The organism is Mucilaginibacter sp. 320_HR (assembly GCF_059691875.1).
In genome coordinates this window covers 173,015-288,357 of the sequence record NZ_JCAWAI010000001.1, presented here as the reverse complement: position 1 = coordinate 288,357, position 115,343 = coordinate 173,015, and the positions used below count along the sequence as shown (strand labels likewise).

The 115,343-nt window shown below is 44.1% G+C and carries 95 protein-coding genes, 3 tRNA genes and 3 rRNA genes (1 of these 101 cut by a window edge); 43 read left to right on the top strand and 58 right to left on the bottom strand.

Going from position 1 to position 115,343, the window contains the following annotated elements; genetic code table 11:
- Positions 1-489: the 5' portion of a tRNA (N6-isopentenyl adenosine(37)-C2)-methylthiotransferase MiaB gene (gene miaB, locus AC59GT_RS01175; RefSeq protein ID WP_497235937.1), read on the bottom strand. The gene continues 969 nt to the left of window position 1, outside the view; the window shows 489 of its 1,458 coding nt (coding positions 1-489); its start codon is at positions 487-489; its stop codon lies beyond the left edge, outside the window.
- A gap of 125 nt (positions 490-614) precedes the next feature.
- On the opposite strand from miaB, the gene AC59GT_RS01170 reads away from it, so the two are divergent.
- Together AC59GT_RS01170 and AC59GT_RS01165 are read left to right on the top strand one after the other, a co-directional pair.
- On the top strand, positions 615-2,564 hold the full coding sequence (locus AC59GT_RS01170; RefSeq protein WP_497235936.1) for a hypothetical protein: 1,950 nt from the start codon (positions 615-617) through the stop codon (positions 2,562-2,564).
- Positions 2,554-4,395: a hypothetical protein gene (locus tag AC59GT_RS01165; protein ID WP_497235935.1), complete on the top strand. Its 1,842-nt coding sequence runs from the start codon at positions 2,554-2,556 to the stop codon at positions 4,393-4,395. Before AC59GT_RS01170 ends, AC59GT_RS01165 begins: the two co-directional genes overlap by 11 nt.
- A gap of 241 nt (positions 4,396-4,636) precedes the next feature.
- On the opposite strand, the gene sov is transcribed toward AC59GT_RS01165, so the two are convergent.
- The 13 genes from sov to AC59GT_RS01100 form a co-directional block, all read right to left on the bottom strand.
- Complete coding sequence (gene sov / locus AC59GT_RS01160) at positions 4,637-11,656, bottom strand: T9SS outer membrane translocon Sov/SprA (protein WP_497235934.1); 7,020 nt, start codon at positions 11,654-11,656, stop codon at positions 4,637-4,639.
- A 182-nt stretch (positions 11,657-11,838) separates the two neighbouring features.
- A complete protein-coding gene (gene ruvA, locus AC59GT_RS01155; protein ID WP_497235933.1) occupies positions 11,839-12,423 on the bottom strand; it encodes a Holliday junction branch migration protein RuvA in 585 nt (194 codons plus the stop codon).
- Between the two features lie 24 nt (positions 12,424-12,447).
- On the bottom strand, positions 12,448-14,730 hold the full coding sequence (locus AC59GT_RS01150) for an NADP-dependent malic enzyme (RefSeq protein ID WP_497235932.1): 2,283 nt from the start codon (positions 14,728-14,730) through the stop codon (positions 12,448-12,450).
- Positions 14,731-14,835: 105 nt separating this feature from the next.
- On the bottom strand, positions 14,836-16,053 hold the full coding sequence (locus AC59GT_RS01145) for a lytic transglycosylase domain-containing protein (RefSeq protein WP_497235931.1): 1,218 nt from the start codon (positions 16,051-16,053) through the stop codon (positions 14,836-14,838).
- Between the two features lie 59 nt (positions 16,054-16,112).
- Positions 16,113-17,537, bottom strand: coding sequence for an Asp-tRNA(Asn)/Glu-tRNA(Gln) amidotransferase subunit GatA (gene gatA, locus AC59GT_RS01140; protein WP_497235930.1), 1,425 nt, complete (start codon positions 17,535-17,537; stop codon positions 16,113-16,115).
- A gap of 103 nt (positions 17,538-17,640) precedes the next feature.
- Positions 17,641-17,814: a Sec-independent protein translocase subunit TatA/TatB gene (locus AC59GT_RS01135; RefSeq protein ID WP_117384894.1), complete on the bottom strand. Its 174-nt coding sequence runs from the start codon at positions 17,812-17,814 to the stop codon at positions 17,641-17,643.
- A 31-nt stretch (positions 17,815-17,845) separates the two neighbouring features.
- Positions 17,846-18,334: a Sec-independent protein translocase subunit TatA/TatB gene (locus AC59GT_RS01130; protein ID WP_497235929.1), complete on the bottom strand. Its 489-nt coding sequence runs from the start codon at positions 18,332-18,334 to the stop codon at positions 17,846-17,848.
- Positions 18,335-18,389: 55 nt separating this feature from the next.
- On the bottom strand, positions 18,390-19,679 hold the full coding sequence (locus AC59GT_RS01125) for a murein hydrolase activator EnvC family protein (RefSeq protein ID WP_497235928.1): 1,290 nt from the start codon (positions 19,677-19,679) through the stop codon (positions 18,390-18,392).
- Positions 19,680-19,696: 17 nt separating this feature from the next.
- Complete coding sequence (lolB1, locus tag AC59GT_RS01120; RefSeq protein ID WP_497235927.1) at positions 19,697-20,488, bottom strand: lipoprotein insertase outer membrane protein LolB1; 792 nt, start codon at positions 20,486-20,488, stop codon at positions 19,697-19,699.
- Positions 20,466-22,184 carry a tetratricopeptide repeat protein gene (locus AC59GT_RS01115; protein WP_497235926.1) on the bottom strand — a complete coding sequence of 573 codons (1,719 nt, stop codon included), beginning with the start codon at positions 22,182-22,184 and terminating at the stop codon, positions 20,466-20,468. The genes lolB1 and AC59GT_RS01115 overlap by 23 nt, the downstream gene beginning before the upstream one ends.
- The gene (locus AC59GT_RS01110) at positions 22,181-23,683 is read right to left on the bottom strand and encodes a lipopolysaccharide biosynthesis protein (protein WP_497235925.1); all 1,503 of its coding nucleotides are present in this window, start codon (positions 23,681-23,683) and stop codon (positions 22,181-22,183) included. Before AC59GT_RS01110 ends, AC59GT_RS01115 begins: the two co-directional genes overlap by 4 nt.
- Positions 23,684-23,701: 18 nt before the next feature.
- Positions 23,702-23,980 carry an acylphosphatase gene (locus tag AC59GT_RS01105; protein ID WP_497235924.1) on the bottom strand — a complete coding sequence of 93 codons (279 nt, stop codon included), beginning with the start codon at positions 23,978-23,980 and terminating at the stop codon, positions 23,702-23,704.
- A gap of 117 nt (positions 23,981-24,097) precedes the next feature.
- Positions 24,098-25,270 carry an amidohydrolase family protein gene (locus AC59GT_RS01100; RefSeq protein ID WP_497235923.1) on the bottom strand — a complete coding sequence of 391 codons (1,173 nt, stop codon included), beginning with the start codon at positions 25,268-25,270 and terminating at the stop codon, positions 24,098-24,100.
- A 140-nt stretch (positions 25,271-25,410) separates the two neighbouring features.
- On the opposite strand from AC59GT_RS01100, the gene rlmN reads away from it, so the two are divergent.
- A complete protein-coding gene (gene rlmN, locus AC59GT_RS01095) occupies positions 25,411-26,481 on the top strand; it encodes a dual-specificity RNA methyltransferase RlmN (protein ID WP_497235922.1) in 1,071 nt (356 codons plus the stop codon).
- 36 nt (positions 26,482-26,517) lie between these two features.
- Here the strand turns inward: rlmN and AC59GT_RS01090 are convergent, their stop codons facing one another.
- Positions 26,518-27,483 (bottom strand): hypothetical protein, encoded by a 966-nt coding sequence (locus tag AC59GT_RS01090; protein WP_497235921.1) that lies wholly within the window; start codon positions 27,481-27,483, stop codon positions 26,518-26,520.
- Positions 27,484-27,613: 130 nt separating this feature from the next.
- Between AC59GT_RS01090 and AC59GT_RS01085 the strand changes: the two genes are divergently transcribed.
- Together AC59GT_RS01085 and AC59GT_RS01080 are read left to right on the top strand one after the other, a co-directional pair.
- Entirely contained in the window at positions 27,614-29,422 is a 1,809-nt protein-coding gene (locus AC59GT_RS01085; RefSeq protein ID WP_497235920.1) for a sensor histidine kinase, read from the top strand.
- Positions 29,423-29,534: 112 nt separating this feature from the next.
- Complete coding sequence (locus AC59GT_RS01080) at positions 29,535-30,227, top strand: response regulator transcription factor (protein ID WP_497235919.1); 693 nt, start codon at positions 29,535-29,537, stop codon at positions 30,225-30,227.
- Positions 30,228-30,355: 128 nt separating this feature from the next.
- Here the strand turns inward: AC59GT_RS01080 and AC59GT_RS01075 are convergent, their stop codons facing one another.
- Complete coding sequence (locus tag AC59GT_RS01075; protein WP_497235918.1) at positions 30,356-30,754, bottom strand: hypothetical protein; 399 nt, start codon at positions 30,752-30,754, stop codon at positions 30,356-30,358.
- Positions 30,755-30,897: 143 nt separating this feature from the next.
- Here AC59GT_RS01075 and AC59GT_RS01070 point away from each other — a divergent pair, with 143 nt between their 5' ends.
- Positions 30,898-32,487, top strand: coding sequence for a M28 family metallopeptidase (locus AC59GT_RS01070; protein ID WP_497235917.1), 1,590 nt, complete (start codon positions 30,898-30,900; stop codon positions 32,485-32,487).
- A gap of 71 nt (positions 32,488-32,558) precedes the next feature.
- Here AC59GT_RS01070 and AC59GT_RS01065 read toward each other — a convergent pair whose 3' ends face one another.
- Positions 32,559-33,380, bottom strand: coding sequence for a sterol desaturase family protein (locus AC59GT_RS01065; RefSeq protein WP_497235916.1), 822 nt, complete (start codon positions 33,378-33,380; stop codon positions 32,559-32,561).
- Positions 33,381-33,452: 72 nt separating this feature from the next.
- Positions 33,453-34,043, bottom strand: coding sequence for a Crp/Fnr family transcriptional regulator (locus AC59GT_RS01060; RefSeq protein ID WP_497235915.1), 591 nt, complete (start codon positions 34,041-34,043; stop codon positions 33,453-33,455).
- 69 nt (positions 34,044-34,112) lie between these two features.
- On the opposite strand from AC59GT_RS01060, the gene AC59GT_RS01055 reads away from it, so the two are divergent.
- The 3 genes from AC59GT_RS01055 to AC59GT_RS01045 all read left to right on the top strand — a co-directional run bounded on the left by AC59GT_RS01055 (position 34,113) and on the right by AC59GT_RS01045 (position 37,145).
- Positions 34,113-35,225, top strand: coding sequence for a redoxin domain-containing protein (locus AC59GT_RS01055; RefSeq protein ID WP_497235914.1), 1,113 nt, complete (start codon positions 34,113-34,115; stop codon positions 35,223-35,225).
- A gap of 135 nt (positions 35,226-35,360) precedes the next feature.
- Positions 35,361-36,125, top strand: a complete 765-nt coding sequence (locus tag AC59GT_RS01050) for an SDR family NAD(P)-dependent oxidoreductase (protein WP_497235913.1) — start codon at positions 35,361-35,363, stop codon at positions 36,123-36,125.
- Between the two features lie 111 nt (positions 36,126-36,236).
- Positions 36,237-37,145, top strand: a complete 909-nt coding sequence (locus AC59GT_RS01045) for a helix-turn-helix domain-containing protein (protein ID WP_497235912.1) — start codon at positions 36,237-36,239, stop codon at positions 37,143-37,145.
- Between the two features lie 27 nt (positions 37,146-37,172).
- Here the strand turns inward: AC59GT_RS01045 and dxs are convergent, their stop codons facing one another.
- Complete coding sequence (gene dxs / locus AC59GT_RS01040; RefSeq protein WP_497235911.1) at positions 37,173-39,104, bottom strand: 1-deoxy-D-xylulose-5-phosphate synthase; 1,932 nt, start codon at positions 39,102-39,104, stop codon at positions 37,173-37,175.
- Positions 39,105-39,225: 121 nt separating this feature from the next.
- On the opposite strand from dxs, the gene AC59GT_RS01035 reads away from it, so the two are divergent.
- From AC59GT_RS01035 to AC59GT_RS01025, 3 genes are all read left to right on the top strand, one after another.
- The gene (locus tag AC59GT_RS01035; RefSeq protein WP_497235910.1) at positions 39,226-39,972 is read left to right on the top strand and encodes a segregation and condensation protein A; all 747 of its coding nucleotides are present in this window, start codon (positions 39,226-39,228) and stop codon (positions 39,970-39,972) included.
- A 373-nt stretch (positions 39,973-40,345) separates the two neighbouring features.
- Positions 40,346-41,632 (top strand): serine hydroxymethyltransferase, encoded by a 1,287-nt coding sequence (gene glyA / locus AC59GT_RS01030; protein ID WP_497235909.1) that lies wholly within the window; start codon positions 40,346-40,348, stop codon positions 41,630-41,632.
- A 5-nt stretch (positions 41,633-41,637) separates the two neighbouring features.
- Positions 41,638-44,766: a PAS domain S-box protein gene (locus AC59GT_RS01025; RefSeq protein WP_497235908.1), complete on the top strand. Its 3,129-nt coding sequence runs from the start codon at positions 41,638-41,640 to the stop codon at positions 44,764-44,766.
- A 14-nt stretch (positions 44,767-44,780) separates the two neighbouring features.
- On the opposite strand, the gene AC59GT_RS01020 is transcribed toward AC59GT_RS01025, so the two are convergent.
- Complete coding sequence (locus AC59GT_RS01020) at positions 44,781-45,479, bottom strand: ComF family protein (RefSeq protein ID WP_497235907.1); 699 nt, start codon at positions 45,477-45,479, stop codon at positions 44,781-44,783.
- Positions 45,480-45,597: 118 nt separating this feature from the next.
- Entirely contained in the window at positions 45,598-45,957 is a 360-nt protein-coding gene (locus AC59GT_RS01015; RefSeq protein ID WP_497235906.1) for a DUF3127 domain-containing protein, read from the bottom strand.
- Between the two features lie 83 nt (positions 45,958-46,040).
- Here AC59GT_RS01015 and AC59GT_RS01010 point away from each other — a divergent pair, with 83 nt between their 5' ends.
- From AC59GT_RS01010 to AC59GT_RS00965, 10 genes are all read left to right on the top strand, one after another.
- On the top strand, positions 46,041-47,213 hold the full coding sequence (locus AC59GT_RS01010) for a THUMP domain-containing class I SAM-dependent RNA methyltransferase (RefSeq protein ID WP_497235905.1): 1,173 nt from the start codon (positions 46,041-46,043) through the stop codon (positions 47,211-47,213).
- The gene (locus AC59GT_RS01005; protein WP_497235904.1) at positions 47,214-47,708 is read left to right on the top strand and encodes a hypothetical protein; all 495 of its coding nucleotides are present in this window, start codon (positions 47,214-47,216) and stop codon (positions 47,706-47,708) included.
- 393 nt (positions 47,709-48,101) lie between these two features.
- Positions 48,102-48,341 carry a helix-turn-helix domain-containing protein gene (locus AC59GT_RS01000; RefSeq protein WP_117384919.1) on the top strand — a complete coding sequence of 80 codons (240 nt, stop codon included), beginning with the start codon at positions 48,102-48,104 and terminating at the stop codon, positions 48,339-48,341.
- Between the two features lie 60 nt (positions 48,342-48,401).
- Positions 48,402-49,046 carry an HD domain-containing protein gene (locus tag AC59GT_RS00995; protein WP_497235903.1) on the top strand — a complete coding sequence of 215 codons (645 nt, stop codon included), beginning with the start codon at positions 48,402-48,404 and terminating at the stop codon, positions 49,044-49,046.
- 23 nt (positions 49,047-49,069) lie between these two features.
- Positions 49,070-50,377: a carbohydrate porin gene (locus AC59GT_RS00990; RefSeq protein ID WP_497235902.1), complete on the top strand. Its 1,308-nt coding sequence runs from the start codon at positions 49,070-49,072 to the stop codon at positions 50,375-50,377.
- Positions 50,378-50,435: 58 nt separating this feature from the next.
- Entirely contained in the window at positions 50,436-50,969 is a 534-nt protein-coding gene (locus AC59GT_RS00985; RefSeq protein WP_497235901.1) for a YceI family protein, read from the top strand.
- Between the two features lie 82 nt (positions 50,970-51,051).
- Complete coding sequence (locus tag AC59GT_RS00980; RefSeq protein ID WP_497235900.1) at positions 51,052-52,116, top strand: sensor histidine kinase; 1,065 nt, start codon at positions 51,052-51,054, stop codon at positions 52,114-52,116.
- A gap of 46 nt (positions 52,117-52,162) precedes the next feature.
- Positions 52,163-52,813: a DUF47 domain-containing protein gene (locus tag AC59GT_RS00975; protein ID WP_497235899.1), complete on the top strand. Its 651-nt coding sequence runs from the start codon at positions 52,163-52,165 to the stop codon at positions 52,811-52,813.
- A gap of 21 nt (positions 52,814-52,834) precedes the next feature.
- Positions 52,835-53,866: an inorganic phosphate transporter gene (locus tag AC59GT_RS00970; RefSeq protein ID WP_497235898.1), complete on the top strand. Its 1,032-nt coding sequence runs from the start codon at positions 52,835-52,837 to the stop codon at positions 53,864-53,866.
- A gap of 34 nt (positions 53,867-53,900) precedes the next feature.
- Positions 53,901-54,626, top strand: a complete 726-nt coding sequence (locus AC59GT_RS00965) for a DUF4197 domain-containing protein (RefSeq protein ID WP_497235897.1) — start codon at positions 53,901-53,903, stop codon at positions 54,624-54,626.
- Position 54,627: 1 nt separating this feature from the next.
- Here the strand turns inward: AC59GT_RS00965 and AC59GT_RS00960 are convergent, their stop codons facing one another.
- The 11 genes from AC59GT_RS00960 to pdhA form a co-directional block, all read right to left on the bottom strand.
- A complete protein-coding gene (locus tag AC59GT_RS00960) occupies positions 54,628-55,860 on the bottom strand; it encodes an energy transducer TonB (RefSeq protein WP_497235896.1) in 1,233 nt (410 codons plus the stop codon).
- A complete protein-coding gene (locus tag AC59GT_RS00955) occupies positions 55,853-56,422 on the bottom strand; it encodes an RNA polymerase sigma factor (RefSeq protein WP_497235895.1) in 570 nt (189 codons plus the stop codon). Before AC59GT_RS00955 ends, AC59GT_RS00960 begins: the two co-directional genes overlap by 8 nt.
- Positions 56,423-56,501: 79 nt before the next feature.
- Positions 56,502-57,056: a YceI family protein gene (locus AC59GT_RS00950; RefSeq protein ID WP_497235894.1), complete on the bottom strand. Its 555-nt coding sequence runs from the start codon at positions 57,054-57,056 to the stop codon at positions 56,502-56,504.
- 8 nt (positions 57,057-57,064) lie between these two features.
- Complete coding sequence (locus AC59GT_RS00945; RefSeq protein ID WP_497235893.1) at positions 57,065-57,562, bottom strand: hypothetical protein; 498 nt, start codon at positions 57,560-57,562, stop codon at positions 57,065-57,067.
- Positions 57,563-57,686: 124 nt separating this feature from the next.
- Entirely contained in the window at positions 57,687-57,905 is a 219-nt protein-coding gene (locus AC59GT_RS00940) for a helix-turn-helix domain-containing protein (RefSeq protein WP_497235892.1), read from the bottom strand.
- A 44-nt stretch (positions 57,906-57,949) separates the two neighbouring features.
- Entirely contained in the window at positions 57,950-58,438 is a 489-nt protein-coding gene (locus AC59GT_RS00935; protein ID WP_497235891.1) for a hypothetical protein, read from the bottom strand.
- A 175-nt stretch (positions 58,439-58,613) separates the two neighbouring features.
- The gene (locus AC59GT_RS00930) at positions 58,614-58,787 is read right to left on the bottom strand and encodes a hypothetical protein (protein WP_497235890.1); all 174 of its coding nucleotides are present in this window, start codon (positions 58,785-58,787) and stop codon (positions 58,614-58,616) included.
- Positions 58,788-58,810: 23 nt separating this feature from the next.
- Positions 58,811-59,518: a uracil-DNA glycosylase family protein gene (locus AC59GT_RS00925; RefSeq protein ID WP_497235889.1), complete on the bottom strand. Its 708-nt coding sequence runs from the start codon at positions 59,516-59,518 to the stop codon at positions 58,811-58,813.
- Position 59,519: 1 nt separating this feature from the next.
- On the bottom strand, positions 59,520-60,296 hold the full coding sequence (locus AC59GT_RS00920) for a M90 family metallopeptidase (protein ID WP_497235888.1): 777 nt from the start codon (positions 60,294-60,296) through the stop codon (positions 59,520-59,522).
- A gap of 90 nt (positions 60,297-60,386) precedes the next feature.
- Positions 60,387-62,099 (bottom strand): dihydrolipoamide acetyltransferase family protein, encoded by a 1,713-nt coding sequence (locus tag AC59GT_RS00915; RefSeq protein WP_497235887.1) that lies wholly within the window; start codon positions 62,097-62,099, stop codon positions 60,387-60,389.
- Between the two features lie 36 nt (positions 62,100-62,135).
- The gene (pdhA, locus tag AC59GT_RS00910; protein ID WP_497235886.1) at positions 62,136-63,131 is read right to left on the bottom strand and encodes a pyruvate dehydrogenase (acetyl-transferring) E1 component subunit alpha; all 996 of its coding nucleotides are present in this window, start codon (positions 63,129-63,131) and stop codon (positions 62,136-62,138) included.
- Positions 63,132-63,767: 636 nt separating this feature from the next.
- Between pdhA and AC59GT_RS00905 the strand changes: the two genes are divergently transcribed.
- Both AC59GT_RS00905 and AC59GT_RS00900 read left to right on the top strand, forming a co-directional pair.
- The gene (locus AC59GT_RS00905; protein WP_497235885.1) at positions 63,768-64,352 is read left to right on the top strand and encodes a C40 family peptidase; all 585 of its coding nucleotides are present in this window, start codon (positions 63,768-63,770) and stop codon (positions 64,350-64,352) included.
- 61 nt (positions 64,353-64,413) lie between these two features.
- Complete coding sequence (locus AC59GT_RS00900; RefSeq protein WP_497235884.1) at positions 64,414-65,532, top strand: CapA family protein; 1,119 nt, start codon at positions 64,414-64,416, stop codon at positions 65,530-65,532.
- Between the two features lie 2 nt (positions 65,533-65,534).
- On the opposite strand, the gene AC59GT_RS00895 is transcribed toward AC59GT_RS00900, so the two are convergent.
- Positions 65,535-65,720: a hypothetical protein gene (locus AC59GT_RS00895; protein ID WP_497235883.1), complete on the bottom strand. Its 186-nt coding sequence runs from the start codon at positions 65,718-65,720 to the stop codon at positions 65,535-65,537.
- A 507-nt stretch (positions 65,721-66,227) separates the two neighbouring features.
- Here AC59GT_RS00895 and AC59GT_RS00890 point away from each other — a divergent pair.
- The 4 genes from AC59GT_RS00890 to AC59GT_RS00875 all read left to right on the top strand — a co-directional run bounded on the left by AC59GT_RS00890 (position 66,228) and on the right by AC59GT_RS00875 (position 69,930).
- Positions 66,228-66,683 (top strand): 3-oxoacyl-ACP synthase, encoded by a 456-nt coding sequence (locus AC59GT_RS00890; protein ID WP_497235882.1) that lies wholly within the window; start codon positions 66,228-66,230, stop codon positions 66,681-66,683.
- Between the two features lie 144 nt (positions 66,684-66,827).
- Positions 66,828-67,220: an RNA-binding regulator gene (rbp, locus tag AC59GT_RS00885; RefSeq protein ID WP_497235881.1), complete on the top strand. Its 393-nt coding sequence runs from the start codon at positions 66,828-66,830 to the stop codon at positions 67,218-67,220.
- A 234-nt stretch (positions 67,221-67,454) separates the two neighbouring features.
- A complete protein-coding gene (frr, locus tag AC59GT_RS00880; RefSeq protein ID WP_117384938.1) occupies positions 67,455-68,018 on the top strand; it encodes a ribosome recycling factor in 564 nt (187 codons plus the stop codon).
- A 157-nt stretch (positions 68,019-68,175) separates the two neighbouring features.
- Complete coding sequence (locus AC59GT_RS00875; protein WP_497235880.1) at positions 68,176-69,930, top strand: ABC transporter ATP-binding protein; 1,755 nt, start codon at positions 68,176-68,178, stop codon at positions 69,928-69,930.
- A 66-nt stretch (positions 69,931-69,996) separates the two neighbouring features.
- Here AC59GT_RS00875 and pyrH read toward each other — a convergent pair whose 3' ends face one another.
- From pyrH to AC59GT_RS00835, 8 genes are all read right to left on the bottom strand, one after another.
- On the bottom strand, positions 69,997-70,701 hold the full coding sequence (gene pyrH, locus AC59GT_RS00870; RefSeq protein ID WP_117384940.1) for a UMP kinase: 705 nt from the start codon (positions 70,699-70,701) through the stop codon (positions 69,997-69,999).
- A 46-nt stretch (positions 70,702-70,747) separates the two neighbouring features.
- Positions 70,748-71,869, bottom strand: a complete 1,122-nt coding sequence (gene nagA / locus AC59GT_RS00865; RefSeq protein WP_497235879.1) for an N-acetylglucosamine-6-phosphate deacetylase — start codon at positions 71,867-71,869, stop codon at positions 70,748-70,750.
- A gap of 102 nt (positions 71,870-71,971) precedes the next feature.
- On the bottom strand, positions 71,972-72,823 hold the full coding sequence (tsf, locus tag AC59GT_RS00860) for a translation elongation factor Ts (protein WP_497235878.1): 852 nt from the start codon (positions 72,821-72,823) through the stop codon (positions 71,972-71,974).
- A 94-nt stretch (positions 72,824-72,917) separates the two neighbouring features.
- Positions 72,918-73,754 (bottom strand): 30S ribosomal protein S2, encoded by an 837-nt coding sequence (gene rpsB, locus AC59GT_RS00855; protein ID WP_117384943.1) that lies wholly within the window; start codon positions 73,752-73,754, stop codon positions 72,918-72,920.
- 21 nt (positions 73,755-73,775) lie between these two features.
- Positions 73,776-74,162 (bottom strand): 30S ribosomal protein S9, encoded by a 387-nt coding sequence (gene rpsI, locus AC59GT_RS00850; RefSeq protein ID WP_497235877.1) that lies wholly within the window; start codon positions 74,160-74,162, stop codon positions 73,776-73,778.
- Positions 74,163-74,190: 28 nt separating this feature from the next.
- Complete coding sequence (gene rplM / locus AC59GT_RS00845) at positions 74,191-74,628, bottom strand: 50S ribosomal protein L13 (RefSeq protein ID WP_117384945.1); 438 nt, start codon at positions 74,626-74,628, stop codon at positions 74,191-74,193.
- 126 nt (positions 74,629-74,754) lie between these two features.
- The gene (locus tag AC59GT_RS00840) at positions 74,755-75,516 is read right to left on the bottom strand and encodes a GDSL-type esterase/lipase family protein (protein WP_497235876.1); all 762 of its coding nucleotides are present in this window, start codon (positions 75,514-75,516) and stop codon (positions 74,755-74,757) included.
- Between the two features lie 2 nt (positions 75,517-75,518).
- Positions 75,519-76,538: an aldo/keto reductase gene (locus AC59GT_RS00835; protein ID WP_497235875.1), complete on the bottom strand. Its 1,020-nt coding sequence runs from the start codon at positions 76,536-76,538 to the stop codon at positions 75,519-75,521.
- Between the two features lie 114 nt (positions 76,539-76,652).
- On the opposite strand from AC59GT_RS00835, the gene AC59GT_RS00830 reads away from it, so the two are divergent.
- The gene (locus AC59GT_RS00830) at positions 76,653-76,979 is read left to right on the top strand and encodes a hypothetical protein (protein WP_497235874.1); all 327 of its coding nucleotides are present in this window, start codon (positions 76,653-76,655) and stop codon (positions 76,977-76,979) included.
- A 132-nt stretch (positions 76,980-77,111) separates the two neighbouring features.
- Here AC59GT_RS00830 and AC59GT_RS00825 read toward each other — a convergent pair whose 3' ends face one another.
- Positions 77,112-78,092: an acyl-ACP desaturase gene (locus tag AC59GT_RS00825; RefSeq protein WP_117384948.1), complete on the bottom strand. Its 981-nt coding sequence runs from the start codon at positions 78,090-78,092 to the stop codon at positions 77,112-77,114.
- Between the two features lie 40 nt (positions 78,093-78,132).
- Positions 78,133-79,206, bottom strand: a complete 1,074-nt coding sequence (locus AC59GT_RS00820) for a glycoside hydrolase family 5 protein (RefSeq protein WP_497235873.1) — start codon at positions 79,204-79,206, stop codon at positions 78,133-78,135.
- Positions 79,207-79,322: 116 nt separating this feature from the next.
- On the opposite strand from AC59GT_RS00820, the gene AC59GT_RS00815 reads away from it, so the two are divergent.
- The 8 genes from AC59GT_RS00815 (at position 79,323) to AC59GT_RS00780 (ending at position 92,427) form a co-directional block, all read left to right on the top strand.
- The gene (locus AC59GT_RS00815) at positions 79,323-80,672 is read left to right on the top strand and encodes a sensor histidine kinase (protein WP_497235872.1); all 1,350 of its coding nucleotides are present in this window, start codon (positions 79,323-79,325) and stop codon (positions 80,670-80,672) included.
- Between the two features lie 14 nt (positions 80,673-80,686).
- The gene (locus AC59GT_RS00810) at positions 80,687-82,777 is read left to right on the top strand and encodes a cellulose biosynthesis cyclic di-GMP-binding regulatory protein BcsB (protein WP_497235871.1); all 2,091 of its coding nucleotides are present in this window, start codon (positions 80,687-80,689) and stop codon (positions 82,775-82,777) included.
- A gap of 53 nt (positions 82,778-82,830) precedes the next feature.
- Positions 82,831-84,669 carry a glycosyltransferase gene (locus AC59GT_RS00805; protein ID WP_497235870.1) on the top strand — a complete coding sequence of 613 codons (1,839 nt, stop codon included), beginning with the start codon at positions 82,831-82,833 and terminating at the stop codon, positions 84,667-84,669.
- Positions 84,666-86,231 (top strand): hypothetical protein, encoded by a 1,566-nt coding sequence (locus AC59GT_RS00800; RefSeq protein ID WP_497235869.1) that lies wholly within the window; start codon positions 84,666-84,668, stop codon positions 86,229-86,231. Before AC59GT_RS00805 ends, AC59GT_RS00800 begins: the two co-directional genes overlap by 4 nt.
- A gap of 177 nt (positions 86,232-86,408) precedes the next feature.
- Complete coding sequence (locus tag AC59GT_RS00795) at positions 86,409-87,500, top strand: AAA family ATPase (RefSeq protein ID WP_497235868.1); 1,092 nt, start codon at positions 86,409-86,411, stop codon at positions 87,498-87,500.
- A gap of 151 nt (positions 87,501-87,651) precedes the next feature.
- Positions 87,652-88,326, top strand: a complete 675-nt coding sequence (locus AC59GT_RS00790; RefSeq protein WP_497235867.1) for a cytochrome b/b6 domain-containing protein — start codon at positions 87,652-87,654, stop codon at positions 88,324-88,326.
- Positions 88,327-88,851: 525 nt separating this feature from the next.
- Positions 88,852-91,650 (top strand): type ISP restriction/modification enzyme, encoded by a 2,799-nt coding sequence (locus AC59GT_RS00785; protein WP_497235866.1) that lies wholly within the window; start codon positions 88,852-88,854, stop codon positions 91,648-91,650.
- Positions 91,651-91,656: 6 nt separating this feature from the next.
- Positions 91,657-92,427 carry an HNH endonuclease gene (locus AC59GT_RS00780; RefSeq protein ID WP_497235865.1) on the top strand — a complete coding sequence of 257 codons (771 nt, stop codon included), beginning with the start codon at positions 91,657-91,659 and terminating at the stop codon, positions 92,425-92,427.
- 319 nt (positions 92,428-92,746) lie between these two features.
- Here the strand turns inward: AC59GT_RS00780 and AC59GT_RS00775 are convergent, their stop codons facing one another.
- The 7 genes from AC59GT_RS00775 to AC59GT_RS00745 all read right to left on the bottom strand — a co-directional run bounded on the left by AC59GT_RS00775 (position 92,747) and on the right by AC59GT_RS00745 (position 99,388).
- Positions 92,747-93,373: a hypothetical protein gene (locus AC59GT_RS00775; RefSeq protein ID WP_497235864.1), complete on the bottom strand. Its 627-nt coding sequence runs from the start codon at positions 93,371-93,373 to the stop codon at positions 92,747-92,749.
- Between the two features lie 92 nt (positions 93,374-93,465).
- Complete coding sequence (locus AC59GT_RS00770; RefSeq protein ID WP_497235863.1) at positions 93,466-93,813, bottom strand: hypothetical protein; 348 nt, start codon at positions 93,811-93,813, stop codon at positions 93,466-93,468.
- Between the two features lie 371 nt (positions 93,814-94,184).
- Positions 94,185-94,296, bottom strand: a 5S ribosomal RNA gene (gene rrf, locus AC59GT_RS00765).
- Between the two features lie 136 nt (positions 94,297-94,432).
- Positions 94,433-97,312, bottom strand: a 23S ribosomal RNA gene (locus AC59GT_RS00760).
- Positions 97,313-97,537: 225 nt separating this feature from the next.
- Positions 97,538-97,614: transfer RNA gene (locus tag AC59GT_RS00755), tRNA-Ala, on the bottom strand.
- An 11-nt stretch (positions 97,615-97,625) separates the two neighbouring features.
- Positions 97,626-97,700 (bottom strand) — tRNA-Ile (locus tag AC59GT_RS00750).
- Between the two features lie 166 nt (positions 97,701-97,866).
- Positions 97,867-99,388, bottom strand: a 16S ribosomal RNA gene (locus AC59GT_RS00745).
- The 16S, 23S and 5S rRNA genes sit together here with 2 tRNA genes alongside, the layout of an rRNA operon.
- A 788-nt stretch (positions 99,389-100,176) precedes the next feature.
- On the opposite strand from AC59GT_RS00745, the gene AC59GT_RS00740 reads away from it, so the two are divergent.
- Positions 100,177-101,682 carry a methyltransferase RsmF C-terminal domain-like protein gene (locus tag AC59GT_RS00740; protein ID WP_497235862.1) on the top strand — a complete coding sequence of 502 codons (1,506 nt, stop codon included), beginning with the start codon at positions 100,177-100,179 and terminating at the stop codon, positions 101,680-101,682.
- On the opposite strand, the gene AC59GT_RS00735 is transcribed toward AC59GT_RS00740, so the two are convergent.
- Positions 101,593-102,321, bottom strand: coding sequence for a LytR/AlgR family response regulator transcription factor (locus AC59GT_RS00735; protein ID WP_497235861.1), 729 nt, complete (start codon positions 102,319-102,321; stop codon positions 101,593-101,595). The two genes, AC59GT_RS00740 and AC59GT_RS00735, sit on opposite strands and share 90 nt — an antisense overlap.
- A gap of 2 nt (positions 102,322-102,323) precedes the next feature.
- A complete protein-coding gene (locus AC59GT_RS00730; protein ID WP_497235860.1) occupies positions 102,324-103,340 on the bottom strand; it encodes a sensor histidine kinase in 1,017 nt (338 codons plus the stop codon).
- Positions 103,341-103,566: 226 nt separating this feature from the next.
- Here AC59GT_RS00730 and AC59GT_RS00725 point away from each other — a divergent pair, with 226 nt between their 5' ends.
- Genes AC59GT_RS00725 through AC59GT_RS00715 form a run of 3 tightly spaced genes read left to right on the top strand, consistent with a single transcriptional unit; the run spans position 103,567 to position 105,475 of the window.
- Positions 103,567-103,779 carry a hypothetical protein gene (locus AC59GT_RS00725; RefSeq protein WP_497235859.1) on the top strand — a complete coding sequence of 71 codons (213 nt, stop codon included), beginning with the start codon at positions 103,567-103,569 and terminating at the stop codon, positions 103,777-103,779.
- Positions 103,773-104,672, top strand: coding sequence for an ABC transporter ATP-binding protein (locus AC59GT_RS00720; RefSeq protein ID WP_497235858.1), 900 nt, complete (start codon positions 103,773-103,775; stop codon positions 104,670-104,672). Before AC59GT_RS00725 ends, AC59GT_RS00720 begins: the two co-directional genes overlap by 7 nt.
- 5 nt (positions 104,673-104,677) lie before the next feature.
- Positions 104,678-105,475: an ABC transporter permease gene (locus AC59GT_RS00715; RefSeq protein WP_497235857.1), complete on the top strand. Its 798-nt coding sequence runs from the start codon at positions 104,678-104,680 to the stop codon at positions 105,473-105,475.
- Positions 105,476-105,577: 102 nt separating this feature from the next.
- Here AC59GT_RS00715 and AC59GT_RS00710 read toward each other — a convergent pair whose 3' ends face one another.
- From AC59GT_RS00710 to era, 4 genes are all read right to left on the bottom strand, one after another.
- Positions 105,578-106,921 (bottom strand): M20/M25/M40 family metallo-hydrolase, encoded by a 1,344-nt coding sequence (locus tag AC59GT_RS00710; protein WP_497235856.1) that lies wholly within the window; start codon positions 106,919-106,921, stop codon positions 105,578-105,580.
- Between the two features lie 12 nt (positions 106,922-106,933).
- Positions 106,934-110,101 carry an ATP-dependent helicase gene (locus tag AC59GT_RS00705; protein WP_497235855.1) on the bottom strand — a complete coding sequence of 1,056 codons (3,168 nt, stop codon included), beginning with the start codon at positions 110,099-110,101 and terminating at the stop codon, positions 106,934-106,936.
- A 106-nt stretch (positions 110,102-110,207) separates the two neighbouring features.
- A complete protein-coding gene (der, locus tag AC59GT_RS00700) occupies positions 110,208-111,509 on the bottom strand; it encodes a ribosome biogenesis GTPase Der (protein WP_497235854.1) in 1,302 nt (433 codons plus the stop codon).
- Positions 111,510-111,639: 130 nt separating this feature from the next.
- Complete coding sequence (gene era, locus AC59GT_RS00695) at positions 111,640-112,515, bottom strand: GTPase Era (protein ID WP_497235853.1); 876 nt, start codon at positions 112,513-112,515, stop codon at positions 111,640-111,642.
- A 144-nt stretch (positions 112,516-112,659) separates the two neighbouring features.
- Here era and AC59GT_RS00690 point away from each other — a divergent pair.
- A tRNA-Met gene (locus tag AC59GT_RS00690) sits at positions 112,660-112,732 on the top strand.
- Between the two features lie 165 nt (positions 112,733-112,897).
- Positions 112,898-114,292 carry a hypothetical protein gene (locus AC59GT_RS00685; RefSeq protein WP_497235852.1) on the top strand — a complete coding sequence of 465 codons (1,395 nt, stop codon included), beginning with the start codon at positions 112,898-112,900 and terminating at the stop codon, positions 114,290-114,292.
- Between the two features lie 283 nt (positions 114,293-114,575).
- Here AC59GT_RS00685 and AC59GT_RS00680 read toward each other — a convergent pair whose 3' ends face one another.
- Both AC59GT_RS00680 and AC59GT_RS00675 read right to left on the bottom strand, forming a co-directional pair.
- Positions 114,576-114,917, bottom strand: coding sequence for a single-stranded DNA-binding protein (locus AC59GT_RS00680; protein ID WP_497235851.1), 342 nt, complete (start codon positions 114,915-114,917; stop codon positions 114,576-114,578).
- Positions 114,918-114,944: 27 nt separating this feature from the next.
- Complete coding sequence (locus AC59GT_RS00675; RefSeq protein WP_497235850.1) at positions 114,945-115,319, bottom strand: response regulator; 375 nt, start codon at positions 115,317-115,319, stop codon at positions 114,945-114,947.
- Between the last annotated feature and the right edge of the window lie 24 nt (positions 115,320-115,343).

The window sequence follows — 115,343 nt, the reverse complement described above, 5'->3', positions numbered from 1 at the left end:
ATCGGCGTAGGTTTCTTCGCGGCTTAGCAAAACATTTACCGCCCGCTGCCCTCCGTCAACCTGCTCTATAAGGTTTGGCAGATCGCGGTAAGCGTCAGGGCCTACAACTACGTCAACCAGTTTTTCTTCTTCTAAAAACTTTGCCTTTAAACGCTCGGCCATACAGCCCAGCACCCCTACTACCATGCCCGGGTTTTTAAACTTAGCACCGGCAAATTCCTTTAAACGGTTGCGTACGCGTACCTCTGCGTTCTCCCGTATAGAACAGGTATTTATGAAGATAACGTCGGCATTGTTAAAGTCCTGCGTGGTTTCAAAACCTTTATCAGCCAGTATCGAAGCCACTATCTCGCTATCGCTAAAGTTCATGGCACAGCCATAGCTTTCTATGTAAAGCTTACGGCCGTTGTGCTTACCGTTCGGCTCTAAAACAAGCGCTTCACCCTGCCTGCTCTCATCGTGCGCCTTATCCTGTATTAAAAGCTCCATTCGTAAATTGAAAATTTTTGAACCGCAAAAATACACATTTTCATCAAAAGAATGACAGATTGTCAGCGAGTGGTAACAAATTAATGTTTGTGTTGTTATAACTCTGAATTACAATAAGCCATACAATGGAAGAACAAGTCCCGGAAAAAAAACGTGTACGAAAATGGCCTTTTATATTGCTGGGGATAGTGGCGGTATTGGCTATTGGTGTTTACTATGCATACAACAAATATGTTGCACAAGACCGCTGGAAGCCTTATTTACAGCAGGAGTTAAAGTCGCTTATTTTAAAGACGACCGATAGCCTTTATAGTATAGATTATTCTGACTTTGATCTGAATATCGCCTCCGGCGATGTAACGCTTACCGATTTTAGACTAAAGCCGGATACCAATGTTTACCTGAAAATGGTAGCCGAAAAAAAAGCGCCAGACAATCTGTTCACCTTAAGGGTAAAAAAATTATCGATTAAAAACCTGGGCGCTAAAAAAGCTTATAAAGAGAAGATACTCAACATAAAAGATATTACGATAGAAAAGCCTAGTTTAACTGTAGTAAATAAACGCTTTAGTTTTAACGATACGGTAAAAGTGGGTAAGCCCAAAAGCCCGTACGAAATCGTCAAGAAAACATTTAAGCAGCTGCGGATAGACTCTATCGCATTGAAGGACATTAGCCTGAACTATATCAACAGGAGCGATGGGGCACCAAAAAGTACCGCTTTAAAACATTTGGACATCAATATTTCCGACGTACTTATAGATTCCCTGTCCGGCCTGGACCCGAACCGGTTTTATTACACCAAAGGGGTAGATGTAACCATAAAGAACTATGCGGCACTTACCGGCAATAAACTTTATAAAATATCGCTGAAGAAGATCTTCTTCTCTACCGCAAAACGATTAATTGTACTTGACAATGTTGCGTACACCCCACTTTACAGCCGAAGGGGCTTTTACCGTAAAACAGGCAAACCAGGCGAACGCTACACGATAAGCTTTAAACAAATTGCCATTAACGACATAGACCTGCAACGCTTCCTGCGCGATCAAAAGCTTTATGCAGGTGTTTTAAATGTTAAGGATGGCAACGTAGAAATATACAACAATAACAAGTACAGGGGGCCTAAAACAATAAAGATAGGCAAGGATCCTCACCAGGCCTTGCAACGCGTTTCGTTAGATATGCGCCTGAAACGCCTTAATATTAAAAGTACAGATATAAAGTACCTTGAGGCTGATGCTACAACAGGAATTACAGGTGAGATTCTGTTTAAGAATACCGACGGGGTGATCATGAACCTTACTAATGATCCTTCCGAAAAAAAGATAAACCCGGTAATGACAGCTCACATAAACACCCGCTTTATGAATGCCGGCAACCTGAATGTGAACTTCAGGTTTAACCTGAACGCCAAAGATGGCTCATTTAATTACAACGGCACGCTTGGCAAGTTTAACGGGCAGGTGCTTGATAAGCTGGTTAAGCCGCTGGCGCTGGTGCATGTGAAATCGGCAGATATTGACAGGCTTCACTTTAATGTAAATGCCAATAACTACCGGGCGAAAGGCCAGCTGGAGTTCTACTACCATAATTTAAGCGTAGATCTGTTGAAAAAGCAGGAGGGTGTTAAAGAACTGCAACGCCAGGGATTGATCTCGCGCGTGGCAAACACCTTTTTTATAGATAACGATAACCCGTCTAAAAATGGTAAATTCAGGCCGGGGCCAATTAACGTCGCCCGCGATCCGCATACCTCCTTCTTCAGCTTTTTATATAAAGGCTTGCTCGACGGGTTAAAGCCAAGCGTGGGCTATGATAAAAAGAACGAGAACTTTGTAAACCAGACCGTTGCACAGGTAACCAGCGTGCTTGATAAGTTTAAACAATTTAAAGAGAACCGGAAAAAACGCCGTGAAGAACGCAAAAAAGAAAAAGCGTTGAAAAAGGCTGCCGACGAAAAAGAAGAAGCTGCTAAAAAATTGAAAGAGGCACAGGAAAAGGCCGGAAAAGAAAAACAAAAGGCAGCAGAAAAGGCCGCTAAAGAAAAAGAAAAACAGCAAAATGGCGGGTAAATTAATCAGGCATAAATGGCAAAAGGTACTTCTTATTGTATTTACAATTTTACTGCTGCTGGTATTAATACCCGCGTTGCTAATAAACCACTACTGGTCGCCTATCTTGTCTGACAAGGTAAAAACCGCTATACTGGAAAAAACCGACAGCCTTTACCGGGTAGACTACACCAACGCCAGTCTTCATATTCTAAAAGGCGAGGTAATATTTTATGATATTACCTTAACGCCCGACACGACAGTTTACCGCCGAAAAGTAAAACAGGGGTTTGGACCAAACAACCTTTACAAGCTGCATGTGAAACGGCTGGTGGTATCGCACATACACCCTTTTACCCTATACTTTAAAAAAAAGCTGGACATTAGCAGAATAACGTTAAGCGCTCCCGAGCTGGAAGTAAGCTACAACCCGGTGCGGCAGCGCGACACCACGACCAAGGATAAGCGCACGCTATGGCAAAAAATATCCAAATCTCTAAAGCTGATACATGTTGGCGAGATATACCTTAACGATGTGCAATTTAAATACAAGGATTACTCCGGATCGAAGCTGCAGGTATCTCAGTTAAAAGAGCTCAACCTAAAAGCTACCGACCTGTTGATAGACTCGGCTACACAGACAGACCGCAGCAGGCTGTTGTACTGCGCAGACATTGGCGCCGAGGTGTACAATTATACCGGCAAATCTGCCGATGGGCTTTATACTTATCATGTAAAATCGGCAAAGCTGTCTACACAAACATCAGCGTTAACACTGGAAGATGTGAACCTTAAACCAATTAACCCGAAAATGTTCTTTGACGACAGCCAGCAAGACAGGTTTACCCTGCACTTTGACACTGTACAGCTTAAGCGGTTTGATTTTTTGACGTACCACAAGTTTCACACTTTTAACACGGCTAATTTGATCCTGACCAAAGGCTCGTTTTCTGTGTACAGCAATCCGAATGCGGCTATCAAAAAAACCGACCGGATAGTTACCTTTCCCCAGTACGGACTAAAAACCATTAAGGCAGCTATAAACATTGACACGCTTAGGCTGCGGCATATTGATGTTTACTATAACGAGTTTGGCAAGCAGTCGAAACAACGGGGATATGTCGCCTTTAACAATACAAACGGCACCATTACCAACATCACCAACAATAAAGACAGTCTTGCTATAAACCACCGTGCCGTAGCATTGCTCACCACTACCTTTATGAACCAGGGCAAAATGCGCCTTAAGTTTGCGTTCAACCTTACCGATCCTGCTTATGGTTACAGCTACAGCGGGCATTTGGGTGCGGTATCTATGCCTGCAGTTAACCCGGCTACTATGCCGCTTGCCATGGTAAAGATCACCTCAGGCCAACTAAACAGCCTCGACTTTGATATTAACAGCACCAGCAAGGTATCTACAGGTAAAGTAACGCTGTTATATAACAACCTCAAGATAAAGATGCTTAAGGCCGACACCATTAAGACCTATAAGAATAAAACGCTGGCATCTCTCTTTGTAAATTCGCTCATCATCAAACACGATAACCCCGACGATGGGGAAGCGGTCCCAAGATCAGCCAATGTTAAGTTCGTGCGGCCGTACAATTTCCCATTCTTTAAAACGGTATGGCAAACGCTCTTCAGCGGCATTAAGCCCAATGCAGGCGTAGGCCGCGCAAAGGAAGAACAGGCTTTAAAAGAAATGGACAAGCACGACAAGAAAGTAAAAGAGCGTGCCCTGAAAAAAGCTGAAAAAGCCAAAAAGAAAGCTGAAGAAGAAGCCAAAAAAGCCCGCGAAGAACTGGAGAAAAAACGTAAAGAAGCAGCAAAAAAACGCCAGAAAAATTAGCTCTCCCAGGCACCCGTTTTCACCTGTAATAAAAACCCTGTTTGCAAATATATTTTAATTTAGCCGTGTAAAACGGTGTGGTTTTTAAAGGTTGCTGCGTTACTTTAAAGCGAAAAAGCGCCATATAGGTGTGATCAGGGGCGTTTTTCAAAGGTTTTACGCCAGGTGTTCAAAAACGTAAATTCCGCCTGGCACACAAAAAAAGCTGAACACTTTTGAACACCCGGATGCTTTTGACCGCTTACTGCAGCAGCAGTTTTAAGTTGATACCAAAGTTGGTAAAGGACGTATTGAACGTTTGCGAAGTATAAGGCTTGGTAATGTTGCTATCGTAGAAAATATTCAAGTTAAAACGCTGGTTAACCACATAGTCTATTGATGGGCGCATGGTGATGTTCTTGGCACCCGATGATATTTCAGCCTCTTCTATATCGGCACGGTAAATCAGGGTTTTATTGTCGCGCACTGCAACATCTAGCTTAAAGTTGATGTCGTTATTAGCCTTGCCACCAAACAAGCCAAACGGCATCCTGAAGTTTTTAGGACGATAGCCAAATCCAAATACAACAATGTTCTCGGTTTGCTGCGCCAGCTGGCTGTTCAGCAAGCTCAAAGCCAGCGACCTGCTCTTGCGGAATTCCAGGTTGGCTGTCATACTGTTCTTAAAGCGAACATCGGCACCAAGCAATGGAACAAACTGTTCAAATATGCTCACTTGGGTCATTTGGTAAAACGGCAGGAAGTCGCCATTAACATCCCGTGAGGCTACCCCGCCATTAAGTTTCTGGTATTGCAATAAAGTGGTGTAACCATTAACGTTGTAAGACGACCGGTAGCCATGGCGGATATCAAAGGAATCGAACAGTTCTGTAAAGAAGGGCATCTTGCCAAAACCATTATAAGTAACCTGCCAATTGGGAATAGGTATCCCCGGAAACTGGTTGAGCGATGTGCTGCTAGCGCTCTTACCGGTATATGCCGCCAGGAAAGCGGGTATTAAAACATTCTGCGAATTGGGCCCGTAGCCGTCAGAGAAGCCACCGACCTGTCCCGCAGAGTTCGGGTTTGTTACCCCAAGTCTTTTGGATATAACAGCCCTGTTCTCCAAAAATTGCTGGAAAGTTGAAGATTTGTTACTGATGCCCGAGGTGCTGCTAAAAGCGGTACCTAATGATAATATAGAAACACTGTACGTACCTGATGTTACCGGGCTCAGGTTCTCAATGCTATTGGTAACGGTGGAATATTTAAAGTTAGTTTGATAGTTTTTGTCCTGGGTTTTAAAGCCAATTAATTCAATCCTGAGGTCTTTAACAGGTTCTATAATACTCCGCAGGCGTATGTCCTCATTAAATGTTTTTACGAATAGCTGGTTCTGCAAGGTGTCTGAAGTTATCCAGCCATTGGAAATCGCCTCGCTTCTGATATCCGCCTGGCTGCCCAGCAAGAAACCTATGCCCGGGGCATCGTAAGTAAAGTCCTGCCCAAAAAAGTTGGAGTGCGGCAGATAACCCGGCAGGAAGGTACCTTCAGTACGGGTATAAGTGCCACTGATGTTTTTAATTCCCGTAACAATCCCCAGCAAGAATTTCCCTACACCGCCTTGATCGCCATTGTTGTTTCTACGTAATGCAGCAAACTTATTGTAAAAACTGTTAAAATTAAGTGTTGGGTTAAGCTGAACCGTACGCGAGTTTTGTATGCTGTTACCCACATTATAATCGGGATTATTAATGGCAAATTCCGGCTGGCTTTGCCAGTTAAAATGCGTGCTGTATCTGGCTACTAAAGCAGTCCAATCTAAACCTGGTATTTTGTTTATAGGGGTGGTGTAGTTAAAGTTAATAGTGTGATTATAGTTTGTAGTACGCCCTAACCGCATTAAGTTTTGCCATAAGGTATCTCGTTTAAGCCCGTTAACCCGGCCCGCAGGTTCATCGACTACTGAAAGATTAGTAGCATCTATATCCATCTGCAGCGACTTAGACAGGTTCCAACCAATGCCATATACTCTGGTAATATTAAAGTTCTTGTTAAAGGTTGTTGGTATAGGAATAAAGTTATTCGGATCGTTGTTACGCAGTGTGTTTTCTGAATAATACCGATCGAAGTTGATGCTGAAGTTTAATCGTGAGGGTAGCAAGCTGAAGTTAAAGTCTCTAGCCAGTGCCAGCAGATTGCTTTTGATAACCTTCTGCAGCGGGGAGTAATATTTGGGCTGGTTACTGTAATTGTAAGCGAGGCTTACCCGGTAAGTTTTGGCCAAGTCGTTCTCTACTATAAAGTCGTGGTGAGTGTACTCAGTATAGGCATAAGTAGCATTGAAGTTTTCTACGTCCCATACGTGTACAGGTGCTGTTGGATTGGTACGTTCTTTATGTACATTGGTAAGGTTGATGCTTTTACGCATGGTATAATCTACCGATACATTTTTAATGGAGTCTCTCGCTTTACTGTTGGGCGCTGCTGCCAGAGTTTTCTTTAGTTCCACATCAGGAGATTGCGGGTCGTATTGCGGGGTTGCAACCTGGTTGCTCACATTGATGTAAGCCGGTATCTTAATACCGCTTTTCGCCGGAAAGAACTTGCCCAGTTCTACACTACCAGAAATATCATACAACTGATTATCGCTTCTGCTGCGTTCGCTTACACGGGAATCAAGCGACCCAAAACCAACTGTACTTTTACTGCCGGATACTGTTATGTTAGCAAAGTCCGCAAGCGCCACATCAGCCCTTGCAGTAGCCGCCCAGCCGCCGCGCTGATCAAATTCTGTAAGGCGTAATTCATCAAACCATACTGTTCCGCTTTTGTCTAGGCCATCGTCGGTGCCTGCATTTGTTGGCTTATATGGGTTGCGCACACCTAACATTATCGTACGCAAGCGGCTTAAATCCGGCTGGCCTTTAATCGTGACTTTGTTTACACCATCGGTATAAACAAAAGGTGTGGTAAATGGCCACGGTTGTCCATTCAGCTTCGCATTGTTCCGTGCCACCTTGGCGTTAGTTAATACATCCAGTGTTAAGTTCAACTCGTTTGCTGCAGGCCATATAGCACCCGGATCGCGTGTGCCTGGTTGGGTAACTGCAAGTGGTATCTCGTACTCGTAATAGTTATCCTGATAATCAACTCCTAACCTTACAAAAGCGTTAACATCATTATCCCTCAGCTGATCGCCTTCTGCGTGAACGAACATTTGGATTTTCTTGTAAGATCTAAGATCATTAAAGAAAGTGCGGAACGCGGCCCTTGAATAACCATCGCGCAGGCTGCTCACTTTTAGCGAGAGCGATTGCTCATTCAGCTTGGTATCTGTTTGCAGGTTATTGTAGTTGCGCTGGCGATTTATACCGGGGGGAACTACGTACGGGATAGGCGTGCGATTACCGTTCTCCTCTATATTTACAGCCTGAACATCTAGCGAAGAACCATCAATGGTTGGATTTGGTATAGATGGGTCTGCAATAATATTAAGTGGATTATTCTCAGCATTAAAGCCGCGCCATTCGCCACGTACCAATTGCATGGTTGCAAAACGGAGGATAGAGGTATCTGCAAAGTTGGTCATGAACATCCGCATGAACCTGATCGCTTTAAAATCCTGGATGTTGCCAACCTTGCTTTGATAGTCAGTAATAGGTATCCTGAATTGATACCACGTAACTGCTTCGGTTTGTCCGTTTGCCAGTTTGATGTTTGAGGTTACTTTGTCGCTTATAAAGTTTTGCCCAACCTGCATATCCTGAGGGCGAATTGACACTCTGTACTGGAAGTACTCGTCGGTCTGGCTCATGTTATTGTCACGATTAATATCCTCGCCATCTGGCAGCGAGGTTGATGCTGACGTTTGCAAGCCTAATTCCGCCTGCGATTGCTCAGCCGTTTTTGAGTTGCCCTCCGCACCGTTGTAGCGACTATAACGCTCGAGTATGCTTGCCCGCGCCTGATCAAGTTCGGGCCCCTGGTAATAACGATAATCATCTGAGGAAGGGTCAGCAGTTAACGCTGTGGCAGCCTGCGGACTTAATACAGCTTTTGCCTGGTTTACAACACTGGCGAACTTTGTTGCTTCATCGGCATCGTTTAATCCGTCCAAGCCTACGTCCTGCAGTTTTCTTGAATCGGGGTTGTTGTCGAAAGCATTGATAACCGGCTGTAATCTTGATACCCGTCCCCAAACTGTTTCGTCGGTTTTGTCGGTGCTACCATCAACAGGTAAACTGTTCTCCAGACTTTTGCGTCCGTCTTTAAGGATGTCTTCTGATACACTTCCCAGATTAAAGTAAAGGTCCCCGCCTTGTGATGCCGGTTTATAGATAAAAGGATCTAACATCCAAAACTCTATATATCCCACATTAAGCGACTCAAAGTCGTTCGTCTCTAATTTGCGGAAAATACCTCCCCAACGGTTTCGTGGGTTCTGCAGTGTTCCGTCAGGGTTAAGTCCCGTTGTAGTGTAGTTGTACTGCCCACGAACAGTAGGGTAAAAAGCCAGGTTAAGTGTTGCTAATGTTAATGGCTGCCCGGTTACCGACTGCTTATAAGGGAATACTTCCTGCTCTATTACCTGCCTGCTGTAATGGTTGGACAGGTCGGCACGGTTAATAGGTATATTCCCTGCATTAGTATAGAATATCGGGTCTATGTTGTAAAAGGCTAGTCGCGCCCTATTATATCCATAACTCAGATCATTAAACAACTGTGCTTCGCTGAACATTTGCGGTGTGCCGGATATCTGCCAGCTTATAGCACTTTTTATGTCGATAATGGATCGACTGTTCTCAAAATCATCAAGGTACGATGTGCCGTTCTTTGATCCGGCAAAATTCAACGCGCCAGGGCTCCCGGGCATCAGCTTAGCAAACTCACCACTCAGATTTATGGTAGAAGGCGCCTTGGTATTAATCAGTGGTATTTTATCTACCAGCTTTGTAAGAAACCGCGAATTAGAGCTATAATTTGCATCAAAACCCAGAATGGAGTTAGAGATAGACTCTTCGCCTACTAATTCGTTCTGAGTAATGGGTTGCTCGGTCAAATGCATAAAGGTCGCCCCAAGTGCCAGCTTGTCGCTATAACGGTAGTCTAGCCTGGTTCCGTAAAGCGACTTTTGCTGAACGCCGAAAAGCTCATTATTTTCAATTTTGATGTTGATGGGTTGCCCGGAGGCAAGGAGTGCCTGGTTAAGCACCCTTATACGGCCCGAACTATAATCAACTGTATAATCGGAGCCCTCGCTCAGTTTTAGATTACCGGCAGTTACCACTACCGATCCCTGCGGAATATTAACCGCATTTAACTGATATTCTGATCCCTGAGTGGAAGTGTACGTTCCTTTTATCAAATAGCGGTTTAATTTGGGGAAAAATTGCTGTGCGATTGCTTTTGTAGAGTCGTATAGTGGTTGGTAAACGTATCGGCTTACCAGATCTTGTTCGGTAGGGGTAAACTGTTTGGCAAGGTCAGACCCAAATGGTTCCAATACCGGGAACATAATACGGCCATTTTGCGAGTCGATTGTTATACCTTCCAAAAAGTCGAAATAGCCATCGGGCCGTTTATCGCTTTGTTGGTCTAAGTTATCTAAACCAGTAAGTTGCAGCCAGCGTTTGCTCCTGGTGTTCTGCCCCTCATCCATAATGGTTTTCTCGATACCCGACTTATCATCCAAGCGGCTAACATTTAACCTGAAATTGTTTGGACTGATACCAAATGCGCCTAAAGAATAGATGTTTTTCATCATCAAATCCCATGTTGGCAGGTTGGTTTTAAGCAGCTCATTCTTTAAGAGCTTTACAAAAAGCGTTTTGGGTGTCGCAGGATCTACGGCTACATCGCTGCTGAACTCTCCCACCTGGTACTGCACGCCATTGTAAGAGTATTGGTACGCCACGGCAAGTACTTCATCATTGTTAAGAGGATAGTTTAGCGATATATAACCCAGTTGTGGGCTAAGCGTATATTCTTTACCCTGAACCAACTTGCGTGCGTAGGTTAACTTGGCATAGTTATCTGTAGCTCCGGTTGTTCTGAAATAATTGGCAACATCGTTAGAATTAGTGGTGCGGGCACTCGCAGGCAGGTTTTGCAAAAGCGAGTTAGATTGTTGGGTGAAGCCTGGCCCCTGGAAACCTGCAGGTAAGCCGCTAAAACCAGGGCCACCTTGTACCAATGCTGTGTTGTAAGGCCTGTTCTCACCAAGATCGAGAAACGCTAATATATCGCGACTATCCGTAGTTACGTTGGTGCGGTTGGTTGTCCAAACCTCAATTTTGGTGATGGTGATATTGGAGCTAATGATAGGAATATTGGCCAGTGCTCGATTATAGTTATTCCTGAAGTATTGTGAAAGAAAATAGTGCTTGTTAGACTCGTAGTCGGCAGGCGTTAAAGCTATATTACCTTGTTGAGAGCCATTGGTAATAGTAATGGTTTTAGACTGTGAACGTTGCTGTGACAGGATACTGGTAATATCTAGCTTACCAAACCTAAGCTTTGTCTTTAAGCCAAATAAGGCCTGACTGCCTGTTATCAGTGAGGTATTAAGCGGCATGCTTACTGTACCCGCTTCTATCTTTTGGATTATCTCGTCCGGGTGACCGGTATAATCAAGCTTGATTTGGTTTTCAAACTGAAATTGCGCTTCTGTATTATAATTGGTGCTGATCTTTAGCTTGTCGCCTATGTCGCCGGTAACATTTAATTGAATGCGCTGATCAAAGTTAAAGTTGAATTGATTACGCTGGCGTGTATTGAATAACGGGTTCTCATTTTTATTAACCTGTCCGGCAAGTATCACCTCAGCCGAACCTTGGGGACGTATGTTGATAGTCGAACTGCCGAAAATCTGCTCAAACGTTTTGCTCCTGACGTTAATTTGCGGAATAAAGCCTGGCTGCTGAGAGTTATACGCGTAATTATCTGCTAATTGCCGGTAGTACTCGCGCTGTACACCTTTTTGCTGCAGCTTTAAGTATTCGTTAAATGTAAGGTATACCGGTGGGCGATAAAGCAGGTTACCCACGCGTTCGTACAAGATATATTTGTTGGTTAAAGGATCGTATTCAACGCTTCTTACCAGCCCGGGTGGGTCTAGTTCAAAAACGCCTTCACGGGCTTGCTGCTGACGGGTTTTGGAAAGCTTAGGAGCATTACTTAAAGGAACATTATTGCGTGGTTTAGTGGTGTCTATTGGTGCAGGAGTTTGGTTTTGCTGGTTAACCCTCTGCTGTTGCTGCCTGGGTTGCTGATTTTGCAAATTGGGCTGTTGAACAGGTTGGTTCTGGGGATTAAACGGCGTTTGCTGCCCGGGAGGAGGCTGCTGCGGTGTCTGTATTTGGGCAAATAGATTACCAGTTCCGCAAAAAGCAGATAAAAAAAGTATACCTATAAAAACTTTACAAGTAAATCTTTTAACCAAGTGTTACAATTATTAGGTAATTATAAGCTTTTCAAAGCAAATTTAATCAGCTGCTCAACTGTTAACGTACCACTATTTTTTGTAAGCTCAGCATCTAAAACCTTTTCTGCAGCAGCGCGGGCAAAGCCCAGCATTACCAGTGCAGAAAGTGCTTCATCCTTAACTGTTTTATTTGCTGGCATAACAGTAAGCGTATCCGGCCCTTCCTTGCGTAATTTATCTTGCAGCTCTAATATGATACGCTGTGCTGATTTGGGACCAATACCTTTTATCTTCTGAATCAACGGTACATTACCCTGAACTATGGCCTGCTGTATTTCCGCGGGGGTGATACTGGAGAGCATCATCCTTCCGGTAGAGGGGCCAATACCAGATATAGAAACCAGGTGAAGGAACAGCCTGCGCTCACCCTCTTCTGCAAAGCCGTAAAGCGTATGCGCATCTTCCTTCACGTGCATCCAGATGTATAACTTACACCTTTCCGCATCGCCAATTTTTGAAAAAGTATTCAGCGATATATTGATATGGTACCCTACTCCTCCGGCATCAATAACAACATGGGCAGGGCTTTTGAATGCTAAGCGCCCATCAATATAATCGTACATAAAGAGTAGTTTATTCAGTCTTGATTAACGGTTCGTAGTACGGTCTTTTTCCTGTGCATCCACAACGGCAATGGTAACCATATTCACAATCTCGCGAACAGAGCTACCTAATTGTAACACGTGTACCGGCTTTTTCAAGCCAAGCAAAATTGGGCCAACAGCTTCAGCCCCACCTATTTCCTGTAGCAATTTATAAGCAATGTTGCCTGATGCCAGTGTCGGGAATATAAGTGTATTGGCCGGTTTGCCGTTGAGCGTTGAGAATGCAAAATTGTCTTTTAGTAATTCGGCATTAAGCGCAAAGTTGGCCTGCATTTCACCGTCAACCACCATATTTGGATAGCGCTGGTGTAATATGCGTACAGCTTCTGCTGTTTTATCAGGTATGTCGCCTTTATTTGAACCGAAATTTGAGTATGAAAGTAGTGCCACTCTCGGTTTGGAGATAAAATAAGATACTGCTTTTTCTACCAGTACGGTAATGTCCACTAATTCCTCAACTGTAGGATTTATATTAACCGTTGTATCACCAAAGAATACGGGGCCTTTTTCGGTGATCATGAGATACATCCCCGCAACGCGGTTAACACCATCGTCGGTACCAATTACTTGCAAAGCAGGTTTAATGGTATCTGCATAGTTCTTGGTAAGGCCTGATATCAACGCATCAGCCTGGCCAAACTGCACCATGCACGCGCCGTAATAGTTACGATCGGTAACCAGCTTTTTAGCCTCTGAAAGGGTAATACCCCTTCGTTGACGTTTTTTGTACAGGAACTCTGCAAAATCCTTTTTCCTGTCGCACTCGTCACGGGTATCTATCATCTCCACTTCACCCAGATCGAGCTCATTTTCATACATGATCTGTTTGATCTTCTGAATATTACCCAGCAGGATTGGTGTGGCTATGCCCTCGTCCTTTACTATTTGCGCTGCCCGTAATATCTTGTAGGTATCTGCTTCTGCAAATACTACACGCTTAGGGCTTTGTTTAGCTTTGTTGGTGATATCACGCATTAGCTTGTTGTTGGTACCAAGGCGTGACAATAGTTCCTCATGATAAGCGTCCCAGTCGGTAATAACCTTTCGCGCCACCCCGGAATCAATAGCTGCTTTAGCAACAGCAGACGACACCTCAGTAATAAGGCGCTGATCCATTGGTTTGGGTATAATATAATCCCGGCCAAACTTTAAATTTGTGGTGTTATATGCCAGATTAACAGCTTCGGGAACGGGCCGCTTAGCCATTTCGGCTATAGCTTTAACTGCCGCTATCTTCATCTCCTCGTTTATAGCGGTTGCACGCACATCCAATGCCCCACGGAAAATGTATGGGAAGCCCAAAACATTGTTCACCTGGTTAGGATAATCAGAACGGCCGGTAGCCATAATAATATCCGTACGCGCAGCGGTTGCCAGGTCGTAGCTTATTTCCGGTTCTGGATTGGCCATTGCGAATACAACAGGATTTTCAGCCATGTTTACCAGCATCTCCTGCGTAACTACATTACCTGCAGAAAGTCCAACAAACACGTCCGCATTTTTCATTGCGTCGGCTAAATTGTTAATGTCCGTGCGGGTAGTTGCAAACTCCTTCCGAATATCGTCCAGGTCGGTGCGGTCAGTACTCAGCAAACCGTTAATATCGAACATAACAATGTTCTCTTTCTTAACACCCAGCGATAAGTACATTTTGGTGCAGGAAACAGCAGCCGCTCCAGCTCCGTTCACAACCATTTTTATTTCATCAAGCTTTTTGCCTTGTATCTCGCAAGCATTCATCAGCGCAGCGCCAGATATTATAGCGGTACCGTGCTGATCGTCATGCATTACCGGGATGTTCATCTCGGCCTTTAGGCGGCGTTCTATCTCAAAACAGGTGGGAGCTGAAATATCTTCAAGGTTTACCCCACCAAAAGTAGGCTCAAGCGCTTTAACTATATTTACAAAATCGTCTACACTCTTGGCATTTACCTCCAGGTCAAACACGTCAATATCGGCATATATCTTAAAAAGCAAACCTTTGCCTTCCATCACAGGCTTACTGGCTTCCGGGCCAATATTGCCCAGGCCCAGCACTGCGGTGCCATTGCTTATAACTGCTACAAGGTTACCCTTTGCAGTATATTTATAAACATCATCTACGTTTTCTGCTATTGCACGACACGGCTCAGCCACGCCAGGCGAATAGGCTAAAGTAAGATCGCGTTGTGTATTAGTCGGCTTGGTAGGTACTACTTCTATCTTCCCTGGGCGTCCCTTAGCATGATAATTAAGGGCGTCCTGTTTACGATTGGCTTTGTTCATCTTCTCTAAAGTTCCAGCCCCCAAAATTACAATTACTTTTTTTGAAAGCTGCTAATAAAAAACCCGGTGTCGAATAAACAACACCAGGCCAATAAGTTGTATCATCTAACCCCTGTTCAGATTTACGGTTAAGCCGCCCATAAGGCGGACGGTTTTGCTATTGCCAAGCTGCTTATTCCATTGCAAAAGGTCGTCTACTTTAAGTCCGTATTTGGCAGCTATTTCTTCTAAAGTTTCACCCTTTACTGTAGTATGATGAGCGGGCACATTGCCTGCTACAGTCACTACCGCGCTTTGCGGACTGGCAGTTGAGGAAGCGGCTGCCGGCACTAACGCCCTTGTTTGCGCTACCGGTGCATACACCGGGCGATAAGGAGGAATAACGTAGTTAGGGTTATCTATGGCCTGTGTTAAGATAGCATGCCTGTCCCGACGTGACTTTGGTACCAGTATCCGGCGTGGAGACGAAGGCGTGCCGTTTACAATCATCATGCGATAGCTTGGGTTAAGTACCGCTACTTCTTTAAGATCCATCCCTACTGCTGCGGCAATACGGCTCATTGGTACAATTCGGTTTACCATTACCGTATCATTCTGCAACGGAATGTCCGATACCTGCGGATATATGCCATGCCGTTTATAATAGTTCATAACATAAGTTACCGCAATGTACGCTGGTACGTAACCTCTTGTTTCTGCAGGTAACAGCTGGCGGATAGACCAGTAATCGTTAGCGCCGGTACGTGCAAGGGCATTCTCCACATTGCTTTTTCCGCAGTTGTAAGATGCTATAGACAGCAGCCAGTCACCAAATTGTTGATACGCATCTTTAAGATACGCAGCAGCGGCCTGGCTGGCAAGTACCGGGTCGCGGCGCTCGTCCACGTAATCGTTTATTGAAAGATGATATATTTTGGCTGTTTCAGACATAAATTGCCACAGCCCGCCGGCGCCTACGCGTGAGTTAGCATTCGGCTGTAAAGCGGATTCAACAATTGAAAGATACTTAATTTCATCCGGTACACCAGCATCACGGAAAGCTTTTTCGTAAATTGGGAAATAGTATTGTGACAAACCAAGTATCCGCCCCATCTCATCGCGACGATTGGCGTAAATATCAATGTACCCTTGCACCACTTCGTTGTAATTCAACGGAACATCCTTCTGGATAGAATCCAAACGACGTTTAAAAATTACATTTTGATATTTTGAAACCGCTACCTCTTTAACAGGCAGCAATGCAGATGTATCTGCCTGGAAGGGCTGAGCCTTGAGCGACTGCAACACCACCATACAGATGAAAAGAATTAGGAATCTCCTCATATTTGGCTTGCGAAGACGGTTAAGCTCCGCGAAAATTTACATACTAATATATTAACTTTTTATAGCCCAAGGAAATATTCGGAGAAGTTTAACAAATCTTCTTCTTTAAATCCTCCGGCTAGCAACTGCAATCCTAACGGCAAACCTTTGGTGTTATTGCCGACAGGAAGAGAAATGGCCGGCAATCCAGCCAGTGACGCCTGTACAGTAAAGATGTCGTAAAGATAGGTTACTACAGGATCTTTTTCTTTTTTGCCTATCTCGAAAGCAGGCTCGGGAGCCGTAGGCGTAAGTATAAAGTCGTACTCTTTTAAAATCTCATTTGTTTTGTCCCGGATAAGCTTTCGTACCTTTTGCGCCTTGGCATAATATGCATCATAATACCCCGCGCTCAGCACAAATGTACCAAGCATTATACGGCGCTTAACTTCTTTACCAAACCCTTCCGAGCGCGATAGCTTGTAAGTAGATGTAAGGTCAGTTGCATTTGGGCTCCGGTAGCCGTAGTGCACACCATCGTACCGGGCCAGGTTTGACGAAGCTTCGGCCATAGCTAATATGTAATACGACGGCACCAGGTAGTCCAGATACTCAAATGATATTGGCTCAACTACATGACCATCAGCTTTCAGTTTATCTATATAGCTGCTGAGTTTGTTTTTTACCTCCTCATCTACACCCGGGCTTGTTATAGCTTCCTGCAAATAAGCTATTTTCTTTTTGCCTGTGTCACTTTTAAAGTTTGCTAATGGGGGAACAGGTTTTTGAGACAGCGTGCTATCGTATTCGTCGGTACCGGCAAGTATCTCAAACAGTAGAGCTGCATCTTCTACCGACCTAGTCAGTGTACCAACCTGATCAAATGAAGAAGCATATGATATAATACCATAACGCGATATGCGCCCATAACTTGGTTTAAAACCAACTACACCGCAGAACGACGCCGGTTGACGTACAGAACCACCTGTATCTGTACCAATGGCGGCATGGCACATATTTGCCTGTACAGCTACAGCAGACCCACCAGAAGATCCGCCAGAAACCCTTGTCTCGTCAGCGAAGTTTTTTACGGGGCCAAAAAAAGAGTTTTCGTTTGCAGCACCCATTGCAAATTCATCGCAATTACAACGTCCAATAATTATAGCATCCTGGGCCAACAGCCGCTCTACAATGGTGGCGGAATAAATAGAAGTAAAATCTTCAAGGATGCGGGATGATGCGCTTACCTTATGATCTTTATAGCAGATGTTATCTTTTATGGCAATGACCATTCCCGCCAAACGGCCAGCATTACCGGCCTTAATGCGTACGTCAACTTCCTTTGCCGAAGCAAGAGCATCTTGCTCAAACACTTCGTTAAAAACGTTTAAGTGTGCGTATGCTTTTATTTGCTGCAGATAATCTTGTACAAGTCCAACTGCATTAAGCTCACCGCTTTGCAAGCCTCTCTGTAGCTCTGCATAAGAGGAATAAATTTTAGCCATGGGGCCTAAAATAAAAAACTTATCTGTCGAAGCATAAATATTTCAACAGATAAGTTTTGTAAGTTATCTCTCGCCGCTATGGGCTGTATAATCAAATAGCTAATTACAGCTTTGGTTTTTCTTCAGAAGCTGCGGCGTTATCGCCATTTTGCGCGTCTTTAAATTCCTTTACGCCCTTACCTAATCCGCGCATAAGTTCAGGAATTTTTTTACCGCCAAATAATAATAATATCGCGATGATGATCAGAATGATTTCTGGTGCGCCTAATCCACCCATGATTTTTAATGTTTAATGTATGTTAAATGCCTTATGATTGCTTGTATTCTTCCTCAACCTTAGTACTGGCAGTGTCAATATCTGTAGTTTTAGTAAGGTCTATAATAGAGCTTTTATTTGCCGAACCCGTAACAGGGTGCTTTAATTCAGTATCGTCGTTGTAAGTTTCAGGCGCTTCGGGGTTGTGCAGCTCCGTTTCGTCAATAACATCAGTGGCTGTGTATTCAGCCATAGGCATTGTTCCTTCTATCGGAGGGTATACGTGTTGCTCTTCTTCAGGTTTTTCTTCTTCCTGTGCAAGTTGCTTTACCTCCGTTTTCTTTGGCTCGTAGTTGTTTATCTGATTATTGATTTCACGCTTTACATCATCAGAGGCATCTTTAAAGTCCCGAATACCTTTACCCAATCCACGCGCAAGTTCCGGCAATTTCTCACCGCCGAACAGCATAAGCGCTGCAAAAACGATTAGGACCATTTCTCCGGAACCAATATTAAGAAACAAAAAAACCGAGCTTAACATCTTATCTCACAATTAAGGTTACAAATATACATAATTACAACGCTATAAAGTTTATCTAATTGTCTGCAAGCCACAACTTAGGGTTTACAGCCGTAGTTCCTTTATACAGCGAAAATATAACAGTGGCATCACCACTCAATGGGTCGGTATAAACAGTACCAATGGTTTGTTTAGTACTGATCTTTTGACCTTTTGACACTGTTAGCGAACGCAGGTTAGAGTATGCTGTGAAGTACTCGCCATGTTTTATAATAACAGTGTAAGTTCCGTAAACATCTACCACCCTCGACACTTCTCCATCGAAAACAGCCCTTACCGGAGCGCCATTGGCAGTCCGTATCTCATAGCCGTTATTGTCGTTACGAATACCTTCACTATCCGTATACGTGCCAAACCCATGTATCAGTTGTCCGTTTGTAACCGGCCATGGTAATCTTCCACGGTTACCCAAAAAGTCGTTAGATAGCTTAGCAGCTTCAGGCGTAGCGTTCAATATCTCGCTGGTTGTTTTAGCAGCAGTTTTCTTAGGAGCTGCAGGTGCTTCCCTGTTTTCCGCTTTAGCTTTTGCTGCAGCTGCCCTTGCGGCTGCCCTGGCCCGTTCTTCCTCTTCCCGCCTTGCTTCTTCAATCTCTTTACGAATGGCAGAAGCAATCTCTCTTGTCGTCTTAGCTATCTTTTTTTGTATGTCGCGTTGTTGCTGCTTAAGCTCGCCCTGGTGCTTGCTCAGGTCTGATATAACCCGCACCTGGTCGTTCTTTTGCTTACCCAACGTTTGCTTTTCTTTCTCCTGCTCTGTCAGCAGATTACTTTTCTCCCTTTTATCTTTATCCAGCTCGTTTATTTTTACATGAAGCTCCTTTTGAGTTCCTTGTATATAACCTGCCTGGCGCTCGCGGTAAGTGCCAAACTGCTGAAGATATTTTAACCTCCGATAGGCCTGGTTAAAGTCTTTTGCAGCAAAAACGAACATTAGCTTGTTGTAAGCGCTTTGGTTGCGGTAAGCAAAGAGCACCATACCTGCATAATCCTTTTTAAGCTGATCTAACTGCGATTGTAATGTATGTACGGTATTATTGCTTTTGGAGATTTGGTTATCAAGATTTCGTACCTCGGAGTTGATGTTGAGTATCTTTTCTTCCCTAAGATTGATCTGCGCCTTTAGTATATTAAGCTGTTTTATAGAGACCTTCTTATTGCTTGCTGTTTGCTGATACTCACTGTTAAGCTGCTCAAGTTCCTGGGTAAGTTTATCGCGCCTGCGTTTCAGCTCGGCACTGCTTTGTGCAAATGCGCCGGATGCTATAAATACACCAACAATAATCAGGAGCGCTCTAAAGACTTTCATCCATCAAAAATATAATTTTAATTAGCAGGTTCGTAACTTTTTGGAATACTGAAAGGGTACTCCAGCGGACGATCAAACTCCGCTTGTGTATAACGGAGGTTTACCACTATTTTATTGCCTGGCGCTGCAGACAAAATATCTACCTGAGATGGAATTATACGGCTATCTGCCTGGATGAACACCCGGTTGGTTACCTGCAAGCTTTGGCCAGCTTGCTGATTACTCAGGTTTGTTTGTGTTACCTTGAGGTCGGCACCTAAAAGCAACTTAAATATAAGCCCCTGTAAATTGCCGGATATTGCAGTGTTTGTACCTTCAGGTGTAACCCTTACATCATCAGCCAGCAATTCAGGAATAGCATTGCCTACCAGTAGGGATTGAAGGGTGCGGTAGTTTATTTGCTTACTGGCATACCTGTGTACATAGCTAAACGGCTTTTTCAAATAGACACTCTGTAACCTGTTAATGATCTGGATACTGTCTGGCGTTATAAGCGCCCGGGCCACTTCGATACCAGCAATGGCGGTTATAGATATCCAAATCTTCTGGTCGCGGTTAACGCGTATATTCAATGTAACATCGTTGTCTTTCCCGTTGATGTCAAGCTTGGTTTTAGCCTTGCCGCTGAAAGTATTGAAAGTAACCTGCCGTGCGCGAATGGCGGCAAGTTTTTCGGCCACATCGTTTATTTTTACGACTGTACTATCCTTGGCAGGCCGGTTTACTACTACCAGCTTCTTTGATTTACAGCTTATTGCCGTTATTAGTACAACTGCTATGAATATCTTATTCAGAATACTTCTTTTCATTTATCTTTTTATCTAGCAAAGGTGATGTACCACCTTGCACTTTTGCCTTGGTCCAACTTTCAACCGCAGCCGCCTTGTCGCCTGTAAAGAACAAAATATCCCCGTAATGCTCCGTCTTTGTGGCGCTATTATTATCGTGCTGCAACGATTTTTCTATCCAAACCTTAGCGTCTGCATACCTTTTTTGCTTAAAAAGTATCCAGGCGTAAGTGTCTTCGAACGAAGCAGTATTTGGCTGCAATTCGGTGCTGCGTTTAGATAACTGCGCAGCTTTATCAAGCTGTTCGTTCCTTAACGACAAATAGTAGGCATAATTGTTCATAGTGAATGCGTTATCCGGATTGTAGGTTAACGATTTTTCGTATGACTCGTCAGAGTTCTTGTTGTCTTTTAAGGAATGATAACAATCGCCCAGGGCCGAGTAACATTGCGAGAGGAGTTCTTTATCCTGCGCTTCTAAGGAAGCTGCATTTTTCAGATAACCAAGTGCCTTGTTATTGTTGCCTTTTTGTTGCCACGCCACCCCTACCAGGTAGTTCATCCAGGCCTGATTTGGGAAATAACTTAGGGCTTCTTCTCCGTCTTTTATCGCAGCGTCAAAGTCACTCTCCGCCATTTCCATTCTAACCAGCTGTTCCTGCACGGCATACGATTGCGGATTTAGCTGTTGAGCTTTCTTATATACAGGCCTTGCTTCACGATACTTTTCATTCTGCACCAGCATGTCGCCGTAAATGGCAAAAGCCTTATCACTCGTCGGATGGGTTTCTGCAGTTATTTTGGCCAGCGTAAGCGCGCTTGATTTCGCAACGGGATCTGCAAACTGCGGTACGTAATTAAGAATAATCTTAACTTTTTGCTCAACATCAATGTTAGGATCAGCAAACCCTAGCTTCAGTTCATTAAAGCTTTCCTGGTACTTTTTCTGATCGCGGTATACATCTGCCATGGCCATGTGCAGCAAACCGCCCGAGATGCCTGTCTTTTTTGCCTTTTCCAACGCGGCGAGTGCTTTATCATTAAGCCCGTTAGAATTGTATAGCTCCGCAAGCATCAGGTAATACTTTATCTCTGTGGGGTTAGCTGTCACTAATTTCTCAAGTTCGCTGGCAGCTTTCTCAATATTGCCTTGTTTCAGGTAAATCTTCTGCCTGCCATTCTGTAGATCGTCAGAGGGGCCGGTGATCTGCTCTACCTTATCGTACAACTTAAGCGCCTCGTCATAATTACGCTGCAGGTAAAAAGCGTTGGCTTTATCAAAGTAGTAATCGGCTTTATCCGGGTTAATGCGTATCAGCTGATCAAATACATTTTGCAACCTGGGCAAGTCGTTGCTTTTCTCGTAGCTGTCGGCAAGGGCCAGCCAGTACCACTCGTTGTTGGGTTTTATTGCTACCGCTTTTTCCAACAAAGGAGCAGCGGCGGGGTAATTATTCTGCGTTTTCTCCAGGTTGGCCAGCTCGTACATTGAGGCATCATTTGCCGGGTCTATAGCCAGAACCTGCGTAAATATATCGGCTGCATCCTTCCGGTTTTCAACGGACTTCTGGCGAATAGCCTCAAAAAACAAGTATTTAACCTTAACACTATCAGCGTAGGACATGGGTTTAGCCGTTGATAGCTTATCACGGCCCTGCCCGTTCACAATGCTTGCGGTACAAACACCCAGTACAACCAATAATGCAGCTGACTTCATTTACTTAAGATGGCTTTTATTCCTGTGCGTTCGGTGTAAAGTGTGCCAAGTGCGAAAGCAATTAACAAACCATTGCTGATAAATATGTTGCTATGAAACACCGTGAATGATAAATAAACGAGTAAAAGGGAGATTCCGATATAAGTCAAAAGTGTTTTAACATTATATGGAATAGGATAGTTCTTTTGCCCCCACACGTACGATAATACCATCATGGTTGCGTAAGCGGTCAGAGATATCCATGCAGAGGCTATATAGCCATAATAAGGAATGAAAATAACGTTAAGTATAATAGTTACTATTGCACCGATGCCTGAGATATACAAACCGTATTTGGTTTGATCTGTAAGTTTATACCATACCGACAGGTTCATGTAAACGCCAAGACTTACATAACCAAAAAGCAACACCGGTATCACACTGATGCCTGACCAAAATAGCTCTGTCTGTTTGGCGTCACGGCCTTTTATAAAGTACTTAAGCAGTTCTATGTTAGCAACCAACGCAACAAAAATCATGCATACCGCTATAACAAAGTAGTGCATTATACGTGCATAAGTTTGGGTGGCATTTTTGTTTTTGGCGTGACTGAAGAAAAAAGGCTCAGCGCCTAATCTGAATGCGTTTACGAATATGCTTAGGAAGATGGAAATTTTGGAACAGGCTGTATAGATACCAACTTGTGTTGCGCTATCATCAACCGGCAACAACCTGCCTAAAAGGATTTTGTCTAAGTTTTCGTTAACCAGGTAAGACAAGTTGGCAATTAACACCGGCCAGCTATACTTCAACATTTCTAAAAATAGTGAACGACTAACCCGCGGTCGAAGTTTTAAAAATTCCGGTAACAGCATAACTGCTGTTGCTGCGCTTGCCAACGTGTTGGACATGAAAACATAACCCACCCATTGTGGCCTAAACCAGCTGGCAAACCAGGCGGCGCCTGGCAAATCATGCTTGATGATGAACGGAACGCCCCAGATAAAAAAAAGGTTTAGCCCAACAAACACAATAATGTTAATCAACTTAAGCAAGCTATAGCGCCCCGGCCGGCCATCAGCCCGCAACTTCGCAAAAGGTATAACGCAAAGCGCATCGACTACAAGGGTGCCGATAAAGAATTTAATAAAAAGCACATAGTCATCAATCGGTGTTGAAGAATCAACCCGTATAAAACCAGCTATACCACGTGCAAAAGGAAACGTACAGAGCAGGAACATTGCCGACACAGCAAGGATAACACCAAACGTATTGTTGTATACCACCTGCTTATCGTCCGGTCTTTTATTCAGATATCTGAAAAAGGTAGTTTCCATGCCAAATGCCAGCAAGGCATTAAGCATAGAAGCATAACTGTACAGGTTACCAAATATCCCGTAAACTTTAGCAGAGTAAGTACGCGTATAAAGCGGGGTAAGAAAGAAACTTAGAACACGGCCGGCGATAGTACTTAACCCGTAGATAGCCGTTTGGCCGGCAAACTTTTTAGCGGTTGACAATTAAGGTGAGATTATAAATTACAAACTCTTTTTAACTACCTCAAAATTACGATAGTTTTTTAATTCACCCTCATGCGTCTCTACCGATGTTACATTAGCTTCTTCGGGCCCTTCGTGGCACCAGTCTAAAAACATGTCCATGGTAGCATTGTCAGCTTCAGCCGCGATTGAAACATCGCCGTTGTCTTCGTTCTTAACAAAACCGCGTACACCAAGTTGGTCTGCAACGGCTTTGGTGGCCTTACGGTAGAATACGCCTTGCACTTTCCCTTTAACAATAATATCCAGGTGTTTCATAAAACATCGTTTTTACTAACCGCAAAATAAACAACGCGTTTTATTTGCCGCGTGTATAACACATGCAAATTATTATTGTTGTTAAACTTTGGGTGCAGGAAGTGCTAACCGTGCTGGTTATATCAGTTTACTTACACTGGTAGCGGCAGTAATTTTACCACCTTCCAGGCCGGTAAGCAGGTTTAACCCTGGTGATTTACCCTCCTGTATAGTGCCAAACCGGTCATCTATCCCCATAAACTCCGCACCATTACGTGTTCCCCATTGTAAGAGGGTATCAAAGCTTAGAGAAGGAATGTTTTCCTGCAAAGTGCGCATTTCACTTAGTATACACAACTTAGCGTTAGATGCCAGGCTATCGGTACCCAGGGTAATATTTAGGCCCTGGTTTACAAACAAATCTATCTTTGGCAAACGCTTTTCTATGTACATATTGGCATTGGGGCAAAAGCACCAATTTATTTTACGGTCAAACCGCTTAATAAAGTAGATATCTTTAAGGTTGGTGCAGGTGTTGTGTACCAGCAATATCTTTTGCCTGTTGGTAAGCAAAGGGATTATAGATTGCAAGGAGTTGCGTGCCTGTGGCCTGAAGTAGTCTATATTAATGCCAAAGTGCTTGTACATATCTATAAAGCCGCCAAGTTTGTAACGATAAAACTTGTTCTCGTCCTCGCACTCCTGATTATGTATGCTTAGCAGGTTTTCGCCGCTGTCGCTGTATTTCTTAATCAGCTTAAAAAGCTCTTTGGAAACAGAGTAAGGCGCATGCGCGGTGATAGAAACCGATTGCGGTTTAAATTCCTCTGCAAGTGCCAGCGCTTTCTCAAAAAGGCCATCAGCATTCTCCGGCAAAAAGCCAAATATCTCAACAAAAGTATGATAATGTAATTTGCTGTTTTGCTTTATACCAAGAGATATATTACTGTTTGAGGTATCTGCACAGGCAACAATACCATTAGCAATCATTTCCTGATCAGCTTTTTCAGCTGCAGCTATTACAGCCTCTTTCTCTGAATTGCGAAAGTTTTGTACGTCTTGTATAAAACTTATAAGCCCACCTCCGGGCTTAACTTTATCTTTAAGGTGAGAGAGTTCTGTATGGCAATGTGTATTTATAAACCCTGGTACAATAACACCCCTAAGGTGCTGAGCGTCTGCTGGGGGAGGGTCGGATGATTGGGGATCAGAAACGGAGAGTATTTTTCCTCCATCATCTACTACTACTATTCCATTTTTAATAGGATCGGCACAAACTGGATAAACGTAATCGGCTACAAATGTCTTCATTAAGATAAACTTGGCATCATCTATAATTAAACCCAGTCTGCGTTAACATTACAATTAACTTATAGTTATTGTTTTTAATGCTACAAAAGAATGACTTTAAAAAAGCATCGGAAAAATTTAAAATTAGGTACTTTTGTACTGTGAATGCAAAAAAAGATAAAATAGATATCCGCAGCTTATCTCTTGAGGCTCTGCAGCAGCACTTTATCCGTATGGATGAAAAGGCGTTCAGAGCTAAACAAGTTTACGAATGGCTATGGAAAAAATCTTGTTTGTCTTTCGATGACATGAGCAACATTTCAAAAGAACTTCGCAACAAACTTAACGAAGAGTTTATAATAAATGGTGTTAAAATAAACACTTCTCAGGTTAGTGCTGATAAAACTATAAAAAATTCTTTTATATTACATGACAATCACCTTATTGAGGGTGTTTTAATTCCCACAAGCGAAAGGATGACAGCGTGCGTTTCGTCGCAGGTTGGATGCAGTCTTACATGTAAGTTTTGTGCTACCGGCTACATGGAGCGCAAACGAAACCTTAACCCTGACGAAATTTACGACCAGGTGGTACTTATTGATAAGCAAGCCCGGGAAAATTACGATATACCACTCTCCAATATCGTATACATGGGCATGGGCGAACCATTGCTTAACTACGCAAACGTGCTCAAGTCCATCGAGAAGATTACCTCCCCTGAAGGGCTTAACATGGCCGCTAAACGTATTACCGTGTCCACCGCCGGAATTGCCAAAATGATACGTAAGCTTGGCGATGATCAAGTGAAGTTTAACCTGGCATTATCGTTACATGCGGCTAACGACGAAAAGCGCAACACCATAATGCCTATTAACGAGCAAAACTCGCTTAAAGCCCTTGCAGATGCGTTAAAGTACTACTTTGCTAAAACTAAAAACCCGGTAACGTATGAATATATTATATTCGACGGGGTGAACGACGGGATACAGGATGCTATTGAACTTGCCCGTTTTTGCAAGCACCTGCCGTGCAAAGTTAATATCATCGAATACAATCCTATTGCCTTTGCCAGCTACATTAACGCAGGGGAAGACAAGGTTGAAAAGTTTGCAGATTACCTGCGCAGCCAGGGCATAAATACCAACCTGCGCCGCAGCCGGGGTAAAGATATTGATGCTGCTTGTGGCCAACTTGCCATAAAAGAAAAAGGTAAAGTAGCCGAAGCAGTTTAAACAACCTCCCGCCACCTTGGCAGCGGGAGATTCACACTATTCTTTTACTATTCGCTTAACGGCAACTACACCTCCTTGCTTCACCACCAGGAAGTAAATACCATTATGCGGCATGCTAACTTTCTTCATAAAGCTGCCACCAACTGCTTTATCGCTCAGTAATGTGTTATCATCACCATCATTAACTTTCACGGTAGCTGCGCTTTTAGCTGCTAAACTGAAGCTGATAAGCGTTTTACCTGTAGAAAACTCAGGCGACAAGTTCAGATCGTTTAGGTGCAGTGTTGCTTTTCCGTTTCCGGCAATTCGCTTAACAGTTTCCACCGGCGCGTCGACAACGCGAAAACTTACTTCATTGCTAATACCATTATTGTCGATGCTTGAGTAATTAAATGTTTGCGAGTTCCTTCCGTCGAATCCCAAAGTCATTTCACGTGGTGCACGCGGCCGGCGTAAACGCAAACGCATTGGTTCGCCTCCGTCAAAACGTAATGGACCATCCATTCGTAAAGGTCCGTCTCCATCAATACTTATGTTGCCGGTATTATCATCCATTCTGAAAGAGAAAGTGCTGTCTGCATCTCTTAACTTACGCAGCTTAAAACGAAATGCTTTACGGGCAGTGTCGCCATTTCTGTAGAACTCCATCGTGTATGGACTGGTGGCGTTATCTCCGTTGCCAAACATATGTGGGGTTTTGTCATCAACGTTGCCGTTGCGGCGAATAATGCTATTGCGGCGGATAACAATGTCTCTTTTACCATCCTTATCAGAATGCTTAAAAGTAATATTGCCAATCTTGTCTATTTCACCAAGCGCATCTTTTCGCTCCTGTGGCGTAAGCTTTTTAATGTCGCGCCCGTTAATGGTGGTGTCCCCGTTATTTATATGTATCTCTATACTTTTTGTGTCCTGTGCAAGTACTATTGGTGGTAAGCCAAGTATGGCAACAAGACTAAGCGAGAAGATGATCTCGAAACGTGATTTGCAAAGCTTTTTCATATGATTAAAGTTTAACTATCCAAAGTTATAAAACAACTACAGCTCAATATGTTAAACGTTAAGCTGATTTTTGTTAAAATTTGTTAAATGCAAAATTCGGAAGGGTATTTAAAATAATTTTGTTTCACGAATGAAGAAAAAGAGTATCGCGCTGATAATTGGTTTAATGAGTCTTGCTTTGCTGGGCGTGGTTGCCATGCAATTTTATTTCCTCCGCCAGTCCTACCAAATGCAGTCGGAAGAATTTAACCGGTCGGTAAACGACGCACTCAGCAGCGTAGTTACCAAAGTTGCCAAGCAGGATGCTATTACCTTTTTAAACGCCAAAACCAAAGTAAGGCCGTTCGCCCCAAACTCGGTATCTATAACCAGGATCAGCATTAACGGCAACTCTGTTGATGCTAACGACTCTATAAAACTAAAAAAGCTACGATCTAAACGGGAACGTAAGCTGGCAGTGCTCCGCGACAGCCTTAAGCGGATGATCATGCACAAAAAGCAGGAAGAAGAGGTTGCCGCATTAATGCAGCAAGGCACACTTAACCTGCGAATACGCATTGAGGAAATAACAGATGAGTTTGGGAATGTGCAGGCCAGAATGATCCCTGAGATTGTTAAAGGGCCAAAAACAGTAAAACGGCACATTTATAAATATGATACGTTACGCGGCACCTACATCGATCCGCAGTTTGGCCCGCAGGTAGTAACCGCAGCCACACTTAACCCTTTGTGGGTACGCGAGCAACAGCGCTTGCAAAAAGAGAAACAGTTTAAGCAGGTAAAAAAAATGCTGGAGGCAGATTCTATTGAAAATGCTCCCAAGAGTAAGGCCCGCGCCAACGTGATAGCTAACCTGGCCGAAGAATACCGGAAATCAAGCGAACCGCTGGAAAAGCGGCTCAACGGTTTTTGGATAGACTCATTGCTGAGGTTTGAACTGCACAACCGCGGCATATTCCTGCCTTTTAGTTACGAGGTGTCAACAGCCAACAGCGATTCGCTTATTTTTTCGAGCGCTATGGATACACAGGGCAAAAAGCCCGAGTTTGTTGACGCCAATACATACCAGAAGGCCATTTTCAGCAACGAAGTTGTTAACGATCCCGGGAAAATAAAGCTCTACTTCCCGGAAAAGAATTCCTTTATACTTGGCAACATGACCGCCACTATGGGCACAACCGGCGGCCTTCTACTGGTAATTATTTTTTGCTTCGGGTATACTATATTCTCCATTTTAAGGCAGAAGAAAATCTCCGAGATGAAGATAGATTTCATCAACAACATGACCCACGAGTTTAAAACGCCGGTGTCAACCATCATGATTGCCAGCGAGGCGCTAAAGGATGATGAAATAGCAGAAGATAAAACACGTGTGGCACGCCTCGCCAATGTTATTTATGAAGAAAACGTGCGACTCGGAAGCCACATAGAACGCGTGCTGAACATCGCTCGCATAGAAAAGAACGACTTTAAGCTTGACAAGAAGCCGATTGATGCAAACGATATGATCAGCGTGGTATTAGACAGCATGGCTCTTAAACTTCAAAAATGCAACGCTGTGGTTAATATGCACCTCAACTCAGAAAACGCGACTATACTTGCCGATGAGCTGCATTTTAGCAACGTAATATACAACCTGGTAGATAATGCCGTTAAGTACAGTAAAGACGCCCCTGAAATTGCGGTTACTACCTCTAATAAGAACGGTGAACTATGCATAAAGGTAGCCGATAAGGGTATAGGCATGAGCCGGGATCAGCAAAGCAAAATATTTGAGCAGTTTTACCGCATACCCACCGGCAACCTACACGATGTTAAAGGCTTTGGACTGGGGTTGAGCTATGTTAATACCATTGTGAAGAGGCTGGATGGAACTATCAGCGTAAAGAGCGAGAAAGATAAAGGCTCTGAATTTGAACTGAGGTTTCCCCTGGCTTAATTACAAAGGTGAGCTGTTTTCAACGTAACAATCTTAGTATCCTGTCGTCATACTAACAACAGGAGGAAATAAACCTGGGGATATCATTTGACATTCCTGAAACCGTCACATCATGAAGAAGATATTATTAGTTGAAGATGACCCCAACCTTGGCCTGCTGCTGCAGGACTACCTGCAACTGAAAGGAAAATTTGACGTTGAACTTTGCAAAGACGGTGAGGAAGGATTACGGGCCTTTACAAAGCAGGAGTACGACCTGATTATTCTGGATGTAATGATGCCAAAAAAAGATGGCTTTACGTTAGGTAAAGAAATCCGTAAAATAAATCCGGGCGTGCCAATCATTTTCGCTACTGCAAAAGCAATGATTGAAGATAAAACCCAGGCATTTAATTTGGGCGGCGACGACTACATCACCAAGCCTTTCCGTATAGAAGAACTTTTGCTACGCATAAACGCTTTGCTTAAACGTGCCGACAAAGCCGATAAGCACACCGACGATAGCCCCACCCAATTTACGCTGGGCAGCTACAGGTTTGATTACACCACTCAACTTATCACCCGGTCAGATGTGAATCAAAAGCTATCTACCAAAGAAGCACAACTGTTAAGGTTATTGTGCCTCCGTAAAAACGAGGTGCTTACCCGCGAAGAAGCCCTCCTGAACATCTGGCATGACGACAATTACTTTAACGGCCGCAGTATGGATGTCTTCCTGAGCAAAATACGCAAGTACTTGAAAGATGACCCTTCGGTTGAGATTATTAATGTGCATGGAAAAGGTTACAAGCTGCTGATCAATTAAATGATGCATGTGCGCAGTTGCGATTGCTGCACTTGCTGCGTAACGTTTTTAACATTAAAGAGTTAGTTTGTACCGTCCTTCCAGAGGAAAGAAGCTGGACCGATAAGCATGATCGCGTAGTTATTCTATTAATCCTTGACACCATCAAACGTTGCTCTCACCGTATCTTTGCAATCTTTACTGCTCAAGTAAAATACAAAGCTATTTTCTTGCTTTTTAATATAGATACCCACTGCTAGTTTGTCCCATAGTTCAGCGGGTACAGGATCTTCGCAACTGTATTCGACCAATTCTCCTTTCTCCCGAAGAATAATGACTTTATATAGGTGATTCCGTTTATCGAGAAACTTTTCTGCAACCTGCCCCTCCATTTTCAGCTGCTGTAAGATTACTTTATTTAACTCAGCATCTGACTGAAAAGCAGAGGCATAAAATCTTCTCGGATTGCTAACTATTAAGTATAAGAACACGCATAAAATAAGAAATACAGCCTGAACTCTTTTGTCCCAAATGTCAGTTTTAATCACAGTAATAAGCTGTTAGCTGATACATAAGCATCCACCTAAATATACTTCCATTATTTCATCTTGTAACAACTTTGTTAACTCGTCCGCTAAAGTTTCCTCTCGAAATTAGATAAGTTTGCTCATTGCTTAACTAACTGATCGATATGAAATTAAAACTACTTTACACCTGCGTTGCACTCGCAGGCATTACCGGTTCTGCCTTTGCGCAGGAAACTGTAGACCAGGCCGCCGTAGCCAAAATACGGGAGGAAGGCCTTAACCACTCCAAAGTAATGGAGACAGCATTTTATCTTACTGATGTTGCCGGGCCACGTTTGTCTGGTTCGCCGGGCTTGAAACGCGCGCAAGACTGGGCTGTTAACCAACTGAAAAGCTGGGGTATGACAAATGCTAAACTAGAACCATGGGGTAAATTTGGTAAAGGCTGGGAAGTACAAAAGAACTATGCAGCTATTACCGTGCCTTACTACCACGCCATTATAGCTATCCCTAAAGCGTGGACACCAAGCACCAACGGCATCGTAAAAGGTGAAGTGGTTTTGGTGAAAGCGGATACCACTACTGATCTTGACAAATACAAAGGCAAGCTGGCCGGTAAAATTGTGATATTTGATGCGCAGCAAAAACTTACCCGCAGCACCAATCCCGACCTTTCCCGCTATACTGATGAGCAGTTGGATAAAATGGCCGCTGCTACTATGCAGCCTGCCGGTCCGCGCCGCCAGTTTGATGCCAACAGCCCTGCTTTTGCAGCACGCCGCCGTATGCTGGCTATGCGTACTGCCATTAACAAGTTCTTATTGGACGAGAGGGTTGGCTTGATACTAAGCCAGGGCCGCGGTACAGACGGTACCACCTTTACTACTAACGGTGCCTCTTACGCAGATACCGCTAAAGCCGTAGCACCGGAACTGGAAACCAGCGGCGAAGATTACCTGCGCATCCTGCGCCTGGTAAAAGCCGGCCAAAAGGTAGAGATGGAAGCTGAGATTAAAACAGAATTTTTTAACAAGGACCTGCAAGGCTACAACGTAGTTGCCGAAATACCTGGTACAGATAAGAAATTAAAAGAACAGGTGATCATGATAGGTGGCCACCTTGATTCATGGCATGGCGCTACAGGCGCTACAGATAACGCCGCGGGCAGCGCCGTAATGATGGAAGCAATGCGCATCCTGAAAGCTATCGGTTACAAACCAAAACGCACCATCCGTATTGCACTTTGGAGCAGTGAAGAACAAGGTTTGTTTGGTTCACGTGGTTACGTGGCACAGCACTTTGGCGATCCGCGTACTATGAAGCTTAAACCAGAGCAGTCTAAACTTGATGCATACTACAACCTGGATAATGGTACAGGCAAGATCCGCGGCATATACCTGCAGGGCGACTCGGCTGCCGGACCTATATTTAAAGCATGGCTGGCACCTTTCAAAGACCTTGGTGCAACTACCGTTACTGTTAGCAACACAGGCGGCACCGACCACCAAAGCTTTGACGCTGTTGGCCTACCGGGCTTCCAGTTCATACAGGACGGCATGGACTATAACACCCGTACCCACCACAGCAACCAGGACACCTATGACCGCCTGAGCGAAGACGATCTGAAACAAGCTGCTACTATTGTTGCATCATTTGTATACAACACCAGCGAACGTGCAGCCATGATACCGCGTAAGGCATTGCCTACTCCGCCGCCGGCAGTAACTCCGCCACCGGCAACACCAAGGAACTAAGCACTGCTTATTAAACAAAGAAAGGCGATGAGTTAACCTCATCGCCTTTCTTTGTTTAGATTCCGATTCAATTAAGCTTCAGCCATCATGCCGGCAGATTGATTTGCCGCCTCTCCTGCGTTCTGCTTAACAGCCATTCGCTGAGCCTGTATTCGATCGTATTCTTTTACATAATCCGGGTGTTCGGTGCCCATTGCGCGGTCCCAAAAACGCAAATACAAGCCATAGTTCCCTTTAAACTTACTATGATGAAAATTGTGGTGAACCGAAGTATTAACCACCTCGAACAACCATGTTTTCCTGAGCCATAACGGCGCTATCTCATAACCTAAATGCCCGTAAACATTTATTACAAAACCTGACAGGATAAATAGGCTGATAGAAACAGCATTCATCGGCATAACTGCTACCACCACCAATAAAACCAGCCCTTCGGCAACAGCTTCCAGAAAATGGAAGGAATAGGAGCTCCATGGCGACGGGTTGGTAGCTTTATGATGCAGCAGGTGTGTATGCCTGAACAATGCCGGGTGATGCAGCAGCCTGTGCATCCAGTAAAAATAAGCGTCATGCACCAGCAGGCTCAATGGCACGCTCAATAGCACCCACCATAAAGGCAAAGTGGTGCCTGCAGACGGTATTTGTGTTACTTGCCTTACGGGAGTTAAAAATACTACGCAGGCAATAGCAGCAAACACCAGTGTGGTTTGCAGCGAGTGCAATATATCCCGTATAAAATCGGCTTTGGCCGCCTCTTTCTTCTGGATCTTGTATGAAGAAAGGCGCTTACTGAAAAGCCTATAGAACAGGAAAAACGCTAACCCTGCAATAACAAAGTACCGCAACACCGATGCGGTTAAAGCCACTATGAAAAATTTTGCTACTTGTTCCATTTGTGTTAATCAGTATGAATATCACAAATTTACCGCGGCATTATCTTATAAAAATTAACAAAAGATAATAAGCTATTTCTGGTGTTGAGCTATGCGTTTACGGATACGGCTAAGCGAAACCGGTGTAATGCCCAGCAACGTTGCCAGGTATTTATCAGGCACACGGTTGTATAATGATGGCTGCTCTTCAATTAATTTAAGATATCTTTCTTCGGCAGTGAGCAGCACAAAGCTCTCCACGCGATCCATGGCTTCGCCCAGCATGTGCAGCAGAACGGAATGCTTGGTGGAAGACAACGATAAACTCTCTCCTATTATCTTCTCGGCCTTGTAATAATCCATTTCCAGCAACTCGGTGTCTTCCATCGCCTGGTAAATAAACCGGTTTGGGCGTTGGTAAATAACCCCGTCTACAGATGCGATGAACTGGTTCTCCCACCTCAGCATCACTGTCAGGTCATCGCCGTTTGGCTTTAAATGATATACACGTATGAGACCGCTGTTGATAAAGGCAAGCTTCTGCGAGTCAGACCCGGCATCAATATATACCTCCCCCGCTGCCAGCTTACGGGTGCGGGTTATCTGCAGGAGGTTGGCGATGTCGGCAGGGCCAAGTTGCCCAAAGACATTAGCAGGAAAATTTATGTTTTCAAGATTAGGCATAGCTAATTACAAAAGATTGTCTCACTTCACAATATTCAAACCTAATTTCTATCTTTCAAAAACAAAGCCATGAAGATTATTTTATACCTACTATTTGCTTTTCCGGTCATTGTTCGCGCACAGCAGACCTATCGCGTAAGCGGCCAGGTTGATGAACTGCGGGATGGAGATAAGATATATTTCTCTTACCACCTAAACGGAGAATTACACAAGGATTCCACGGTAGCTAAAAACCATAAATTTACTTTCTCTGGCAAAATAAACAAGCAAGCAAAAGGATCCCTGTCTGCCCGTGAAAATCCTTTTTCAGACATTGACATTTTACATAACAGCGTCACGCTTTATGTTGAACCCGGGCAAATAAATGTTACAAGTAAAGACTCGCTTAAATATGCTCTTGTTACAGGGACTACGATTAACAACGATTATACGGAGTTGACAGCCATTTTAAAGCCTTACTATAAAGAGTTACGCAATGTTAACGACAGCTTTGATAAGCTATCACCCGAACAACAGAAAAACGTGGACAATATAGCTCAGCAGCGAAAACAGTATCATGCAGTACTGGCGCAAATGGTTCCGCTCAAAATGGCGTTTGTTGCGCGGCACCCTAATTCATACATCAGCTTTGCGGCCTTACGCGACATGCTGAACCAATGGGATGCCAACAGCATAGACAGTGCATTTAACACCTTAGCGCCGGGGTTAAAAAACAGCTCCGAAGCAAAAAGCTTTGCTCTAAAGCTGGCATCGGCAAAACGGGCAGCTTTAGGTACAACGGCACCCGGCTTTTTACTTCCCGATGCGAAAGGGCAGCTAACCAGTTTGCAGGATTACCGGGGTAAATATGTACTGATTGATTTTTGGGCATCATGGTGCCTGCCATGCAGGCAGGAAAACCCGAATGTAAAGGCGGCATTCGAACGTTTTAAAAACAAAAACTTTACGGTATTAAGTTTATCCATAGATGATTCCCGCGCCCGTAAGGCTTGGCTTAAGGCAATAGGCGAAGACGGCTTACCCTGGCCCCAACTTTTAGATGCCTCGAAGAAAGTACATGATAGCTATGGCGTTACTTACATCCCCGCTAATTTCCTTATTGATCCGAATGGAAAAATAATTGCAAAGAATTTAAAAGACACCGCACTTACTGATAAGTTAAGCGAACTGCTGAACAGGTAGGCGTATTCTGAAAATTCTTTAATTTTGAAAATTCTGATTCTAACATTATTTGATTTTTACAAATAATGGATTGAATGCTCCAAACATCTGCCTTTACTTTAGCCCCATATTTGCATAACACAACTTAAATGCAAAATGGAGCAAAAAACTAAGATAGCCCTGGTAACCGGCGGCAGCCGCGGGTTGGGCAAAGACATGGCCTTACGTTTGGCCGAAAAAGGACTTGATGTGGTATTAACCTACAACAGCCAGCAGCAAGATGCGCTGGCCGTAGTAGCGCAAATAGAAGCAACCGGCCGCAAAGCAGCAACGCTTCAGCTTAACGCAGGCGATATAAAAAGCTTTGCCACCTTTACAGAAGAGCTTCAGCAGGTATTGCAAAATACTTTCAATACCAACCGTATCGACTTTTTAATAAACAATGCCGGTACAGCTTTATATGTACCTATAGCAGAGATGACTGAAGAAGCTTTTGACGATGTGTTGAACGTGCACTACAAAGGCGTTTACTTCCTTACACAAAAGCTTTTACCAGTTATTAACGATGGTGGTGGTATCATAAATATCTCCAGTGGACTTACCAGGGTAAGCGCACCAGGATCGTCAGCCTATGCCAGCATGAAAGGCGCTGTAGAAGTGTTTACTCGTTACCTCGCCAAAGAGCTTGGGACACGTGGTATAAGAGCTAACGCGGTAGCACCAGGCGCGGTAATGACCGACTTTGGCGGCGGCCACCTGCGCGGCAACGAGCAGCTTAAGCAATACATCAGCAGCGTTACGGCTTTAGGACGGCCGGGTGTTGCCGAAGATATTGGTGGCGTTGTAGCTTTCTTGTGTACCGAAGATGCTCGCTGGGTAAATGCTCAACGCATTGAAGCATCAGGTGGTATGCAGTTGTAAAACAGTACTCCACAGCAAATGCAGGTATACAGCATGCCTGCATTTGCCGTTTAAAGGGCTTAACCTTTCATCAGCATTAATTTATATAACTTTGATTTATACAAAACACCAATGGCACCCCACACCAGCATAGACCAGTTTTACAGGGAAAGCTCGGCACAACTGCCCGAAGGCATTAGTAAGGAAATAGGCCATTTTAACGTGTTTGAGACAGAGAAGCTTTTTAATAAAGTGACGGGCAGCCGCGTGATGCCTTACACCCGGAGAGATTATTATAAGATAGGCTGGATACGTGGAAAAAGCAAGGCCGAGTATGCCGACAAGGTAATAGACATTGAAGAGAATGCCCTGCTGTTTGCCACACCCAAGATCCCCTACCACTGGGTACCTGCTGATGGTAACCAAACCGGCATGTTCTGCATCTTCACGCCCGATTTCCTGGCCGAACGAAAGTCAGGTGCCTCGCTCGACGATCTGCCAATTTTTCAACCGGGGCAGTTGCCTGTGTTCCAGCTATCTGACGAGGAGGTTAAAGAGATAGAATACATCTTCCGCAAGATGCATAAAGAACTGCAGGCCGATTATAAGTTTAAGTACGATCTACTACGCAACCTGGTACTTGAGCTGATCCACTATGGCCAAAAGCTGCAGCCCATGTCTGCTGTGAGTACATCACAGGATGCGTCGCAACGAATATCATCCCTGTTTGTAGAACTATTAGAAAGGCAGTTCCCGCTGGAGTCGGCACATCAACGGCTTAGCCTTCGTTCGCCAAAGGATTATGCAGACAGACTGGCCATACATGTTAATCACCTGAACAAGGTTTTAAAAGAAGCTATGGGCAGTACCACCACCCAAATCATCAGCAACCGTATAATGCAGGAGGCAAAAATACTGCTGAAGCAAACCAACTGGAGCGTAGCAGAAATAGCTTACACGCTGGGCTTTGATGATGTGGCACATTTCTCCAACTACTTTAAAAAGCAGGGAGGCACCGCACCGCTGGCATTCCGGTCGTGATGGCTGTCGTAAGCCAAAGAGAATAAATTAAGATGCTATTGTATGCTTGTTGCGTTTTATATCCAGCGCGCGCACTTTGGCGGCAATAGATGCCGCGTCGTAACCGCAATCGGCCCATAGTTCCGGCTGTTCACCATGCTCTATCACCTGGTCTGGCATACCTAACCTCACTACAGTTGTAGCATGGTATTTATTGTCAGCCATAAACTCCAGCACTGCGCTGCCCATGCCACCTTCCAGGCAGCCATCCTCAACGGTAATTACGTGACCGTATTTGCTGAAAACCTCGTGTAATAAGGCTTCATCAAGCGGCTTAACAAAGCGAAGATCGTAATGGGCAGGATAGTAGCCCTCCTCATTTAGCATAGCGGTAGCTTTAACCGCTTCATTACCAATAGTTCCAATAGAAAGGATAGCGACATCCTCCCCGTCGCATATCTTACGGCCCTTACCAACAGGTATAGCTTTGAAAGGACGCTGCCAGTCTACCATAACACCGTTGCCACGCGGATAACGGATGCTAAAGGGCCCCATATTGTCTAACTGGGCGGTATACATCAGGTTACGCAGTTCTTCCTCGTTCATCGGTGCAGAAACCGTCATGTTAGGGATGCTGCGCATATAAGCAAGATCGTACGCGCCATGGTGCGTTGGGCCGTCAGCACCGGCAATACCGGCACGGTCAAGGCAAAATACCACGTTAAGCTTTTGTATAGCAACGTCATGTATCACTTGGTCATAAGCGCGCTGCATAAAGCTGCTGTAAATGTTACAAAAAGGCGTAAGCCCTTGTGTAGCAAGGCCGGCAGAGAAGGTAACGGCGTGCTGTTCGGCTATACCTACGTCAAACGCCCGGTTTGGCATAGCTTTCATCATTAGGTTAAGTGAACATCCCGACGGCATGGCCGGGGTGATACCCATTATTTTAGAGTTGGCTTCGGCCAGTTCTATTATTGTATGGCCAAAAACGTCCTGGTATTTAGGAGGCTGTGGTTTGTCGTACTTTGTTTTTTTAATCTCGCCGGTAATCTTGTCGAACAAGCCTGGTGCGTGCCACTTGGTTTGGTCCTTTTCGGCCAGTGCGTATCCCTTACCTTTAACCGTAATGCAATGCAGCAGTTTAGGCCCGGGTATGTTGCGCAGGTCCTGCAGCAGTTTCACCAGGTGCTTAACATCATGCCCGTCAACCGGTCCAAAGTAGCGGAATTTAAGCGCCTCAAAAAAGTTGCTCCGTTTAAGCAAGGTACCCTTTATGCTCTTTTCGAGCTTCTTGGCTATCTTAAACGCATCAGGACCAATAGACGATATTTTGGTAAGTACGTTGGCTATATCATCTCTAAACCGGTTATATGGCTTAGAGGTGGTAATGTCCGTAAGGTATTCCTTTAGCGCGCCCACGTTTGGATCTATCGACATGTTATTGTCGTTAAGTATCACCAGCAGATTGCTGTTCTCTATACCAGCATGGTTTAAAGCCTCAAAGGCCATACCCGCTGTCATGGCGCCATCGCCAATTACAGCCACGTGCTGGCGGTCGGTCTCGCCTTTATATTGCGATGCAACAGCCATTCCTAAGGCAGCTGAAATAGAGGTTGATGAATGCCCTACCCCAAAGGTGTCATAAACACTTTCTGAGCGCTTTGGGAAGCCGCTTATGCCGCCATGTATACGGTTGGTATGAAATGTATCTCTTCGTCCGGTAAGTATTTTGTGCCCATAAGCCTGGTGGCCAACGTCCCATACCAACTGATCGTATGGCGTATTCAATACGTACTGAAGTGCTACTGTAAGTTCCACCGTACCCAAACTTGCGGCAAAGTGCCCCCCGTTCACCGACACTACATCAATAATGTACTGGCGAAGTTCGTTACAAACCTGTTCTAGTTCATCTTCTGTAAGCTGTTTCAGATCAGAAGGAAAAGCGATCTTACTTAACAATTCACCGGCGGGTACCTGCATGGACAAATCAAATTGAGAGATATTAATACAAAGTAAGGTATTATATTGATAAGTTTATAATGTGTTAATTGTTTTGTGACGCAAACGGGGAACTTACGGCCTTTAAACGTATTTTTGAAGCATGACGGATGACAGTTTTGCCATAAAGTTGCCGCAGTTTGAAGGCCCCTTCGACCTGCTGCTGTTCTTTATAGAACGCGACGAACTGGACGTGCATGACATCCCCATCGCTAAGATAACTGATGATTTCCTGAACTACATCCATCAGATGACGGTGCTGAACATGGAACTGGCCAGCGAGTTTATTTTTGTTGCGGCCACGCTCATGCGGATAAAAGCGAAAATGCTGCTGCCGCGGCACAGCGAAGCGGGTGAAGAAAACGAGCTGGACACAAAGGAAGGCCTAATTCGTAAGCTGATAGAATACAAAAAGTTTAAGGAAGTGTGCGAGCAACTGCGCCCGTTTGAAGATGAACGCTTTAAGCAGGAACGCAGGGGTAACATCAGGACGGACCTGGAACAGGTAGAGAAAGTAGCCGTACCCGGCGAAGAGCTGTCGGATATTAACCTGTATAAACTCATGACGGTTTACAACAGAGTGATGCGGCAATTTATGACCCGCACCGAACCGGTAACCCATACCGTTGTACAATACCCATACACCATTGAGCAGCAAAAGCAGGCAATAAACAACCTGCTGCAAATAAATAAGCGGCTGGACTTTAAGAGCATTGCTGATAAAAGCGAGAACAAAGTACATTTTGTCTACAATTTTTTGGCGGTGCTGGAGATGCTGCAGCAGGAACTGATAGATATACAGGTAGGGCTCGGCTTCAACAATTTTTGGATAGCGCCGAGGAGAGAGTAAGTCGGTATGCAGTTGCAGTTTGCAGTAGCGCTTTGAAGCTGGCAGTTTGCAGTATTAAGTTACCATTTACCACTCACCCTGACTAATCACTACTCACCTAAGAGCTGTATCATCAGGTAAAAAAGTCGTAAAAACTGTAACACGGCCGCCAAAACTGTAACATGTTCAAACATCTACTTTTCATAATACACTGATAGATAATCCATTATAAAAATTAGGTCACTTTTAGGTGTATCAGGTGTAACACCCTGTCGTGATACAGTTGTTACAGGGTAAGGTTATACATCAATTTAAAATGCTTAATTGCTTATCTTCAATAACCTGTGTCATTTCTCACATCTAATCTCTAATTTTACGCGCATTACACACAGCAATGAAAAGAGACAAAATTATATTCAAATTACTAGACGAGGAACAGCAACGCCAGGAAGAAGGTATTGAACTGATAGCATCCGAGAACTTCGTGAGCAAACAGGTTATGGAAGCTGCCGGCTCGGTAGCAACCAACAAATACGCCGAAGGCCTTCCGGGCAAACGCTACTATGGCGGTTGTGAAATAGTCGACGAGATAGAGACCATTGCTATTGAACGCGCAAAGCAGCTTTTCAACGCCGAGTGGGCAAACGTGCAGCCACATAGTGGTGCACAGGCTAACGCCGCAGTAATGCTGGCCTGCCTGCAGCCAGGCGACAAAATATTAGGGTTCGACCTTTCGCATGGTGGCCACCTTACCCATGGCTCACCGGTAAACTTCTCCGGTAAGTTATACGAACCTCACTTTTACGGTGTGAAGAGAGAAACCGGTTACATTGACTACGAGCAGCTAAAAGAAGTAGCACTGCGTGAGAAACCAAAGCTGATCGTATGCGGCGCTTCTGCATATTCACGTGATTGGGATTACGCCTTTATACGCCAGGTAGCCGATGAAGTAGGCGCTTTGGTACTGGCAGATATATCTCATCCGTCGGGCCTTATTGCACGCGGTTTGTTAACAGACCCGCTTCCGCATTGCCATATCGTAACTACCACTACGCATAAGACCCTGCGCGGCCCACGTGGCGGCCTTATCTTATTAGGTAAAGATTTTGAGAACCCATGGGGACTTAAAACACCCAAGGGTGAGGTTAGAATGATGTCGAACCTGCTGGACATGGCCGTTTTCCCCGGCACACAGGGCGGCCCGCTGGAGCATATCATTGCTGCTAAGGCAATAGCCTTCGGTGAAGCATTAAGCGACAGCTACATGAAATATATTGTTCAGGTAAAGCTGAACGCCGCAGCAATGGCCAAAGCTTTTGTTAACAGGGGTTATGAAATCATCTCAGGAGGAACAGATAACCACCTGATGCTTATCGACCTCAGGAACAAGAACATCAGCGGTAAAGCTGCTGAGAAGGCCTTGGGTGAAGCAGATATTACCATCAATAAAAATATGGTTCCGTTTGATGACAAGTCGCCATTTGTCACATCGGGTATACGTGTAGGCACAGCTGCTATAACCACCCGTGGTTTAAAAGAAAAGCATATGGAAACCATTGTGGAATTTATAGATGATGTATTAAAAAGCCCTGAAGACGAAACCGTTTTGAAGAAAGTTCGTAAAAAGGTGCACAAGCTGATGGCAGATCATCCATTATATAGCGACAAGCATTTAAACTAAATTTAATGGCTGTAGGGCAGGGTATGAAAGAAAACGAAGAAAGCGGACGCTTAACCGCTCTGCATTCGTACGACATTCTCGATTCGCTGCCCGAAAAAGAGTATGATGCTATTGCGCGCCTGGCCTCCTATATATGCCAGGCGCCGCTAGCCTTTATTACCTTTATTGATAATGACCGGCAGTGGTTTAAATCTAAAGTAGGTTACGATCTGGACTTTATTCCTAAAGTCGATTCTTTTTGCCGCCACACAATCCTGAAGAAAGAACTGGTAGAAGTGCCTGATGCTTCTCAAAACGAATTGTTTTGCGAAACAGAAATGGTTACCGGAAACTTCCATATCCGATTTTACGCCAGTGCGCCGTTAATTGATCCGGATGGCTACTGTATTGGTACCCTTTGCGTTTTTGACCAGCAGCCGAAACACCTAAGCGACGAGCAAAAGGATGCCTTAAGCACCCTGGCTGACGAGGTGATGAGTCACCTCATCCTCCGCAAGCAAAAGAAGGAACTGGAGCAAAGCTTGCAGGCACATAAAGATTTTTACACGCTCTTTAACAGTTCATCTGAAATACACTTCATTGCAGGTGCCAATTCCAACATCGAATTAATAAATAACTGCGTAAGCGACATCCTGGGCTACAGTCCGGAACAAGCTATTGGCAAATCGTTATGGTCGTTTGTAGCGGGCCAAAACCGCGAACAATTTGCTCCACTTATAGAAAAGGCTGTAGCCTCGCATGAGCCGTTTGAACTTGACACGCAAGCTGTTACCTCGACCGGCGAAATGAAGTGGATAAGCTGGACGGCAGTAAATAAGAATGGCAAGTGGTATGCAAGCGGCCGCGACGTTACCTACCAGAAAAACCTGCTTACCCAAACAGAACAACTCTCGCTGGTAGCCAGTAAGATAAAGAACGGCGTTCTGATTAGCGACGCAGAAGATAATGTACTATGGACCAACGCGGCTTTTGAAGATATCACCGGTTACAACATTAAAGATGTTGAGGGTCGGTTTTTAGGAGATGTTTTAAAAGGTAAACCTAAAGACCAGAATGCTGAGAACGAACTAATAGATGCACTTCAAAATAAGCGTTCATACGAGGTGGAGCTATCAATCACCACTAAAGATGGCAGGGCTCTTTGGATTTCGGTAACCAATTCTATCATTTATGGCCCTACGGGTAAGATAGAGAAATTCATCCGCATAATTATTGATATTACCAGCCGCAAACGCGCTGAACAGGATGTGGAGATACTCTCATTTGCTGCGAGGAAGTCGCCAAGCGGTATTATGATCCGTGACGCGGAAGGTAAGATCATATGGATGAATGACTCGATGTCTCACATCATCGGCTACACACTGGATGAGCTAAGGGGCCAAACCATGGGCACTAAACTCCTGGGAGAAGACACCGATATGCGGGTGTTTGAGAAAGCCTTAGAAGCTGTTAAGCAGAACAAGTCCTACGAGGTCGAGTTAAAAATCTATAAAAAGGATGGCACACCTACTTGGGTATTTATCACTAATAGTCCGCTGTTTAACGAGGTGGGCCAGGTAGAGCGCCAGATTGGCGTTATGGTTGATGTAACAGCACGGAAGCAAACTGAAGAGCAGTTAAATATGCTTTCGCTAGTTGCAAGTAAAGCAACCAGCGGGGTGGTTATAAACGATAGCAGCGGCAAAGTAGAATGGGTTAATGATGCCTTTGAAAGCATAACAGGCTATTCACTTGCTGATGTTGAAGGAGGCCATTTAGGTGATGTTTTGAAAGGGGAGCTCACCGATGTTTCAATTATTTCTAAGGCAAGGGAACTGTCGGAGAAAAAGCAATCGTTTGAAGTTGATTTACTGGTTTACAAAAAGGACGGCACCCCAATATGGATATCTGTAATTAACTCAGTTATCACCAATGATGCAGGGAAAGTAGATAAGTACATTGAAGTTATACTGGATATTACCGCGAAGAAAAAAGCTGAACTTGAACTTATTACCGCAAAAGAAGAAGCTATACAGCTAAGCAGGGCAAAAGACATGTTTATTGGCGTAATGAGCCATGAAATACGTACGCCGCTCAATGCCGTTATCGGCATGTCGCATTTGTTAATGAACGACAATCCGTCTGAGTCACAAAAAGAGAACCTGAACATTTTGAAGTTTTCTGCCGAGAACCTCATGACCCTGATTAATGATGTGCTGGATTTCACCAAAATTGAAACTGGCAATATTGAGCTTGAAAAAGCAAGGGTAAATGTTAGGGAAATGATTGAGGGCGTTACGCTATCAATGCAGTACAAAGCACAAGAAAATGGTATATATCTGCGTAGTAATATAGAAGAGAGTGTACCTGCTTTTGTTATTGGTGATAGGGCCAGGTTGGTTCAAATACTGTTGAATCTGGTAAGTAATTCGGTTAAATTCACATCGACAGGAGGTGTGGATATCGACCTGAAGGTTATAGAACAGGATTCGAAATCTGTAAGGATACGTTTTGCAGTTTCTGATACCGGAATTGGTATTGCAAAAGAAAAATTAAATACCATCTTTGAGTCTTTTAAGCAAGCTGAGGCTGATACCACCCGAAATTATGGTGGCACAGGCTTAGGTTTAGCTATTAGTAAACGATTAATAGAGTTGCACGATTCCAGAATTAACGTTGACAGCGTACCTGGACAGGGCTCTACTTTCTGGTTTACAATAACTTTTAAAAAGCTGGAAGGCCAAACCGTAAATAATAACAACAAAGTGGAAACAGGGCTCAATATTCATGTGCTGGTGGTTGATGATAACCAAATAAACAGGCTGCTTATAAATAAGGTGCTTAAAAAATGGGGCGCCACTGCGGATTTTGCTGAAAATGGCCAGGAAGCTATTGATAAGCTTCAGGAACATAAGAATTTTGATGTGGTGCTAATGGACATCCATATGCCTATTATGGGCGGACTTGAAGCTACCGGGGTTATCCGCACTTTTAACGATCCATACTTTCAAAACTTGCCAATAATTGCGCTTACTGCTTCTATGTTAAGTAACCAAATGGGAGAAATAGAGAACGCCGGCATGAACGACTACATACTAAAACCCTTTGATCCGGCTACACTGCACGATAAACTCAGCAGATACCAGAAGCAATAAAAAATTAATATTGACTATACCGCGTAAGCAATGGTAGCAATGCTTAACGTGAGTTGAGGTATCTTAAGCAATTCTGCACCGCACGCCTCCAGGGTGGAACCGGTAGTAACAATATCATCCACCAACAAAACATGTTTATTTTGTAATTGCTGCGGATGCTTTACAGCAAATACTTGCTGCATATTTTCAAATCTTGCAAAGCGAGATTTTTTGGTTTGCGTGTTGGTAGACACCGTACGAACCAGATTGTTGGCAAGCACAGTCCCGTCCGTCTTGCTTGCAAGCCCATCAGCAAAACACTCGCTCTGATTATACCCGCGCTCACGCAATCGTTTCTTATGTAATGGAACAGGTATAATGTAATCCACGTTCTTAAAAACCTCACTTTTATTCAGCTGCTGGCCTGCAATGGCGCCAAGTGCATTTCCAATACCGTGCATCCCATCATATTTAAAATGGTGCATCATCCGCTGTACATTGCTTCCTTTATTAAAATAGTATAACGCGTAAGCGCCGGCAAGCGGCAGCTTACCCCAAAATTGTTGCGCTACTATATTATCGGGCTGTTCGTGAAAATTTGTATAAGGTAAATTATACAGGCAATGTGTACAAATAACGTGTTCGCTGGATACAAGCGTAGCATGACACGCGGCACAAAGCTCCGGAAAAATGAGGGACAAAAAATCGTTAAAATAGGAGCGAACAGCGTTCATGAGCGTGAAGATAGCAGATTATCTTCTCTGTTTTTATATACCATTTTTTCTAAACAAAAAATCCCGGCCAATTTAACTTAGCCGGGATCCTGTATAGCAACCAGTAATCTAAAATAACTTAGAATGGCAGATCATCATCATCTGGTGCTGAGCTGATATCAGCAGGAGCAGCGTATTGCGGAGCTGCAGATGCACCACCACTTAATACATTTATTTTCCAAAGCTGCATTGAATTAAAGTAGCTTTTTTTGCCGGTTTTATCTGTCCATGGGCGGCCACGCAGGTTAAAGAAAACCTCCACATCGTCACCAACTTTAACATTGTCAAGCAGTGCGCAACGATCCTGTATCGCCTCGAACTTTAAATACTCAGGATATTGTGGGTTTTCGATATATTCAACTATCAATTCTCGTTTCTTAAGTGATTCTGTCACCTGGGCAGTTGGGCCCACTTCGTGTACTTTACCTTTGATCTCCATTGCTTCCGAAATATTTAAAATGTAAAGTTAAGAGTATGAAATTAAAACGGCGGCTTTTTATTCATAAATTCGCCAATTATTATATGCAAGTTTTCCACAACGAAAGTAAGATCATCATCACCTGTAATAAGCGTTTGTCGCTATATTTAAAGCAGGAAGTAGAAGCCCTTGGGTTTGAACCAACCCGTGTTTTCCAAACAGGCGTAGAGCTGCAGGGAACTGTTACAGACTCCATTCCGCTAAACCTTAACCTGCGCTGTGCCAGCCAAATACTTTATTTGTTAAAGAGTTTTGAAGCAGAGAACCCGAATGAGCTTTATAACGAACTAGTGAAAATAGAATGGGAGGAACTGATTGATTTTTCCGGGTATTTTTCTGTTACGTCCAATGTTAACAACAAGCATATCCTAACGCCGCTATTTGCAAACGTAAAGGTAAAAGATGCCATTGTAGACAGGATAAAGCAAAAGAAAGGTATCCGCCCAAATTCTGGTGCAGATGCTAATAAAACAGTTGTACATCTTTACTGGCAGGATAACAAGGCCGATGTTTTTATAGATACTTCAGGTGAGACCCTCGCCAAACACAGCTATCGTAAAATACCCGGCAAAGCGCCAATGTTGGAAGCGCTTGCTACTTCCACCATCATGTCGACCGGTTGGGACCGTCAAAGCACTTTTGTAAACCCTATGTGCGGCTCAGGCACGCTTGCTATAGAAGCAGCACTGCTTGCAACCGATAAACACCCTGGCCTGTTTCGGATGAATTACGGCTTTATGCATATACTGGGCTATGATGAGCAGGTATTTTTTACAGAACGCCGCACACTTAAGGACAAAGCCAAGAAGGCGATCAACTTTAAAATAATTGCTACGGACATATCAGATGATGCAGTAGATATTGCCCGCAAGAACGCCAATACAGCAGGCGTAGAACATTTGATAGACTTTGCTGTTTGTGATTTTGCAGACACAGAAGTCCCCGAAGGCCCGGGCATAATAATGTTTAACCCCGAGTATGGCGAGCGTTTAGGAACCCATACTAAGCTGGAAATAACTTATAAACGCATAGGCGATTTCCTGAAACAAAAGTGTTTAGGAAAAAGTGGATATGTATTCACCGGCAACCCTGACCTGGCTAAAAAGATTGGCTTAAAGGCTGCCCGGAAAATAGAATTTTATAACGGTAAGCTGGACTGCCGCCTTTTTGAGTACGAACTATATGAAGGCACTAAACGCGAACCAAAAGCAGAATAAATGAAAAAGCTCCTGATAATTGCCCTGTTTATACTTTCATCAGCCCTTGCGAAAGCGCAGGAAGGTGATCTTGCATTTCCTTTCCAAGGTGGAAGCCCTATCATGACCAGGTTCTTTACTGACAGCCTGCGAGTAGGCCAGGATATTAAGGATAAAAAGGCAAGCGGCATGGCTGTGATTAAATTCACTGCCGATATAAGCGGACAGATACAAAAGATTGTGATCTACTATGCAGATGATTACATGCTTACCCTTCCTGTAATAGAGGCGCTTAGAAAGTCTAACAAAAAATGGATCATCCCCAACAAAGAGAAGTTCCACGATTTTATTATACCGTTTTCAATAAGCTATAATGCACCCGCTACAGGTGTGGCCGAAGTTCAGAAAGCTGCTTACGCCTATTTCAAACAGCGCAAACCTATCCTCACCAAAGATCAGCTGCCACTAAACGCCGCTACCCTGCTGCCGGTAGTTGTGGTTAAGTACGACCTTTAACGTGCAACGTTAAAGAGGCCAAAATGTAAAAAGTGTTCAGCTTTTTTTGTGCCCGACGGTAAAAACAAGTTTTTGAACACTTTTTTACTTCCGTTAAAAAAGACGTCAAATAGCACGATTATGTCTGTTTTTGGCTTAAAATCCGTGCAAGCACCTTTAAAAACCACACCAATTCACAGTGCTAAATTCAAGTTTATTTGCATTGTATAGGGTAAATTACAGGTAGCAAATCTCCCTTTTACAACACCTGCCAAATAATGCCCGGGCGCCAGTCAGCGCCAAATGATTTCATCGTTCGGAAAAAAATTTAATTAAAACCTAACAAAAAGAAATCCGTACAAAGATGCTTTTCGTTAGTATACGATTATTGACCTCCGACAATTAGAAAAAAAGATGAAGAATCTGTTAAGTTTTAAAGTTAAAGCCGTTGCCGCAAACATTCGTAACAAACGCGAAGAACTCAACTATACACAGGAATACCTTGCTGCAAAACTTAAAATATCTCAGAACGCATATAGTAAAATAGAACTTGGTTATACTAAGATCACGCTGGAACGTCTTTTCCAGATAGCTGAAGTTTTAGAAACGGAACTGATGGACCTTATCAAAGCAGATAAAGCCGAAGCTGCCTGACCCGTAATAATTTCAGGGCTTATCAATATCCCTTAATATATTTGCCGCAAACAACATTTGATGAGCGACGCAGATATAATTGGGCAAACTATAGCTTTTGTAAAACAAACCCTTAGCGACGCCGAAGGCGGGCACGATTGGTGGCACATACAACGGGTACACACCAATGCCAGGCGCATTGCAGAAGGCGAAAGCTGCCATCTGCTAACCGTAGAACTTGCTGCACTGCTGCATGATATTGCTGATAGCAAATTTCACGGAGGGGACGAGGAAATTGGCCCGCGCACCGCAGGAGACTATTTAAGAAGCATCAATGCCGAGCCGGCTGTTATTGAGCACGTTCAGCAGATCATCCGCTACATGTCTTTTAAAGCGAGCTTTGATAAGCCATCCTTTCACTCAACAGAGCTTGCCATTGTACAGGATGCCGACCGGCTGGATGCAATAGGTGCCATTGGTATTGCCCGCGCATTTACGTACGGAGGTTTCAAGGGGCGCGAATTGTACAACCCCGAAATTGAACCCAACCTAAACATGAGCAAAGAGGAGTATAAAAACTCCGCTGCGCCAACAATTAACCACTTTCATGAAAAGCTGCTGTTGCTCAAAGACAAAATGAATACCTCCACCGGCAAGCAATTGGCTCAGCAACGGCACAACTTTATGCTCAGTTACCTGCAGCAGTTTTATAGCGAAGTACAATAACTCAATATTATTAAACGCCTGTTATGAACAAAACTTTACTCTTATTAGCCGCGCTGCTCGCCGGACAATATGCCCGGGCGCAGGATACTTTAAAACAGCAGCGTTTTAACCTGCACTTCCAGCAAACTGTTATTACACAAGCTAAACCATCGTTTAGCGCCAACTATTCCGGAGCGAACAGCCTGCTTACCAACAGCGAAACGCAAACGTCGCTTACCACAACTTTATTCGGCGGGGCTCGGCTGTGGAAAGGAGCAGCGGCATACTTTAATCCGGAGATGTCTGGCGGTTCCGGACTAAGCAAAACACTTGGCGTTGCCGGTTTTCCAAATGGTGAAACCTTCAGGGTTGGCGGCGCCGAACCTAAAATATACATAGCCCGCCTTTACTTTACACAAACCTTTGAGTGGGGTAATGATAGAGACACCCTTGCAGACGATGTAAACCAGCTCGGCGGCCTGCGCAGCAAGCGTTACCTAAATTTTACTGTCGGCAAATTTGGCATGGCAGATTTTTTCGACGGTAACGAATTCAGCCATGATGCCCGCTCTCAGTTCATGAACTGGGCATTGATGGATAATGCGGCATGGGACTACCCGGCCAATACCCGTGGTTACGTAATGGGCGCAATGGCCGAGTTGGGGCAGCCTACATGGGCGTTGCGCTTTGCCTTCACCATGACAACCACTTCTGCAAACGGTGCAATATGGGACCAGCGCGTAAGTCGCGCCAATACGCAAACCCTGGAATACGAGAAACGGTATAAACTAAACGGCCGCAACGGCACAGTACGCATCCTTGGTTTTCGTAACAATGGCAAAATGGGTGTTTACAGAGACGCTTTAGCGCTGAAGCCCGTTAACCCCACTGTAGATACAACTCTTACTTACGGCAAGCACAAGTACGGCTTTGGCATCAGTGCCGACCAATACCTCAGCAGAGACTTTGGTGTATTTGCCAAGGCAAGCTGGAATGATGGCAAGACCGAAACCTGGGCCTTTACGGAAATAGACCGGTCTGTAAGTTTAGGGGCTGTATTAAGGGGCAGCAGCTGGAACCGTGGAGATGATGAACTGGGCCTGGCATTTGTTGGCAACGGCCTATCTGCACCGCACCGCGATTACCTGAAAGCGGGCGGCTACGGCTTCATCATAGGCGACGGTCGGCTTAACTACAGCACCGAATTGATTGCCGAGCTTTATTACAAAATTAATGCTTATCAAAAAAAGCTATGGCTCTCGCCCGATTACCAGTTTATTGCTAACCCGGCTTATAACAAAGACCGCGGCCCGGTAAACGTTTTCTCTCTGCGCGCGCATGTAGAGTTTTAGCTGATCAGTTAAACCAAAACGATAAAGTAAAGTCACACCAACAAACACGCCGGGTATAATGAAGAAACTCAGTTTAGCAATATTAATCTTAACAGTAACACTAAGCAGCTTTGCGCAGGTTGCCAACAATCTTACAAAAGCTTCGGTAACGTTTAAGATAAAGAACATGGGCATAAATACCGGCGGTAAGATAGGCACCGTACAGGCCGACGTTCAGTTTGTACCCTCAGATCTTGCCAAAAGCAAGATAGACGCCACGGCAGAGAGTGCATCTATTAACACTGATAACGAGATGCGCGACAATCACCTGAAGGGAGAGGATTACTTTGACGTTGCCAAGTACCCTAAAATAACAATGCGTTCCATTTCTTTTAAACACAACAGCGGCAACAACTACACGGGCCAGTTTAACTTAACCATTAAAGATAAGACCAAACAGGTAACTGTACCGTTCACCTACAACGAAGCAGGGGGCACAGCAGCTGTAAAGGGCTCCTTCAAAATTAACCGTAGAGATTTCGGCATCGGTGGCAGCAGTTTGGTACTGGCAGACGAAGCTACCATCACGATAGAGGTTGAAGTGACTAAATAGTGCTTTAATCACTTAACAATTATTTAATACCGGGGCTCGCGCAGCTTATTATTTCATTCATTTTCAAAGCGTACCTTTGTGTATGAATTTGCGTGTGCTCGTTCTCATTAATTCCGCTGCTGTAGCTATCAGCTTGTCGGCAGTAAACTATTATTTTCAGCACAAGTGGTACGATATGATCATCACCTTCCTGGTGACGCTGATCAGCAGTTATATCGTATTTTACTATCTTATCGAAAAGTATATCTATTCGCGTATCAAGCTTATTTATAAGCTTATCCACAACCTAAAACTGGGCCGCGATTTAAGAGATGCCCTGGGCGAACATGTAACTGCCAACCCTATTAAGGATGTGGAGAATGAGGTAAAGGAGTGGGCACGGATTAAGAAAACTGAGATTGATGATCTGCGTAAACAGGAAAAATTTCGCCGGGACTTCCTCTCTAACATCTCTCATGAGTTTAAAACTCCCCTGTTTGCCATACAGGGTTATATAGAAGCCCTGCAGGATGACGGTTTTGACGACCGCGAAATGGCAGAACAGTTTTTGAAAAAGGCTTCTAAAAATGTAGACCGCCTGAGCTATCTGATCAAAGACCTTGATGAGATATCTAAACTGGAATCAGGCGAGATCCCGATCAATTACAGCAAGTTTAAAATTAATGATCTTATAAAAGAAGTTTTTGAATCGCTGGAGTTTAAGGCCAGGGATCACAACATTAAGCTGATATTTAAACAAAAATACGACGACGGTATTTACGTGAATGCCGACCGCGAGAAGATACGACAGGTACTGGTTAACCTTATAGATAACTCCTTTAAATACGGCAAGGAAGGCGGAAGTACATCTGTAAGCCTGTTTACCCTGCATGACCAGGTGTTGGTAGAAGTAACAGATGACGGTGTTGGCATAGAAGAAAAAAACCTGTCCAGATTGTTCGAACGATTCTTCCGTACAGATACGAGCCGCTCCCGGCAGATTGGCGGATCGGGCCTGGGCCTCGCTATAGTTAAGCACATTGTAGAGGCGCATCAACAAAACATTAACGTAAGAAGCACAGAGGGGGTGGGATCTACCTTCGGTTTTACACTGCAAAAAGTTAAACAAGCGCTGCCATTCCCCAATATACCCGTGTTAAAAAGTTAACATTAATTTAACATTGCATCCGTACCTTTACTGAAATTTAATGACAATGTCTCTTAACAGTATCTTTCAATACTTTGTCCCTAAGGATAAAAAAACTTTCTTCCCGCTTTTTGAGCAGGCAGCAAGCAATGTTGTAACTATGGCTACTATACTGGTAGAAGCTGTAAACTCTGCTAACCCGGTTACACAGGAAGAACTGTTTCGCCAGATAGACAAGCTGGAAAACAAAGGTGACGAACTTACCCACCAGATATACCTGGAACTAGGCAAAAACTTTATCACCCCGTTTGACCGTGAAGATATACACTCGCTGGCTACCGCGATAGACGACGTTGCCGATTATATACATGGTGCATCAAACCGGATGAGCCTGTATAAGATAGAAGATTATAACGAGCACATCCGCAAACTGTCTGACCTTATTCTGCAGGCCAGCGGTGATCTTGAAAAAGCCGTACGCGAACTGAAAGATTTGAAGAACGTTCGTGCAATTGCCGATTCTTGTATCCGCATAAACAGCGTAGAAAACCAGGCCGACTACGTGTTTGACCGTGCTGTTGCCGATCTTTTCCTGTACGAGACCGACGCTATCAAACTAATTAAATACAAAGAGATACTGGCTGCGCTGGAAACGGCTACAGATATGTGCGAGGATGCTGCCAACGTAATGGAATCTATTTTAGTTAAAAACGCCTAAGCATATCTTTAAACTTTTTACATGGTAACCACCCTGCTTGTTGTTGTAGTTTGCCTGGCCATTATATTTGATTTTATAAACGGCTTTCACGACGCTGCCAACTCCATTGCTACAATTGTTTCTACCAAAGTACTTACACCGTTTCAAGCGGTACTTTGGGCTGCATTCTTCAACTTCCTTGCTTATTTTGCTGTACGTTACTGGGGGTTTCACGGCGGTAATTTCTCCGTTGCAAACACAGTTGCCAAAACGGTTCTGGAACAGTTTATCACCATGCAAGTGGTACTGGCCGGCCTTGTTGCCGCTATCACCTGGAACCTTATCACCTGGTGGTTCGGTATCCCCTCGAGCTCATCGCACACGCTTATAGGCGGTTTTGCCGGAGCTGGTATGACAAATGCCATGTTTCATGGTGCCAACGCCTTTTTAGCTGTCAATACAAAGGTCGTATTAACAACTATAGCTTATATTTTTCTTGCGCCATTTATTGGGTTATTCATTGCTTATGTTATAACTATCATTATCCTACACATTTGCAAGAACGCTAAACCTGTAAAGGCCGAAAAATGGTTTAAAAGCGGTCAACTAATATCATCAGCAGCATTAAGCTTTGCGCATGGCGGTAACGATGCCCAAAAGGTAATGGGTATTATTTACGTTGCTTTGGTATCATCACAGGTTATAAAAACCGGCACACCTATGCCAAACTGGATACCTGTGGCGTGCTACAGCGCTATTGCACTGGGCACCATGTCCGGCGGTTGGAAGATTGTAAAAACCATGGGCACCAAAATAACCAAGGTTACACCACTTGAAGGTGTAGCTGCAGAATCTGCAGGTGCTATTACCTTGTTCATTACCGAAAACTTTGGTATACCGGTATCTACAACACATACCATTACAGGCTCTATTATTGGTGTGGGCCTTACCAAAAGGGTATCTGCGGTACGCTGGGGCGTTACCATTAACCTGGTATGGGCATGGATAATTACCATCCCTATTTCTGCGCTGCTTGCAGGGTTAGTGTTTGTACTGGTAAGGGCTCTATCTTAGATTTAATTGGCAGTACTTTTGCTTTACTGCCGGCATGAAGAAAGCCTTACTTTTATTATTCCCGATCCTGCTTTTCACCGCAACCAGCTGCGATACGCTCAACCAGGTAGCTCAAACAACCATTCAGCAATACGGTAACCCTACCAACCTCGAGATCAGCAACGGCCTTAAACAGGCGCTGGAAATAGGTACAGGTAAAAGCTCTGACCAACTCTCTGCTGTAGACGGCTTTTTTGCAAATGCCGCCGTAAAGATCCTTTTTCCACCGGAAGCACAGAAAGTTGAGAAAACCCTTCGAAGCATTGGCTTGGGTAAACTGGCTGATAACGTAGTGCTGTCGCTTAACCGGGCTGCAGAGGATGCCGCTAAAGGTGCCAGGCCAATATTCGTAAACGCTATAAAGCAAATGACCATACAGGATGTTACCAACATTTTGCTTGGCAACCAGGATGCTGCCACGCAGTACTTTAAACGCACTACTACTTTGCAATTGTCGTCCAGTTTCAGGCCTGTTATTCAAAACAGCCTGAACAAGGTAGGCGCCACCAAATACTACGGTGATGCAGCGGCGGCTTACAATAAAATACCATTAGTGAGCAAGATTAACCCGGATATAACCGACTATGTGACACAGAAAGCCATTGACGGCCTGTTTTACGAGATAGCTAAAGAAGAGCTTAACATAAGGCAAAACCTATCCGCCAGAACCACCCCTCTACTACAGAAAGTGTTTGGCTATTACGATAAGAATAAAAGATAACTTACAATGAGCGGAATGTTACAGTGAAGAGTACCTGCTGTGACTTTCCGCTTTCATTGCCTTTCCACGATGGGCCGTTGGCAACAATACTTTTCGCCTTAGCATCAGCAATGGAGCTAAGGCTTTTTACTACGCTTATATTGCTGATAGTTCCGTTCGGGCTTACGTCAAACTTCAATTTTACGTCACCTGTTTTTTCCCCCGCCGGAAGCAGCGCCTGTTGAGCTATGTAAGCATTGTAAGCCTCTGTACCTATTACCGGGCGTGCAGTACTCTCTGCTCGTACCACCGTAACTTCTGCCAATTGCGAACCCGCATCTTTTCCATTGGCGGATCCTATGTAACCCATTGAGGTATTTGCCGAGTCCTTTGCTGTAAATGTTTTAAAGCGGCTTGTTAACTGAGAAGGTGCAGCAAGCCCGTTGCCGGTAGCCGTAACCGGATTGTTTTCAGCGGTAATTACTTTCCCCTTTAAATCAACTTTCGGGGGCTGTGTAGCAGCAAGGTTGCCCAGGTAGTAGCTATTGTTATATTCCGGCCTGCCTTCCCGCTCCTTTTTGGTTACACCTTCTACCTTGCCTGTTAATGGCTGTGAAAGTGGCTTCTTGCTAATCGCAACTACAGCAGGCATCTCACCGGAATCTCTTTGTTTGGCAATAACGTCCATTACGCGCTCATCCAGCGGTAACTGAGATGCAGCCGAAGCTTGTTGCTGGGCGGCAATCGTCCTGGTTGTATCAGTTATACGAGGAATTTCGTTTATAACTAGGGTGCGGTCGTTTCTAAACTGACGAGGTGCCTTAATCTCTTTTGTACGTGGCGGTGCTGTTGCAAGCAAAGGTGTGCTATCATTCGTCGAAGACGGCAGGGACTTCGGACTTGTATCGGCTGGCGGTAAGGGCTCATTACGCGCGGCTAAAGGGGCAACAACAGGATCACTCCTTCTGTAAAGTAACCCAACTACCACCATAAAGCCTATAACGCCCGCCGCGGCAGCCATCATCCACCATGGAATAATGCGGCGTTGCTTCTCGTCCACTCTTTCCTGCAAACGTTGCGAAAGCCTGCTAAGATTGGCTGACTGATTGCTTGCCGATGCTTCATAACCTTCTATAGCGTCCATCAGGAAAGGATCATGCTGCGCCTCCCGCTCAAGCTGGTGCATAGTTTTGGCATCAAGCTCCCCGTTGAGGTACTTTTGTATCAGGGTTATATCGTGCCTTTGTTTATCCACCGTTCCGTTCAAGGCAAATCTTTAAATTACGTTTGCCATTCTGTATATAACTTTTTACTTCGTTCATGGTAAAGCCGGTAACCTCAGCTATCTCTTTATAACACCTCTCTTCCAAATAGAACAATTGCACGCTTTGTTTTTGAGCGGGCGTCAATTTACCCATGCAGTGCTCCAGTTTATTGAGTGATTCTTCGCGTCCATTCTCTTCAGGATGCAAAACCGGGTCAAATTCCATAAATTCTTCAAGTTCAACCGTAGTTATTTTTTTCCCTGCCCTTAATTGCATCAAACAATAATTACGGCTGAGCACATAAAGCCAGCTCTTGAACTGCTTAATCTCGTGCTGCTTTACTTTGATTACAAGTTCTTCAAATATCGCCATAACAGCATCCTGTGATTGCTCCTCGTCCTTAAGGTACTTCAGGCAAACACCGTATACCAGATGCATATGGCGCTCGTATAGCTTACCCAATACGGCCAGGTCGCCATGCGCGCGATAGCCGGCTACCAGCTTGTCATCATCGTCGTTAACAGGTGTAATTGGTTTTTTGAAGAAACTCATTAAAGCTGCAAATTATTATTTTTTTGCAACTTTAATGAGTTTCATTTGCTCATTATGCCATCCGGGAAGCTTTGTACAGCTATAGCTCTGCTACTACTTTAAACGTAACGTCGAACATATTACTTATTGCCTTGTCTCCAAGCCCGCTGAAAAAGCTTCCTGAGTTATAGATGATATTATACTTAGTGCGGTCTATTGTAGTACTTCCGCTTACCGTTAGTTTGGTGCCTTGATTAAGGGTAGTAACCGGGCACTCAAACGGCAATGTTTTATTCTTAATTGTAAGCAGACCGGAGGCTTTCCCGTTATAAATCTTAGTAATCTTTATAACGCTTACGGGGTATTTGGCTACATCAAAGAAATCCTCGCTTTTAAGATGGCCTAGCAGGTCCTGATTGCTTTGTTGCATGCTATTCATGTCGATAGTAAGTTGAGCGCTTGTTACCTTCTCGCCAGTAACCGTTAGTTTACCTTCAGAAAAGTTGAGCGTTCCTGCGGGTGCATAAGATCCAATTTGAGCATGACCTGTCCAGCCAATGGTACTCAGTTCCGGCTTAATAAGCACTGTTTTTTGAGCTAATAAAACGCTGCTGCTTGACAGCCATAAGAAAAGAGCGATAAATAGTGTTTTCATGATTGTGATTAGTTTAAGGTAATTACTTTGTCTTCGGTTTCAATAAGGCCTATACCTTTGTACAGCTTGCCGGTCTTGTCTTTGGCGATTATATACCACAAAGCGTCGCCGCCATAAGTTTTGGCACCAAACCGCCAGTTCTTTTTGTAGCAAAAAGTTTTGTTGGCACGTAATTTACCGTCGGGGCACTCGAATGCTTCTGCAAATTCCTTCGGTGAATAGTTCATATTGGCGTGCCACCCGCTTTCGTCATACCAAATAAAACTGCCACATTCAACAACGGTAAGATCTTGTTTAATAGCTGTAGCATAAGTACTATGCTTCCAGTAAAAAGTGTCGCCTTCTTTAACAGGATAGCAGGGATTAGGATCATGGGTAATAATGATGCCTACTGGCAAGTTGCGCAACTTGTCTGGCATTAAGCGATGTTTGTCCGTCCATGCGGTTTGTGCTACAGCAAGGTAGCCGATAAGCAAGAATGTAATAGTAACAGATAACTTTTTCATAACTTTTATTTTCCTCAAAATTGCAGTTATGAATGGCTCGCGTCGCCCCAAAACCTTTTTTGGTACGTACCAAGCCCATTTTGGCACTAATTATCTTATGATAGAAAGTGTATTTGGCGCAAAATTATTTGCTGAGGTATGCAGATGGCGTTATGCCGGTCACCTCCTTAAAGGTACGGTTGAATGAAGTTTTGGAATTAAAGCCACAATCGAAAGCTATTCCTAACAAAGTGAGTTTTTTTGCATCATTAGCTGCAAAGCGTCTTTTAATTTCTTCAACACGCCAACTATTCACGTAAGCGTTAAATGTTTTATTGAAAGCATTATTGATTGTTGCCGACACCACTTATGACGGAATATTTAAATGAGTTGCTAAATTTGCAAGAGTTAATCGGGATCGAGAAACAGCCGATCGGTCCTCATCGCTGCTTCAATCAAGGCCACCAAATTCTCGTCTATCAACTGTGTTACCTGTTTTTCATTTGCCAGTTCGGCCGAACGGTTGTACGACACACTAGTACTTTCCAGTCGAAAACTATAGATGCTTAGTATAAAGATTAGCAAACAAAGCAGATCGCTTGAAAAATCGTATTTATAATATACATTGTGCGCATCCCTTAGGAAAGCTTCGAACAGCCAAAACACACAGGTAACTATCATTAAACATAAGCATACCTTAAGCCAGTTTAACATTTTTTTGCTGACATCGGAAAAGTTGTTGACCAGCCATTGTTGATAATCTGTAACGATTAAAACAGAGAACGTAAGATATATTACCAACGAAAGCCAGGTACCATCATACTCCAGCCGGTAAGTGTAAGGCAAATGCACGTGGAACCATACCTGGTATTTAAACTGGTAACTCTGAAAACACACAAACCAATAAAATAGCGCCTGTACAAGTACTGGTATAAAATGTAGCAGATGTATTGGTTTGAACCGGAACGCCACACTTGTTATAGATTTCACATAAAAATATAGCAATGGCCCAAAGGCAAAGGAATAATATATAGGAAGAAAGTACAACCCTGGCTGTTGGCTGTAAATATCACTAACACGAAAAAAAAGCGTCGGCCAGCCAACCCACTATTGCCAGCATTAGCAGTGCCAGAAAGCGATTAGCAACCTTGTTCCTGGCAGAAAGCAGTAACGCAGTTGCTGAAAAAATGCCAAGTACAACTGCAGCAAAATAACATATTGCATACAAGCTTAAAGTCATCTTCATTGCGTTAAGATAAACAAAAGCTGCTACAGATTACCATTTGCTATTTTACTAAACGCCTCCAGGTATTTGCTGATGTAAAAGTCTTTTGATTTGCTTTTATATTGCATTATAAAGCGTGGATGCTCCAGGGCGACTATCCTGTCAAAAAAGTGATATTCGTCGTTTAGCTTATTGATAAACTTTTCGTTCTTCCCTGTGCCGAAGCAAAAACAAACATCAGTATAACATCCGATGCTTATCTGCTTTCTAATGTTCTCAATAATAGCAGGCGTTACAACATTACAAAGCTCTTTATTATCATAATAATTGTAATTCTTTTCCTCTCCATTAGCACCAACCCGGGTGAGCGCAAGTGGAAAAAGAGAATTAATGTATATATCCCGATAGAACGCCTCAGGGCCGCCGTAGGCGTTTATCATCTCGTAGATGAATACAGAGGATGTTTCGTGCGTAAGCTTCCCCTCGTAAGCTATATTACATTCTGAGATAAGTCGCTTAGGATCCGTAAACGGAATCCCAGTTAGCCCGCCCCCAAACCGGCCGGGATTTATCCCGAGAATTAAGTGGCGAGAGCGTTCATCATTATAGTATTTGCCATAAAAGTCTTTACAAATTCGTGTTACCTGCGGATATCCTTTGTAAGGATTCATGATGCGGATATCCGATGGCAACGGCGGCCCGGCATAGTCTACTTCTTTATAAAACTGTATTACTCTATTGCCAAACGACATATTACTTTTGCGATGGTTGTTGTCCAAATGCTTTACTTAGCAGATCATACAATTCCGGATGCTTTGATTTAAACTCATCTGGCTTGGTAAAAAAGTACTCAGATGTAACGGCCAGGAACTCTCCCTCATTAGTTACAGCGTACGGGTTAATGTCAGAATGCCCGTCTTCAATCCGCGATATCTCTTTATGCATCATTTTTATCCAGGGCTCAACATATTCATTCCCTAAAAATGCTTCCGGCACTCCGTCTGTTGCTCCGTCAGCCTTATCAATCAAATGAACAAACTCATGTATACCGGTATTTTCTTTACCGGAATTTTTTGAGAAGCCTTTTTCGAGCGCACGGCGCGAAAGGATCATTTGTCCGTTCATGTAACCACTGCCCACCATGCCCATTATATTACGATCCTCTCCTTCAAACTGAAAATCTTTGTCAAACGTGTCTGGGTATAACAGAACATTGGTAACATTTCTAAAACTCCAATCCTTAAAGCCGAATATGGGTATTACTGCGCTGGAGGCTACGAGCAACCTGTCCAATTGAGTAAGTTCGAGACCAACACTTTCTATCCGCACATCATCAAAAAAATGTTCAATTTTATCTTCAAAACGCAGTTTGTCTACATCGTTAAGTTTAGCATAGAAATTAACATGTGCCTGTAACAGCTGCTTTTGTTCGGCCGTTAACAAGTTGCTGGTTGACTTAGCGCTGCTTTTCCGCTTATTAGCAATAGCGATTACGAGCACAAAGGCAATTAGTATAATAAATGTGACCATGGGAACAAGGTAACAATAAAAGGTTCTTAAACACAAAGAGCGACGGGTAAACCCGTCGCTCTCCTAATATTCAAACTCGCGAAGTCGCGCTTAGATTAATAATCTTACCGGCTCTTCAAGCAATTGCTTAAGTGTTTGCAGGAAGGCAGCTGCTGTTGCGCCATCCACCACGCGGTGATCTGCACTCAAGGTTACTTTCATGACATTGCCAGGTACTACCGCACCGTTTTTAACAACCGGTACTGCCTGTATGCCGCTTACCGCAAGTATACACGCGTTAGGAGTGTTAATGATGGCCGTAAACTCGTCAACACCAAACATGCCCAGGTTAGATATGGTGAAGGTTGAACCTTCCATTTCTGCAGGTTGTAATTTTTTAGACTTAGCTTTTGAGGCAAACTCTTTTACTTCTACAGAAAGGTGGCTTAATGATTTATTATCAGCAAATTTAATTACAGGTACCAACAAGCCTTCGTCTACCGCAACGGCTACACCAATGTGTACATGCTCGTTAGTACGAATCTTATCGCCTAAAAACGACGAGTTGATAGCCGGATGCTGCCTTAAAGCTACAGCGCAGGCTTTAACGACAAAATCGTTAAAAGATATTTTTACAGGTGCTACATCGTTCATCTTTACGCGTGCTGCAATAGCCTGATCCATGTCTATAGACATGGTCACATAAAAATGCGGTGCAGTAAACAAGCTTTCAGATAAACGGCGGCTGATAGCCTTACGCATTTGCGTAACAGGCATTTCGCTGAACTTCTCTTCGCCTGTAAAGCTTGGCAATACAATAGGTGCTTTTGCCGGTGCAGCCTGAGCTGCTTCCTGCGGTTTTGCAGCAGGTGCGCTTTCGGCAGCAGCTGCCTGTTTTGCAGATGGTGTAAAGCCTTCAACATCCTTCTTAATAATACGGCCGCCTTCTGCGCTGCCTTTTACATCATTAAGGTTTATTCCTTTGTCTTTGGCTATCTTACGGGCAAGCGGCGATGCTTTAACGCGGCTGTCATCATCTGATGAACCAGCCTGAGAACCTTCAGCATGAGCCGGGGTTTCTTCAGCAGCGCTTGTAGTAGCTTCTTCTGCAGGTGCTGCAGCAGATGTACCATCGCTACCGTCGGCATTGTCAATCAAAGGCTGTACATCTGTACCCTCTTTACCAACAATAGCAATAATTGCATTAACCTTTGCAGCTTCGCCTTCTTTAACGCCGATGTACAGCAGGGTACCTTCTTCGTAACCTACTACTTCCATTGTAGCTTTATCAGTAGCTACATCAGCAAGCGAGTCATCAGCTTTAACTTTATCCCCAACTTTAAAGTTCCATTTTTCAATGGTACCTTCTGTCATGGTATCACTTAGCAGCGGCATACGAATAACAGTAGCCGGAATGCTTGAAGTATCTACCTTTGGTTTTGCAGATGCAGACTTTTCGGCCGTTGCAGCAGGTTTTTTATCTTCAGCGGCAGCAGGTTTAGCTTCTGCTGCTGGTTGTTCTTCTGATTTCGCAGGCGCAGCGTTTCCACTTCCGGCACCTTCTAAGGCCGCTTTATAATCTTCGCCTTCTTTGCCTAAAACGGCAATTACAGCATCAACCGGGGCAGCACCGCCTTCCTGTACACCAATGTACAGTAAAACGCCGTCCTGGTACGATTCAAAATCCATAGTGGCTTTGTCGGTTTCAATCTCGGCCAATACATCGCCTGATTTAACCTTGTCACCAACTTTTTTATGCCATTTAGCCAATACCCCTTCGGTCATGGTATCGCTCATTTTTGGCATTTTAACTACTTCAGCCATATACTGTTTATATTGTTATATGTAGGTATAATAAAACTAGTCGCGGATGTAAGGATAATCCTGTTGCACATATACATCAGTATACAGCTCAGAAGCGTCAGGCCATGGCGACTCTTCGGCAAATGCTACCGCTTCCTCAACCTGTGCTTTTATTTTAGCTTCTATTTGTTCAAACCACTGGTCATCGGCATAACCTTCTTTTTGAATGGCCTGTTTTACAACCTCTATCGGGTCTTTCGCTTTATAGCTTTCCAGCTCTTCTTTAGTACGATACTTTTGAGGATCACTCATAGAGTGGCCTTTAAAACGGTAAGTACGCATTTCCAAGAAGGTAGGGCCTTCGCCGCGGCGCGCACGTGAAACAGCCTCATCCATTGCGTTGTGTACAGCTACCGGGTCCATACCGTCAACAGGTAACGATGGTATACCATATGGTAAGCCCAATTTATAAATATCCGGCTGTATAGTAGTACGTGCTACTGATGTTCCCATCGCATAGCCATTGTTCTCACATATAAATATAACCGGCAGTTTCCACAAAGCGGCCATGTTAAATGTTTCGGTAAGGGCACCCTGGCGTACAGCGCCATCACCCATGTAAACAATATTTACGTTGTCAGTACCTTTATATTTTTCGGCAAAAGCTATACCCGCACCCAGCGGTACCTGCCCGCCAACTATGCCGTGGCCGCCATAGAAGTTATTTTCTTTATCAAACATGTGCATTGAGCCACCTTTACCTTTTGAGCAGCCGGTGATCTTACCATACATTTCGGCCATTACTGCTTTTGGGGTGGTACCTTTCGCAAGTGCGTGAGCATGATCGCGGTATGCGGTAATCAGACTGTCTTCATGCCTGATAACCGACATGGCACCAGCTAAAACAGCTTCCTGACCAATATAGAGGTGACAAAATCCGCGGATTTTTTGCTGACCATATAACTGACCAGTTTTTTCTTCAAATTTCCGCATCAGGAGCATAGACTCATACCACATCAGGTAGGTGTCTTTAGTTATTTCGATGGAACTCATTTAGTCAATAAAAATGCTTAAGAGAATGTGCAAATCTAATTATATCCTGCAAATAACAGAAACTGCAACGAATTTGTTGTAAAGTTTTCTTTCAGATGAATTTAGCAATTTAACAGGCAAATAGCTATACGGATGCAACCGCAAAATAACATTCGGGGCTGGTGTATAATGTACGCTTTTTAATGCCGAGCAAAGCTATGTACGCATAATATTCTTTGTAAGCGACTTTACCATTTGTAATGTAATAAAACATTATAATTAACATCAACAGACTACTCTGGATAATGACAATCAGCAATTCACGCCTGCTATGCCAAGATTATCTTTAAACTAAATTTTTTTTCCACGAAGATTATCTGTGATCATCCTTCCAATAGCCACTTTCTTAATACAAAATCCTATTTCACTTACGTAACTGAAATCCAAAGGGTTATAGGGTATCAGCACGCCCTTAAATTTTACTTTGTCAATATTTTATTAACATTGGTTTAAAAAATTCCACCTTAAAGAACATGAAAAAAAATTCATTTTAATTTGGTGGTCTAATTATAATGTATAGTTTTGTAGAGAACAATAGACATAACGTCCAGTTTAATAAACAATTGCTGTTCCTAATTGCAGCAAAAAAGAGATTAAATGAAGAAACTTACAATTGCTATTGCATTATTTTTCAGCGTATTAGCTGCTCAGGCACAAACTAAAACAGCACCAGCTGTTGCTGACAAAGATGACGATCAGGAAAGCATGGCTAAAACCTATCTTTCTCAAATTATGGGTGTAGCACTGTCGGCTACATCAAACATGAAACTTTTCAACTTTGTACACGATTGGATAGGCACCCCTTACCGCTTTGGCGGTAGCTCCCGCAAAGGAATTGATTGCTCAGCCTTTACCAAACAACTATACGGCGACGTATTTAACCTTACCATTCGCCGCAACTCCCGTGATATTTTCAGCATGGTAAACCCGGTTGGCAAAGACGATCTTAAGGAAGGCGATCTGGTGTTTTTCAAGATTCACAGCCGTAGCATCTCGCATGTTGGTATTTATTTAGGCAACAACAGGTTTGCGCATGCATCTTCAAGAGGCGTTGCAATCAGCAGTTTGGACGATGCTTATTACAGCCGTTATTTTTACAAAGGCGGCCGCCTTTTAGAGCAATTTAAAGATCAGCTAACGAGCAGCAACTCAGATAGCGGCAATGATCCTAACAGCAACTAATTAAACCTAAATTATTATATCTATATCCTTCCATTTAACTATGGAGGGATTTTTTTTTGCTATGACGATCCGTTTTCACATCTATCTGCTATTCATTTTTATTATTGCGACAAGCAGTTGCAATAACCCGTCTAAGAAAAAAGATCGCAATAAAAAACAAGCATCTGTTACAATAGACACATTACCTTTAAAAAAGGCAGATACTATAATAACCATTGCTGCCGTAGGCGACATTATGCTGGGTACAGCTTATCCTAACGCGGCTACGCTTCCGCCGGATAGCGGCACCAACAGTTTACGGTATGCTATTAACGAACTCCAAGATGCTGATATAACCTTTGGCAACCTCGAAGGCGTTTTACTTGACAAAGGTGAGCCGGCCGCAATGAAGTTAAAGTTCCGCAGCAAGCCTTACCTTTTTAAGATGCCCGAAAGCTATGGTGGCATATTGAAAAATGCAGGGTTTGATATTTTAAGTGTAGCTAACAATCACAGCAACGACTTTGGATACCTTGGACGCGAACGAACCATGCGCGTACTGGATAGCTTAGGAATATATTATGCCGGCCTAAAAACATCTCCGGTAAAAACATTTGCCCTTAATGGCATTAAGTATGGCTTTTGTGCTTTTTCTCCTAATAGCCAAACAGTTTCGTTGCTGGATATACCGGGTGCTGTTAAAACCATTACTACGCTAAAACAAACGAATGATATTGTGCTGGTATCCTTTCATGGCGGAGGCGAGGGCGTAGACTTTGAACACGTGCCCGATAGCGCGCAATCTTTTAAAGGTGAACGCCGCGGCAATGTAAAAGCATTTGCCCATGCAGCTATTAACGCCGGAGCCGATCTGGTTATTGGCCATGGTCCGCATGTAAGCAGAGCTATGGAACTTTATAAAGGCAAATTAATTGCTTATAGCCTGGGGAACTTTTGCACTTACCGTTCGGTAAGTGTAGCCGGTGTTTGCGGGTTGGCGCCAATGGTGAAATTAAGGCTTACAAAAAATGGCCGCTTTTTAGACGGCCAAATAATTTCATTTAAACAAAGCCACGAATTTGGCTTGCGCAGGGACACCTTAAATAAGGCATCAAAGCGAATAAAGTTTCTTACAGAAACTGACTTCTCTAACCCCGGCATAAGCATTTCTGACAGCGGGGCTATAACAGCTACCGAGTAAGGCTAAGCCTCGTCTTTGGTATTTCGCACCAGGCTTATGCCCGTCGAGAAAAAAAGTATGGAAATTATGCCAATCACAATTTCTGTTGTGACCTGGCCGCTGTGTTGAATTACTTGAACACCAGTCCAAATTAGGCCGATGATACCCAGCAGTGTTAGTACAACTCCGAAGGTTCGTTTTACATTCATGTTTTTACAGGTTAGTGGTTTGTTGTTAAGTAAACCAATTAACCATTTCGCCTAAAGTTTGTTTGAGGAAGCGCTTAAGCTTTATGGTAGTTTTACCGCATTGGTATCACAGCAAAAAGGCCAATAAGTAATAATAGAATTGATAACAGTATTAATGTTGAGGTGTACACTTTTAAAGTGTCGTCCTTGAATCTGAATTGAGGTATCATTATTCCCTATTTAAAAGCATTACGTATACGCTCTCCCTAACGCAACACATCACACATAATATTTTTACCGTTCTTATTGTTTTAAGAAATTTATTTATATTGAAAAATTATCATTGATACGTAATGTTGATAGCAACGCATATACGATTTTGACCGTAAGTACCGTTATAACAGCATAAGTGCGAAAGCTCTTATAATTGTGATAAGGTTTAGGTTGAAAGTCCCGGGCAGCGAGTGCTCCGGGGCTTTTGTTTTTTATGGCTTTTTATGAGCCCGAAAATGTACATCTTAGCCGGGTATGACAATTAATATAAAAGAGCAACTCCATACCCTATGCCTTAGCTATGTTAAGCAAAGGTTAAAAGCCGCTGAACAAGCAATAGCCGAAGCGCAGGAAGCAGCTAACAACGATACAAAAAGTAGTGCCGGCGACAAGTATGAAACGGGACGAGAAATGGCGCAACAAGAAACCAATCGTAACTTAAGTCAGCTTAATGAAGCAAACAAGTTGCTTGTAGCTTTAAATCAGATTGGCTATAAGACCAGCTCTGATACTGTTGATGCCGGAAGTTTGGTAACCACTGACAATGGTATATTTTACATTTCTATCAGTGCCGGGACGCTTAACTTTGAGGAAAAAAGCTACTTTGCTGTGTCGCCCGCCTCACCTATAGGATATAAACTAAAAGGCAAAACTGCAGGAGAAGAGATCAATTTGAATGGTAAAATTTATAAAATCTTGTCTGTAGTTTAAAAAACCTTGCAAAATGCCCTATATTGGTAAAATAAAAGCCCTGGTTTAATAAATTATTGTACAAGTGATTAATATCTATTCTATATTTGGTGAAAACAAAACATGGCAGATGAACAGGTTTGCCAAATTAAACTAATTTTTTGAATGAACATTTTCGTTGGAAGCCTTCCTTACTCGTTACAGGAAGCAGATTTGCAAGAGCTTTTTGAAGCTTATGGTGAAGTAAGCACCGTTAAAATTATTATTGACAGAGAGTCCGGAAGAAGCAAAGGTTTCGGATTTGTTGAAATGCCTGATGATGAAAGCGCTCAAAAAGCAATTTCCGGCCTTAATGGTTCTCAAATAGCAGGCCGCTCTATTGCGGTTAGCCAGGCAGAAGAGAAAAAAGCTGGCGATCGCAGGCCTAGTGGCGGCGGTGGTTATGGCGGCAACCGCGGTGGCGGTGGTGGCTATGGCGGCGCCGGTAACCGTGGCGGCAGCGGCGGTGGCGGTGGCTACTCAAAAGATAACAACAGAGGCGGCGGTCGCTGGCAATAAATATAGGAACGGAGCATTGTTATAAACAGTGCTCCGTTTTTTCTTGCATACACGCTTTCGAAAAAGGTCAGCGTGCTTTTTTATGCATTAACATTTTCAAAGTTTTAAGGCTCATCCACAACTTTAACAAACGATTATGGGTCTAAAAACAAATTTAAAGCTCTTACAGTTTCATCTGCAAGCTAATTAGGGGCTTTAATACTTTTTACTATTTTTGTGACAAAATAAAAAGCAATGAGCGAACTCATTAAAAAACAAATAAGTGATGCAAAAGCGCTAATGGACAAGGCTATTGCACATACCGATGCGGAACTCACTAAAATACGGGCAGGTAAAGCAAGCCCTAGCATGCTGGACGATATAGTAGTGGAATACTACGGCACACCAACTCCGCTGTCGCAAGTGGGAAGTGTAAACACTCCGGATGCACGCACTATTGTGATTCAGCCATGGGAGAAGTCATTGCTTAACCCTATTGAAAAAGCTATTAAAGAAGCCAACCTGGGTGTTAATCCGCAGAACGACGGTGTAATTATTCGTATTAACGTTCCGCCTTTGACAGAAGAACGCCGCCGCGAGCTGGTAAAAAAAGCTAAAGGCGAAGCTGAAAACGGCAAAATTGCTGTTCGAAACATCCGTAAAGATGCTAACGAGAAGATCAAAAAATTGAAATCTGAAGGTGTTTCTGAAGATGAAATGAAAACAGGAGAAGCCGAAGTGCAGAAGCTTACCGATGGCTATATTGTTAAGGTTGACCAACTATCTGAAGCGAAAGAAAAAGACATCATGACTGTTTAATAATTAAACAGACGAAATATAAAGGGAATAGCTTAGCTGTTCCCTTTTTTGTTGGTGTTATTTCAACCTCTACGGGGTTACAACATCAATAACCCAAATGTCAAATTAAAGGAGATGAGGTGCTTACCCGTAGGCTTTAGTTAATTTTGCAATCAACATGAATTTACTTCTTACGTATTTAAAAAAGCATCAGTGGATAGTTGTGCTGGCTCTTCTGCTAGCGGCCATGAACATTGGCTTCTCCTTACTTGATCCCTACATTACCGGCCGAATTGTAGACAGCGTTATAGAAAAACGGAAAGCCCTTACCGAAGATCAATACTTTAACCAGGTTATCATGCTGGTAGGTATGGCTATCGGCGTGGCGATGGTGTCGCGAATAGCCAAGAACTTCCAGGATTATTTTACCAACATCATTGTACAAAAGGTGGGAGCCGAAATGTACGCGGATGGTCTGAGACATTCTCTCGAACTTCCGTACCAGGTTTTTGAAGATCAGCGCAGCGGCGAAACGCTGGGTATATTACAAAAGGTAAGGCAGGACTGCGAGAAGTTTATCACAGCATTTATAAGCATCCTTTTTGTATCTCTTATAGGGATGGTTTTCGTGATGGTATATTCTGCTATGGTAAGTTACCAGGTGCTGCTGGTATACTTTGCAGCTATACCCATTATAGCTTTTGTAAGTATGGCCATGAGCCGTCGTATAAAGCGCATTCAAAAGAATATCGTTGCCGAAACTACTGCGCTTGCAGGATCTACTACAGAGTCGCTGCGAAATATAGAGCTTATAAAGAGCTTGGGGCTTGCCAAGCAGGAAATTAAACGCCTTAACAACACCACTTACAAAATACTTGGACTTGAACTAAAAAAGGTTAAGTACGTGCGAAGCATGAGTTTTGTACAAGGCACTACCGTAAACCTGGTGCGTAGTGCAATGGTGGTGGTTTTACTGATGCTTATATTTAAAGGCAACATTTCTCCGGGACAATACTTCAGCTTTCTATTTTACTCGTTCTTCCTGTTCAACCCCTTGCAGGAGCTCGGCAACGTAATACTAAGCTGGCGCGAAGCCGAAGTATCTCTCGCCAACTTCACCAAAATACTTAATACTCCTATTGATAAAAAGCCGGAAAAGCCTGTGTTACTTGAAAAGGTAAACACACTAACTTTTAGTGATGTAAGCTTTAAGCACCTGACAGCTAAACGTAATGCCTTAAACCACATCAGTTTTGAAACGAGTAGCGGAGAAACCATTGCTTTTGTAGGACCATCTGGCTCTGGCAAAACAACGCTGGTTAAACTGCTGGTTGGCCTTTACCAACCATTGGAAGGTGGTATTTTGTACAACAACATTGCAAGTAAAGAAATAGACCTTGATCAGCTGCGCGAAAAAATAGGCTTTGTTACGCAAGACACGCAGCTATTTTCCGGTACTATACGGGAAAATTTACAGTTTGTACGGCCAGGGGCAACGGATGAGGAGTGTATGAGTGTGCTTCAAAGAGCGGCTTGTCAAACCTTACTCGCACGAGCAGACAAAGGGCTTGATACCGTTATAGGTGAAGGTGGAGTTAAGGTCTCAGGTGGTGAAAAACAAAGGCTATCAATTGCAAGGGCATTACTTCGCCAGCCGGATATTCTGGTTTTTGATGAGGCGACCTCATCACTTGACTCGATCACAGAAGAGGAAATTACAGAAACCATCCGTGACGTTTCCGTAATGAACGATCAGATCACGATTCTTATAGCCCACAGGTTATCTACCATTATGCATGCAGATAAGATATTTGTTCTGGAGAAAGGCCACATTATTGAAGCGGGTAAGCACCAGGAGCTCATTGAACAAAAAGGTTTATATTATGCAATGTGGCGCCAGCAAATCGGCGAACGCTTTGCGGTTGACGCTTAACGTAAATAGCTCAAAAAGATAAAAGAAAAGGGATCTAAAATTAGATCCCTTTTCTTTTATAATGACTTATTTTACTAAGGTACCAATAGGTTCGCCTTTAGCAATCTTCATAAAATTGCCGGCCTTATTCATATCGAATACGATAATCGGCAGTTTATTTTCCTGGCAAAGGGTTATCGCTGTCATGTCCATAACATTTAATCCTTTGTCGTAAACCTCCTGGAAGGATATCTCATCATAACGGGTTGCTGATGGGTCTTTCTCCGGATCGGCGGTATATATCCCGTCCACACGCGTACCTTTTAGCACTACGTCTGCTTTAATCTCGATAGCGCGTAATGATGCGGCTGTGTCGGTTGTGAAGTATGGGTTACCTGTACCGGCACCAAATATTACTATTCTGCCTGTTTCCAAGTGTGTCATAGCACGACGTCGAATGTATGGTTCACAAATTTGCTCCATCTTAATGGCAGATTGCAACCTTGTCTCTACGCCAACGCTTTCTAAAGCATTTTGCAGCGCCATGCAGTTAATTACAGTAGCAAGCATTCCCATGTAATCGGCCTGCGCACGTTCCATTCCGGATTTCTCTGCGCTCAGCCCACGGAAGATGTTACCACCTCCTACCACAACGGCTATTTCAATGCCTTGTTCTTTAACTGCTTTTATGTCCTGGGCGTACTGTAGAACCTGGTTGTTGTCAATTCCGTACTGCCTTTGCCCCATAAGGGATTCGCCGCTTAGCTTAAGAAGAACTCTTTTATATTTCATAAGGAGGGTTTGTCAAAAATAGAGAATAAATGCTATTGTTAAAATATTATATACTACTGGTTAAGATTTCACCATGTAAGATAGTGGCTGTTACCTTAAAATCACTGTTAAACACAATCATGTCCGCATTGTAGCCTTGTTCAATTTTACCGTTCTTTTGCCTACCTGCCAGTTGCGCTGGATAAAGGGAGGCCATATTTATAGCTTCTGCCAGATTTATTCCCACATGTTCAACACAGTTTTGTACCGCTTTTAACATACTTAGGCTTGAGCCAGATAGCGTACCATCCGGCATTACATATTTATTGCCTTCCAAACGATGCTGATACGCGCCCTCGTTGGTTGCTGTAACCGCATCTGTTATCAGGAAAAGCTTGTCGCCAAGTTCGCGTTTCGCCAGGCGTATCATTGGCCAGTCCACATGATTGCCATCAGCAACAATACTGGTATATGGCCGCTCTTCAAAAATCGCGGGGATATAGCCAGGCTCCCTGTGATGCATTTGCGGCATAGCGTTAAATAAGTGCGTTACTGCCGGTATGGGCTTGTTTAAAAATGCTTTGCCCTGTTCGTAAGTAGCGTTGCTATGGCCAGATGACATGATGATGCCCTGAGCATGCAGGTAGTCTATCACGTCCTGATCCTGCAGTTCCGGCGCTATGGTTATCATTTTTATAACACCATCAGCACGTTCAACCCAGCTCTTTACTTCTGCCAAAGTAGCCTTCTTGATATACTTTTCAGGGTGAGCTCCTTTTTTTGCAGGATTAAGGTACGGGCCTTCTAAATGTAAGCCCCAGCAATTACCACGAGATTGAGCGCGGAATGCTTGCGCTGCCTCAATTCCTTGTTCAACAATCTCATTGGTGTTTGTGCCGATGGTCGCCAGAAAGCCTATAGTGCCTTGCTCAAGTAAATCTTCTTCTAACTGCTTCAATGCGGCAACTTCCGGTGTGCCGGCAAATAGCTTACCACCGCTGCCATAAATCTGCAGATCTATTAATCCGGGTGCCAGGTAGGCTCCGTTCAAGTTCTTTTTATCGACATCTGCCGGAACAGCAGATTCGTCTATAACGCTATTTACAGTTCCGCCTGAAATTAGAACTGCTTTACCATCGGTTATTTCCCCGTTAGATATAAGTTTAAGATTGTGAAGAGCTGTTATCATGATGCTACTTTTTATCTCACACAAAAGACGCGAAGTATCGCGTCTCTACAAACATTAAAGACAAAAAAAATCCCCCTCGTTAATACGAGGGGGATAATATAATTAAGCTCCTAAAGCTACCCGCTTAAAGGCGATCACCGTGAGGCCCTTGTCAATAGTATCCAGGAACTGTGCAACGCTCTTAGATGAATCTTTTACAAACTCCTGGTTAAGCAGCGTAGAGTCTTTGTAGAATTTGTTCAGTTTACCGGCAGCAATTTTTTCTACCATTGCTTCTGGTTTACCTTCTGCACGTATCTGCTCTTTAGCAATCTCCAGCTCACGCTCGATAGTAGCAGCATCAACACCGTCTTTATCGATAGCAGCAGGGTTCATTGCAGCAATTTGCATTGCAACGTCTTTACCAGCTTCATCAGCACCTTCAACATTTTTGCTCAGGCCAACTAAAACTGCAAGGCGGAAGTTTCCGTGGATGTAAGCGATAACCTTTTCGCCTTCAATAACCTCGTATTTAGATACTCCTATCTTTTCGCCGATCTTACCAGTTTTATCAGTGGTAGCATCACCGATCTTTATCCGTGAGTTCTCAACGTCAATCTCTAATTCGTTTAATGCAGCAACATCTGCTGGTTTACCTTCAACAGCAGCGTTAGCTATCTGGTTAGCAAATGCAACAAACTCAGCGTTCTTAGCAACGAAATCTGTTTCGCAGTTAAGCTCGATAATAACACCGCGTTTGCCATCTTCAGATGTACGTGCAATTACCACGCCTTCGTTACTTTCACGATCCTGACGGCTCGCAGCAACTTTAGCACCTTTTTTCCTTAAAAAATCAATAGCAGCTTCAAAATCGCCGTTAGTTTCAGTTAAAGCTTTTTTGCAATCCATCATGCCTGCACCGGTTTGCTGGCGCAGTTTATTTACATCAGATGCAGATATTTGTACTGTAGACATTTTCTTGTTTTTTATAAGTTGAAAAGTCGCAAGTATTAAGCCCGGAGCCTGATAACATCAAGACTTATGACTTAATACTCACGACTTAATATTATTACTCTTCTGTAGACTCAGCAGTTGGCGCACCGGCCTCAGCTTCTTCTGCTACTCTTCTGCTGCCACGGCCACCAGAGGTAGTTTCAGGAGCATCAGCTTTCGCTTTAGCAGCTGCTGCTTCTTTTTCAGTTTCGTCTTCTTTCTCGCGTTTGCGCTCGTCCAAACCTTCTTCGATAGCTTTGATAATGATACCGGTGATCAAAGAAATTGATTTAGTAGCGTCATCATTCGCAGGGATTGGGAAATCGATGTTAGAAGGATCAGAGTTTGTATCTACCATCGCGAAAGTCGGGATGTTAAGTTTTAAAGCTTCAGATACAGCAATGTGTTCTTTCTTAACGTCAATAAGGAATAATGCAGCAGGCAGGCGGTTAAGATCAGAGATACCTCCTAAAAGGGCCTCCAACTTAATACGCTCACGTTGTATCATCAAACGCTCTTTCTTAGAAAGGTTGTTATAAGTACCGTCTTTAGTCAATTTATCGATGTTTGACATCTTTTTGATTGACTTACGTACAGTAGCAAAGTTGGTAAGCATACCACCTAACCAACGCTCGGTGATGTACGGCATGTTTACGCTTTTTGCATAATCAGCAACAATATCCTTAGCTTGTTTCTTGGTAGCTACGAATAATACCTTACGGCCTGATTTTACAATTTGTTTTATAGCTGCAGCAGCTTCTTCAACCTTTGCTAAGGTTTTATTTAAATCGATAATGTGGATACCATTGCGCTCCATGAAAATGTACTGTGACATTTTCGGGTCCCACTTGCGGGTAAGGTGACCAAAGTGTACACCTGCATCCAGTAAATCCTGATATGTTGTTCTTGCCATTGTTGTTTTCCTCCTAAAATGTTAGCGTTTACTGAATTGGAATTTCTTACGTGCTTTCTTACGGCCTGGTTTCTTACGCTCAACCATACGGTCATCACGTGTCATTAAACCTTTAGCGCGTAAAGCCGGTTTCTTATCCGCATCCAGTTCAACAATAGCTTTCGCAATAGCTAAACGAACGGCTTCTGCCTGTCCTTTTACGCCACCACCTGCAACATTTACTTTAACATCAAATTTACCGGTAGAGCCAGAAACTTCTGTACTCTGAGTAACGATGTATTGTAAAGGTAAGGTAGGGAAGTATTCTTTGTAATCTTTACCGTTAACGATAATAGCACCATTGCCTTCGCTTAAGTAGATGCGGGCAACAGCGGTTTTTCTTCTGCCTGAAGTGTTAGTTGTTGGCATTTGTTTTTTTCTCCTTAAAAATTAAAAGTTAAATGGTTTTTGGGTTCTGAGCCGCGTGAGGATGTTCTGCACCTGCATATACATGCAGATTACCATAAATTGCACGGCCCAAACGACTTTTAGGTAACATACCACGAACGGCCTTTTCAATTACGCGTTCTGGATGTTTTGCCATTAACTCCTTAGGAGAAATGAAACGCTGACCACCCGGATAACCGGTGTATGAAACATATTGCTTAGACGCAAATTTGTCTCCAGTCAGGCGAACCTTGTCTGCATTAATAACAATTACGTTATCACCGCAGTCTACGTTTGGGGTGAAACCTGGCTTGTGTTTACCGCGAATCATCATCGCGATCTTTGTGCACAAGCGCCCCAAGATCTCATTGTTAGCGTCAACAACAACCCATTCTTTATTAACGGTTTTCTTGTTGGCTGAGACAGTTTTGTAACTTAACGTATTCACTTGCTTTAAATTAAATAATTAAACGTTTTTATATACCCCGCATTTTCGGGACTGCAAAGATACGCTTAATTGTTTAATTTACAAGTGAGTGCTTTATTTTTATTGAGGGTTCACGGCATCTCCGTACTACTTTGCCCCTGCTTGTTTTAAGACCTTATAAATGGCTTTACCCCAAAATTCACCAAGTGCAACAGCACCCTTTTTATTCGGGTGCAAATAGAAGGTGCCTTGCTTACCAGGTTCAGCCTGAAAATCGGTGAGGTAATTTGCCTTAAAGTACTTAAAAGCTTTTGTGTCCCCAATGAATACACGGCTGTTATACTCTTTAGCCAAATTATCCAGAACAGGTATATAACTTTCAAGCCGAGACAACCCTTCCTGCAGGTATTTAGCGCCATTATAGGTATTCGGACTATACCAGACCGGGTGTTGATAGATCACTATTGCGTCAGGGAAGTCTGCCAATAACCGATCTGTTATTGCTTTAACATTGGTGCGGTAATCTGATGAAGTCACCGGTGAGCCATGGGTACCTTGTATAGCACTATCATTAGTTCCCAGCTTTATTGAAAACACTAACTGTCCTGAAGTGAAGATTTTAGTGGCATCTTCAACAGCAGAAAAAGCGGGAGTACCCGGCAAAAAATCCAATGTGGTATAACCACTGTGCCCCTGATTGCTGAAGCTTACAGAATCGATACCTTTCTGTTTACGAAGCCAGTCTGCCGCAACAGCAGGTGGCGCTTCCATTGAAGGATTACTTAGGCCTGCACCGTAAGTAATGCTGTTGCCTATGAAGACGATGTTTACCCTTTTGCCTTGAGCTTTCGCCACAGACATCACCATTCCAAATGCAACAACAAGCAAGAAAGCACACTTCTTTACCATAATCACCGCTTCTCTACTTTATCGTAAAAGCCGCCAAAAGAATTCATCTTTACGGCATCTTCATTAAAGAAATCACCCGGGAAGCCCAGTTCAATTTTACTGATTTCATTAAGCCTATCTATCTGCTCTGCCGACAGACTTACGTCTACCGTTTTCAAGTTTTCTTCTAGCTGCTCTACTTTAGTTGCGCCGACAATAGGTATGCATTGGAATCCTTTGCTCATCGTCCACTGCAGGGCAACATGACTTTCAGATACGCCAAGCTCCTGCGCTATCTCCATCACCACACGGGTTATCTTTTCGGCGCGCTCGTTTAGGCGGTTACTTTCAGGCTTAATGCGACCTTTATCCCCCTTTAGATATTTACCCGTAAGTGCACCGCCGGCAAGTGGTGCCCAAGGCGTAACTGTAATCCCAAAATGCTTTGCCATGGGGATTAATTCTCGTTCAGCGGTACGTGCCAGTAAGCTGTACTCAACCTGTAAGGCTATAAACTGGCTCCAGCCCATTAATTCGGCTAATGTATTCCCTTTGGCTACCACCCATGCAGGTGTATCGCTTATAGCAGCATAGGTGATTTTACCTTGTTTAATCAAGTCGTCCATAGCGCGGAGCACCTCATCTATAGGTGTGATATCATCCCATATGTGAAGATAAAGTACGTCTATAAAGTCTGTTTTCAGCCGTTTAAGGCTTTCTTCAACGCTACGCATCATGTTCTTGCGATTGTTGCCGCTTGCGTTAGGATTGGTTTGATTGTCCTTTAGGGTATATTTGGTAGCCACTACAAAGTAGTCCCGGTCGTGGTTGCTCAGGTAATCGCCAATGATCTTTTCGCTGGTACCCAGCTTGTAAATATTAGCTGTATCCAGGAAATTTCCGCCTGCCTCGGCATATGCGTCCATTATTTCGAAGCTGGTTGAGGCATCGGCACCCCAGCCGGCTTCGGTGCCGAAGCCCATTGTACCCAGGCATAGTTCAGATACTTTAAGGCCGCTGCGGCCCAGTAATTTGTATTTCATAGTAGGCGGATATTTAGATGTAAACGGTAAAGGAACTACGCTGTTTTAGCTTAGGAATTAAAGCCCGCTAAACAATAGTGCGTCCTGCTTGTAAATATACTAAACATCTGCACCATGAAGATAATCACGTTACATAAACCGGTTAATATAGATGAGCTATACCAGCACATACACGATAAACTTAACCCGTTCTTTCACGAGCAACGCAAGAGCGACATTAGCTTTACAGTAACCAATACCCCTGTTGGAATAACCATAACAGAACCTGAATTTTATGAAGGTGCCCTGTTCACCATAGCCGTGCAGGACGACCAGCTTTGGATAACACGCAACGAGCATTACGTTGACGACATTAACTCCATCACCATAGAATCCATACTAAACAGCTTGTTTGAACAGGTGTCCGGCGGGTTGGGAACTGATTTAGTGCAAGAGGGCTAATACCTGCAATAAACGCTTCAAAATTCTGTATAAAAGCAGCTTTAGGTCAAAAACTTAAGCAGAAATCTTCAATTTCCACACTTTTTTGAAAGCGGGAGATCAATCAAAGGCAAACAAAACGTCTACTTTAAATTATCCGTGAATCCAGCTGAATTTGTACTCCAACCCCGGGTTACGCATACGCTCGGCAACGCGTAGCAGACGGTCAGGAAGTTTCATGATGTAGTCGCGCGCTTTTTCACCATCCTCCTGAAGATCGGTAAGACTTTCAATACGCCAGTCTACTATAAGCTCTTTAAGGATGTCTACATAATCAATAGCGGTGTAGATACCCAGGCGTTCGGCGGCATCGGTAAAGTGGCCAAAGGTCTGGCCTATTTTTAAACCAACTTCGCGGAGGAAGTGTGCCGGCATTACAATTTTCTTACGCATCATATCCTCAAAGGCCAGCATTGCCTCGTTGGCATCTACTTCAAATATTTTCTCAATAAAGTATTTGTAAGCCTTGGCATGCCTTGCCTCATCGGCAGCGATTACGCCGCACATTTTAGAAAGTAAGGTATCGCCATCCTTTTTAGCTTGAGATGCCACCCTCCGGTGGGATATGTTTGTAGCCAGTTCCTGAAAGGAAGTGTAAATAAAGTTACGGTAAGGGTCATGACCTGTGCCAATATCAAATCCGTCGGCAATAAGCCATTGGGTAGATATCTCCATCATGCGCATATCAACGCGCCCAGTTAAATAAAGGTACTTGTTTAGCAAGTCGCCGTGGCGGTTTTCTTCAGCGGTCCAGTAACGGGTCCACTTCATCCAGCCACCTTCTTCGTCTCGGCTTACACCTTCAACCATGGTGAGCCATGATTCATATGTAGGCAAAGCTTCTTCAGTAATGGTGTCCCCTATTAAAACTGCAATAAGGTCGTAAGAAAGTCCTCTGGCACTTTCCTGCAACTCTTTAATTTCGTTAAAGAAAGTAGGTCTTGAAGCGTCTGGTAAAAAATCTGACGGCTGCCAAATAGAATCGATAGGTTTCAAAAAATCCATCATCTTCTCCAGCATAAACTGCTGTATATGGCCCATTACCTCTTTACGTTTTTCCTCAAAAAACTGCATAGTACACTTTTAGCTTACAAAGGTAAGCAATTTAATGAAACTATTGTTTTGGAGATACATAATCTATAGCCCTCTTCATGCTTTCAGACAAGTTTTTTATAGCCGGCGGGCCATTAAAAATAGAGAAGTTTGTATTGTAGTCCCAGAGTATGCCGGGTATGCCTAATTGCCTTAAACTATTACGCACGGCTGCAACGTACCTGCTGCGGCTGCCCTCATCAGTGTACTTCCTGTAAACGCCATATTCGCTGCACAAAAGCGGCACGTAGTATTTATCTCCCCAGCTCTTAGCTATTTGCAGCTTATCTTTTACAGATTGCTCGTTGCCGTCTGTTGGGTACTGCTTGTAATTAGCTTCGCCGGGCGTACCTATTGCCTTAGTATCTATTGCTGGATAAGCTTTAGCATCATACGGGAACGGAATGCCGGTGGTAGCCATTTGGTTGCCCACCCAGTCAGCCCCTTGGTGGGTAAATAAAAAGGGTTCGTAAAAGTGGAACGTGTAAATAATGTTCTCATCTGCCAGGCGCTCCATACGGCTCAATTCGTAAATGCTGTTATAGTTAGATGCACCAACCAGCAGCGTGCGCTTTTTATCTATCTGCCGTATAGCTGTTACAATGTTGTAAGCCGCATCTTTCCACACTTTGGGGTCCATGTGGGGCGGTTCATTGTAAATCTCAAAAAACAACCTGTCGGCACTTTCTTTAGCATACCTTTTAGTTAATAATAACCATAAGTTAATAGCTTTGGATGTTTCGCTTTTAAAATTATTATCATTTATTTTACCATAGTGGTAATCTATTATCAACTTAATATCGTATACCTTGCATTGTTTCAAAACATCATCAATATGTGTAAATACTTTCTCAACGGGGATTTGCTTTGAAGAGAAATACTCAAACGCTACAGGCAAGCGCAGGCTTTGAACCTTAAGCCGCTTAAATAACTCCCAATCGCTCTGCGAAAGTGGGTTTTTAAGTAAAACATCGCTATTCCAGTACTGTTCAAGCCAAGAGATGCTTATTCCGTTGTTGAGGCTTTTAGCACGTTTAAAGGCCAGCAGCCGTTCTTTTGAAGGTGTTGGATTGCTTTTTGCATCAAAGGGTTGCATCGTAATCATCAAGATAATAACGAGCAGCTGATTTAGCAATTTACTTGTGCCTGTATGGAGTATTGTTTTTTTCAAACCTGTATATGCAGTTAACTGATCGGAAATTTTTATAACCTATGTTTGTTCAAATATCCAAAGAGGAATATAAGAAGGAAATCCTTAAAAAGGCGTGGTACCAAACCAATAACATTATTTGGTCAATAATTTTCCTGTACCCCATCTTTAGCATAATCGACTTTATTTACGCCAACAACATTTGGTTACAGTTTCTTATCGTACGCATAATAACCGTACTTATTATACTTGGTTTGTACAACTTCTTTCAAACCAAAAAATACAACTATCGCCTGCTGTTGCATATCGCGTTTTTTCTGCTCTCTGCAACTTCCGCCATTTTGTGCAACGTAGTAAATATTCAGGATCAGCTTATTTATTTTCTTACCTACTCTGCAATTCTATTATTTTTTAACCTGCAGGTGTTTTGGGAGCCTGTAAACTCAATTATACAAACACTTGTGGCCATCTTGCTGCTGGCCCTATTTTATAAATTGTTTAGCGAATACACGCTGGACCTTGTTGTTCAAAACGGAGGTAACTTCTTTTTTGTTATCGCATTTATATCGTGCCTAATTCCAAATGCCCGGTACAAGGTAATGGCTCGTGACGTTCGTTCGCAAATATTAATCGAGAAGTCAAACGATCAGCTAAAAGAGCAAAACCGCGACATTAATGAAAAGAACAACATCATTGATCGCCAGTATGAGCAACTGCGCAAGCTGGATGATCAGAAAAACAGTTTTATAAACATCGCCGGACACGACCTGAAAAACCTAATTGGCCAAATAACGATGAGCAACAACATGCTCCGCGAGGAAGATTATCGCCTTAGCACCGACCAAAAAGAGTTTAGCAACTTTATAGCCGAATCGGCCGATAAGATGCTTTACATGCTGAACAAGCTGATGGACGTTAAGGAAATTGAGTCGCCGGAGATGAAGTTTAACATGGAGATATTTGACGTAAACTCCGAGGTAACGCACGTGTTTAGAGGCTTACAGGAAACTGCCCAGATGAAGAACATTCACCTGGTAGATAATATACTTAAACTGCCGCTTAATGTTAAATTAGATAGGGTATTCACCGGGCAGGTGTTTCAAAATTTGCTATCAAACGCCATTAAGTTTTCGCAAACAAATAACAATATCAAAGTTGTTACCAGCCTGCAGCGACAGAAATTTGTTTTCGAGATAATTGATGAAGGGGTGGCTATAGGCCAGCAGGAACTTGATATGATGTTTAACAAGCTTAAAACGCTTAACGATGCATCGTCTGGCAACGTAAAGAGCCGCCTTGGGTTAGGCCTTTCTATTGCCAAACTCATGACCAAAGAACTTGGTGGTGAACTTACCTACCGTAGTGATGATAACGGTAACTATTTCAGAGTAGAATTTTACGTAATAAACTAACAGATACCAATCGGATGAATAAGAGATTTTTTACCTTTTTAGCTTTTATACTTTTAAGCAGCGCTACTTTCGCGCAGAGTATAATCTCGTTTAAAGCTATGGGCCATAATGATGACGAACCTATTTTCGGCATGAGTGGCGCCACTTCCTTTTATTTCAAGATAACACCTCAGTATGAAATAAACGGCAGCAAGCTTGTTTTGTATTATGAGCCGTCGCAGGCATTGCTGCGCGATAAATCTTACATTAACGTATTCATCGGTTCTAAGCCGGTTTTCAGTGGGCGTTTAAATGCAGATTCTATCCAGAAGATAACACTTAACCTCACCCGTGCAGATGTATCTCCTGATAACTTTCTTAAAATCACCGTTAAAACACTGCTAACCATTACCGATGACCAGTGCCGCGACCTGGACAACCCGGCTATGTGGCTTAAGATTAAAAACTACTCATACCTGTCGCTTATAAAAAGCAACAAAAATTTCTTTAATAACATCAACATAAGCAACTGCTTTGATTCTAAACTAGCAATTGTATACCCGTCTAACCCAACCCTGCATGACCTTAAAGCGGTAGCCTGGGCGTATTCGCGTATGAAAAAGACGCAGCAAAGAAGCATTGGCGTGTACGAAGCGGGTAAACTGCCAGACAGTATTAAGAACTACATAATGGTGGGTAACGTGTCGTCGTTCACGGCAGACAAGCGCCCGCTTATAAAGGTCACTCCTCAAAAAGGCCAAGGATTGTTTTACCTGCACAAGGCATTAAGCACCACTACCGATACCATAACCCGTATGGTTGATATTGGCGGCAAGTTTAAACCTGTAAAGACAATTGCCCAGGAAGTTGTGCCTACCGAGATATTATTTGTTACCGGCGGCGACGATACCGGTTACGAAAAAACCATTACTGCGTTAGGTAACATGAATATTCTGAACTCGACCTTTGGTGATTTTCTGCTGGTGAACAAGGCGCAAAACCAGTTCTTTAAAACCATTGACGAGAACCGCTCCAAATTGTCGCTTAAGCAAATTGGCGGCGTAAGCGATTTCCTTTCAGGTATAGGCTCGCTTAAAAGTGCCTTCAACTTTAAGAACTCCGATTTTAGCTTTACACCAAAAGAGGTAGAGATACGCATAGTAGGTAATTACAGCAGCCTTAACCCGGGCGACCGTGGCTTCTTTAACATCTACCTGAATGGTTTATTGCTCAGCAGCGAGAAGTTAGATGCATCAGGCAAACTAAACACTACTGTAACCATTAACCGGTACCAGCACCACAAATACAATACGCTGGAGGCCGAGTTCCGCTTTTACCCTAACAACGGTAATTGCAAGAACAGCTTTACCAACTTCTTTGCGGAGATTGATGTAGACAAATCATACCTGGAATCTAAGAACCCTTTTATCACCAGCGATCTTAGCTTTTACCAGTACCCGGAAGCGTTTAACAATGGCACTACCAAAATTGTGGTATCTAAAGATTACGCCAAGTACGCTGCCGGCGCAATGGGCGAGATTATCTATGAGTTGAACAACAACATCAACGCTAATAATTTCCCGGAATTTGTTTACTCTGATAATATTCAGGTAAGTGACCTTAAAAAGAACAACATTATTGCGCTGCTCTCTAAGGACGATAAGCTGTTCAAGAACAAGGAATTCCCGGACGCGCCCATACAGTTCGACCGCAATTTCCGCCTGTACAATACCGATAACAACACGGTTGTTTACTCCCTATCCGACACTACTTCAAACGGTTTAGCACAGATATTTTACGGCCGCAGCAACAACGCTACGCTGGTATTAACAGCAACAGGCAAGCATCTGGCCGACGCGTTCCTTTCGGCTTCGCGCTCGATAACCGAGCAGCTTTCTACTTTGAGCAGCAACGTATGTATATCTGATGTGAATGGTAACAAGTACCTGTTCAACATCAATAAATCGAGCGAAAACCTGGAGTATATTGATACCAAGAGCGCACTTACCCGCTTTTGGGACAATTACAACCTGTACATCCTATTAGGTATCCTGGTGCTGATATTACTGTCGTTCCTGTACATTCGTTCGAAGGTTCAGAAATCACAGGAATTGTTTAACGATTAATGTACAGCACAACTGTGTACATTAACTTAACAAACGACTAATTTTTCATGCGTATGTCTATTCCTGAATTGCTGATCAAAGACGGCTTTATTACAGCAGATGACCGTGAAAAAATTGAAAAGCATTCTAAAGAGTCGGGGCTGTCTTTTATAAAGATAGCCCTTACACTCGGCTATATCTCCCGTAAAAATTACGAGCGGTCTCTGATTGAGGCTGGCTATGCTTTTTCGCCCATAAGAGATCTGCCTTATGATACCGAAGTATTAAGCAAAATAGATCTGTCTTTTGCAAGCGAGCGCATGGCGTTACCCCTGCGGATAGAAAACGGCAAGGTTGTGGTAGTGATGGCCAACCCTGACGATGATCTTTTTATCGACTTTATAAAGTTCACTTATGATCTTGACCCGGATATAATCATCGCGTCGGATCTTGATATTACCTGGCTGAGCAACAAGCTCATTGGTGAGAAATATGTAAAATCATCAGTTTTTGAGTTGCTCAAGCGCGATCCGGATAGTTCAGCTATTGTTACCTTTTCGTCGCCGCAATTGGTTTTTATATTTACGTTGATAGCCGTTGTGGCAATAGGACTGGTGTTAAGCTTTAAGAACACGTCTATCATCATCAACGTCATCATCAGTTCCTTCTTTTTGGTGGCTATTATCTTCAAGTTATTCCTGGCGTTGGTGGGTTCGCGCTTCGAGCTGCACCAGGCAGTAACCAAAGACGAGCTAAAGCAGGTGGTAGATGATGAGCTACCTATCTACACCATTCTGCTGCCGGTTTATAAAGAAGACAAGCTAATAAAGAAGTTAATTTGGAACCTGCAGGCACTTGATTATCCGCGCCATAAGCTGGACGTAAAGCTGCTGATTGAGGAAGACGATGACAAGACGCTGAATGCCGTGCGCAACCTCGATTTCCCTGCGATTTTCGAAGTAGTAGTAGTACCGTTCCACATGCCTAAAACAAAGCCAAAGGCTTGTAACTACGGCCTGCACTTCGCGCGTGGCAAATACCTTACTATTTATGATGCTGAAGACATTCCTGATACTGACCAGCTGAAGAAAGTAGTTTCGTTGTTTGGTAAGCTTCCGTCGGAATACATTTGCGTACAAAGCGCGCTGAACTATTTTAACCGTAATGAGAACTTTCTTACCAGGATGTTCACCCTGGAGTATTCCTATTGGTTTGATTACATGCTGCCAGGCCTGGATACTCTGGATATCCCTATTCCGCTGGGCGGCACCAGTAACCACTTTAAACTCGCCGAACTAGTTGAACTTGGCGCCTGGGACCCCTTCAACGTAACAGAAGACGCCGACCTGGGTGTGCGCGCTTATGCCAAAGGGTACAAGATCGCCATCATCAACTCCACTACTTACGAAGAGGCAAATAACGAACCCTTTAACTGGATCCGTCAGCGCTCTCGCTGGATAAAGGGCTACATGCAAACCTACCTGGTTCACATGCGTAATCCTGCGGCTTTGTGGCGAGAGATAGGCTGGAAAGGGTTCCTCGGTTTTAATTTCTTTATCGGCGCTACACCGGTGATCTTCCTGGTATATCCGCTGCTGCTAACTTTCTTTATTTGCTACATAATATTCGATCTAACAAGCATTCGTACTCTTTTCCCGGATTGGGTGCTGTTCATGTCTATTTTTAACCTGATGGTTGGTAACATCCTCATGATTTATGTAAACATGATGGCAGTATTCAAGCGGCGATATTACGAGTTGATATTGTTTGCTATTGCCAATCCTATTTATTGGTTGATGCATAGCATATCAGCCTATAAAGGGCTTTATCAGCTGGTTGTTAATCCCTTTTACTGGGAAAAAACCAATCACGGTTTAAGCAAGGTAAATAACCCTACAAACGTTGTAAAATGAGAATCAGCAGATCGGCAAGCCTACTGTTCCTTAGCGTTATACTGATGGTGTACTACCTGGTGGCGGGTATATATCTTAACAACCTGGGCTACTACAATCACGAGTCGTTGTTTTACATAGAAAAGGCGCGTATAGTTTTTGATGGCGTCGGTGCACGTCTAAAGGTAATGGGCCTTACCGCACCAATGATACCGTTCCTTACTACCTTTTTCTTCACGTTTATCAGCTATACGCTTGCACCCGTGCTTGCTTCGGCCATTGGCACGGCGGTATTGTTTTATGTAAGTGCAAGTACCCTTATCCGCCGCCAAAGCGACGACTTTTATATGTACCTGCTGCTGGCCATGTTCCTGTTCCATCCTGGAATTTTGTATGTAGCTTGTTCTGGGAAAAGCATCTATCTCATACTGATGTTCTTCTTCCTGTTCTTTTTAAACCTGCTCAAGTTTTACCGCAGCAACACCACTTTTCACGTGTCAATTGCCAGTATATGTCTGGTAACCCTCATCTTCTGCGACTATCGGTTCGTTTGGCTTACACTGTTCTTTTTACCGCTGGTACTGGCCATTACTCTACACAGCCTTAACCTGGGCGAGCAGGAGAGCATCTTCCGCTTGTTCCTGAGCTTTAACAGCCCTAGCCTGAGGCGTAAGCTTACCAACAAAACTTTCGCGCTGTACATCATATTATTCGCGCTGCCGCTGGTAGCCGTACTTTGCTATAAACTACTGAACCTCACCCACGCCAGCGACTTGAACTACTTTAACGAAAGCCCCTATGCCACCTGGAACGTACTGGTAGATAAGCTCAGTTTCGACCAGCAGACTACTAACGCCAATTACCAGATTCCCGAGCTTAGCCTGCTGCTCTCTGCCCGCGTTATCCTGTTCTGCCCTATGATACTCATCGCTATTTACCTTTTCCGCGAGAGTACCTACCAGGTGCTTACCATACTTACCCCGTTTGCTTTTATAGAGTTCCTGCACCTGAAGTACGACAAGGTATACCTGGGCTACCAGTACTACCTCATCTTTTTGATGCTGGCTTTCCTGGGGGTTATGGTAAAATTACATACCGTAAAGAACCAAAAAGCCTTCCGCATTATGATGGGCGCATTAATGGCACTGCAGCTTTACACCGGTTGGTACTTCCTGGCGCACAGCAGTTTGCCGGAAGAACGCAACTTCATGACGGTACTTACCACCCGCACTATCGACGAAAGCGAGACCCAGAATGCCGACGTTGCCAACTACATCAACAGCCTGCCTGATGATGCCCGCATAGTGGTAGACGATGCCACCGCCTACTCCGTAGTGGCCTTTGTGCACTCAGCTAAGATACATACGCTCACCATGCCGTATCAGCCTAACTTCTTGAGTGCCTTGGAGTCGCCAGACAAGTATGCCGACTACATTGTGATAGCCACTGCCAAAAACGCCGTTACCGGTTACACCCAGCTCAACAACCGCTACCTCACCAGCATTAAGCAGAACATCCCCCAGCTGCAGTTTAAAAAAGTGTACGAGACCGACGACTGGATCATCTTCCGCGTGGTGAAATAGTGTTCAAAAGTGTTCAGGTTTTTTTGTGTTGCGCGGGGTTGAACACTCGTTTAAACCTTTAAAAACCACACTTTTATGCAGCTATAAGTTTTGCTAAATACAGGTTTATTTGTATTTATACAATTTTTTCTGTATATTTACAGCTCTCGATTTTACACCTCCCAAAACTTACCCTTCATGCCTGCATCTTATTACGAACCCCTCGAGGGCTCCGAACGCCCTGCTATTATTAACCAGATACGCGACGAGATCCGCCGCGGCACCAAACGCCTCCGCAAACACGGGCTCGACCCTACGGTGTATACCGACCCTTCCCGCTCGCAACTGCTGGTGATCAAAACCGGCGACGAGTGGATGCGGCAGCAACGCAACAAACCCGCGCCACGCCGGCTGTTTGGCGATTTCTGGTTCGAGCACGAGCTGTGCATTATGTTTGCCGATACCAACCTGGGCAAAAGCGTGCTGGCCGTGCAAATAGGCAGCAGCCTGGCCCTGCACACCGCCGTTGGCCCCTTTGCCAACGAACTTACCCAGCCCGCCCGCGTGCTGTATGTAGATTTTGAACTTACGGCCAAACAGTTCGAACAACGGTACCAGCACCCCGTGGCGGGCAGCCGGCACTTTGGCCACACTTTTTACCGGGCCGAACTTAACCCCCGGGCAGATAACCCCGCTTTTTACGACGACCGCAACGCCTACATCCTCTCGGCCCTGGAGGGTGCCATTACCCGCACCAATGCCAGCGTGCTGATCATTGATAACCTTACCTGCATCCGCAGCAGTACCGAACGCGCAGCCGATGCCCTCCCGCTGATGCAGCAACTAAAGGCACTAAAAACCACCTACAAGCTCAGCATACTGGCGCTGGCCCATACCCCCAAGCGCAACACCGCCAAGCCCATTACCGTGAACGACCTGCAGGGCAGCAAAATGCTCATCAACTTTGCCGACAGCGCCTTTGCCATAGGCCAAAGCCAGCGCGACCCATCTAAACGCTACCTCAAGCAAATAAAGCAGCGCAGCGCGCAGCAGCAATACGGCGAACAAAACGTATACACCGGCTACCTGGTAAAAGAGCTGAACAACCTGAAATATGTGTTTGATGGCAACAGTACCGAAGACGAGCACCTGCAAAAACGCACCCGCGCACTACAGCAGCAGCAAGCCCTGGAGCTGCACCGGCAGGGACACGGTTACCGCCACATCAGCCGTGTACTCGGCATCAGCACCGGCACAGTAAGCAAACTGCTTGCAGGGCATACCGACTAACAAGCCTAACCAGCATTAACTAGTTTTCTTAACGCTTGCCCTACTAAGCCTGTCGAAGCACTACTACCACCGCATGGAGTGAAATTTTAAAACAAAGTTTATCTTTATTTCATTCATTGCTTTAATATAAACCCCCAAGCCCCCCTTGTTTATGTCAGTTATACAACCTTCGCGAACCAACCCCGCCAACGTAACACAGCGTAAAAGTTACTCCCAGCCTTTGCGCTTATGGCACTGGCTAAATTTTATTGTTATCAGCGGCTCGCTTATTACGGTTCTCATTAATTCTACCATTACTGATGACCGTACAACATCAGGCATTATAAAAGGTGAATTACAAAAGCAGGGTAGTAGGGTTACTGACGACCAATTGCGCCCTGCAGTACACGCCCTTAGCGACAGTGTATGGGCCATACACATCTATTTTGGTTATGCATTGGCCGCACTGCTGGCTTTCAGGCTAGTACTCGAATTTTTCCAGCTTGCCGATCAAAAGTTTATCCGCCAACTCAAAAGCGCCTATCACAAGTTCCAAACCGTTAAGGCCGGGCGGCAGGTTGGCCGGCATGAATTTACCGTGAAGCTAATTTATGGCGCCTTCTATCTGCTGCTGTTAATAATGGCACTCACGGGTTTATTTTTAGCGTTTGAAGATGCACTTGCTGCCTACAAAAGCATGCGCCACACCATAAAAGAAATACATGGTTTTTGCATGTATCTCATTATTGCGTTTATAGTAGTGCACCTGGCAGGTGTTTACCTGGCCGAACGTAAGGATGGTAAAGGCATTGTATCAGATCTGATCAATGGCGGCACAGCGCAGTAAGTGCTGCCTGTCTACTTTAACGAGAGCTGATCACAACTCTTTAGATTGCCATATTGAAATGACCACAAGCGGAGGCATCTGTTGTCGCGGCATCCCTTTTTAGTTACCTTCATATTTGTTACCTTGCTTTACTTTAAACCTGTCCATGACCATTTCCCAGTATATTGAAAATCTCCGTTCCCGTTTCAAGACCGGCATCGCTACCGAACATACCTACGCGGCGACCTCCAAGCACTTTTAGAAAGTATTGCAGAGGGGGCTAGTGTCACCAATGAGCCTGCCCGAATTAAATGCGGTGCACCCGACTACATTATTACACGTAAAGATATTCCTGTCGGTTATATAGAAGCAAAGGACATTGGTAAGGACATCAGGCATAAGGATTACAAGGAGCAGTTTGACAGGTACAAGAAGTCGTTAAATAACCTCATCATAACCGATTACATCCAGTTTGACCTATTTATTGATGGCGAATATAAGACGTCGGTAAAGATAGCCGAGATAGCGGGTCACGACCTGAAACCTTTGCCCCAGCACTTCGATGAGTTTACAGCATTTATCAAAAGCTTTTGTACGCATATAGGGCAAACCATCAAGTCGTCGCAAAAGCTTGCTGTAATGATGGCTGACAAGGCAAAGCTGCTTTCGCAAACTATTGAGAATGCACTAAACAGCGACGAGGAAACAGAGCAGAACAGTTCTCTTAAAGAGCAAATGTACGCCTTTAAGGATATACTCATCCACGATATTAAGCCAAAGGACTTTGCCGACATTTATGCGCAAACCATTGCTTACGGTATGTTTGCTGCGAGGTTACATGATACTACGCTGAACGATTTCTCGAGACAGGAAGCTGCCGAACTGATACCGAAGACCAACCCTTTTCTGCGTAAGCTCTTCCAGTACGTAGCCGGATATGACCTGGACACCCGTATCGTGTGGATAGTAGATGCGTTGGCAGATATTTTCAGGGCAACCGACGTTGCCGCTTTGCTGAAGAATTTTGGCAAGGCCACGCAAATGCAAGACCCAATTATCCATTTCTATGAGACTTTCCTTGCCGAGTATGACCCCGCCCTACGTAAGGCACGCGGTGTTTGGTACACGCCCGAACCGGTGGTGAACTTTATTGTACGGGCAGTTGACGATATCCTGAAGACGGAGTTCAACCTGCCGAACGGCCTTGCCGATAACAGCAAGATAAAGGTTAAGCGCAAAGTGATGACCAAAGCCACTGCCGACCAACGCTCTGTAATGAAAGAGAAAGAGGTTGATGTAGAGGTGCACAAAGTGCAGATACTCGACCCGGCCACGGGCACGGGCACTTTTTTGGCTGAAGCCATCAAACATATCTACAAGCGATTTGCAGGGCAGCAAGGTATTTGGAGCAATTATGTAGAGAACCACCTAATACCGCGCCTGAATGGTTTTGAGTTGCTGATGGCCAGCTATGCCATGGCGCATTTAAAGCTAGACCTGCTGCTGGCCGAAACAGGTTACAAGTCTACCAAAGACCAGCGCTTCCGGGTGTACCTGACCAACTCGCTGGAAGAGTACCATGCCGATACCGGTACCCTATTTGCCAACTGGCTGAGCAGCGAAGCCAACGAAGCTAACCACATTAAACGTGATACGCCTGTGATGGTAGTGATGGGTAATCCGCCGTATAGCGGCGAAAGCGCCAACAAAGGCGAGTGGATAATGAATCTGATGGAAGATTATAAGAAAGAGCCTGGCGGAGTCGAAAAACTAAAAGAGCGCAACCCTAAATGGATCAATGACGACTATGTAAAATTTCTACGCTACGGTCAACACTTTATTGAAAAGAACGGCGAGGGCGTTTTAGCTTTCATTAATCCTCATGGCTTTTTAAATAATCCGACGTTTCGCGGAATGCGTTGGAATTTGTTAAAGACCTATGATAAAATCTATACCGTTGACTTGCATGGCAACTCAAATAAGAAAGAAGTCAGTCCTGACGGCACGCCAGACGTAAATATTTTTGACATTCAACAAGGTGTTAGTATCAACATTTTTGTGAAGACTGGCAAAAAACAAACCGGCACTTTGGGAAAGGTGTTTCATCACGAATTATACGGTAAACGCGAGTCGAAATATAGCTTCCTTTGGGATAATTCACTTCACAGTGCGTCGTTTCAAGAAATCTTTAATGCGAGCCCTAATTATCTTTTCACATCTCAAGATCAACACACCAAGTTGATATATGATAATGGGATTTCAATTAACACCTTTTTTCCCCTTAATTCAGTAGGTATTGTTACGGCTCGCGACAACTTCACTGTTCATGAAAAAAAGGCAGCGGTAAGAAATACAATAGAAGAATTTTTAAGTCTTGACAATGAATCTGCCCGAATTAAGTTCAACTTGGGCAAAGATGTTCGGGACTGGTCTGTTGATTATGCTAAAAAAGATCTTAAGCAATCAGGCCCCGACTTTGATAAGATAGTACCCATTTCTTACCGTCCATTTGACAAGAGATTCACCTACTTTACCGGCCGTTCTAAAGGATTTCTTTGTATGCCAAGAGGCGAAGTAATGAAGCATTTTATAATAGGAAATAATGCAGGTCTCGTTACGGCTCGTAGTAACAAATCTGATACTTGCGATCACTTTTATATCACTAATTGCATCATTGAGGCTAAATGCGGTGAAAGAAGTACACAATCTGCTGTCTTTCCGCTTTATTTATATCCGCAAAAAAGCGGTCAACTGTCAACAGACCAAGTAGCTGAACGTACTCCCAACCTCAATAAGGATATCGTTCAAAAAATAGCAAAACAACTAGCCTTAACTTTCACCAACGAAAAAGAGCAGGTTGAAAACAATTTCGCGCCGATAGATCTGTTAGATTATATCTACGCGGTACTGCACAGCCCCACCTATCGTGAAAAATACAAAGAATTCTTAAAAATAGACTTCCCGCGGGTGCCTTACCCTAAAGATTCCACCAAGTTTTGGCAACTGGTAAATTTAGGCGGCGAGATACGGCAGCTACACCTTTTAGAAAGCAGCGCCGTAGATAACTACATAACCACCTACCCCAGGGATGGGGATAACGTTGTGGTCGCGCCAAAGTACAGCGATGGCAAAGTTTACATCAACACCAACCAGTACTTTGACGGCGTGCCCGAAAGCACCTGGAACTTTTACATCGGCGGCTACCAGCCCGCACAAAAATGGCTTAAAGACCGTAAAGGCCGCGAGCTGAATTTTGACGATATACTCCATTACCAGCGCATGATCGTAGCACTTACAGAAACACAAAGGTTGATGGTTGAAATTGATAAAGTGGGGTTAGAGTAACAGGCAATGAAACAATGTATTTGGTGTCGCGGTACGGAACAAGAAACCTCGTTTCTAAAAATAGCGCACACTATTCCACAAAGCTTAGGTGGGCAAAAGACATGCAAAAATGTTTGTGACACTTGCAATAGCTTTTTTGGTAATTACAACAACAAAACTCCGCCAGTAGAAACTGTTATTAAGGAAACCTTTAACATAACTAGGGCACGATTACTTTCAAGTTTAGGGCACGTAGGGAAAAACAAGGCACTAGCACGGTTTAAATCGATATACTTCAACGTAGATTTTAAAAGGGGCAAAATTTCTATTAAGCCAAGCTATGACATCATTCCAAAATTTCAATTTAACATAGCTCGCCAACTAAAAAAAGGAATTTATAAAATTTTCCTTGAAGAAACAGAACGCCAAAATGAAAATGGCTTTGATGAAAAATATGATTTCATTAGGGATTTCTGCTTAAGGGATCAAGGCGACTACCCTCTCTATTACTTCGAAAGACTAATAGGTGCAGTAATGATATCAGAAGATTGGATCAAAAACCCACAGTTATTCTTCAGCGACAGCTTTAAATACTTAATATTTACTGAAGACTTTTTTGAATTTGAACTACTAGGACATGTGTTTGGTATTGCTGTAAACAAATCAGCTCAGGAGAGGTCTGAAGAATATCTGGAAAGGACTATTAGTGCCAAGAAAAGGTTTTTTCGACAGGTTACGGAAGTCAGACGGTTTGATGACATCGACCTTGCATTAAGTTTATTTGACAAAGATAACTAGCCATTAGTTATCCCTCAACGCTCGGCCTACCACCCTCGCTACCGCAAGCGTCCCTGCTTGTGGTTCGGTGACAGGTAAACGATTCGACAACATCTTAGCACTACCAATCCTACCTAAACCCGATAGCAGCGGGTACCGGCCTTGTGGCTAAGGCCTGTGCGCGTATGAGCGCATAGCGGGGCTGCCGTTCCGTACGGAGTGGTGCAGTACCTTTTCAAAAGAAAAATGTTCTGGATGGTGTTTCGGCAATGGTTTGCGCGGGAGTTGGTGCTTGAGGAGGCAGCATCGGGATGTGTACTATTCAGGGGCTGTATGGCGGTTATATGCCCGTTGAAGTGGTTGGGTGCAGGGGCGCGGGTATGGGGCTGGTGTAAAGCCGCAGGAAGAGGAGGATGAGCGGGATGTTGGTGAGCAGGGCGGGTACGTCGGCAGTTTGGGGCAGCCAGTGTATGCTAAAGTTTTCGGCGGCGTAACGGCCTGCGTAGGGCAGCAACAGGGTAAGCGTGCCGAGTACGGCAAAGGCGCGGTAATAGCTGCGGACGGGTTTGCTGCGCACAAAAAAGAACGCCGCATACATGCAGGTGTTTGTTAAGATACCCAGGATAAGCATGCCCTGCATACCCCCGGGTACGGCAAAGTAGCGCTGCACCGTGAGCACATACACCACCGGCCAGGTAATGCGCAGGGCAATTATGGCTATAACGGTAAGGCGGATCCACAATGGTTCGGCCGCGTTGCGTAGTACCCGGCAAAGGCCAATGATGAGGATGTACGAAGCCAGGCCCATCACAAATAGTATAAGGAACTGGTTTGCCGCTAAAGCCGCCGCTACACTTGCGAGCGCTGCCGTAAACACGTTAAACGCCAGGTAACCCAACAGCTGGAACGCCAGGCTAAGGCATGCCAGCAGGAGATAGAATAAGGCCCAGGAGCGTTTCAGGATCATGCCCCTAAAGATAGGCGATAGTGCCCTAAATACAAGCGCCCCTCATCTGTGCAGATGAAGGGCGCCTGGTAGTTTTAGTGAATTGTATTGTTTTAGAAGCGGCTGCCGCTTGTGCTGTCGTCGTCATCGTCAACATCTTCGCGGTCGCTCAGGCCGCCATCGTCTTCGGGCTCGTCTTCGTCGTCCACGTCAATGTAGTCGTCATCGGCATCCACATCAGCCAGCGGATCAGCGTCGGTATCCAGGTCGTCGTCCAGGTCAGCTGTTTCGGTATCATCCAGATCGTCCTCATCATCGTCGAACAGGTCGTCATCCTCGGCGTCAGTCATGGCACCGGAAGAGAAGTCGGCATCCTGCGGCACCGAAAATGGGTTTTCAGCACCGGGATAAGTAGCGGTGTGGTTATCGTCGGTGAGGTTAAAAGTGTTTGAAGTTTGCATGGTAGTTTTGTTTTGTAAACACGATAGGTCAAAACCAATGCCGAAAGCAGGAGATTTTAAGTTTTAATTAAAAATAGTTTGGGAAGGGTCTTCGATGGCGTACAAGTCTTCGACAGGCTCAGACTGACAGCCGGGTTAATATACTTGTCATGGTGAGCTTGTCGAACCATTGCAATGCGGCACAGGTAAAGGAAGGTGGTACAGGTCTCCGACAGGCTCAGACTGACAACCGGATTAATATACCTGTCGTGGTGAGCTTGTCGAACCATTTGGCAGGGGGTAGGGTGTTCGACGGGCTCAGACTGACAGGTAAAGAACCTTTTATAAACAAAGAAACCCCCGATGCTTTCGCACGGGGGTTTAACTTTAAGATTTGGCACCGACCTACTCTCCCACATTTTACTGCAGTACCATCGGCTCTGGCGGGCTTAACTTCTCTGTTCGGAATGGGAAGAGGTGGACACCGCCGATATAGGCACCTGAATATTTTAATAGTTTGCAGTTTTGAGTTGCAGTTTGCAGTTATACTAACCGCTTGATGCTACTGTTCACTAAACAAACAATGACATATTATTGAAAGAAGTAATCTGTAAGAGAAAACAACAGCAAATTCTTCTGTTAGAGAAAGCTTCGGATAATTAGTATTACTCGACTTTGATGTCACCACCTTTATATCTGTAACCTATCAACGTAGTAGTCTGCTACGATCCTATAAGGAAGTCTCATCTCATGGCTAGTTTCGCACTTAGATGCTTTCAGCGCTTATCTATTCCCAACGTAGCTACTCTGCAGTACACCTGGCGGCATAACAGATTCACCAGAGGTTAGTCCAACCCGGTCCTCTCGTACTAAGGTCAGCCCCATTCAAACTTCCAACGCCCACAACAGATAGGGACCGAACTGTCTCGCGACGTTCTGAACCCAGCTCGCGTGCCACTTTAATGAGCGAACAGCTCAACCCTTGGGACCTTCTCCAGCCCCAGGATGTGACGAGCCGACATCGAGGTGCCAAACCTCCCCGTCGATATGAGCTCTTGGGGGAGATCAGCCTGTTATCCCCAGCGTACCTTTTATCCTTTGAGCGATGGCCCTTCCATGCAGAACCACCGGATCACTATATCCGTCTTTCGACCCAGCTCGACTTGTCTGTCTCACTGTCAAGCAAGCTTATGCTATTGCACTCCGCGTACGGTTACCAAGCGTACTGAGCTTACCTTTGAAAGCCTCCGTTACCTTTTTGGAGGCGACCACCCCAGTCAAACTACCCGCCAAACAATGTCCCCGACATTATCGGGTTAGACACCAAATACAGAAAGGGTGGTATTTCAACGTTGGCTAACCTACTCCTAGCGAAGCAGGATCACAGCCTCCCACCTATCCTACACATCCTGTATCCGATATCAATGTTAAGTTGTAGTGAAGGTGCATGGGGTCTTTCCGTCCCGTTGCGGGTAACCGGCGTCTTCACCGATACCACAATTTCACCGAGCTCATGGCTGAGACAGCGCCCAGATCGTTACACCATTCGTGCAGGTCGGAACTTACCCGACAAGGAATTTCGCTACCTTAGGACCGTTATAGTTACGGCCGCCGTTTACCGGGGCTTCGATTCAATGCTTCGCCTTGCGACTAACATCCCCTCTTAACCTTCCGGCACCGGGCAGGTGTCAGGCCTTATACGTCATCTTTCGATTTTGCAAAGCCATGTGTTTTTGTTAAACAGTCGCCTGGGCCTTTTCACTGCGGCTGATATTGCTACCAGCGCCCCTTCTCCCGAAGTTACAGGGCCATTTTGCCGAGTTCCTTAGCCATGATTCACTCGAGCACCTTAGGATTCTCTCCTCGACTACCTGTGTCGGTTTACGGTACGGGTTTTTATAACCTGAAGCTTAGCGGGTTTTCTTGGAAGTCTGATTACCTGAACTATCACCTTACCCGAAGGCTCAGTGTACTATCAGCTTTCAGCAAGTCTGGCGTACTTAACTACCAAACCTATACCTACGGCCTTTAACGAACTATTCCGTCAGTTCGCGTCAGTGTCACTACTCCGTCACCGCATCGCAGTTATAAAAAGTACTGGAATATTAACCAGTTGTCCATCGGCTACGCCCTTCGGCTTCACCTTAGGCCCCGACTAACCCTGATCCGATTAGCGTTGATCAGGAAACCTTAGTCTTTCGGTGGGCGGGTTTCTCTCCCGCCTTATCGTTACTTATGCCTACATTTGCTTTTCTACACCCTCCACAGTCAGTTGTCCTTCCTGCTTCACCGCATGTAGAATGCTCCCCTACCAGTACACTAAAAGTGTAATCCATAGCTTCGGTATAACGCTTAATGCCCGTTTATTATCCATGCCCGATCGCTCGACTAGTGAGCTGTTACGCACTCTTTAAATGAATGGCTGCTTCCAAGCCAACATCCTAGCTGTCTGTGCAATCGGACCTCGTTAGTTCAACTTAGCGTTAATTTGGGGACCTTAGCTGATGGTCTGGGTTCTTTCCCTCTCGGCCATGGACCTTAGCACCCATAGCCTCACTGCAGTGTATATTATACAGCATTCGGAGTTTGTCTGGATTTGGTAGGATTTGACTCCCCCGCACCCAATCAGTAGCTCTACCTCTGTATAACTTTACCACCACGCTGTTCCTAAAAACATTTCGGGGAGTACGAGCTATTTCCCAGTTTGATTAGCCTTTCACCCCTACCCACAAGTCATCCGGAAACTTTTCAACGTTTATCGGTTCGGTCCTCCAGTACCTGTTACGGCACCTTCAACCTGCCCATGGGTAGATCACAAGGTTTCGCGTCTACCTCCCCTGACTATACGCCCTATTCAGACTCGCTTTCGCTTCGGATCCGTGTCTTAAACACTTAACCTTGCCAGGGAAGAGTAACTCGTAGGCTCATTATGCAAAAGGCACGCCGTCACAGAACAAGTCTGCTCCGACCGCTTGTAAGTACACGGTTTCAGGTTCTATTTCACTCCCCTGTTCGGGGTTCTTTTCACCTTTCCCTCACGGTACTGGTTCACTATCGGTCTCTCAGGAGTATTTAGCCTTACCGGATGGTGCCGGCAAATTCCCACAAGGCGTCTCCGACCTCGCGGTACTCAGGATACCACTATCCTATTATTACTTACCCGTACGCAACTCTCATGCTCTATGGTGGGCCTTCCCATGCCCTTCCGGTTCATTTTAATATTCATGTTGTGGTCCTATAACCCCGTATATGCCGTAACATATATGGTTTGGGCTTCTTCCCTTTCGCTCGCCACTACTCAGGAAATCACTGTTGTTTTCTCTTCCTCTGCTTACTTAGATGTTTCAGTTCAGCAGGTTTGCGCATTTATGCAACTATTCTTCAAATAGTTAGGTTTCCCCATTCGGAAATCTGCGGATCAATTTATATTTGCTAATCCCCGCAGCTTATCGCAGCTTATCACGTCCTTCATCGCCTCTGAGAGCCAAGGCATCCCCCGTGTACCCTTTCTTACTTTCTTCTAATATCATTGCCGCTTTTGCTCGGCACGATACGTTTTTATTATTCGAGATGTCTCTCTTTTAATTCCGCTCGTATTGCTACTCGCTTCATCGTCCAGAAAAGACTCCCTACTGTTGTCTTCTCTTTCATTTTACTTCTTCCAATATGTCAAAGAACTTTACCCAATATGATATCGCTATCATAACTTGCATTATATCCTATCCCTCTCAGGAAACGGTGGGTGTGGTGGAGAATAACGGATTCGAACCGTTGACCCCCTGCGTGCAAGGCAGGTGCTCTAGCCAGCTGAGCTAATCCCCCTTTCAGATGTGTAGTCCCGAGCAGATTTGAACTGCTGACCCCTACATTATCAGTGTAGTGCTCTAACCAAGCTGAGCTACAGGACTGTCTTTTACCTACAATCTTGCCACTCGTATGGCGCACCACATGATGGCTTCATCTTCCGGGTTGTTTTTTTTGAGATCTTATTTAGAAAATTAATGCAGGTAACAGCCTTTCAGTGCTGTTATCTTAAAGAATACTTATTGCTTAAAGTTTGGGATAATGCTCCAGAAAGGAGGTATTCCAGCCACACCTTCCGGTACGGCTACCTTGTTACGACTTAGCCCCAGTTACCGACTTTACCCTAGGACGCTCCTTGCGGTTACGCACTTCAGGCACTTCCAGCTTCCATGGCTTGACGGGCGGTGTGTACAAGGCCCGGGAACGTATTCACCGCGTCATTGCTGATACGCGATTACTAGCGAATCCAACTTCACGGGGTCGAGTTGCAGACCCCGATCCGAACTGTGAACAGCTTTTGGAGATTGGCATCCTGTTGCCAGGTAGCTGCCCTCTGTACTGCCCATTGTAGCACGTGTGTAGCCCCGGACGTAAGGGCCATGATGACTTGACGTCGTCCCCTCCTTCCTCTCTATTTGCATAGGCAGTCTGTTTAGAGTCCCCATCATTACATGCTGGCAACTAAACATAGGGGTTGCGCTCGTTGCGGGACTTAACCCAACACCTCACGGCACGAGCTGACGACAGCCATGCAGCACCTAGTTTCGTGTCCCGAAGGACTAGAGCGTCTCTGCTCTATTCACTAACTTTCAAGCCCGGGTAAGGTTCCTCGCGTATCATCGAATTAAACCACATGCTCCTCCGCTTGTGCGGGCCCCCGTCAATTCCTTTGAGTTTCACCCTTGCGGGCGTACTCCCCAGGTGGAATACTTAACGCTTTCGCTTAGACGCTGACCGTATATCGCCAACATCGAGTATTCATCGTTTAGGGCGTGGACTACCAGGGTATCTAATCCTGTTTGATCCCCACGCTTTCGTGCCTCAGCGTCAATCACACTTTAGTAAGCTGCCTTCGCAATTGGTGTTCTGTGACATATCTATGCATTTCACCGCTACTTGTCACATTCCGCCTACCTCAAGTGTATTCAAGCCCATCAGTATCAAAGGCACTGCGATAGTTGAGCTACCGTCTTTCACCCCTGACTTAATAGGCCGCCTACGCACCCTTTAAACCCAATAAATCCGGATAACGCTCGGATCCTCCGTATTACCGCGGCTGCTGGCACGGAGTTAGCCGATCCTTATTCTTACCGTACATTCAGCCTCTTACACGTAAAAGGGTTTATTCCGGTACAAAAGCAGTTTACAACCCGTAGGGCCGTCTTCCTGCACGCGGCATGGCTGGTTCAGGCTTGCGCCCATTGACCAATATTCCTTACTGCTGCCTCCCGTAGGAGTCTGGTCCGTGTCTCAGTACCAGTGTGGGGGGTCATCCTCTCAGATCCCCTAAACATCGTAGCCTTGGTAAGCCGTTACCTTACCAACTAGCTAATGTTCCGCATGCCCATCTTGTTCCTATAAATATTTGATATCATTGTGATGCCACATCGATATTTTATGCGGTGTTAATCTCTCTTTCGAGAGGCTATCCCCCTGAACAAGGTAGGTTACATACGTGTTACGCACCCGTGCGCCACTCTCATCAGGAGCAAGCTCCCAAATCCCGTCCGACTTGCATGTATTAGGCCTGCCGCTAGCGTTCATCCTGAGCCAGGATCAAACTCTCCATTGTAAAATGTGTTGTTTGTATCCAGACCCTATTAAACTCAATCAATAGAAATCTGTAAAAAAAATATTCTCTTACATTATCCCATCGCTCTTCAAGCTTCTTCTTTTCAGTATAACTAATCCCGTGGGACCGTTACGCTGCATTCTAATCTTCTAATCTCTTTAAGAACTTTTCGCTTCTCCTCGCGGTTCAGCATTTATGTTATTGCATCATTGCGACGCTTAACTTTAATCTTTTGTTTTTCCCGGAAATCGCTTCCGGCTTTTTAACGTTATTTTTCAAATCTCGTTTCCGATTTTTTCTCCCTCGTTTTGGGACTGCAAAGGTAGAAAAGTTTTTTATTTCTGCAAAAATTATTTTTTAATTTTTTTGCCCTTTTCCGTTTCCTTATTTCAATTAACTACCGCAATTTCGTTGCCTCATTTGCGGAGTGCAAAGGTGCAAATAATTTTAACTCCTGTCAAGTGATTTTTTCACTTTTCTTAAACTAATTTTTATTTGCTAAACCTTCAAAAAACGACGCCCTTTCTATTTGAGCGGATACAAATGTAAAGAGAAACACCCTCTCAACACAAAAGAATTTTAAAATAATTAAAACAAAACATAACTCGTTGTAAACTAATATTAAACAACCCCAATTACTGTTGTAACAAGGCCTACATGGGCGCCAAACTAAGTTCTCCATCTCGAAAAAATGGCCTAAAAACGCGTAAAAAGCCACATCTAGCTCGAAGCGGCTTCTGAAAACGCCGGAAAAAGGAGCTGCTTTTTTGTGTAAGTTTGATGTTGATATGGAAAAAAACATCTTTCCGCCGCACTTTTTAGATTCGTTAGCCGGCGAGCGGGGCTTCGAAATACAGAATTTTGTTGATGCACATGCTACTGAATCATCTTTAACCTCCATCAGGCTTAATCCATTTAAACCATCTAAAACCAAAACAGGGCAACAGGTGCCTTGGTGTACAGATGGTTTTTACCTGGATAGCCGCCCATCTTTTACATATGACCCGCTGTTTCACGCCGGATGTTATTATGTACAGGAGGCGTCATCAATGTTCATCGGCCATATATTAAATACTATAAGGCCAAACAAGGACGAACCCATAAAGGTGCTTGACCTTTGCGCAGCGCCAGGTGGAAAAAGCACGTTGCTTAATTCGGCATTGCAAAGCAGTGATCTGTTGGTGGCAAACGAGATTATAAAAACACGCGTACCTATATTAACTGATAACCTAAGCCGGTGGGGAACGAGCAACGTAATAGTTACCAATAACGATCCACGGGATTACTCCCCATTAAAAAACTTTTTTGATGTGGTATTGGTAGATGCCCCTTGCTCAGGATCAGGAATGTTCAGGAAAGACCCCGATGCCATGAGCGAGTGGAGCGAAGCAAATGTAAACCTTTGCCATCAACGGCAGGAACGTATACTGGCAGACATCTATCCGGCCCTTACAGAAGACGGCTACCTTATATATAGTACCTGCTCTTACTCGCACCAGGAAAATGAAGATATACTGGACTGGCTATGCACAACATTTGAATTGGAGACCGTACGTATACCTATATATAAGGAGTGGGGTATTGTAGAAACGCAATCGCCAAACGCAAAAGCATGGGGATACCGGTTTTACCCGGGCAAGGTTCAGGGCGAAGGTTTATTTGCAGCCTGCCTGCGTAAGCGCGAAAGCAGCGCCGGGCAAAGCAACTACAAAAACAATGCCCAGCAAAAGTTACCTGCTAAAGAAATGGACCAGGTCAATAGTTACCTTGAGAATCCAGATAGTTTTTACCTGTTTAAGGTAGCTGAGGACTGGTTGGCCATAAACCGCGAGCATAAAGAAAGCCTGAACTTGCTGCACCGGCATTTATATATAAAGAAGTCTGGCGTGCGTATTGGTAAGCTTGCCGGTAAAGACCTCGTTCCCGATCACGAGTTGGCACTCAGTTTACTTATTAATAAGAATGCTGTATTATCTACCCCGTTAAACAAGGAGCAGGCGATACAATACTTGCGCCGGGACAATATTGATATAGTCTCCAATAATAAAGGATGGAGTTTGATGACGTACGAGGGGCATGCCCTTGGATGGGCCAAGCTATTGCCGAACAGGATAAATAATTATTATCCAAAAGAAATAAGGATAATGAGCACCCTAACCTCTTACCCCCCCCAACCCCCTGAAGGGGGAGCAGCATCAATTACGCTAGATATTCTTCCCGTCAATTACTCTGAAGAACTCGTCGCGATAGGTGTCGCCCACCGGGATGATCTTGTCGCCTATAAAAATCCGTGAGCGCTCTATACTATCTATTTTATTGATGGCAACAATATAGGACTTATGTACACGCATAAAATGCCTATCAGGCAATGCATCTTCCATCTTTTTCATACCCTGGAGTGTGATAATGCGCTCGCCGGGTGTAAAAATCGAAACGTAGTCCTTTAATCCTTCTATAAATAAGATATCGTGCAGGTAAACCTTTTGGATCTTATGCTCTGTTTTCACGAATATAAAGTCCGTCATGAAATCATCCTGCTGCACAGGCTCTGCCGTTACCGCAACCGGTTTGGCAACCGGGCAGATAATTGATTGCGCTTTTTGCGCCGCTTTGTAAAACCTGTCGAAAGCAATAGGCTTCAACAAGTAGTCAATCACATCAAGCTCGTACCCTTCCAGCGCGTACTGCGGATATGCTGTAGTTAATATAACTTTTGTTTTGCCATTGGCGATACGGAGAAACTGTATGCCGGTGAGTTCGGGCATTTGCACGTCAAGAAAAACCAGGTCAATACTACCGTCCTGCACCATGGTAAGTGCTTCTATGGGGTTAGTGGTTGCTTTTACCAGCTGAAGGAAAGGCACTTTGGAGATATAGTCTTCCAGTATGTGGAGGGCCAGCGGCTCGTCGTCAACTACAAGGCATTTAATCATGGCTATAAAACTAATGATAATTGGCTAGTGTAAGTGTCGTCCTCGTCCCTAATTTCTAAATTATATTTAGATGGGTACAGGAGATCTAACCGGCGACGAACATTTATAAGCCCTATCCCGCCGGATGCATCGCGGTTGTGGCTGTGCTTTTTATTCTGCACAAAAAAGTACAGGTGACCATCGGTGAGGTTTATCCGAAGAGTAATTGGCGATGACGGATCATTAGCCACGCCATGTTTAAAAGCATTCTCTATAAAAGATATAAGCAACAGCGGCACTATCTGCTGATTGGTAACTTCGCCGTTAACCTCATAATTAATAAACGCCTTGTTACCAAAACGAATTTTTTGCAGGTCGATATAGTTTTGCAGGTACTGCAGTTCTTTGGCAAGGTCTACCTTGTTATCATTACACTCATAAAGCATATACCGCATTATTTCAGATAGCTTTAGAATAGCTTCGGGCGTTGTGTCGCTCTTTTGATACGCTAGCGAGTAAATACTATTAAGAGAGTTAAATAAAAAGTGCGGATTGATCTGCGATTTAAGAAAGGATAACTCGGCACTAAGTCGCTGATTCTCGAGATCACGCTGCACACGCTCGTTCAGGAACCAGTCGATAGTGAACTTAAGAACCGTGCTCAGGAAAATAAAGATAAGGGTGGTAAATATCGTGCTGGTAAAATACGACCAAAAGCCGATGACTACTTTGTCCTTCATGCGCATAAGCACATCATGCTTAAAGGCAAATGCCACCCCGTATTTGGCTAACCCAAACACAATAACTGTAATTACGAGCGCAAGTGTATAGGTCTTGTACTTTTTAACATCCAGGTAACGAGGTATCAGCACCAGGTAATTAATGTAGAATATACTGATGTTAATAAGCCCAAACACACCAAAAAGAACAACAATGGTTTGCACGGACATACGCGCATTATTATGGGCAATAAACATAAAAAAGGAGATTATGCCTATCCAAAAAAGTACATGCCAGAATATTTGCCAGCTTTTTTTCATTAACTATAGATACGTACTAACCGCAACTAAAGTAATATTTAGCTTCGAAATGCTTCGTATATTATACAGGTAACAACTCATTATTCGACCAACTGGCTTTTAAAATCGATGAACAGGGTTTAATCACTAAAACTGGCGTTCATCTACAATTAGTGGCTGTTGGTCTAATTGATTTTAGTACCCAGTGCATTTAGTATTCCTTTGTAGTATCAAAATCAATCACACAATGAAAAAGTTAGTTTCCAATTCAAACCCATTTATCTTACTGCTGGCACCTGTATTATTTGCCATCATAATGGGGGTAAGCTACCAGTTCGAACAAAAAACTGAAAAATTTACTGCTGCTCATACATCTGCTGCTCAGGCTAAATCGCTTTTCTTTAAAGGCGTTGCACTGGTAAAAACGGTTGCATCAATATCTAAAGAAAACGTATGGTAATCCGCACCGAAGGGTTATCGTTCAGCTTTGGCAGCCAGCAGGTTGTTAAAGCACTATCATTGCAAGTACCGGAAGGAAGCATCTACGGTTTCCTGGGGCCTAATGGCGCCGGCAAGACCACTACCATCAAAATGCTGCTTAATCTGCTCAAAACAGATGAAGGCAGCATTTTTATTTTTGAGCAGGAACTGCAAACCAACCGGATAGATATACTCTCTAAAATTGGCTCGCTTATTGAACAGCCCGCTATCTACGGGCACCTAACCGGCCGCGAAAATCTTATTAACCGTGCCATGCTCCTCGGGGTAAAAGAAGCACGTGTTGATGAAATGCTGGCATTGGTGAAACTTACCAATGCGGCCAGCAAAAAAGCCAGGCAGTATTCGTTGGGGATGAAACAGCGCTTAGGCATTGCACTTGCACTATTAAGCGACCCGAAGCTGTTGATTCTTGATGAGCCTACCAACGGCCTTGACCCAAATGGAATTATAGAGATACGTGAACTGCTTATGCGCCTCACCCGTGAGCACGGCAAAACTGTTTTCATCAGCAGCCACCTGCTTGGCGAGATAGAACGGATGGCTACACATGTAGGTATCATAAATAATGGTGAGATGCTTTTCCAGGGAAGCATCACTGATCTGGAAGAAATTAGTCAGCCACAGGTATTCATTGAAACAGAAAACACTGCGGACGCGGGCAACTTGCTTACCAAAAATGGCTATACTGTTTCGGCCATTAACACCGAAAGCCTTACCGTTCCATTTATATCTAAGAAGCAAATGGGAGATATAAATGCGCTGCTTAACCGCGAGGGCATTACCGTGTACAGCATTAATAAACAACATAAAGACCTGGAAAACCTATTCCTGTCCATAACTCAAAAAGCCTGATCACGATGAAAGGATTTTTATTATCACTCCGGTCTGAATTTTATAAGAGCCGCAAAACCGCTGGCTTTTGGGGTGCTGTAATACTGCCGCTTCTTATTAGCATTCTTGCCTTTTTGGCGTTTTTTACCAAGAGCGAAAAATTTGCTATGTCCCCGGCAATGACACTGTGGGTGCAGTTCTCCGCAGTTAGCCTAAGCAGCATGGGCTCATTGCTATTGCCTATGTTCACCATATTTATTGCTTACTCAGTAAATAACGTGGAGCACAAAGCCGATACCTGGAAGACCATCTTTAGCCTGCCTATCTCGCGATGGGCAGTATACAGCGCTAAATATTTCTATGCTCTGTTTTTGATCTTTTTGTGCCTCACGCTATTTGTTGTATTTACTATAGCTTTTGGCAACTTTTTAAGTGTTTTAAAGCCGGAGTTGAAGTTCAACGAATATCACATGGAGGCCGAAATAGCACAGGTGTACTTCAAACTATTCCTTTCTGCACTTGGCATATTGTCTATACAGTTTTTGCTTAGCTTACTTTGGAGCGACTTCTTAAAACCCATGGGGTTAGGCTTTGTGGCAACCATTACGGGAGTAATCCTTGCCTCTAATAACTGGCAATATGCTTACCTTTTCCCTTATTCGCATCCGATTGGCGCACTTAAAACAATGATCAAGACCAATAAAGGCAAAGCCAACGACTTGGTTATAGATGTTTTCACCCAAGACGTATACGTAAGTGTCATTATATCGATAGTGGTATTTGTACTTGGATATTACATTGTACAACGCCGGAGTGTAAAGTGATAACTAGAGAATGCTTTTATTTACATTGACATCACCAAACAAGAAGAGCGGATCATTTAGTCCGCTCTCCTTGTTTATCGGCTTTTACAAACCACTTAACTATTACCTCACAGGTTTCGGAACCACGGGCAAGCTCTCGTGACCTGCTGCATCCACCGCTTGTACGGCAAACAGGTAATTATCTTTTGAGTAACCAAGCTCGGCTTTGGTATCCGTCACAAAAAACTTCTTTTCCCAATACGGACTGATCGTTTCTCTCATCAGCACATAATAACCTGCAGGAGCTTTTCCTTTTGGCGCATCCCATTTAAGCTTTGTTTTGTTCGTGAGGTCACTTGTGATAATACCAACATTCCGCGGTTGTGCGGTGGCCAGGGCTAAGTTAGCCAACACCGAAAGGTTCATTCTTGCTACCTTTTGTATGTATTCGTAATCTGCAAAGTCGGGCAAGTCGCCGTACTCGGTACCGTTCTCTTTTCGCACGTCCTGATGCTGGCGATTAAAGTCTTCGTTCATCTCAGTAATACGTACGGCTGCAAAGCCCTGCTCAAGAAATGGCAGATGGTCTCCACCACGCAGATAACGATCTGTTCGGTAAATGAGCTTTACATCCAGCTGATCTACATAGCGCTCGCCTGTTTCTTTCACATAGCGGGCTAACTGGCGGGACGTTCCGTCATTCTCTCCACCTAACGACTTTAGTGCGGCAATCTCCTTTTCGGTAGCGGCAGTCGGCACACCGTCGCTGAAAACACGTACACTGCGGTTATCTTTTAGCCCTGTTTCCATGCCGTAAGTATTCCCCACTATATCATTGTTCAGCATGGCATCTACCTGCCAGCCCTCTGTTTTGGCACGTTTAGCTACATTGGCAGACCCATAAAGCCCTTGTTCTTCACCAACAACCGCCATGAAAATTATTGTGGCCGGGAAAGAACGCTTTGACATTACGCGAGCAAGTTCCATGGAAACGGCTGTACCCGACGCATCGTCAACAGCGCCCGGCGCAAACGAAGCAGAATCCATTGCCTTTGTTGCCCGTGAATCATAGTGGCCAGAAATAATATAGATCCGGTGATCGGCAGTATCGGTACCTTTAAGTATTGCCAGTACATTCTTCATCGGAGTGGCTTTAGTAAGCCTACGGCCTTGTGGCTGTACAAAAGCATCAAACTCTACCTTCATTCTGCCATTTGATGCTGCCGCGTATCGCTCGTACTCTGCTTTTATCCAGTTTCGTGCGGCACCTATGCCCGTAGTCTTGCTGGTAGTGTCGCTTAGCGTATGCCGGGTTTTAAAGCTTACCAATTTACGTACGATAGCTTCAATGTTTTTTGCCGATACCCCATCTACCATTTGCTTAATACCTGCATCCTGTTTAACAACAGTTTGTGCCGAAGCAGAGAAGACGATAAACGTTAATAGCAGAGTGGCAATCTTTTTCATAGGGCAATTTAATTAATTGGCATCCTCACCTTCCACTGTCTCCAAAATATTACCCGGCTGTTTAAAATTGCTTTTTACAAAGTGGCACCAGTCACACTCTTTTTTGCCGCAGCCTTTATCAAACTCATGATTCATTATCTTTTGATAAACAGAGGTGATTTGGCCTGTTACTTCTTCAATGTCCTGCGGAGAGATGACAATCTTTTCTTTAAAGTACTCGTCGTTGACCGGTTCAACAAAATCGAATACGGTATTTACTACCTGCCATTCGTTTGTGCGGTCGTTATCAACCAAAATTTTATAGAATACAGCCTGGCGCCAGTAATCGCCACCATAAGGGTTGTCGTTTGTTGGTCGCAGCAGTTTATCTTTGGCGTTGCGCACCCGGCCGGTTTTATAATCTACCACGGTTACATCTTTCCCGTCAAACTCCATCTTATCCAGGTTCCCCTTTATCGGCACGCCTTCCACCTCAATATTCTTTATACTGCGTTCGGTTACCGCAACCTTGTTCCAGTTAGGTGCATTCAATTCGTAATAAGCCGGCAATATCTTGTCTCCGTAATCCACACGCAACTTGAAATCTGCTTTTGTGAAAGAGTCGCGGTTGCGGTACATGTACCAGTGAAACTCTTTTAAAAACTCCTCTGTCGGCATAAACTCGTTACCAAATTCGGGCAACCTGCGATAAGCCTTGTTCAAGGCCCAGTGCACGGCTTGACCAAAAGTGGCCGACGGACTTTTTCCTGAAGGTACCCTTATCAAACATTGAAAATAAAACCTCAACGGGCAATCCAGGTAGTTGCTCAGGTGAGTAACTGACAAAGTATAGTTCTGTAGCAATTGATTAATGTAGTTTCTGTCCAGCAGTTCTACAACCGGTTTATCTTCAGGATTAAACTGTGTAGCTATGAAGCCTATCATGTCATCCTCTGCAACTTTGGGGTACATAGGTTGCAAGTGCGATTCTGCCAGTATCTCTCCTATAAACTGCGATGCTTCCTGGTCTTTACCTTTGGCGTCCTTTGCCGCATAGGATATATTCAGGCATTGTTTAGCCCGGGTAACGGCTACATAAAATAAACGGCGGGCTTCTTCCTTCAGTGCTTCTTCGTCAGATTTAGCACTGGTTAATGTATCGGGATAGCTGAAGCCGCTGTTTCGACCTTTACTGTCCCAGGTCTTTTTATCGCAGCCAATAAAGAAGACGTGCTCAAATTCCAATCCTTTTGAACCATGTGCTGTAAGGAAGTTGATGCCATTTTCGCTGAAAATGGTCTTATTCAGTTCCATCCTGATGTTATTCTTCTTCATCAGTTCTATAGTGGCAATTAAATCAGCAAGTTTAATTTCCGGGTTCTTGCGGCTTTCGTCTTTCAAAAAATCAAAAAAGCTGGTAAGCATTTGCATGTGCGTGCCTTTATCCTGCTGCTGCATGATGTACTTTAAAATGCCCATCTTGGAGATCACCTCCTGGAAAAGTTGCTGCAGCGTGATACTAACGGCCGAGCTAAGCAACTCATCAATATTATTGATAAGGTACTTCATAGGCAAGTTTGGCTGTGTACCAAACAGATCGGTCTGGGGGTTCACCCTCAACTCGTGTATATAGCGGCGCAGACTAGTAACTGGCTCGTCCTTACGTACTGTAGCAAAGTTGGCTTTTGATACCGCTACGCTAGCTTTTGCTATCTCGATAGGCGGAATGTTGAAGAAGTCGTAATGCAGGATTTCGAAAAGCAGCTCGTCTCCACTGTAAGGCGAATCAAGTTCCATGGCCAGGTAGCGCAGGATGTTAGTTATTTTCTCACCAAACGGTATGCTGAGCACATCTATCTTGCGCTTGGTATTTACTGCTATCTTTTCCGACTCCAGAAAGGTGAGCAAATCTTCTACCTGGCTATGATTGCGGTATATTACAGCAATCTCACCCGGAGGAATACCTTTAGCCACCAGCCGCTTTATTTGCATGGCAACATCAACCAGCTCTTGGGCGGGGTTCTCATATTCCTTAATCATTGGCTCTACAACCAACTCGTCAAAGCGGGGATGTGACGACCTAAGGTTCTTATCCAACCTTAACTGTGTGGTAAGGCGCTCGCGGTTATTGTTGATAAGCGCTTTAGAGATATCGAGAATGTGCTGATTTGAGCGATAGTTATGCTTTAGTACCACCGTATAAAGCGTATCTACATAGTCGCCTGCAAAATCAAGGATGTTTTTCATATTAGCACCCTGGAACTTGAAGATCGATTGATCATCATCGCCTACCACAAAAACGTTGGGCGTATCCCAATAGTTTAGCAAAAACCTTAACAGATCATTTTGTGATCCGCTGGTATCCTGAAACTCATCTACCAATATGTATTGATACCGTTCCTGGTACTTGCGCAATATCTCGTCGTTCTCGCGAAAAGCCTTTAGCACCCACATGATCATATCGTCGTAGTCATACCTGCCGCGGTGCTTCATTTTAGCGATGTAATTATCGTACTCGCTTACCGCAGCAAGCAGCTTGCTCATGGTCTCGTGTGCCTTATCTATTTCCTTCTGCTTAGGATCGCCTATTTTTATCCCTGCTTTTGCATTAGCTCGTTTATATATAAACTCTTCGCGGTTTGGCAAATCTTCCAGGTATTCTTTTACAGCTTTCTCTATTACGTCGCGGCTCCAGTTCTCACGTTTCATGGTGGAGAAAAGGCTTTTTAGCCGCGGCGCATCGTAGTAGATATCGCCGGTAAAGCGCTTCAACAGGTGATCATTCCCAAACTCATCAACCAGTTCACGAAATAGCATTGCAGATTCAAGATCAGACAGGGCTTCTAAGTTTAGCTTGCCGAAATACTCCAGGTTCTCCTGGATAATGTCATTACAAAAAGCGTGAAAAGTGTAGATGTTGATACGATACGCATCCGGACCAATAAACTGGAACAGGCGCTTGCGCATGGCTACAGCTCCGGCGTCGGTATAAGTTAGGCAAAGGATCTCATTCGGACGGGCATCTGTATCGGTCAGTATTTTACCAATACGGGCCGCCAATATCTGCGTTTTACCCGTACCAGGGCCGGCAACCACCAATACCGGGCCATCCATTTTATTTACAGCCGCCAATTGTTCGGGATTAAGTCCCGCAAGGGCTTTTTGAAAATTATCGTTGTATTTGTTAGAAGTAGCTTGCATAATCTTAAGTAAAAATACTAAAAATTATAGCTTAAGCGTCAGGATCGTCTACAAACAAAAATAGCGATAATATAACCATCGCTATAAATAATGTATAATGCCGCTTTTACTTCTGCCTGAACCAGACTTGAATTGGTGCACCCGAGAACTCAAAATTCTCACGAAGTTGATTTTCTATAAAACGATAATATGGTTCTTTAACATATTGCGGCAGGTTGCAAAAAAATGCGAACATAGGCGATGTTCCGGCGATCTGCGTAGCATACTTAATCTTAACGTACTTGCCCTTGATAGATGGCGGCGGATATTTCTCAATAATCGGCAGCATTACATCGTTAAGTTTTGAGGTAGGCACTTTTCGTGCGCGGTTGTAATAGACCTGATTAGCAGTTTCGATAACTTTTAACACACGCTGCTTCTCGGTTACAGAAGTAAATACGATTGGCACATCGGTAAAAGGTGCTGTTTTCTCGCGTATGGTTTCTTCAAAAACCTTAACGGTTTTGTTGTTTTTCTCAATTAAGTCCCACTTGTTAACTACTATAACAATGCCCTTCTTGTTCTTTTCTGCCAGGTGGAAAATGTTCATGTCCTGCGCTTCAAAACCTTCAACGGCATCGATCATGATGATCACGACATCTGCTTCTTCAAGCGCTTTTATAGTACGCATCACCGAATAAAACTCGATATTTTCTTTCACCTTGGTTTTCTTACGCAAACCTGCGGTGTCAATCAGCATGAAATCATGCCCGTACTTGTTAAAATGTATGTGGATGGAATCGCGGGTGGTACCTGCAATCGGTGTAACTATGTTACGCTCTTCACCAATTAATGAGTTTATGATTGAGGATTTGCCAACGTTAGGGCGGCCAATAATGGCGTACTTAGGGCGGGCGTTTTCTTCCAGTTCCACGTTCTCAAAGTGCTTAACCACTTCGTCCAGCAATTCCCCGGTACCTGATCCCGTCATAGACGATATAGTATAGATCTCCCCGAGGCCCAGGCTGTAAAACTCAGTAGCATCAGCCAGTTGGCTGTTGTTATCCAGCTTATTTACTACTACAAATACCGGCTTTTGGCTGCGGCGTAGTAAGGTGGCTATCTCGTCATCCAAATCGGTAATACCCGTAGTAACATCCACCATAAACAAAATTACGCTCGCCTCTTCAATGGCTATGATAACCTGTTCGCGTATAGCAGCTTCAAAAACATCTTCAGAGTTCGCGACATAGCCGCCTGTGTCAATCACGGTGAACTTATGGTCGGTCCATTCAGACACGCCGTAGTGCCTGTCGCGTGTTACGCCGCTAAAGTCATCAACAATGGCTTTACGGGTTTCAGTAAGGCGGTTATACAGGGTAGATTTACCAACATTCGGGCGACCTACTATAGCTACTATGTTACTCATGATTATTGAGAGTGAATTAAGAGTCAGGAATCAGGACAACTTTACAAAAGTCGGCATCCAATCTTAATTATTGAATTCATTATTTATTTTCATCTTGAATCGTGATTCTTACATCTTGATTCTGTTGCACCTATTCGTACCCAAACTTCTTCAGATAATTTTTCTTGCTGCGCCAGTCAGGAATAACCTTAACAAACATTTCCAAAAATACTTTTCGCTGGAAAAACTCTTCCATGTCCCGACGAGCGTAGGTGCCAACAATCTTCAGCATTTTTCCGCCTTCGCCAATAAGTATATTTTTCTGCGAATCGCGCTCAACGATGATCTCAGCGCTTATACGGTGCAACTTTTCACCTTCCACAAATGCTGTTACAACTACTTCTGCACTGTAAGGAATTTCTTTTTTGTACTGTTTCAGTATCTGTGCACGTATCATTTCCGATGCAAAGAAACGGTCGTTCCTGTCTGTTAAAGCATCCTTTTCATAATATGGGGGATGCTCAGGTAGGTACTCTAATATAAAATCTATTATGGCTTTTATATTATGATCATGCAGGGCAGATATCGCGAACACTGCTTTTGGCTGAAGTTTTTCCTGCCAGTAAGCAGCCTTTTCTTTTACTTCTTCCTCATTGCTGAGGTCAATCTTATTAATAAGTATTACCACAGGTGCGTCCGAGCGTTCCAGCTTTTTCAAAACATCCTGCTCGTCGTACTCTTCTTTAATGTCTGTAACAAGCAATATCAGGTCGGCATCCTCTATTGAACCTTCTACCTGGTGCATCATGCTTTCGTGAAGCGCGTAGTGTGGCTTAATGATCCCCGGCGTATCAGAAAACACAATCTGGTAGTCGGGTTCATTAACAATACCTAATATTCTATGGCGCGTTGTCTGTGCTTTTGGGGTGATGATAGACATCTTTTCTCCCACCAAAGCATTCATAAGGGTTGATTTACCCGCATTGGGCTTACCAATTATACTTACAAAACCTGCTTTATGCGCCATAAAAAAATAAATTAAAATATTTTTGGACTGCAAAGAAACGAATTATATCTTTGCAGTCCAATTAAAAACAAAGCGAGATTGCTTTTTTGATAATTGGAACAAACATTTCGGAGGTTATGACCGTTATGTAAACAACAAAAACAATGCGGGATGGAGCAGTTGGTAGCTCGTCGGGCTCATAACCCGAAGGTCGTAGGTTCGAGTCCTGCTCCCGCTACAAAAGTTAAAAGGCTTTCTGAATAAGAAAGCCTTTTTTTGTTTAATGCCTATAGCATACGCTTTCTTTCCCACGCGTTAAGCAAAGCGTGTAACTAATTGATCAACAACACTCAAACAAGTAAATGACTTAGCTTGTTGTAATTGCACATTCAAACGCCTTGCTATGAAGACGATGATCAGATGTGGTTTGTTGTTTATACTATTGTACAGCGGCACCGCTTGCGCACAGCCTAAAACTTTAAACGGTGTTTACGCCGGTGTTGAATTAACGCTATCAACCGTAATGGGCGGTGGAATGAACCGTAATGATATTGTTGTCCTGTTTAGGCCTAACGGCACGTATACCGACGACCTCGACAAACCCGATTGGCAAACCCGTGTAACAGGCCGATACGCCATAAGCGGCCATACTGTATCGTTAAACCGCGAAGGGAAGCAAAATGTAGCGCAATATACCATAGACAAAGATGGCGACCTGAATGCAGGAAGCTTTAATTTGATTAAGCAGCCAACAGACAGCAGTATCCCCCCGGGTAATTATGAATTTACCGGCGCCAGCAGTATGGGTGGCGGCAGTAGCGGGATGACGTATGTAGGCAGCTTTTCCAACAAAGGGCTTTATTTTGATGGCAGAGGTAATTTTGCTAGCAATAGCCAATCAACCACAGCTATTTCAGGCGATAATATTGGTGGTGGTGGCAGCCGCAAAACAAGCGGCAGAGGTACTTATAAAATTAGCAAAGGGGTACTTACACTTACTTACGATAATGGTGCTAAAGAGGTACATTCCTTTTTTTGCCGCCCCGGGTATAAACCAATAATGGCTGTTATAGACGGCGATATCTTTTTTGTTAAAGACAAGTCACGGCCGGTTAGTGCACAGGCCGGTAAAGAAAGCACGAGTAGCAGCAAAGCCGGTAACAACAATACAGCAGGAGAAGAGAAGGCCGAAACGACCGACGCAAAAAGCATATTACTAAAAGCCAATGCCGTACATGGCGGCAGCGCACTTGATGCTGTTACAAGCGCAAGCTTTGTAGCAAGCATGCAAGGCCTGCAGGTAAACGGCTACCTTGATGTTGTACATAAGCGTGCAAGACTGGAAGTACGCCAGGCGAGCAAATTAGTTCAGGTAGAACAGGTTGAAGGCGGGGAGGGCTGGAAATGGGCTGCAGGGAAAACAAGTTCGTTGCCTGCCGTAAGGCTGGCTGAGATGCGAGGAAGCTTTAGCTCGGGCATACTGGGGTTGCGGAAATCAGCTATTAAGGCAATGGAGATCAAAAGTATAAAGCCGGCGAACGCAGGCTACAGCATAATAGCTGAACAAGACGGCCAGCGGCATGCCTTTATCATAAACGGCCAGTCGCGGATGGTTGCTTCTGCAGACCAGGGCGAACAAACGGTAACTACCTCGGCCTATTCTGATTTCCGTAACGTTAGTGGCGTGCTTATCCCCTTTGGAGAGATAACCACTTCCGGTAATCAGCGGGTGACTATCCGATATCAGAAGTTCGACATTAACCCCTCCATACCCGGGCAAACATGGGCTAAACCCTGATAACAAGAGAGCCTCAGACCATACAATCTGAGGCTCTCTTGTGGGTAATATCAATGTAGTCCCTGGTTAAAACAGCTTGTCTAAAAAAGCCGACAGTGTTTAAAAGTGTTCAGCTTTTTTTGCGCCCATGCAATTTGAACACATGTTTGGTAATTAGCGTCAAACTTTAGAAAAAGCGCCTGGTCACACTTTTTAAGCCGTTTTTACATACACTCTGCTTCAAATTCCACACCAAATCGCAGCAATAAAAACAGCTATTTTAAAATAAATTTGCTTTTAAGTTTTAAGCTACAGGTTGCAAAACACTGTTCATGGTGTTGTAGCGGCTTACCAAAATTTCGGTGTTGTATCGCTTAACACCATTAGCATCTCTAAAGGCTGTTGTTTGTACTTTGCCCTCCACATATAGTACCCCACCCTTTGCAAACTCTACTTCAGAGTTTACGATGGTTCCGGGTACCAGCAGCTGATGGTACTCCATATGCGGGCCTTCTTTTTTACTGATCGTTTCCTGGGTAACCAACTGGCAATACAGGTACTGCTGGTTTTCTACTTTAAGCCACTTAGCGTCGTCGTAAACGTGTCCTACCAAAAGCACTTTGTTTATACATGATGTCTGATTCATTGGTATGATGGTATTGAAATCTCTCTTTTATTTAGTACTGGCATGCTCTACCAGGCCGTGTACCTTGTTTAATAAATAATCAAGGTCAAACGGCTTTGCTATAAATTCATCGCAGTTGTAATAACCCAAAGAGCTAATTACCCTTGGATGTGCCGACAAAATAATCACCGGCAGATAGCTGGTTTTTCCGTTGGTTTTAATCTGGTGGCATATCTCACCGCCGTTAATGCCGTTCAATATGTAATCAATAATCACCAGGTCGGGCTGGTACTCGTCAATCAGCTTAAAAACGTCGTCTCCGCCCTCAGCCATTTTTACACTAAAGCCGTCGCTGCCCAGCGCCTCGTTAAGTACTTCCAGTATAGCAGCGTCATCGTCAACAATCAATATCCTCTTTTCCATCAGTTGGTCTATTGCTCCTTAACA

Coding starts and splice junctions, on each gene's coding strand:
- AC59GT_RS00740 (WP_497235862.1), top strand. CDS start 100,177: ATGGAAAAAAACATCTTTCCGCCGCACTTTTTAGATTCGTTAGCCGGC.
- AC59GT_RS00815 (WP_497235872.1), top strand. CDS start 79,323: ATGTTTGTTCAAATATCCAAAGAGGAATATAAGAAGGAAATCCTTAAA.
- AC59GT_RS01080 (WP_497235919.1), top strand. CDS start 29,535: ATGAAGAAGATATTATTAGTTGAAGATGACCCCAACCTTGGCCTGCTG.
- AC59GT_RS00810 (WP_497235871.1), top strand. CDS start 80,687: ATGAATAAGAGATTTTTTACCTTTTTAGCTTTTATACTTTTAAGCAGC.
- AC59GT_RS01035 (WP_497235910.1), top strand. CDS start 39,226: ATGACGGATGACAGTTTTGCCATAAAGTTGCCGCAGTTTGAAGGCCCC.
- AC59GT_RS01170 (WP_497235936.1), top strand. CDS start 615: ATGGAAGAACAAGTCCCGGAAAAAAAACGTGTACGAAAATGGCCTTTT.
- AC59GT_RS00800 (WP_497235869.1), top strand. CDS start 84,666: ATGAGAATCAGCAGATCGGCAAGCCTACTGTTCCTTAGCGTTATACTG.
- AC59GT_RS00830 (WP_497235874.1), top strand. CDS start 76,653: ATGAAGATAATCACGTTACATAAACCGGTTAATATAGATGAGCTATAC.
- AC59GT_RS00955 (WP_497235895.1), bottom strand. CDS start 56,422: ATGAGTTTCTTCAAAAAACCAATTACACCTGTTAACGACGATGATGAC.
- AC59GT_RS01090 (WP_497235921.1), bottom strand. CDS start 27,483: ATGAAAAAGCTTTGCAAATCACGTTTCGAGATCATCTTCTCGCTTAGT.
- AC59GT_RS00990 (WP_497235902.1), top strand. CDS start 49,070: ATGAACAAAACTTTACTCTTATTAGCCGCGCTGCTCGCCGGACAATAT.
- AC59GT_RS00825 (WP_117384948.1), bottom strand. CDS start 78,092: ATGCAGTTTTTTGAGGAAAAACGTAAAGAGGTAATGGGCCATATACAG.
- AC59GT_RS01055 (WP_497235914.1), top strand. CDS start 34,113: ATGAAGATTATTTTATACCTACTATTTGCTTTTCCGGTCATTGTTCGC.
- gatA (WP_497235930.1), bottom strand. CDS start 17,537: ATGGCTAAAATTTATTCCTCTTATGCAGAGCTACAGAGAGGCTTGCAA.
- AC59GT_RS00675 (WP_497235850.1), bottom strand. CDS start 115,319: ATGGAAAAGAGGATATTGATTGTTGACGATGACGCTGCTATACTGGAA.
- AC59GT_RS00950 (WP_497235894.1), bottom strand. CDS start 57,056: ATGAAAACACTATTTATCGCTCTTTTCTTATGGCTGTCAAGCAGCAGC.
- AC59GT_RS00680 (WP_497235851.1), bottom strand. CDS start 114,917: ATGAATCAGACATCATGTATAAACAAAGTGCTTTTGGTAGGACACGTT.
- AC59GT_RS01010 (WP_497235905.1), top strand. CDS start 46,041: ATGCAAGTTTTCCACAACGAAAGTAAGATCATCATCACCTGTAATAAG.
- AC59GT_RS01150 (WP_497235932.1), bottom strand. CDS start 14,730: ATGAACAAAGCCAATCGTAAACAGGACGCCCTTAATTATCATGCTAAG.
- AC59GT_RS00795 (WP_497235868.1), top strand. CDS start 86,409: ATGCCTGCATCTTATTACGAACCCCTCGAGGGCTCCGAACGCCCTGCT.
- lolB1 (WP_497235927.1), bottom strand. CDS start 20,488: ATGAAAAGAAGTATTCTGAATAAGATATTCATAGCAGTTGTACTAATA.
- AC59GT_RS00980 (WP_497235900.1), top strand. CDS start 51,052: ATGAATTTGCGTGTGCTCGTTCTCATTAATTCCGCTGCTGTAGCTATC.
- AC59GT_RS01065 (WP_497235916.1), bottom strand. CDS start 33,380: ATGGAACAAGTAGCAAAATTTTTCATAGTGGCTTTAACCGCATCGGTG.
- AC59GT_RS00905 (WP_497235885.1), top strand. CDS start 63,768: ATGAAGAAACTTACAATTGCTATTGCATTATTTTTCAGCGTATTAGCT.
- dxs (WP_497235911.1), bottom strand. CDS start 39,104: ATGCAGGTACCCGCCGGTGAATTGTTAAGTAAGATCGCTTTTCCTTCT.
- AC59GT_RS00840 (WP_497235876.1), bottom strand. CDS start 75,516: ATGGTAAAGAAGTGTGCTTTCTTGCTTGTTGTTGCATTTGGAATGGTG.
- rbp (WP_497235881.1), top strand. CDS start 66,828: ATGAACATTTTCGTTGGAAGCCTTCCTTACTCGTTACAGGAAGCAGAT.
- AC59GT_RS00890 (WP_497235882.1), top strand. CDS start 66,228: ATGACAATTAATATAAAAGAGCAACTCCATACCCTATGCCTTAGCTAT.
- AC59GT_RS01045 (WP_497235912.1), top strand. CDS start 36,237: ATGGCACCCCACACCAGCATAGACCAGTTTTACAGGGAAAGCTCGGCA.
- AC59GT_RS01085 (WP_497235920.1), top strand. CDS start 27,614: ATGAAGAAAAAGAGTATCGCGCTGATAATTGGTTTAATGAGTCTTGCT.
- AC59GT_RS00835 (WP_497235875.1), bottom strand. CDS start 76,538: ATGAAATACAAATTACTGGGCCGCAGCGGCCTTAAAGTATCTGAACTA.
- AC59GT_RS00945 (WP_497235893.1), bottom strand. CDS start 57,562: ATGAAAAAGTTATCTGTTACTATTACATTCTTGCTTATCGGCTACCTT.
- AC59GT_RS00925 (WP_497235889.1), bottom strand. CDS start 59,518: ATGTCGTTTGGCAATAGAGTAATACAGTTTTATAAAGAAGTAGACTAT.
- AC59GT_RS00920 (WP_497235888.1), bottom strand. CDS start 60,296: ATGGTCACATTTATTATACTAATTGCCTTTGTGCTCGTAATCGCTATT.
- frr (WP_117384938.1), top strand. CDS start 67,455: ATGAGCGAACTCATTAAAAAACAAATAAGTGATGCAAAAGCGCTAATG.
- AC59GT_RS01015 (WP_497235906.1), bottom strand. CDS start 45,957: ATGGAGATCAAAGGTAAAGTACACGAAGTGGGCCCAACTGCCCAGGTG.
- rpsI (WP_497235877.1), bottom strand. CDS start 74,162: ATGCCAACAACTAACACTTCAGGCAGAAGAAAAACCGCTGTTGCCCGC.
- AC59GT_RS00900 (WP_497235884.1), top strand. CDS start 64,414: ATGACGATCCGTTTTCACATCTATCTGCTATTCATTTTTATTATTGCG.
- AC59GT_RS01050 (WP_497235913.1), top strand. CDS start 35,361: ATGGAGCAAAAAACTAAGATAGCCCTGGTAACCGGCGGCAGCCGCGGG.
- AC59GT_RS01115 (WP_497235926.1), bottom strand. CDS start 22,184: ATGAAGTCAGCTGCATTATTGGTTGTACTGGGTGTTTGTACCGCAAGC.
- AC59GT_RS01130 (WP_497235929.1), bottom strand. CDS start 18,334: ATGTTAAGCTCGGTTTTTTTGTTTCTTAATATTGGTTCCGGAGAAATG.
- AC59GT_RS01145 (WP_497235931.1), bottom strand. CDS start 16,053: ATGAGGAGATTCCTAATTCTTTTCATCTGTATGGTGGTGTTGCAGTCG.
- AC59GT_RS01070 (WP_497235917.1), top strand. CDS start 30,898: ATGAAATTAAAACTACTTTACACCTGCGTTGCACTCGCAGGCATTACC.
- pyrH (WP_117384940.1), bottom strand. CDS start 70,701: ATGAAATATAAAAGAGTTCTTCTTAAGCTAAGCGGCGAATCCCTTATG.
- AC59GT_RS01025 (WP_497235908.1), top strand. CDS start 41,638: ATGGCTGTAGGGCAGGGTATGAAAGAAAACGAAGAAAGCGGACGCTTA.
- AC59GT_RS01125 (WP_497235928.1), bottom strand. CDS start 19,679: ATGAAAGTCTTTAGAGCGCTCCTGATTATTGTTGGTGTATTTATAGCA.
- AC59GT_RS00985 (WP_497235901.1), top strand. CDS start 50,436: ATGAAGAAACTCAGTTTAGCAATATTAATCTTAACAGTAACACTAAGC.
- rpsB (WP_117384943.1), bottom strand. CDS start 73,754: ATGGCAAGAACAACATATCAGGATTTACTGGATGCAGGTGTACACTTT.
- AC59GT_RS00930 (WP_497235890.1), bottom strand. CDS start 58,787: ATGAAGATGACTTTAAGCTTGTATGCAATATGTTATTTTGCTGCAGTT.
- glyA (WP_497235909.1), top strand. CDS start 40,346: ATGAAAAGAGACAAAATTATATTCAAATTACTAGACGAGGAACAGCAA.
- AC59GT_RS00705 (WP_497235855.1), bottom strand. CDS start 110,101: ATGCAAGCTACTTCTAACAAATACAACGATAATTTTCAAAAAGCCCTT.
- AC59GT_RS00735 (WP_497235861.1), bottom strand. CDS start 102,321: ATGATTAAATGCCTTGTAGTTGACGACGAGCCGCTGGCCCTCCACATA.
- AC59GT_RS01000 (WP_117384919.1), top strand. CDS start 48,102: ATGAAGAATCTGTTAAGTTTTAAAGTTAAAGCCGTTGCCGCAAACATT.
- AC59GT_RS00995 (WP_497235903.1), top strand. CDS start 48,402: ATGAGCGACGCAGATATAATTGGGCAAACTATAGCTTTTGTAAAACAA.
- AC59GT_RS01020 (WP_497235907.1), bottom strand. CDS start 45,479: ATGAACGCTGTTCGCTCCTATTTTAACGATTTTTTGTCCCTCATTTTT.
- era (WP_497235853.1), bottom strand. CDS start 112,515: ATGGCGCATAAAGCAGGTTTTGTAAGTATAATTGGTAAGCCCAATGCG.
- AC59GT_RS00715 (WP_497235857.1), top strand. CDS start 104,678: ATGAAAGGATTTTTATTATCACTCCGGTCTGAATTTTATAAGAGCCGC.
- AC59GT_RS01100 (WP_497235923.1), bottom strand. CDS start 25,270: ATGAAGACATTTGTAGCCGATTACGTTTATCCAGTTTGTGCCGATCCT.
- tsf (WP_497235878.1), bottom strand. CDS start 72,823: ATGTCTACAGTACAAATATCTGCATCTGATGTAAATAAACTGCGCCAG.
- AC59GT_RS00770 (WP_497235863.1), bottom strand. CDS start 93,813: ATGCAAACTTCAAACACTTTTAACCTCACCGACGATAACCACACCGCT.
- der (WP_497235854.1), bottom strand. CDS start 111,509: ATGAGTAACATAGTAGCTATAGTAGGTCGCCCGAATGTTGGTAAATCT.
- AC59GT_RS00970 (WP_497235898.1), top strand. CDS start 52,835: ATGGTAACCACCCTGCTTGTTGTTGTAGTTTGCCTGGCCATTATATTT.
- AC59GT_RS00710 (WP_497235856.1), bottom strand. CDS start 106,921: ATGAAAAAGATTGCCACTCTGCTATTAACGTTTATCGTCTTCTCTGCT.
- AC59GT_RS00895 (WP_497235883.1), bottom strand. CDS start 65,720: ATGAATGTAAAACGAACCTTCGGAGTTGTACTAACACTGCTGGGTATC.
- ruvA (WP_497235933.1), bottom strand. CDS start 12,423: ATGTACGATTATATTGATGGGCGCTTAGCATTCAAAAGCCCTGCCCAT.
- AC59GT_RS00790 (WP_497235867.1), top strand. CDS start 87,652: ATGTCAGTTATACAACCTTCGCGAACCAACCCCGCCAACGTAACACAG.
- AC59GT_RS00965 (WP_497235897.1), top strand. CDS start 53,901: ATGAAGAAAGCCTTACTTTTATTATTCCCGATCCTGCTTTTCACCGCA.
- AC59GT_RS01060 (WP_497235915.1), bottom strand. CDS start 34,043: ATGCCTAATCTTGAAAACATAAATTTTCCTGCTAATGTCTTTGGGCAA.
- AC59GT_RS01165 (WP_497235935.1), top strand. CDS start 2,554: ATGGCGGGTAAATTAATCAGGCATAAATGGCAAAAGGTACTTCTTATT.
- AC59GT_RS01005 (WP_497235904.1), top strand. CDS start 47,214: ATGAAAAAGCTCCTGATAATTGCCCTGTTTATACTTTCATCAGCCCTT.
- AC59GT_RS00820 (WP_497235873.1), bottom strand. CDS start 79,206: ATGCAACCCTTTGATGCAAAAAGCAATCCAACACCTTCAAAAGAACGG.
- AC59GT_RS00720 (WP_497235858.1), top strand. CDS start 103,773: ATGGTAATCCGCACCGAAGGGTTATCGTTCAGCTTTGGCAGCCAGCAG.
- AC59GT_RS00875 (WP_497235880.1), top strand. CDS start 68,176: ATGAATTTACTTCTTACGTATTTAAAAAAGCATCAGTGGATAGTTGTG.
- pdhA (WP_497235886.1), bottom strand. CDS start 63,131: ATGAGTTCCATCGAAATAACTAAAGACACCTACCTGATGTGGTATGAG.
- AC59GT_RS00730 (WP_497235860.1), bottom strand. CDS start 103,340: ATGAAAAAAAGCTGGCAAATATTCTGGCATGTACTTTTTTGGATAGGC.
- AC59GT_RS00975 (WP_497235899.1), top strand. CDS start 52,163: ATGTCTCTTAACAGTATCTTTCAATACTTTGTCCCTAAGGATAAAAAA.
- AC59GT_RS00805 (WP_497235870.1), top strand. CDS start 82,831: ATGTCTATTCCTGAATTGCTGATCAAAGACGGCTTTATTACAGCAGAT.
- AC59GT_RS01135 (WP_117384894.1), bottom strand. CDS start 17,814: ATGGGTGGATTAGGCGCACCAGAAATCATTCTGATCATCATCGCGATA.
- AC59GT_RS00780 (WP_497235865.1), top strand. CDS start 91,657: ATGAAACAATGTATTTGGTGTCGCGGTACGGAACAAGAAACCTCGTTT.
- nagA (WP_497235879.1), bottom strand. CDS start 71,869: ATGATAACAGCTCTTCACAATCTTAAACTTATATCTAACGGGGAAATA.
- AC59GT_RS00725 (WP_497235859.1), top strand. CDS start 103,567: ATGAAAAAGTTAGTTTCCAATTCAAACCCATTTATCTTACTGCTGGCA.
- AC59GT_RS00685 (WP_497235852.1), top strand. CDS start 112,898: ATGAAGACGATGATCAGATGTGGTTTGTTGTTTATACTATTGTACAGC.
- AC59GT_RS00775 (WP_497235864.1), bottom strand. CDS start 93,373: ATGATCCTGAAACGCTCCTGGGCCTTATTCTATCTCCTGCTGGCATGC.
- AC59GT_RS00915 (WP_497235887.1), bottom strand. CDS start 62,099: ATGGCTGAAGTAGTTAAAATGCCAAAAATGAGCGATACCATGACCGAA.
- AC59GT_RS01105 (WP_497235924.1), bottom strand. CDS start 23,980: ATGAAACACCTGGATATTATTGTTAAAGGGAAAGTGCAAGGCGTATTC.